This is a genomic window from Enterobacter sp. NFIX59 (assembly GCF_900113755.1).
GTDB classification, from domain to species: domain Bacteria; phylum Pseudomonadota; class Gammaproteobacteria; order Enterobacterales; family Enterobacteriaceae; genus Enterobacter; species Enterobacter pseudoroggenkampii.
Genome location: NZ_FOQN01000001.1, coordinates 572,908 through 687,340 on the forward strand (window position 1 = coordinate 572,908; position 114,433 = coordinate 687,340).

The 114,433-nt window shown below is 56.9% G+C and carries 109 protein-coding genes (2 of these 109 running past the window's edge); 70 read left to right on the forward strand and 39 right to left on the reverse strand.

Going from position 1 to position 114,433, the window contains the following annotated elements; all coding sequences use genetic code 11:
- Positions 1-354, reverse strand: the 5' portion of a protein-coding gene (locus BM007_RS02705; protein WP_090417185.1) for a MerR family transcriptional regulator. Its footprint begins 96 nt before the window's first position; only the first 354 of its 450 coding nucleotides appear in the window; its start codon is at positions 352-354; the stop codon falls past the left edge of the window.
- 92 nt (positions 355-446) lie between these two features.
- Between BM007_RS02705 and BM007_RS02710 the strand changes: the two genes are divergently transcribed.
- From BM007_RS02710 to clcB, 6 genes are all read left to right on the forward strand, one after another.
- Positions 447-1,394, forward strand: a complete 948-nt coding sequence (locus BM007_RS02710; protein WP_061715361.1) for an NAD-dependent epimerase/dehydratase family protein — start codon at positions 447-449, stop codon at positions 1,392-1,394.
- 275 nt (positions 1,395-1,669) lie between these two features.
- On the forward strand, positions 1,670-2,380 hold the full coding sequence (gene osmY / locus BM007_RS02715) for an osmoprotectant ABC transporter permease OsmY (RefSeq protein ID WP_090417187.1): 711 nt from the start codon (positions 1,670-1,672) through the stop codon (positions 2,378-2,380).
- A gap of 18 nt (positions 2,381-2,398) precedes the next feature.
- On the forward strand, positions 2,399-3,298 hold the full coding sequence (gene osmX / locus BM007_RS02720; RefSeq protein ID WP_090417189.1) for an osmoprotectant ABC transporter substrate-binding protein OsmX: 900 nt from the start codon (positions 2,399-2,401) through the stop codon (positions 3,296-3,298).
- An 8-nt stretch (positions 3,299-3,306) separates the two neighbouring features.
- Entirely contained in the window at positions 3,307-3,954 is a 648-nt protein-coding gene (gene osmW / locus BM007_RS02725) for an osmoprotectant ABC transporter permease OsmW (RefSeq protein WP_023311514.1), read from the forward strand.
- Complete coding sequence (osmV, locus tag BM007_RS02730; protein ID WP_090417191.1) at positions 3,954-5,102, forward strand: osmoprotectant ABC transporter ATP-binding protein OsmV; 1,149 nt, start codon at positions 3,954-3,956, stop codon at positions 5,100-5,102. The genes osmW and osmV overlap by 1 nt, the downstream gene beginning before the upstream one ends.
- A 102-nt stretch (positions 5,103-5,204) precedes the next feature.
- The gene (clcB, locus tag BM007_RS02735) at positions 5,205-6,515 is read left to right on the forward strand and encodes a voltage-gated ClC-type chloride channel ClcB (RefSeq protein ID WP_090417192.1); all 1,311 of its coding nucleotides are present in this window, start codon (positions 5,205-5,207) and stop codon (positions 6,513-6,515) included.
- Here the strand turns inward: clcB and bioD are convergent.
- The 3 genes from bioD to BM007_RS02750 form a co-directional block, all read right to left on the reverse strand.
- Entirely contained in the window at positions 6,450-7,145 is a 696-nt protein-coding gene (bioD, locus tag BM007_RS02740) for a dethiobiotin synthase (RefSeq protein WP_024909130.1), read from the reverse strand. The two genes, clcB and bioD, sit on opposite strands and share 66 nt — an antisense overlap.
- Positions 7,146-7,275: 130 nt before the next feature.
- Positions 7,276-8,496, reverse strand: coding sequence for a sugar metabolism global transcriptional regulator Mlc (gene mlc / locus BM007_RS02745; RefSeq protein WP_024909131.1), 1,221 nt, complete (start codon positions 8,494-8,496; stop codon positions 7,276-7,278).
- Positions 8,497-8,590: 94 nt separating this feature from the next.
- On the reverse strand, positions 8,591-9,523 hold the full coding sequence (locus tag BM007_RS02750) for a LysR family transcriptional regulator (RefSeq protein WP_048989573.1): 933 nt from the start codon (positions 9,521-9,523) through the stop codon (positions 8,591-8,593).
- Positions 9,524-9,644: 121 nt separating this feature from the next.
- Between BM007_RS02750 and BM007_RS02755 the strand changes: the two genes are divergently transcribed.
- The gene (locus BM007_RS02755; protein WP_090417194.1) at positions 9,645-10,898 is read left to right on the forward strand and encodes an MFS transporter; all 1,254 of its coding nucleotides are present in this window, start codon (positions 9,645-9,647) and stop codon (positions 10,896-10,898) included.
- A gap of 70 nt (positions 10,899-10,968) precedes the next feature.
- Here the strand turns inward: BM007_RS02755 and BM007_RS02760 are convergent, their stop codons facing one another.
- Together BM007_RS02760 and BM007_RS02770 are read right to left on the reverse strand one after the other, a co-directional pair.
- Complete coding sequence (locus BM007_RS02760) at positions 10,969-12,360, reverse strand: APC family permease (protein ID WP_090417196.1); 1,392 nt, start codon at positions 12,358-12,360, stop codon at positions 10,969-10,971.
- Between the two features lie 356 nt (positions 12,361-12,716).
- Positions 12,717-14,135: a glutamine synthetase family protein gene (locus BM007_RS02770; protein WP_047075214.1), complete on the reverse strand. Its 1,419-nt coding sequence runs from the start codon at positions 14,133-14,135 to the stop codon at positions 12,717-12,719.
- A 214-nt stretch (positions 14,136-14,349) separates the two neighbouring features.
- Here BM007_RS02770 and puuD point away from each other — a divergent pair, with 214 nt between their 5' ends.
- The 8 genes from puuD (at position 14,350) to BM007_RS02815 (ending at position 23,640) form a co-directional block, all read left to right on the forward strand.
- The gene (gene puuD, locus BM007_RS02775) at positions 14,350-15,114 is read left to right on the forward strand and encodes a gamma-glutamyl-gamma-aminobutyrate hydrolase (RefSeq protein WP_032651105.1); all 765 of its coding nucleotides are present in this window, start codon (positions 14,350-14,352) and stop codon (positions 15,112-15,114) included.
- Positions 15,115-15,139: 25 nt separating this feature from the next.
- Entirely contained in the window at positions 15,140-15,697 is a 558-nt protein-coding gene (gene puuR, locus BM007_RS02780) for an HTH-type transcriptional regulator PuuR (RefSeq protein ID WP_013096835.1), read from the forward strand.
- 157 nt (positions 15,698-15,854) lie between these two features.
- On the forward strand, positions 15,855-17,348 hold the full coding sequence (gene puuC / locus BM007_RS02785; RefSeq protein WP_090417198.1) for an aldehyde dehydrogenase PuuC: 1,494 nt from the start codon (positions 15,855-15,857) through the stop codon (positions 17,346-17,348).
- A complete protein-coding gene (locus BM007_RS02790; RefSeq protein WP_061715372.1) occupies positions 17,345-18,625 on the forward strand; it encodes an NAD(P)/FAD-dependent oxidoreductase in 1,281 nt (426 codons plus the stop codon). The genes puuC and BM007_RS02790 overlap by 4 nt, the downstream gene beginning before the upstream one ends.
- 25 nt (positions 18,626-18,650) lie before the next feature.
- Positions 18,651-19,922 carry a 4-aminobutyrate transaminase gene (puuE, locus tag BM007_RS02795; RefSeq protein WP_090417200.1) on the forward strand — a complete coding sequence of 424 codons (1,272 nt, stop codon included), beginning with the start codon at positions 18,651-18,653 and terminating at the stop codon, positions 19,920-19,922.
- Between the two features lie 150 nt (positions 19,923-20,072).
- The gene (locus BM007_RS02800) at positions 20,073-21,560 is read left to right on the forward strand and encodes a carboxypeptidase M32 (RefSeq protein WP_061715374.1); all 1,488 of its coding nucleotides are present in this window, start codon (positions 20,073-20,075) and stop codon (positions 21,558-21,560) included.
- Positions 21,561-22,125: 565 nt separating this feature from the next.
- Positions 22,126-22,539, forward strand: a complete 414-nt coding sequence (gene asr / locus BM007_RS02805; protein ID WP_032651095.1) for an acid resistance repetitive basic protein Asr — start codon at positions 22,126-22,128, stop codon at positions 22,537-22,539.
- Positions 22,540-22,818: 279 nt separating this feature from the next.
- On the forward strand, positions 22,819-23,640 hold the full coding sequence (locus BM007_RS02815) for a trypsin-like serine peptidase (RefSeq protein ID WP_090417202.1): 822 nt from the start codon (positions 22,819-22,821) through the stop codon (positions 23,638-23,640).
- Between the two features lies 1 nt (position 23,641).
- Here the strand turns inward: BM007_RS02815 and BM007_RS02820 are convergent, their stop codons facing one another.
- The 3 genes from BM007_RS02820 to mdtJ form a co-directional block, all read right to left on the reverse strand.
- Positions 23,642-25,804 carry a bifunctional diguanylate cyclase/phosphodiesterase gene (locus tag BM007_RS02820; protein ID WP_090417204.1) on the reverse strand — a complete coding sequence of 721 codons (2,163 nt, stop codon included), beginning with the start codon at positions 25,802-25,804 and terminating at the stop codon, positions 23,642-23,644.
- An 83-nt stretch (positions 25,805-25,887) separates the two neighbouring features.
- The gene (mdtI, locus tag BM007_RS02825; RefSeq protein ID WP_024909144.1) at positions 25,888-26,217 is read right to left on the reverse strand and encodes a multidrug/spermidine efflux SMR transporter subunit MdtI; all 330 of its coding nucleotides are present in this window, start codon (positions 26,215-26,217) and stop codon (positions 25,888-25,890) included.
- The gene (gene mdtJ / locus BM007_RS02830) at positions 26,204-26,566 is read right to left on the reverse strand and encodes a multidrug/spermidine efflux SMR transporter subunit MdtJ (RefSeq protein WP_024909145.1); all 363 of its coding nucleotides are present in this window, start codon (positions 26,564-26,566) and stop codon (positions 26,204-26,206) included. Before mdtJ ends, mdtI begins: the two co-directional genes overlap by 14 nt.
- A 421-nt stretch (positions 26,567-26,987) precedes the next feature.
- Here mdtJ and BM007_RS02840 point away from each other — a divergent pair, with 421 nt between their 5' ends.
- Positions 26,988-28,022 carry an AI-2E family transporter gene (locus BM007_RS02840; protein WP_024909146.1) on the forward strand — a complete coding sequence of 345 codons (1,035 nt, stop codon included), beginning with the start codon at positions 26,988-26,990 and terminating at the stop codon, positions 28,020-28,022.
- Between the two features lie 3 nt (positions 28,023-28,025).
- On the opposite strand, the gene BM007_RS02845 is transcribed toward BM007_RS02840, so the two are convergent.
- Both BM007_RS02845 and BM007_RS02850 read right to left on the reverse strand, forming a co-directional pair.
- Entirely contained in the window at positions 28,026-28,973 is a 948-nt protein-coding gene (locus tag BM007_RS02845) for a zinc-dependent alcohol dehydrogenase family protein (RefSeq protein ID WP_090417206.1), read from the reverse strand.
- A 25-nt stretch (positions 28,974-28,998) separates the two neighbouring features.
- On the reverse strand, positions 28,999-30,024 hold the full coding sequence (locus BM007_RS02850; RefSeq protein ID WP_048991174.1) for an LLM class flavin-dependent oxidoreductase: 1,026 nt from the start codon (positions 30,022-30,024) through the stop codon (positions 28,999-29,001).
- A 178-nt stretch (positions 30,025-30,202) separates the two neighbouring features.
- Here BM007_RS02850 and yajD point away from each other — a divergent pair, with 178 nt between their 5' ends.
- Positions 30,203-30,550, forward strand: coding sequence for an HNH nuclease YajD (gene yajD / locus BM007_RS02855; protein WP_003857471.1), 348 nt, complete (start codon positions 30,203-30,205; stop codon positions 30,548-30,550).
- A gap of 35 nt (positions 30,551-30,585) precedes the next feature.
- Here yajD and BM007_RS02860 read toward each other — a convergent pair whose 3' ends face one another.
- Positions 30,586-31,371, reverse strand: coding sequence for a MipA/OmpV family protein (locus BM007_RS02860; protein WP_061715379.1), 786 nt, complete (start codon positions 31,369-31,371; stop codon positions 30,586-30,588).
- Between the two features lie 124 nt (positions 31,372-31,495).
- Between BM007_RS02860 and BM007_RS02865 the strand changes: the two genes are divergently transcribed.
- The 4 genes from BM007_RS02865 to BM007_RS02880 all read left to right on the forward strand — a co-directional run bounded on the left by BM007_RS02865 (position 31,496) and on the right by BM007_RS02880 (position 37,685).
- A complete protein-coding gene (locus tag BM007_RS02865; protein WP_048991176.1) occupies positions 31,496-32,191 on the forward strand; it encodes a response regulator in 696 nt (231 codons plus the stop codon).
- Positions 32,188-33,384 carry a sensor histidine kinase gene (locus tag BM007_RS02870; RefSeq protein ID WP_061715380.1) on the forward strand — a complete coding sequence of 399 codons (1,197 nt, stop codon included), beginning with the start codon at positions 32,188-32,190 and terminating at the stop codon, positions 33,382-33,384. The genes BM007_RS02865 and BM007_RS02870 overlap by 4 nt, the downstream gene beginning before the upstream one ends.
- Positions 33,385-33,462: 78 nt before the next feature.
- Positions 33,463-34,611 (forward strand): efflux RND transporter periplasmic adaptor subunit, encoded by a 1,149-nt coding sequence (locus BM007_RS02875; RefSeq protein WP_048991178.1) that lies wholly within the window; start codon positions 33,463-33,465, stop codon positions 34,609-34,611.
- A complete protein-coding gene (locus BM007_RS02880; protein ID WP_090417208.1) occupies positions 34,608-37,685 on the forward strand; it encodes an efflux RND transporter permease subunit in 3,078 nt (1,025 codons plus the stop codon). Before BM007_RS02875 ends, BM007_RS02880 begins: the two co-directional genes overlap by 4 nt.
- A gap of 22 nt (positions 37,686-37,707) precedes the next feature.
- Here BM007_RS02880 and BM007_RS02885 read toward each other — a convergent pair whose 3' ends face one another.
- Entirely contained in the window at positions 37,708-38,475 is a 768-nt protein-coding gene (locus BM007_RS02885; protein WP_048991182.1) for an arylamine N-acetyltransferase family protein, read from the reverse strand.
- Positions 38,476-38,571: 96 nt separating this feature from the next.
- Here BM007_RS02885 and BM007_RS02890 point away from each other — a divergent pair, with 96 nt between their 5' ends.
- A complete protein-coding gene (locus BM007_RS02890) occupies positions 38,572-40,026 on the forward strand; it encodes an aminotransferase-like domain-containing protein (RefSeq protein ID WP_090417211.1) in 1,455 nt (484 codons plus the stop codon).
- Here BM007_RS02890 and BM007_RS02895 read toward each other — a convergent pair.
- Positions 39,998-40,882: a LysR family transcriptional regulator gene (locus BM007_RS02895; RefSeq protein WP_048991185.1), complete on the reverse strand. Its 885-nt coding sequence runs from the start codon at positions 40,880-40,882 to the stop codon at positions 39,998-40,000. The two genes, BM007_RS02890 and BM007_RS02895, sit on opposite strands and share 29 nt — an antisense overlap.
- Before the next feature lie 128 nt (positions 40,883-41,010).
- Here BM007_RS02895 and BM007_RS02900 point away from each other — a divergent pair, with 128 nt between their 5' ends.
- Positions 41,011-41,991, forward strand: coding sequence for an NAD(P)H-dependent flavin oxidoreductase (locus BM007_RS02900; RefSeq protein ID WP_048991186.1), 981 nt, complete (start codon positions 41,011-41,013; stop codon positions 41,989-41,991).
- Positions 41,992-42,031: 40 nt separating this feature from the next.
- On the opposite strand, the gene BM007_RS02905 is transcribed toward BM007_RS02900, so the two are convergent.
- Positions 42,032-43,087, reverse strand: a complete 1,056-nt coding sequence (locus BM007_RS02905; RefSeq protein WP_090417213.1) for an SDR family oxidoreductase — start codon at positions 43,085-43,087, stop codon at positions 42,032-42,034.
- 97 nt (positions 43,088-43,184) lie between these two features.
- Between BM007_RS02905 and BM007_RS02910 the strand changes: the two genes are divergently transcribed.
- Positions 43,185-44,072, forward strand: coding sequence for a LysR family transcriptional regulator (locus tag BM007_RS02910; RefSeq protein ID WP_048991190.1), 888 nt, complete (start codon positions 43,185-43,187; stop codon positions 44,070-44,072).
- Positions 44,073-44,154: 82 nt separating this feature from the next.
- Positions 44,155-44,424 (forward strand): hypothetical protein, encoded by a 270-nt coding sequence (locus tag BM007_RS02915; protein WP_032651072.1) that lies wholly within the window; start codon positions 44,155-44,157, stop codon positions 44,422-44,424.
- A 12-nt stretch (positions 44,425-44,436) separates the two neighbouring features.
- On the opposite strand, the gene umuC is transcribed toward BM007_RS02915, so the two are convergent.
- The 3 genes from umuC to BM007_RS02930 form a co-directional block, all read right to left on the reverse strand.
- A complete protein-coding gene (gene umuC, locus BM007_RS02920; RefSeq protein ID WP_048991191.1) occupies positions 44,437-45,699 on the reverse strand; it encodes a translesion error-prone DNA polymerase V subunit UmuC in 1,263 nt (420 codons plus the stop codon).
- Entirely contained in the window at positions 45,683-46,117 is a 435-nt protein-coding gene (umuD, locus tag BM007_RS02925; protein ID WP_024909162.1) for a translesion error-prone DNA polymerase V autoproteolytic subunit, read from the reverse strand. The genes umuC and umuD overlap by 17 nt, the downstream gene beginning before the upstream one ends.
- 159 nt (positions 46,118-46,276) lie before the next feature.
- Positions 46,277-47,143, reverse strand: a complete 867-nt coding sequence (locus BM007_RS02930) for an aldo/keto reductase family oxidoreductase (RefSeq protein ID WP_048991192.1) — start codon at positions 47,141-47,143, stop codon at positions 46,277-46,279.
- Between the two features lie 144 nt (positions 47,144-47,287).
- Between BM007_RS02930 and BM007_RS02935 the strand changes: the two genes are divergently transcribed.
- Positions 47,288-48,949 (forward strand): methyl-accepting chemotaxis citrate transducer, encoded by a 1,662-nt coding sequence (locus BM007_RS02935; protein WP_090417214.1) that lies wholly within the window; start codon positions 47,288-47,290, stop codon positions 48,947-48,949.
- Positions 48,950-48,976: 27 nt separating this feature from the next.
- Here BM007_RS02935 and smrA read toward each other — a convergent pair whose 3' ends face one another.
- Positions 48,977-49,540, reverse strand: a complete 564-nt coding sequence (gene smrA, locus BM007_RS02940; RefSeq protein ID WP_048991196.1) for a DNA endonuclease SmrA — start codon at positions 49,538-49,540, stop codon at positions 48,977-48,979.
- Between the two features lie 355 nt (positions 49,541-49,895).
- Positions 49,896-50,807 (reverse strand): LysR family transcriptional regulator, encoded by a 912-nt coding sequence (locus tag BM007_RS02945; protein WP_048991198.1) that lies wholly within the window; start codon positions 50,805-50,807, stop codon positions 49,896-49,898.
- A 175-nt stretch (positions 50,808-50,982) separates the two neighbouring features.
- On the opposite strand from BM007_RS02945, the gene BM007_RS02950 reads away from it, so the two are divergent.
- From BM007_RS02950 to uspE, 7 genes are all read left to right on the forward strand, one after another.
- Positions 50,983-52,293 (forward strand): M20 family metallo-hydrolase, encoded by a 1,311-nt coding sequence (locus BM007_RS02950; protein ID WP_048991201.1) that lies wholly within the window; start codon positions 50,983-50,985, stop codon positions 52,291-52,293.
- Positions 52,293-53,738 carry a M20 family metallopeptidase gene (locus tag BM007_RS02955; protein ID WP_061715394.1) on the forward strand — a complete coding sequence of 482 codons (1,446 nt, stop codon included), beginning with the start codon at positions 52,293-52,295 and terminating at the stop codon, positions 53,736-53,738. Before BM007_RS02950 ends, BM007_RS02955 begins: the two co-directional genes overlap by 1 nt.
- A gap of 36 nt (positions 53,739-53,774) precedes the next feature.
- Complete coding sequence (gene abgT / locus BM007_RS02965; RefSeq protein WP_048991204.1) at positions 53,775-55,301, forward strand: p-aminobenzoyl-glutamate transporter; 1,527 nt, start codon at positions 53,775-53,777, stop codon at positions 55,299-55,301.
- A gap of 10 nt (positions 55,302-55,311) precedes the next feature.
- A complete protein-coding gene (gene ogt, locus BM007_RS02970; protein ID WP_048991206.1) occupies positions 55,312-55,827 on the forward strand; it encodes a methylated-DNA--[protein]-cysteine S-methyltransferase in 516 nt (171 codons plus the stop codon).
- A gap of 183 nt (positions 55,828-56,010) precedes the next feature.
- Positions 56,011-56,763: a fumarate/nitrate reduction transcriptional regulator Fnr gene (gene fnr, locus BM007_RS02975; protein ID WP_006174991.1), complete on the forward strand. Its 753-nt coding sequence runs from the start codon at positions 56,011-56,013 to the stop codon at positions 56,761-56,763.
- 146 nt (positions 56,764-56,909) lie between these two features.
- Positions 56,910-57,092 carry a hypothetical protein gene (locus tag BM007_RS02980; protein ID WP_014883604.1) on the forward strand — a complete coding sequence of 61 codons (183 nt, stop codon included), beginning with the start codon at positions 56,910-56,912 and terminating at the stop codon, positions 57,090-57,092.
- A gap of 109 nt (positions 57,093-57,201) precedes the next feature.
- Positions 57,202-58,152: a universal stress protein UspE gene (gene uspE / locus BM007_RS02985; RefSeq protein WP_024909171.1), complete on the forward strand. Its 951-nt coding sequence runs from the start codon at positions 57,202-57,204 to the stop codon at positions 58,150-58,152.
- 123 nt (positions 58,153-58,275) lie between these two features.
- Here uspE and pntB read toward each other — a convergent pair whose 3' ends face one another.
- Together pntB and pntA are read right to left on the reverse strand one after the other, a co-directional pair.
- Positions 58,276-59,664 (reverse strand): Re/Si-specific NAD(P)(+) transhydrogenase subunit beta, encoded by a 1,389-nt coding sequence (gene pntB / locus BM007_RS02990; RefSeq protein ID WP_024909329.1) that lies wholly within the window; start codon positions 59,662-59,664, stop codon positions 58,276-58,278.
- Between the two features lie 10 nt (positions 59,665-59,674).
- Positions 59,675-61,204 (reverse strand): Re/Si-specific NAD(P)(+) transhydrogenase subunit alpha, encoded by a 1,530-nt coding sequence (pntA, locus tag BM007_RS02995; protein ID WP_024909330.1) that lies wholly within the window; start codon positions 61,202-61,204, stop codon positions 59,675-59,677.
- Between the two features lie 535 nt (positions 61,205-61,739).
- Here pntA and ydgH point away from each other — a divergent pair.
- The 7 genes from ydgH (at position 61,740) to tus (ending at position 68,724) form a co-directional block, all read left to right on the forward strand.
- The gene (gene ydgH / locus BM007_RS03000; protein WP_024909331.1) at positions 61,740-62,684 is read left to right on the forward strand and encodes a DUF1471 family protein YdgH; all 945 of its coding nucleotides are present in this window, start codon (positions 61,740-61,742) and stop codon (positions 62,682-62,684) included.
- Between the two features lie 184 nt (positions 62,685-62,868).
- Complete coding sequence (locus BM007_RS03005) at positions 62,869-64,251, forward strand: amino acid permease (protein WP_090417216.1); 1,383 nt, start codon at positions 62,869-62,871, stop codon at positions 64,249-64,251.
- A 39-nt stretch (positions 64,252-64,290) separates the two neighbouring features.
- Positions 64,291-65,013 carry a dihydromonapterin reductase gene (gene folM / locus BM007_RS03010; RefSeq protein ID WP_061715397.1) on the forward strand — a complete coding sequence of 241 codons (723 nt, stop codon included), beginning with the start codon at positions 64,291-64,293 and terminating at the stop codon, positions 65,011-65,013.
- A 110-nt stretch (positions 65,014-65,123) separates the two neighbouring features.
- Positions 65,124-65,840 carry a two-component system response regulator RstA gene (rstA, locus tag BM007_RS03015; protein ID WP_024909333.1) on the forward strand — a complete coding sequence of 239 codons (717 nt, stop codon included), beginning with the start codon at positions 65,124-65,126 and terminating at the stop codon, positions 65,838-65,840.
- Positions 65,841-66,087: 247 nt separating this feature from the next.
- Entirely contained in the window at positions 66,088-66,348 is a 261-nt protein-coding gene (locus tag BM007_RS03020; RefSeq protein WP_090417218.1) for a hypothetical protein, read from the forward strand.
- Between the two features lie 74 nt (positions 66,349-66,422).
- A complete protein-coding gene (gene rstB, locus BM007_RS03025) occupies positions 66,423-67,721 on the forward strand; it encodes a two-component system sensor histidine kinase RstB (RefSeq protein ID WP_024909335.1) in 1,299 nt (432 codons plus the stop codon).
- A 73-nt stretch (positions 67,722-67,794) separates the two neighbouring features.
- A complete protein-coding gene (gene tus, locus BM007_RS03030) occupies positions 67,795-68,724 on the forward strand; it encodes a DNA replication terminus site-binding protein (RefSeq protein WP_090417220.1) in 930 nt (309 codons plus the stop codon).
- On the opposite strand, the gene fumC is transcribed toward tus, so the two are convergent.
- The gene (fumC, locus tag BM007_RS03035; protein ID WP_090417221.1) at positions 68,725-70,119 is read right to left on the reverse strand and encodes a class II fumarate hydratase; all 1,395 of its coding nucleotides are present in this window, start codon (positions 70,117-70,119) and stop codon (positions 68,725-68,727) included.
- A 182-nt stretch (positions 70,120-70,301) separates the two neighbouring features.
- Positions 70,302-71,948: a class I fumarate hydratase FumA gene (fumA, locus tag BM007_RS03040; protein WP_061715401.1), complete on the reverse strand. Its 1,647-nt coding sequence runs from the start codon at positions 71,946-71,948 to the stop codon at positions 70,302-70,304.
- 199 nt (positions 71,949-72,147) lie between these two features.
- Here fumA and manA point away from each other — a divergent pair, with 199 nt between their 5' ends.
- Together manA and BM007_RS03050 are read left to right on the forward strand one after the other, a co-directional pair.
- Positions 72,148-73,323 (forward strand): mannose-6-phosphate isomerase, encoded by a 1,176-nt coding sequence (manA, locus tag BM007_RS03045; RefSeq protein WP_090417223.1) that lies wholly within the window; start codon positions 72,148-72,150, stop codon positions 73,321-73,323.
- A gap of 99 nt (positions 73,324-73,422) precedes the next feature.
- Entirely contained in the window at positions 73,423-74,955 is a 1,533-nt protein-coding gene (locus BM007_RS03050) for a YdgA family protein (protein WP_090417225.1), read from the forward strand.
- 39 nt (positions 74,956-74,994) lie between these two features.
- Here BM007_RS03050 and BM007_RS03055 read toward each other — a convergent pair whose 3' ends face one another.
- On the reverse strand, positions 74,995-75,849 hold the full coding sequence (locus BM007_RS03055; RefSeq protein WP_090417227.1) for an alpha/beta fold hydrolase: 855 nt from the start codon (positions 75,847-75,849) through the stop codon (positions 74,995-74,997).
- Between the two features lie 15 nt (positions 75,850-75,864).
- Positions 75,865-76,845: an MBL fold metallo-hydrolase gene (locus BM007_RS03060; RefSeq protein WP_090417229.1), complete on the reverse strand. Its 981-nt coding sequence runs from the start codon at positions 76,843-76,845 to the stop codon at positions 75,865-75,867.
- A gap of 107 nt (positions 76,846-76,952) precedes the next feature.
- On the opposite strand from BM007_RS03060, the gene BM007_RS03065 reads away from it, so the two are divergent.
- Entirely contained in the window at positions 76,953-77,849 is an 897-nt protein-coding gene (locus BM007_RS03065; protein WP_061715404.1) for a LysR family transcriptional regulator, read from the forward strand.
- A 2-nt stretch (positions 77,850-77,851) separates the two neighbouring features.
- Here BM007_RS03065 and BM007_RS03070 read toward each other — a convergent pair whose 3' ends face one another.
- Positions 77,852-78,880, reverse strand: a complete 1,029-nt coding sequence (locus tag BM007_RS03070; protein WP_032651046.1) for a Mal regulon transcriptional regulator MalI — start codon at positions 78,878-78,880, stop codon at positions 77,852-77,854.
- 177 nt (positions 78,881-79,057) lie between these two features.
- Between BM007_RS03070 and malX the strand changes: the two genes are divergently transcribed.
- The 3 genes from malX to add all read left to right on the forward strand — a co-directional run bounded on the left by malX (position 79,058) and on the right by add (position 82,969).
- Complete coding sequence (gene malX, locus BM007_RS03075; RefSeq protein ID WP_063621468.1) at positions 79,058-80,650, forward strand: maltose/glucose-specific PTS transporter subunit IIBC; 1,593 nt, start codon at positions 79,058-79,060, stop codon at positions 80,648-80,650.
- A gap of 48 nt (positions 80,651-80,698) precedes the next feature.
- Positions 80,699-81,871: a MalY/PatB family protein gene (locus BM007_RS03080; RefSeq protein WP_090417231.1), complete on the forward strand. Its 1,173-nt coding sequence runs from the start codon at positions 80,699-80,701 to the stop codon at positions 81,869-81,871.
- 96 nt (positions 81,872-81,967) lie between these two features.
- Positions 81,968-82,969: an adenosine deaminase gene (gene add / locus BM007_RS03085; protein WP_061715407.1), complete on the forward strand. Its 1,002-nt coding sequence runs from the start codon at positions 81,968-81,970 to the stop codon at positions 82,967-82,969.
- Positions 82,970-83,021: 52 nt separating this feature from the next.
- On the opposite strand, the gene BM007_RS03090 is transcribed toward add, so the two are convergent.
- Positions 83,022-84,062: an oxidoreductase gene (locus BM007_RS03090; RefSeq protein WP_090417233.1), complete on the reverse strand. Its 1,041-nt coding sequence runs from the start codon at positions 84,060-84,062 to the stop codon at positions 83,022-83,024.
- A 243-nt stretch (positions 84,063-84,305) separates the two neighbouring features.
- Between BM007_RS03090 and blr the strand changes: the two genes are divergently transcribed.
- From blr to gstA, 12 genes are all read left to right on the forward strand, one after another.
- Positions 84,306-84,431 (forward strand): division septum protein Blr, encoded by a 126-nt coding sequence (gene blr, locus BM007_RS03095; RefSeq protein WP_169814161.1) that lies wholly within the window; start codon positions 84,306-84,308, stop codon positions 84,429-84,431.
- A 231-nt stretch (positions 84,432-84,662) separates the two neighbouring features.
- On the forward strand, positions 84,663-84,878 hold the full coding sequence (ydgT, locus tag BM007_RS03100; RefSeq protein WP_013096896.1) for a transcription modulator YdgT: 216 nt from the start codon (positions 84,663-84,665) through the stop codon (positions 84,876-84,878).
- An 86-nt stretch (positions 84,879-84,964) separates the two neighbouring features.
- The gene (locus BM007_RS03105) at positions 84,965-85,405 is read left to right on the forward strand and encodes a DUF2569 domain-containing protein (protein ID WP_024909347.1); all 441 of its coding nucleotides are present in this window, start codon (positions 84,965-84,967) and stop codon (positions 85,403-85,405) included.
- A 76-nt stretch (positions 85,406-85,481) separates the two neighbouring features.
- Complete coding sequence (gene rsxA / locus BM007_RS03110) at positions 85,482-86,063, forward strand: electron transport complex subunit RsxA (protein ID WP_008500564.1); 582 nt, start codon at positions 85,482-85,484, stop codon at positions 86,061-86,063.
- On the forward strand, positions 86,063-86,641 hold the full coding sequence (gene rsxB / locus BM007_RS03115) for an electron transport complex subunit RsxB (RefSeq protein WP_032651039.1): 579 nt from the start codon (positions 86,063-86,065) through the stop codon (positions 86,639-86,641). The genes rsxA and rsxB overlap by 1 nt, the downstream gene beginning before the upstream one ends.
- Complete coding sequence (rsxC, locus tag BM007_RS03120) at positions 86,634-88,751, forward strand: electron transport complex subunit RsxC (RefSeq protein ID WP_090417235.1); 2,118 nt, start codon at positions 86,634-86,636, stop codon at positions 88,749-88,751. The genes rsxB and rsxC overlap by 8 nt, the downstream gene beginning before the upstream one ends.
- A complete protein-coding gene (gene rsxD, locus BM007_RS03125) occupies positions 88,752-89,804 on the forward strand; it encodes an electron transport complex subunit RsxD (RefSeq protein WP_032651036.1) in 1,053 nt (350 codons plus the stop codon). It abuts the gene before it with no gap.
- A 10-nt stretch (positions 89,805-89,814) separates the two neighbouring features.
- Entirely contained in the window at positions 89,815-90,435 is a 621-nt protein-coding gene (gene rsxG, locus BM007_RS03130) for an electron transport complex subunit RsxG (protein WP_032651034.1), read from the forward strand.
- 2 nt (positions 90,436-90,437) lie between these two features.
- Positions 90,438-91,124, forward strand: coding sequence for an electron transport complex subunit E (locus tag BM007_RS03135; RefSeq protein ID WP_023617347.1), 687 nt, complete (start codon positions 90,438-90,440; stop codon positions 91,122-91,124).
- A complete protein-coding gene (nth, locus tag BM007_RS03140; protein WP_008500570.1) occupies positions 91,121-91,756 on the forward strand; it encodes an endonuclease III in 636 nt (211 codons plus the stop codon). The genes BM007_RS03135 and nth overlap by 4 nt, the downstream gene beginning before the upstream one ends.
- Before the next feature lie 591 nt (positions 91,757-92,347).
- Entirely contained in the window at positions 92,348-93,856 is a 1,509-nt protein-coding gene (gene dtpA / locus BM007_RS03145; RefSeq protein ID WP_024909352.1) for a dipeptide/tripeptide permease DtpA, read from the forward strand.
- Positions 93,857-93,961: 105 nt separating this feature from the next.
- On the forward strand, positions 93,962-94,567 hold the full coding sequence (gene gstA, locus BM007_RS03150; protein WP_061715411.1) for a glutathione transferase GstA: 606 nt from the start codon (positions 93,962-93,964) through the stop codon (positions 94,565-94,567).
- 90 nt (positions 94,568-94,657) lie between these two features.
- Here gstA and pdxY read toward each other — a convergent pair whose 3' ends face one another.
- The 5 genes from pdxY to anmK all read right to left on the reverse strand — a co-directional run bounded on the left by pdxY (position 94,658) and on the right by anmK (position 99,241).
- Positions 94,658-95,518: a pyridoxal kinase PdxY gene (pdxY, locus tag BM007_RS03155; RefSeq protein WP_024909354.1), complete on the reverse strand. Its 861-nt coding sequence runs from the start codon at positions 95,516-95,518 to the stop codon at positions 94,658-94,660.
- 67 nt (positions 95,519-95,585) lie between these two features.
- Complete coding sequence (tyrS, locus tag BM007_RS03160; protein WP_023335449.1) at positions 95,586-96,860, reverse strand: tyrosine--tRNA ligase; 1,275 nt, start codon at positions 96,858-96,860, stop codon at positions 95,586-95,588.
- 125 nt (positions 96,861-96,985) lie between these two features.
- Positions 96,986-97,642 (reverse strand): pyridoxamine 5'-phosphate oxidase, encoded by a 657-nt coding sequence (gene pdxH / locus BM007_RS03165; protein ID WP_024909355.1) that lies wholly within the window; start codon positions 97,640-97,642, stop codon positions 96,986-96,988.
- Between the two features lie 57 nt (positions 97,643-97,699).
- Positions 97,700-98,023, reverse strand: coding sequence for a C-type lysozyme inhibitor (mliC, locus tag BM007_RS03170; protein WP_024909356.1), 324 nt, complete (start codon positions 98,021-98,023; stop codon positions 97,700-97,702).
- 93 nt (positions 98,024-98,116) lie between these two features.
- Positions 98,117-99,241 carry an anhydro-N-acetylmuramic acid kinase gene (gene anmK, locus BM007_RS03175; protein ID WP_048991237.1) on the reverse strand — a complete coding sequence of 375 codons (1,125 nt, stop codon included), beginning with the start codon at positions 99,239-99,241 and terminating at the stop codon, positions 98,117-98,119.
- A 254-nt stretch (positions 99,242-99,495) separates the two neighbouring features.
- On the opposite strand from anmK, the gene slyB reads away from it, so the two are divergent.
- Positions 99,496-99,963: an outer membrane lipoprotein SlyB gene (slyB, locus tag BM007_RS03180; protein WP_008500578.1), complete on the forward strand. Its 468-nt coding sequence runs from the start codon at positions 99,496-99,498 to the stop codon at positions 99,961-99,963.
- 196 nt (positions 99,964-100,159) lie between these two features.
- Entirely contained in the window at positions 100,160-101,521 is a 1,362-nt protein-coding gene (locus BM007_RS03185; RefSeq protein WP_090417237.1) for a sensor domain-containing diguanylate cyclase, read from the forward strand.
- Between the two features lie 35 nt (positions 101,522-101,556).
- Here BM007_RS03185 and slyA read toward each other — a convergent pair whose 3' ends face one another.
- The gene (gene slyA / locus BM007_RS03190; protein WP_024909359.1) at positions 101,557-101,997 is read right to left on the reverse strand and encodes a transcriptional regulator SlyA; all 441 of its coding nucleotides are present in this window, start codon (positions 101,995-101,997) and stop codon (positions 101,557-101,559) included.
- A gap of 186 nt (positions 101,998-102,183) precedes the next feature.
- Here slyA and BM007_RS03195 point away from each other — a divergent pair, with 186 nt between their 5' ends.
- The 3 genes from BM007_RS03195 to BM007_RS03205 are packed head-to-tail and all read left to right on the forward strand — an operon-like array spanning position 102,184 to position 105,316.
- Positions 102,184-102,420 carry a DUF1656 domain-containing protein gene (locus tag BM007_RS03195; RefSeq protein WP_024909360.1) on the forward strand — a complete coding sequence of 79 codons (237 nt, stop codon included), beginning with the start codon at positions 102,184-102,186 and terminating at the stop codon, positions 102,418-102,420.
- A gap of 2 nt (positions 102,421-102,422) precedes the next feature.
- Entirely contained in the window at positions 102,423-103,283 is an 861-nt protein-coding gene (locus tag BM007_RS03200) for an efflux RND transporter periplasmic adaptor subunit (protein ID WP_048991240.1), read from the forward strand.
- A complete protein-coding gene (locus BM007_RS03205; RefSeq protein ID WP_090417238.1) occupies positions 103,283-105,316 on the forward strand; it encodes an FUSC family protein in 2,034 nt (677 codons plus the stop codon). The genes BM007_RS03200 and BM007_RS03205 overlap by 1 nt, the downstream gene beginning before the upstream one ends.
- On the opposite strand, the gene sodC is transcribed toward BM007_RS03205, so the two are convergent.
- The 3 genes from sodC to BM007_RS03220 form a co-directional block, all read right to left on the reverse strand.
- Complete coding sequence (gene sodC / locus BM007_RS03210; RefSeq protein ID WP_048030739.1) at positions 105,295-105,813, reverse strand: superoxide dismutase [Cu-Zn] SodC; 519 nt, start codon at positions 105,811-105,813, stop codon at positions 105,295-105,297. The two genes, BM007_RS03205 and sodC, sit on opposite strands and share 22 nt — an antisense overlap.
- 80 nt (positions 105,814-105,893) lie before the next feature.
- Positions 105,894-106,790, reverse strand: a complete 897-nt coding sequence (locus BM007_RS03215; RefSeq protein WP_090417240.1) for an aldo/keto reductase — start codon at positions 106,788-106,790, stop codon at positions 105,894-105,896.
- 48 nt (positions 106,791-106,838) lie between these two features.
- The gene (locus BM007_RS03220) at positions 106,839-107,078 is read right to left on the reverse strand and encodes a DUF1289 domain-containing protein (protein WP_008500587.1); all 240 of its coding nucleotides are present in this window, start codon (positions 107,076-107,078) and stop codon (positions 106,839-106,841) included.
- A 149-nt stretch (positions 107,079-107,227) separates the two neighbouring features.
- Between BM007_RS03220 and eptA the strand changes: the two genes are divergently transcribed.
- The 5 genes from eptA to rnt all read left to right on the forward strand — a co-directional run bounded on the left by eptA (position 107,228) and on the right by rnt (position 111,900).
- Positions 107,228-108,853 carry a phosphoethanolamine transferase EptA gene (eptA, locus tag BM007_RS03225; RefSeq protein ID WP_090417242.1) on the forward strand — a complete coding sequence of 542 codons (1,626 nt, stop codon included), beginning with the start codon at positions 107,228-107,230 and terminating at the stop codon, positions 108,851-108,853.
- Between the two features lie 41 nt (positions 108,854-108,894).
- Positions 108,895-109,494, forward strand: a complete 600-nt coding sequence (locus BM007_RS03230) for a TetR/AcrR family transcriptional regulator (RefSeq protein ID WP_024909366.1) — start codon at positions 108,895-108,897, stop codon at positions 109,492-109,494.
- 54 nt (positions 109,495-109,548) lie between these two features.
- A complete protein-coding gene (locus BM007_RS03235; RefSeq protein WP_090417244.1) occupies positions 109,549-110,646 on the forward strand; it encodes an alkene reductase in 1,098 nt (365 codons plus the stop codon).
- Positions 110,647-110,746: 100 nt separating this feature from the next.
- Positions 110,747-111,154, forward strand: a complete 408-nt coding sequence (gene gloA / locus BM007_RS03240) for a lactoylglutathione lyase (protein WP_175557784.1) — start codon at positions 110,747-110,749, stop codon at positions 111,152-111,154.
- A 95-nt stretch (positions 111,155-111,249) separates the two neighbouring features.
- Entirely contained in the window at positions 111,250-111,900 is a 651-nt protein-coding gene (rnt, locus tag BM007_RS03245) for a ribonuclease T (protein ID WP_024909368.1), read from the forward strand.
- A gap of 44 nt (positions 111,901-111,944) precedes the next feature.
- Here rnt and grxD read toward each other — a convergent pair whose 3' ends face one another.
- A complete protein-coding gene (gene grxD / locus BM007_RS03250; RefSeq protein WP_003832760.1) occupies positions 111,945-112,292 on the reverse strand; it encodes a monothiol glutaredoxin 4 in 348 nt (115 codons plus the stop codon).
- A gap of 338 nt (positions 112,293-112,630) precedes the next feature.
- Here grxD and BM007_RS03255 point away from each other — a divergent pair, with 338 nt between their 5' ends.
- Complete coding sequence (locus tag BM007_RS03255; RefSeq protein WP_023311354.1) at positions 112,631-113,404, forward strand: C40 family peptidase; 774 nt, start codon at positions 112,631-112,633, stop codon at positions 113,402-113,404.
- A 123-nt stretch (positions 113,405-113,527) separates the two neighbouring features.
- Complete coding sequence (gene sodB / locus BM007_RS03260; protein WP_090417248.1) at positions 113,528-114,109, forward strand: superoxide dismutase [Fe]; 582 nt, start codon at positions 113,528-113,530, stop codon at positions 114,107-114,109.
- A 38-nt stretch (positions 114,110-114,147) separates the two neighbouring features.
- On the opposite strand, the gene BM007_RS03265 is transcribed toward sodB, so the two are convergent.
- Positions 114,148-114,433, reverse strand: partial view of an MFS transporter gene (locus BM007_RS03265; RefSeq protein ID WP_090417250.1) — the final stretch only. The gene runs 881 nt beyond the window's last position; only the last 286 of its 1,167 coding nucleotides appear in the window; its start codon lies off the right edge, out of view; its stop codon occupies positions 114,148-114,150.

Sequence of the window (114,433 nt, forward strand, 5' to 3'; positions counted from 1 at the left end):
GATCCCATCCGGACGGTTGGTGATACTCGCGACCAGCGTCAGCAATTCTCTGCGGTTTTCCTCAAGCTGCTTCTGCATCGCTTCTATTTCGGCAATACGCGTTTTCAGGGACTGGATCAGTCCCTCATGATCCCAGTGCTGTTGCGGCTGCGGCAGGAAGCGGCGTATTTGCTCCAGTGAGAACCCGGTACGCTGCGCGTTGTCGATGATGTTCAGCAGCGCTGCCGCCTCTTGAGAATACGTTCGGTAGCCGTTCCCCTGCCTGACGGGTCTCGGCAGTAAACCTTCCGCCTCATAGAACCGAATGCGCGACGGGGAAATACCCGTCATTTTCGACAGCTCGCCAATTCTCATTTGATCTGCTCTTACGTCTTGACCTTAAAGTTAACTTTAAGCTTAAACTTTTTATACGGTCAACCGGATCGTCATCTCATCAGGAAGCTCATATGCAAACTATTCTGGGTGCCAGCGGGCAAATCGCCCGTGAACTGACCCGCGAATTAAAACGCGCCTATACCGACGATATCAGGCTGGTCAGCCGCCATCCGCAGAAAGTCCACGCCAGCGATATCACGGTTGCGGCCAATCTTCTGGATGCGCAGCAGACGCAGGAGGCGGTTAACGGCAGCGATACGGTCTATTTTACCGCTGGTCTGCCGCCTGATTCCGCGCTGTGGGAGCGTCAGTTCCCAACCATGCTGGAAAATGCGCTGGAGGCCACGCGAAAGGCTGGCGCAAGATTCGTCTATTTTGACAATACTTACATGTACCCCCAGAGCGACGTGCCACAAACTGAAGAGACGCGCTTTGCGCCCCGGGGGCGGAAAGGCAACGTGCGTGCGCTGATGGCCAACCGGGTGCTTGCCGAAATGCAGCGGGGCGACATTCCCGTCCTCATCGGTCGGGCCCCGGAGTTTTACGGGCCTGAGAGAACGCAGAGCTTCACGAATACGCTCATTATCGACAGGCTGAAGCAGCACAAACGCCCGCGAGTTCCGGTACGTGACGATACGCTTCGCACCCTCATCTGGACGCCGGATGCCAGTCGCGCGCTCGCCCTGCTGGGCAATACGCCTGAGGCCTACGGGCAGACGTGGCACTTGCCCTGCTGTGATGAAAGGCTGACGTATCAACAGTTTGTTACCCTCGCCTGCGATATCTTCGGCCAGAAGGCGGACTACGCCGTGCTGGGCGAGCTGGCCTTCGCCGCGACGGCGCTGTTTTCGCAGGGCGCGCGCGAAATGCGGGAGCTGTTGCCCAGATACGACGTTGATAACCTGTTTGATTCGACGAAGTTTAAGCGGCATTTTCCCGACTTTCCCGTCACTTCATACCGGCACGGTCTTGAAAACATCTGGCAGGAATGGAGATCAAAAGCGCACAAAACAGCGTAAATGCACTGCCGCACCGACAGAGGTGCGGCCATTGCTCGTGACAACGTCACTTTCACTTCTCGTCTTTAGGACTATTCTGCCTCTTCCTCAATCAGCCCTTACACCATAAGGCTTAACCCGAGGTTGTCACTGTTTTCATAGGGTTACTGATTCTACCCCTTCGCTGGAACCCTTCCCAAACGCTTGCTATAGGTGAAATACCCCTGCCGAAACATGGCATAACAACAGGCAACCGGTGGTTGCTATAACGCATGCGCACAGGGAGACACACCGCAATGCACCCATTACTCAAACGTTCGCTGCTGTTTGTCGGCGCCATTATCGTGGTTCTCGCCCTCCTCGTCTGGGGTATCGGGATGGAGACGATAAAGGCGCGTCAGGTTGACCTGGTCTACCTCGGGAAACAGCACATGATTCTGGTTTTCTCATCCATGTTTTTTGCCCTGCTGGTGGGTATTCCAGCCGGTATTCTGCTGAGCCGCCCGGCAGCGCGGGGTATCGCCGAATATGTGATGCAACTCTTCAACGTCGGCAACACGCTGCCGCCGCTGGCCGTTCTGGCGCTGGCAATGGTGGTGATTGGCATTGGCGACACGCCCGCCATCATCGCCCTGTTCCTCGCCTCGCTGCTGCCGATCGTCCGTAACACCTACGCCGGGCTGTGCTCAGTCCCGCCGTCGTTGCTGGAAGCGGCAAACGGCATCGGGATGACCAAATGGCAGCGTCTGCGTCAGGTTGAGCTGCCTGCCGCCTGGCCGGTCATGCTCTCGGGGATCCGCATCGCCACCGCCATTAACGTCGGTACAGCGCCGCTGGCCTTCCTGATTGGCGCCAGCAGCTACGGCGAGCTGATTTTCCCCGGCATTTATCTGAACGATTTCCCGACCCTGATCCTCGGCGCGGCGGCCACCGCCCTGTTCGCCCTGATCCTCGATACCCTGCTAGCGGCGCTGGGTCGCGTGATGAGTCCACATCTCGCTCGATAACAATAACAAGGAGCTTTTATGAGACTGTTTTCCGGCCTAACGGCGCTGTGTGCCGCGGCGCTGTTCACCAGCCAGGCGATGGCGGCCCCGCTGATTCTGGCGACCAAGAGCTTTACCGAGCAGCACATTCTCTCGGCGATGACCGTGCAGTACCTGCAAAAGAAAGGATTCCAGGTGCAGCCGCAAACCAATATCGCCACGGTGATTTCCCGTAACGCGATGATCAACAAGCAGATTGATATGACCTGGGAGTACACCGGCACGTCGCTGATCATCTTTAACCACATCAACAAGCGCATGTCGCCGCAGAAGTCTTACGAGACGGTGAAACGCCTGGACGCGAAGCACGGTCTGGTCTGGCTCAAGCCCGCCGATATGAACAACACCTATGCTTTCGCCATGCAGCGCAAGCGCGCCGAGGCGGAACACATCAACACCATGTCGGAGATGGTGGCGAAGATTGAGCAGATCCGTAAAACCAACCCGGACAAAAACTGGCTGCTGGGCTTGGACCTGGAGTTTGCCGGGCGCAGCGACGGCATGAAGCCGCTTCAGGCGGCCTATAAGATGGAGCTGGACCGCCCGCAGATCCGTCAGATGGACCCCGGCCTGGTCTATAACGCGGTACGCGACGGCTTCGTTGACGCCGGGCTGATTTATACCACCGATGGTCGCGTGAAGGGCTTCGACCTCAAGGTGCTGGAAGACGATAAAGGCTTCTTCCCAAGCTATGCGGTCACCCCGGTGGTGCGTAAGGACACGCTGGAGGCCAACCCCGGCCTGGAAGAGGCGCTCAACACCCTCTCGGCCCAGCTCAACAACGACGTTATCACCGAGCTGAACAAAAAGGTGGATATCGACCATCAGTCACCGCAGCAGGTCGCCCGCGATTTCCTGCGTAGCAAACAGCTGCTGTAGGAGGCGCTATGGAGACGATTCACTACATTCTGGACAACTGGGATTACCTGTTAACCCTGACGCTGCAGCACCTGTGGCTGGTAGCGCTGGCCGTAGGTTTAGCCATCATCATCGGCGTACCGCTGGGCATTCTGATTGTCCGCCACAGGTGGCTGGCAACGCCGGTGCTGGGGATAGCCACCATCGTGCTGACCATTCCGTCTATCGCCCTGTTTGGCCTGATGATCCCGCTGTTTTCGCTGATCGGTCAGGGAATTGGTGCCCTGCCCGCGATCACGGCGGTATTTCTCTACTCGCTGCTGCCGATTGTGCGTAACACCCATACGGCGCTCGACAGCCTGCCGCCCGGCCTGCGTGAAGCCGGACGCGGTATCGGCATGACCTTCTGGCAGCGCCTGCGCTGGGTCGAAATCCCGATGGCGCTGCCGGTGATTTTCGGCGGGATCCGCACCGCCGTGGTGATGAACATCGGCGTGATGGCGATTGCCGCGGTGATCGGCGCGGGCGGTCTGGGCCTGCTGCTGCTCAACGGCATCGGCGGAAGCGATATTCGCATGTTGATTGCGGGCGCGCTGATGATTTGTCTTTTAGCGATTGTGCTCGACTGGCTGCTGCACCGTCTGCAGGTGGTTCTGACTCCAAAGGGGATTCGATAATGATAAAACTGGAAAACCTCACCAAACACTTTTCACAGAAGCACGGCCAGACCTTTAAGGCCGTCGACAACGTTAACCTGACCGTGCCCGAAGGGGAAATGTGCGTCCTGCTCGGCCCGTCCGGCTGCGGGAAGACCACCACCCTGAAGATGATTAACCGCCTCATTACCCCAAGCAGCGGGACGATCCTGATTAACGGCGAAGACACCAGCGGGATGGACACCGTCACCCTGCGCCGCAACATTGGCTACGTGATCCAGCAGATTGGCCTGTTCCCGAACATGACCATCGAAGAGAACATTACCGTCGTGCCGCGCATGCTGGGCTGGGATAAAGCACGCTGTAAAACCCGTGCCGAAGAGCTGATGGATATGGTGGCGCTGGATCCGCATAAGTTCCTGAATCGCTACCCGCGCGAGATGTCCGGCGGCCAGCAGCAGCGTATCGGCGTGATCCGCGCCCTGGCGGCGGATCCTCCGGTACTGCTGATGGATGAACCTTTCGGGGCGGTGGACCCGATCAACCGCGAGGTGATCCAGAATCAGTTCCTGGAGATGCAGCGCAAGCTGAAAAAAACCGTCATGCTGGTGAGCCACGATATCGACGAAGCCCTGAAGCTCGGCGACCGTATCGCGGTGTTCCGTCAGGGGAAAATCGTGCAGTGCGCCAGCCCGGATGAGCTGCTGGCGAAACCGGCGAACGAGTTTGTCGGCTCGTTTGTCGGTCAGGACCGCACGCTGAAGCGCCTGCTGCTGGTCTCGGCGGGCGACGTCACCGACCAGCAGCCGACCATTACGGTGCGGGGCTCTACTCCGCTCCCTGAAGCCTTTGCGACCATGGATGATAATGATATTCGCGCGATAACCGTGGTTGACGAACACGGCAAGCCGCTGGGCTTTGTGAAGCGTCGCGAAGCGCGAAACGCCAGCGGGACCTGCGCCGACATCCTGCATCCGTTCCGCATGACCGGCAAAGCGGAAGACAACCTGCGCGTGGTGCTGTCACGCCTGTATGAGAGCAACACCAGCTGGATGCCGATCGTGGATGAGGACGGGCGCTACAACGGCGAGATTTCTCAGGACTATATTGCCGAGTACCTGAGTTCAGGGCGTACGCGTCGGGCGCTGAATATTCATAGCGACAACTAACCTTTCAGGCCGGGCATCGCCCGGCTTTTCCGCACGCATACCTTTTGCTAACCCCGCGATTTGCCGCCACAATATTGTATCGTCCCCGTTTACTCGCGACTCATGCAACGTCTTCATACGTACCCCGACATCCGCGCGATGTTTCGCCGACTGCTGATTGCCACCGTCACCGGCGTGCTGGCCGCGCTGGCCGTTGCGGTGTTCCGCCACAGCATGTACCTGCTGGAGTGGCTGCTTCTCAGCAACGACAGCGGCAGCCTGGTGAATGCCGCCGCGTCGCTCTCCCCCTGGCGGCGCGCGCTGACGCCAGCGCTGGGTGGTCTGGCCGCCGGGCTGCTGCTCTGGGGATGGCAGCGTCTGACCGCGCAGCGGCCTCATGCCCCCACCGACTACATGGAAGCGCTGGAGACCGGCGACGGCCAGTTTGACTACGGCGCCAGCCTGGTTAAATCCCTCGCCTCACTGCTGGTCGTTGCCAGCGGAAGCGCCATCGGGCGTGAAGGGGCGATGATCCTGCTTGCCGCCCTCGCCGCCTCCCTTTTCGCCCGGCGCTTTACGCCCAAATCCGAGTGGAAATTATGGATAGCCTGCGGTGCCGCCGCCGGGATGGCCAGCGCCTACCATGCTCCCTTAGCCGGAAGCCTGTTCATCGCTGAGATTCTGTTTGGCACCCTGATGCTGGCCTCGCTCGGGCCCGTGGTTATCGCGGCGGTGGTGGCGCTTCTCACCACGCAGCTTCTGGCGCCGGGTACCGGCACGCTCTACGCGGTCCATCTGAGCGGTATCCTCACCGCTACCGATTATGCCCTGCTGGTCGCGATGGGGCTGGTGGCGGGTCTCTGCGGGCCGCTGCTGATGTGGCTGATGGCGTTCAGCCACGGTCTTTTCTTGCGCCTCAAGCTTTCGCCACCGTGGCAATTAGCGCTGGGCGGTGCGATCGTCGGGCTGCTGTCTCTTCTGACGCCGAAGGTGTGGGGGAATGGCTACAGCGTGGTTCAGGCTTTTCTGCTCGCGCCGCCGCTGCTGTCGGTGATTGCCGGGGTGTTTATCTGCAAACTGCTGGCGGTACTGGCGAGCAGCGGGTCGGGCGCGCCGGGCGGGGTGTTTACGCCCACGCTGTTTGTCGGTATGGCAACGGGGATGCTGTTCGCGCAGCTGTTCGCGCTGTGGCTGCCGGGTTCTGAAACGGCGATTCTGCTGGGGCTGGCAGGAATGGCAACCCTACTTGCCGCCACCACGCATGCGCCCATTATGTCGGCGCTGATGGTCTGTGAAATGACCGGGCAGTATTTTTTACTGCCCGGCCTGCTGGTCGCCTGCGTGCTGGCGTCCGTATTGTCGCGGACGTTACGCCACGACTCTGTCTACGGTCAACACGCCACCGAGGGCAGAGAGATCGATGTACTGCGCTAGCTCGCGCTGCTCGGCGCGTGGCAGATAAGGCAGCTCGCCCACCAGCGGTCCGGGCAGTTTGGTGCTCAGCACGTCGATGATCTCCGCGTAGTGCGCCAGGCCCGGGTTGATGCGGTTTGCTACCCAGCCAACCAGCGGCAGGCCGTCATTGGCAATCGCCTGCGCCGTCAGCAGCGCGTGGTTGATGCACCCTTCCTGGATACCCACCACCATCACCACCGGAAGCTGCTCCTGCACAACCCATTCAGACAGCGGGCGCAAATCATTCATCAGGCTGCGCCAGCCGCCCGTCCCTTCAACCACGACGTGATCCACCTTCTCGCTCAGGTTCGCCAGGCCGTCGGACAACAGGGGATAATTAATCAGGCCGCTGTGCGCTACGCTGCTCTCCTCTTCGCTTAACGCAATGGGATTGACCGCGTGATAGGGCAACTCCAGTGACGAGACGCTTTGCAGCACCAGGGCGTCTTTATTGCGCAATCCCTCTGGCGTCTCTTTACTCCCTTTTGCGACCGGTTTGTACCCTGCCACGCGTTTACCGCTTGCTGCCAGCGCCTGCAGCAATGCGCGGGATACGACGGTCTTGCCGACAGAGGTATCTGTACCAGTAACAAAGAAACGCTTAAGCATGACTCACTCCACCTCTTGGGTATGCTTCGAAAATATAAACCAGGTAAATAATTCAGTGGAGGAAGTCTACGGGATGCATGCGCTACCCGGCTTGAGATAGCGCAATTTTTCTTACATCTGCGGAAAAGAGTTAACCCTGTAACAGGCGGATCAACAGCGAGCCGTTATACATGGCATCTTTGACCAGCGCCGCGCCAGCCATCGTACCCTGGTTGGAAAACTGGGTGCTTTCTACCGCAATGTTCCGGCTGTAGGCAGGAAGCGACTGCTGCTGAATACAGGCCGTAATCGCCGGGAAGAGGATCTCCGCCGCCTGACTGAGCGGTGAGCCAATGAGGATTTTTTGCGGGTTGAAGAGGTTCACCATTATCGCCAGAATGCGGCCAACGTTATTCCCCACCCCGGTAATGATGTCCTTCGCCAGCAGATCCCCCTGGCGCGCGGCGGCGCAGAGTGAATCCACCGTTAAGGGTTGTCCGTGCAGCGAGGAGCTCATGGACTGGCTGAGCCTGACCTGCGCCAGCTCCAGCACGCTTTCCACGCTGGCAATGGTCTCCAGACAGCCGTGGTTGCCGCAGTAGCAGCGCTTACCGTACGGGTCGACCTGGGTGTGGCCAATTTCCACCAGGCTGCTGCTTCCGGCGTGGAGAAGACGTCCGTCGGTAATCACGCCCGCCCCGACGTTATGGTCGATGACCACCTGAATCACATCCCGCGCGCCGCGGGACGCGCCGAACAGCGCCTCCGCCATCGTCCAGGCGCTGATGTCATGCTGAATATAGACCGGCACGCCGGTATGGTTTTTCAGCACCTCGCCCAGCGGCATCTCTTTGACATCGTCGTAAAACGGCATGCGGTGAACAATACCATTTTCGGTATCAATAATGCCCGGCATGGTGATGGCAATCGCCGTTAAGCGTTCAAGCCGCTGCTGATGGCGAATAAAGAAGCGATCGATGTGCGAGACAATCGCGTCGAGGAGCGGTTCCTCCGCGTTGAGCGGCAGTTCAAGGCGGTCTTCCACCACCAGCTTGCTGCTCAGATCGCGCAGCGCAAGGAAGATCTCGCCGCGGCTGATGCGCAGCGACAGGTAGTGCCATGCTTCCGTCTCAACCACCAGCCCGACTGCCGGACGGCCACGGCTGCCCGGCTCCTGAATTTCCGTCTCCTGAACCAGGTGCGCTTCCAGCATCTCGCGGACAATCTTGGTGATACTGGCAGGTGCCAGTTGTGCCAGGCGCGAAAGATCGATACGCGAAACCGGACCAAGCTGATCAATCAGGCGATACACCGCGCCAGCGTTGGTCTGCTTAATCTGATCGATATGCCCTGGCTGACTATCAGCAACCACCTCGTACTCCCTTATTTTCGAGCTTCGAAATAAACTGTTTGCTATGGTGAAGCACTTGCATGGCTGCCGTCAAATATTTACTTAGCCATGTGATTTACCGCACATTTTTGCCCCCTTTTCCCGGAAAATGCCGCCCGGCAGAGGCGCTTATTAACTGCTGCTTGAAGCGCTGTGCGGCATGGCTCTGCTCGCGGTGTTTAGACCAGACCAGCCACATTTCGGAAACGGCATCCTCTTCGGCAATGGTCACCCAGCGCATTTCGCGCAACTGGACCCGTTTAAAGGAGGCCGGAAGAATAGACACGCCCAGCCCGGCGGCGACCAGACCGATAATGGTCATCGCTTCCCCGACTTCCTGGGTGATGACCGGGGCCAGATCGTAGCGGCGCATCAGCCCCAGGATATCGTCATACAGACCCGTTCCAACCTGCGGGTCAAAAAAGACAAACGGCTCTTTTGCCAGCTCTGCCAGCGAAACCGCCGGACGCGACGCCAGCGGGTGATCGTGTGGGATCATTGCCATCAGCGGCTCGCGCAGGATCACCTCCCACGCCAGCGTATCCGGCAGTTGGGTGTTACGCATCAGTCCCAGATCCAGGGAACCTTCATTCAGCGGCGCAATCTGCTCGCGGGTGTTGATTTCGCGCGTCTGAATATGAACATCCGGGAAATGGCGGCGGAATGACGACAGCGTTTCCGAGACGGCGCTGATAAACGGTGCCGACGAGGTAAACCCGATCCGCAGCTCTCCGGCTTCCCCGAGATAGAGCCGTTCTGCCCGGGCGGCGGCGTCCTCGACCATGCTCAGAATTTGTCGGCTGTCGTTCAGGAACTGCTTGCCCGCCGCCGTCAGGCTCACGCTGCGGTTGGTACGGGCCAGAAGGCGCGCCCCAACCTGCTGCTCCAGGATCTGAATCTGCTGGCTTAACGGGGGCTGAGAGATATTCAGCCGTGCCGCCGCGCGGCCAAAATGCAGCTCTTCGGCGACGGCGACAAAGTAGCGGAGGTGACGCAGCTCGATATTCATATTTTTAAAGTATCATTTGAGATTATTAATATATTAGACAGAATATTTACATTTTCCTACCCTGAAGAGGTGGTCATACCCGTCACCAGAAATCACGGGGATGTTTAAGCAAGGAAACTGTGTGAGTCGTACAACTACTATTGATATCGATCCGGCCAGAGATATCAATGATTTACCTGCAGCATCGCAGCCGGTCCAGTTCATTAAACGTGGTACCCCCCCATTTATGCGCGTCACGCTGGCGCTCTTTTCTGCCGGTCTGGCCACCTTCGCCCTGCTCTATTGCGTTCAGCCGATCCTGCCCGTCCTCTCGCATGAATTTGGCGTATCGCCTGCCAGCAGCAGCGTTTCACTCTCTATTTCTACCGGCATGCTGGCGATTGGCCTGCTCTTTACCGGGCCGCTGTCCGACGCCATTGGCCGTAAACAGGTGATGGTGACCGCGCTGATGCTGGCCTCGGTCTGCACGTTACTCTCGACCATGATGACCAGCTGGCACGGTATTCTGGTGATGCGCGCGCTGATTGGGCTATCGCTCAGCGGCGTGGCGGCGGTCGGGATGACCTATCTCAGCGAGGAGATTCACCCAAGCTTTGTTGCCTTCTCTATGGGGCTTTACATCAGCGGGAACTCGATTGGCGGAATGAGCGGACGCCTGCTGAGCGGGGTCTTTACGGACTTCTTTAGCTGGCGTATTGCGCTGGCGGTCATCGGGTGTTTTGCGCTGGCATCAGCCCTGATGTTCTGGAAAATTCTGCCGGAATCGCGCCATTTCCGCCCGACCTCTTTGCGCCCAAAAACGCTGTTTATCAACTTCCGCCTGCACTGGCGTGACAAAGGGCTGCCACGCCTGTTTCTGGTCGGCTTCCTGCTGATGGGCTCTTTCGTTACGCTGTTTAACTATATTGGCTATCGCCTGATGCTCTCTCCGTGGCACCTGAGCCAGGCGGTGGTCGGCCTGCTTTCCGTGGCGTACCTGACCGGCACCTGGAGCTCGCCGAAGGCCGGGGCGATGACCGCACGCTATGGCCGCGGCCCGGTCATGCTGTTCTTCACTGCGGTGATGCTGGTCGGCCTGCTGCTGACGCTCTTCTCCTCCCTGTGGCTGATTTTTGCCGGCATGCTGCTCTTCTCCGCGGGGTTCTTCGCCGCTCACTCGGTCGCCAGCAGCTGGATTGGTCCGCGCGCGCGTCGCGCCAAAGGTCAGGCATCGTCTCTTTATCTGTTTAGCTATTACCTGGGGTCCAGCATCGCCGGGACGCTCGGCGGCGTGTTCTGGCATAACTACGGCTGGAACGGCGTGGGCGGGTTTATCGCGCTGATGCTGTGCGCGGCGCTGCTGGTGGGAGCGAGTCTTCATAAACGTCTGAGATAGTAGGGGACTGATGCCCGGTAAGACGAGCGATCCCGAAAAACGGCACCAGCGTACTGGTGCCGTTTCACGTTCAGGAATCCCAGGCCTGCTCTATCTTACCGGCTTCAAACTGCGGAGGCGGTTTTCGGAAACGGCGCGTTAGCCATGTCAGGTAAAGGATCCCCAGTGCCGCCCAGATGAGGCCAAGCGTCAGGGACGTCGCTTCGAGGTTTATCCACAGCACGCCGACCGTAACGGCACCAATGAGCGGCAGCAGGAGATAGTGGAACCGATCTTTCCACGTTTTGTTCATCCCCTTACGCCGCCAGAAATGGTTGTACACCGAGAGATTAACAAACGTAAACGCCACCAGCGCGCCGAAGTTGATCAGCGCCGTCGCGGTCACGAGATCAAAGTACAGAGCCGACAGCGCCACTATCCCAACCATAATGACGTTCAGAGCCGGCGTACGCCATTTCGGATGCACGTAGCCAAACACGCGCTCCGGAAAGACGTTGTCACGCCCCATCACATACAGTAAGCGTGAGACGCTGGCGTGCGAGGCCAGGCCTGAAGCGAGCGTATTCACAAACGTGGTACACAGAAACACCGACTGGAAGAGCTTGCCGCCAACGTATAGCGCAATTTCCGGCAGCGCGGCGTCCGGATTCTTGAAGCGCGCGATCGACGGGAAAAAGAGCTGCATGAAAAATGAGGCAACAATGAATATCAGCCCGCCATACAGTGCGGTCAGGAAAATGGCTTTGGGAATAACCCGCGCTGCGTTTGGCGTCTCTTCCGACAGCGTGGTGACCGCGTCAAAGCCGAGGAAAGAGAAGCAGACGATAGTCGCGCCGGTAATAATCGGGATCAGGTGCGCGTTCTCGCTGATAAACGGCTGGAGCGACCAGACGGTGCCGACGCCCTCCCCCTTGTGCAGGCCATGCACCACGAGAATGACAAACACCACCATGATGGCGACCTGCACCAGCACAAACAGGGTGTTAAAGTTGGCGACCAGATTCACACTCTTCAGGTTCGCCAGCGTCAGGATCGTCACAAACCCCACCACCCAGACCCACGGCGGGACTTCAGGGAACAACGCGGAAAGGTAGATCTTCGCCAGCAGCACGTTAATCATCGGCAGGAAGAGATAGTCCAGCAGCGATGACCAGCCGACCATAAAGCCTAAGTGGGGGCCGATCGATTTCTGCGTGTAGGTGTACGCAGAGCCCGCTTCCGGGAACTGCCGTACCAGTTTGCCGTAGCTGATGGCGGTAAACATGACGCCAGCCAGCGCCAGGAGATACGAGGCGGGCACGTGGCCGTTGCTGATACCGGACACAATGCCGAAGGTATCAAACACGGTCATGGGGGTGAGATAAGCCAGCCCCATCATGACCACCTGCCAGAGCTTGAGGGAACTGCGTAGCCGGGTTCTTCCGGCCATGCACGGCGAGTCAAGAGAGGTGTTAGTCGCCATAAACCGTCCCCCCCATGCTTACCGTGGTTTGCAATCGCGCTGTCCTTAACGCAAACCTGCTTAGCAAAGGGGGAAGTTGTAAAGAACACACGCGATCGTACCAGCGCACCGTCTCTGGCTCGCACTCACAGCAGGCGCCTGACTGGCCCCCTTCGCCCTGCGGATAGTTGAACATCTGCATCATTTCCTACCTCGTCACACAGTGTCGTTAAGAAAATCCCTGTGCCGCCTGCGCTCCATAACGCGACTCCCGGGAGATAGCTGGCGTGCCAGCAAACAGTTAGGCCAGGCTCCGCGCAGGCCGTTTGGTGATACGTATGAGATGAAACAAAGCGGCCCCTTACCGGGGCACGTTATCAGGCGTTTTTCAGCATCCACTCAATTTCAGTTTCGGTAATCAGGCGTTCAAACTGCAGTAATTCATCGTTTTTGCAGGCGTGATAGACGTGGCAGAAACGTTCGCCCAGCCGCTCGCGCAGGCTATCGTTTTGCATAAATTCCCACAGCGCATCGCTCTGACGAATCGGGAACGGCAGTCCGTCCTGCTCCAGACCATTGCCTTCCACTTCTTCCTGCAGGGGTAAATCGTTATCCAGCCCATGTAGAATGCCGGCAAAAATCGCCGCCATCACCAGATACGGATTCGCGTCGGCTCCCGCCACCCGGTACTCAACCCGATGGTTATGGCGATCGCCGCAGGGGATACGCAGGGCAACGGTGCGATTATTGTGTCCCCATGACGCCTGCGTCGGCACGTACATTCCCGGCTGGAAACGGCGGTAGGAGTTGACGTTCGGTGCCAGCAGCGCCATGGACGCCGGCATCAGATCGATCATCCCGGCCAGCGCGCGTTTCAGCAGCGCGGAATCCTCGCCGCTGGCGTCTGCGAGCACGTTTTCGCCTCGGTTGTTTTGCATGCTGATGTGGATATGCATCCCGCTGCCCGCATGCTCTTCATACGGCTTTGCCATAAACGTGGCGTGCATCTTATGTTTTTCCGCCATCTGCCTGACGAGACGTTTTAGCGCCAGCGCATCGTCGCAGGCATCGAGCACGTTTTCCGTATGGTGCAGGTTAATCTCAAACTGGCCCGGGGAGGCCTCGGCCACTGCCCCGTCGGCGGGGATCAGCTGCAGCTGCGCCAGCTCGTCAATATCGTTCAGCACGTCAGCAAAGTGGTTCAGGTTATCAACCGAGTAGACCTGACTCTGCGTGTTACGCACGTCGGTGCCCGGCGCACAGGGTGGCTGCAGATAGCCGTCGGCATCGCGTTTACGGTCAAGTAAATAGAACTCCAGCTCTACCGCTACCACGGGGAACAGACCGCGCTGGCGCAGCTGCTGCCAGAGTCGGTTGAGTACGTTCCGCGGCTCAACGTCAAAGGGAGCGCCATCTTCATCGACCATGGTGAGCTGCACCTGACCAATGTATTCCGGGTCGGCGGCGGACGGTGTCAGGGTGCCCGGTACCGGCACGCAGATGCAGTCCGGCTCGCCGAGCTCCTGCCCCAGTCCCGCCTCTTCCACGACGTTACCCAAAATGTCCATGGCGAAAACCGATGCCGGGAAATAGCAGCCTTTTTCAAGTTTGCTCAGTCCGGCAACCGGGATGCGTTTGCCGCGAAAACAGCCGTTCAGGTCGGTCAGGAGGACGTCAATAAACTGGGTGTCAGGATACTTTTCTAAATAGCGCTTCACTTCCTGCGTAAAGGCGCTGCCCCGCCTCTCATCCGTGTGCTGCACAAAGTTCTCAACTTCTACGATATTGGTTTCCATGATTTACCACCGTTTTTGGGTTTTGCGTTCGCTGCTCAGGACTGTCAAATATAATGTCCACCCTATCGAATCTGTATGCAAACAAATTGTTTGTCAAATGTTAAATTAAGTTTGCAAAAGGCAGATCCCGTTGCTAGATTGAGAAAATATTGAACGAAAAGGCCGTTTCAGAGGTGAGAATGGCCTAAATTTAGTCCACTTTGTGAGGGCGATCATGGAAAATATAATGAACAAGCCAGTTATTGGCGTGGTGATGTGCAGAAACAGGCTTAAGGGTCATGAGACCCAGACCCTGCAAGAAAAGTACCTGAATGCCGTTATTAACGCAGGGGGCTTACCTATTGCCTTACCGCATGCGCTGGCAGAGCCAGAGCTAATGAACGCTCTGCTGCCAACCCTGGACGGGATTTACCTGCCGGGCAGCCCAAGTAACGTGCAGCCGCACCTTTATGGTGAAAACGGCGATGAGCCTAACGCCGATCCCGGGCGAGATCTTCTGAGTATGGCGCTGATTGCCGCCGCGCTCGAAAGGCGCATCCCCATTTTCGCCATCTGCCGGGGGCTGCAGGAACTGGTTGTTGCGACGGGAGGAACGCTGTATCGCCGCCTGTTCGAGCAGAACGACCTGCTTGAACACCGGGAGGATGCTGAACTGCCGGTTGAGCTACAATACGCCCCTTCTCATGAAGTTCAGGTTCAGGAAGGAGGACTGCTGTCTCAAATAATACCAGGCTGTAACAAATTTTGGGTAAACTCGTTACACGGGCAAGGCGCACGAACGTTAGGACCACGGCTCCGCGTGGAGGCCCGCTCGACGGACGGACTGGTCGAAGCGGTTAGCGTTCATGACCACCCTTTTGCCCTCGGCGTGCAATGGCACCCCGAATGGAACAGCAGCGAGTACGCCCTGTCACGCATGTTGTTTGAAGGTTTTATCACCGCCTGTCAAAGCCACGTTGCCGAGAAGCAACGGCTTTGACCACTATCGTAAAGGAAATGCAACTATGAGCGATGACGGACTGGCGCCAGGGAAACGTCTGTCAGAGATCCGCCAGCAGCTGGGTCTCTCGCAGCGGCGTGCCGCCGAACTGTCTGGGTTAACACACAGTGCCATCAGCACCATTGAGCAGGATAAAGTCAGTCCTGCCATCAGTACGCTGCAAAAGTTACTGAAAGTCTATGGGCTGTCGCTCTCGGAATTCTTTTCGGAACCGGAAAAACCTGATGAACCGCAGGTGGTTATTAATCAGGAAGACCTTATCGAAATAGGCAGTCAGGGGGTTTCGATGAAGCTGGTTCATAACGGAAATCCGAACCGTACGCTGGCGATGATTTTTGAAACTTACCAGCCTGGAACCACGACCGGAGAGAGGATCAAACATCAGGGTGAGGAGATCGGTACGATACTGGAAGGTGAAATAGTGCTGACTATTAATGGCCAGCCTTATCACCTGGTTGCGGGGCAGAGCTATGCCATCAATACCGGCATACCGCACAGCTTCAGCAACACCTCGGCAGGCATCTGCCGCATTATCAGTGCCCACACCCCCACCACGTTCTAATTACCACTCGGTCCCGGCGTAAGCGCGCTTACGCCGGGAAATATAAAAACGATCGATGTCGGCATTCAACGGGTTAATTCCCGGGATGCCTCACGGCTTCGTATTGCCTGAAACGGCCATGCCTTTATTTATCTGATTGCGAAAGAAAGGAGTGAATATGCATTTTAAGCACCTGACTTACTGGCAGGATAAAGCAAAAAACAGCGCCATTGAGGCCCGGTTATTTATTAACGGTGCCTATTGTGACGCCGCCGATAATGCCACGTTTGAAACCGTCAATCCCGCTACCCAAAAGACGCTGGCGAACGTGGCCCGGGGCAAGCAGGCGGACGTGGACCGTGCGGTTCAGACCGCGCGTGAGGTATTTGAGCGCGGTGACTGGTCACAGGCGTCTCCGGCGCAGCGCAAGGCCGTGCTAAATAGGCTCGCCGATCTGATGGAACGCCATAGCGAAGAGCTGGCGTTACTGGAAACGCTGGACACCGGTAAACCCATCCGCCACAGCCTGCGCGACGATATTCCCGGCGCGGCTCGCGCTATTCGCTGGTACGCCGAAGCGGCGGATAAAGTCTACGGCGAAGTGGCGCCTACGGGTCCGGGCGAGCTGGCGATGATCGTGCGCGAGCCCATCGGGGTTGTTGCGGCCATCGTCCCCTGGAACTTCCCGCTGCTGCTGGCCTGCTGGAAGCTGGGCCCGGCGCTGATCGTGGGCAACAGCGTGGTACTGAAACCGTCGGAGAAATCGCCGCTCTCCGCCCTGCGGCTGGCCGGGCTGGCGAAAGAGGCGGGCCTGCCGGACGGCGTGCTGAATGTGATAAGCGGTTACGGCCATGAAGCGGGCCAGGCGCTGGCGCTGCATCCGGAGGTTGAGGTGCTGACGTTTACCGGCTCTACCCATACCGGCAAGCAGCTGTTGAAGGACGCGGGTGAAAGCAACATGAAGCGCGTCTGGCTGGAGGCAGGCGGCAAGAGCGCCAACATTATCTTTGCCGACTGTCCGGACCTGGACAAGGCCGTGAGCGCGACCGCCGCCGGGATTTTTTATAACCAGGGACAAGTCTGTATCGCCGGTACCCGCCTGCTGCTCGAAGACAGCATCGCCGATGCGTTCCTGGCAGAGCTGAAAGCGCAGGCCCGTCACTGGCAGCCGGGCGATCCGCTCGACCCCGACAGCACGATGGGCATGCTCATCGACGCTGCACACGCCGATACCGTCCACACGTTTATTCGCGAGGGAACCCGGAAAGGCTCGCTGCTGCTGGACGGGCGGGAACAATCATGGCCTTCCGCAGTCGGTCCAACCATTTTTGTCGACCTCGAGCCCGACTCTCCGCTGTGCCGGGAAGAGATTTTCGGGCCGGTGCTGGTCGTTACCCGATTTAAAACCGAAGAGGAAGCCTTAACGCTGGCCAACGACAGTGAATACGGGCTTGGCGCGGCGGTATGGACCCGCGATCTCTCCCGCGCGCACCGCATGAGCCGGCGCCTGAAAGCAGGCTCGGTCTTCGTCAATAACTATAACGACGGCGATATGACCGTCCCCTTTGGCGGCTATAAGCAGAGCGGCAACGGTCGCGATAAGTCCCTGCACGCGCTGGAAAAATTTACCGAACTGAAAACCATCTGGATTGCCCTGGAGCCTCAATCATGACCGAACATACCACCAGCTACTACGCGGCCAGCGCGAACGCTTACGAACCTTTCCCGACGCTTAACGAGTCGATCAGCTGTGACGTGTGCGTGGTGGGCGGCGGCTATACCGGCCTCTCCTCCGCGCTGCACCTCGCCGAGATGGGCTACGACGTGGTGCTCCTTGAAGGGGCGCGCATCGGCTTCGGCGCCAGCGGACGCAACGGCGGCCAGCTGGTTAACTCCTACAGCCGCGATATCGACGTGATCGAGAAAAACTACGGGCCCGATGCCGCCAGAATGCTCGGGAGCATGATGTTTGAAGGCGGGGAAATCATCCGGGAGCGTATCCAGCGCTATCAGATCCAGTGCGACTATCGTCCCGGCGGGCTGTTTGTGGCGCTAAACCACAAGCAGCTGGAGACGCTGGAGGAGCAAAAAGCCAACTGGGAACGCTACGGCAACACGCAGCTGGAGCTGCTGGACGCCAGCGCCATCCGCCGGGAGGTCGACAGCGAACGCTATACCGGCGCGCTGCTGGACCGCAGCGGTGGGCATATTCATCCGCTGAACCTGGCGATCGGCGAAGCGGACGCCATTCGCCTGAACGGTGGCCGGGTGTATGAGCAGTCCCCGGTGACCGCCATTCAGCACACCAGCCCGGCCGTGGTGAGCACGCAGCATGGCCAGGTGACGGCCCGCTACGTGATCGTCGCCGGGAATGCCTATCTGGGCAATAAGATCGAACCGGAACTGGCAAAACGCAGCATGCCCTGCGGCACCCAGGTGGTGACCACCGCCCCGCTGCCTGAAGAGGTCGTCCGCACGCTGATCCCCAATAACTACTGCGTGGAAGATTGTAACTACCTGCTGGATTACTACCGTCTCACCGCCGACAACCGCCTGCTGTACGGTGGTGGCGTCGTCTATGGCGCGCGCGATCCGGACGATGTCGAGCGCCTGGTGATGCCAAAGCTGCTCAAGACCTTCCCTCAGCTGGCAGGCGTCAAAATCGACTACCGCTGGACGGGCAACTTCCTGCTGACCCTGTCGCGTATGCCGCAGTTTGGTCGTCTGGATAAAAACATCTATTACATGCAGGGCTACAGCGGCCACGGCGTGACCTGCACCCACCTGGCCGGACGGCTGATCTCGGAACTGTTGCGCGGTGACGCTGAGCGCTTTGATGCGTTTGCCAACCTTCCGCACTACCCCTTCCCGGGCGGCCGCAGCCTGCGGATTCCATTCACGGCGATGGGCGCGGCGTACTACAGCCTGCGCGATCGTCTTGGCGTATGATCGTTTCGACAAAAGGGTATCTGACATGAGTAACCAGGAATTTCATCAGCGCAGACTTTCTGCCACCCCGCGCGGCGTAGGCGTAATGTGTGATTTCTTTGCCCGCTCGGCGGAGAATGCCACGCTTACCGACGTGGAAGGCAACGACTATATTGATTTCGCCGCCGGGATCGCGGTACTGAATACCGGCCATCGTCATCCTGAACTGGTGGCTGCCGTAGAAAAACAGCTTCACCAGTTCACCCACACGGCCTACCAGATTGTGCCGTATGAAAGCTACGTTTCATTGGCCGAAAAACTTAACGAGCTGGCCCCGGTGCAGAGCCCGGCCAAAACGGCGTTCTTCACAACGGGCGCGGAAGCGGTGGAAAATGCCATTAAAATCGCCCGGGCCCACACCGGCAGACCGGGTGTGATAGCCTTCGGGGGAGGCTTTCACGGCCGAACCTATATGACCATGGCGTTAACCGGCAAGGTCGCACCTTACAAGCTGGGATTTGGCCCCTTCCCGGGGTCGGTTTATCACGTGCCGTATCCCTCCGAGCTGCACGGCATCACGACGCAGGATGCCATCACGGCGATAGAACGCCTGTTCAAAGCAGATATTGAGGCGAAACAGGTGGCGGCGATTATTTTTGAACCCATCCAGGGTGAAGGCGGATTCAACGTCGCCCCGCCAGAACTGGTGGCCGCCATCCGCCGCATCTGTGATGAGCACGGGATTGTGATGATTGCCGACGAAGTGCAGAGCGGCTTCGCCCGTACGGGTAAGCTGTTTGCGATGGAACACTACGCGGACAAACCCGACCTGATGACGATGGCTAAAAGCCTGGCAGGCGGAATGCCGCTGTCCGGCGTGGTGGGTCGCGCCGACATCATGGACGCGCCGGCGCCCGGCGGCCTGGGGGGAACCTATGCCGGCAACCCGCTTGCGGTGGCCGCCGCGCACGCGGTGCTGAAGATTATCGACAACGAGTCGCTGTGCGCACGCGCCCGTCAGCTGGGCGATCGGCTGAAAGCCACGCTGGAGGAGATTCAGGGCACCTTCCCTGCACTCGTGGCGATAAGGGGAAGAGGATCGATGATCGCGGCGGAGTTTTTTGATCCCGAGAGCCGTGAACCTTCAGCCGCCATCGCGCAGGCGATCCAGCAAAAGGCGCTCGCTCAGGGCCTGCTGTTGTTGATCTGCGGCCAGTACGGCAACGTGATCCGCTTCCTTTATCCGCTGACCATTCCGGATGCCCAGTTCACCCAGGCACTGGCGATCCTGCAACAGATTATGCGCGATAAGGCCTGAGTGCCCACCGAAAACCGTCTCCCGGAATTCCGGCGACGGTTTCAACGGAGGAAATCGGCACAGATTTCCTCCGTGTGGGAAATGTTGGGGAATTGGGTCCGTTTCATTGTATGCTCCCTGAAACACATCCCTGGCATGAGGAAATAAGAATTGCAAAAAATATCAGCCTATCAGTCACTTGTGAAAATCTTCCAGCGTCTCTCCCGCTTCTCGCACCTCTCCTCCATCGCCAGCTGGGACATGTTCACCATGATGCCGCCAGGCGGCAGCGCCGCGCGCGGCGAGGCGCTGGCGGAGATGAGCGTCCTGCAGCACCAGATCCTGACCGATAAAAAAGTCGGTGACCTGTTAGCGGCAGCGGCAGGAGAAGATCTGAATGACGTCGAGCAGGCCAACCTGCGCGAAATGACGCGCCACTACCAGCAGGCGACCCTGCTGCCCGAATCGCTGGTGGAAGCCAAATCGCTGGCGGGCAATAAATGTGAACACGCCTGGCGTACCCAGCGTCCCGCCAACGACTGGCAGGGCTTTTCCGCCAACCTGAAAGAGGTGGTCAAACTCAGCCGCGAAGAGGCTCGCCTGCGGGCGGAAGCCAAAGGCTGTACGCCTTACGACGCGCTGCTGGATATTTTTGAACCCGACATGACCAGCGCTCGTCTGGACGTTCTGTTCGGCGATATGAAGTCCTGGCTACCGGACCTGCTGGCAAACGTGGTGGAAAAACAGGCTCAGCGCTCGTTCGTTCCCCCTCAGGGCCCCTTCCCGACGGCAACACAGCGTGAACTGGGCCTGGAAGCCATGAAGATGCTCGGCTTCGATTTTAACAGCGGTCGCCTCGACGTAAGCGCGCACCCGTTCTGCGGCGGCGTACCGGAGGACGTGCGCATCACCACGCGCTATGACGAGGATGAGCTGCTTAGCGCGCTGTTTGGCGTGATCCACGAAACCGGACACGCGCGCTACGAACAAAACCTGCCGCGCGCGTGGGCAGGACAGCCGATTGCGCTGGCCCGCTCAACCGCGATCCATGAATCACAGAGCCTGTTCTTTGAGATGCAGCTGGGACGCAGTGAAGCCTTCCTCAAGCATCTTCTCCCTGCGGTGCATGCCCGCTTTGGCAGCCAGGCGGCGTTCAGCGAAGAGAACTTTATCGCCTGGAACCAGCGCGTGAAGCCGGGCTATATCCGCGTCGATGCGGACGAAGTGAGCTACCCGGCGCACGTGGTGCTGCGCTATGAGATTGAGCGGTCGCTGATCAACGGCGAGATCGAAGTGGACGATATCCCTGCCCTGTGGGACGAGAAAATGCAGGCCTGGCTCGGGTTATCCACCAAAGACAACTACCGCAACGGCTGTATGCAGGATATTCACTGGACTGACGGCGGTTTTGGCTACTTCCCGTCGTATACGCTGGGGGCCATGTATGCCGCGCAGCTGTTCCATGCCGCGAAAACGGCGCTTCCGGGTCTGCAGGCCTCCATCGCTGAGGGCGATTTTTCTGCACTCTTTGAGTGGCTGCGTCAGAACATCTGGCAGCACGGCAGTCGCTTCAGCACGTCGCAGTTAATTACCCAGGCGACGGGCGAGGATCTGAACATCCGTTACTTCCGCGAACATCTGACCTCGCGCTATTTGTAATCTGTTTGGCCGGAGGTGAGGGACCTCCAGTAAATTTTTTAAGCAGAAGCGATAACCTTGTTTCAGAACGACTAAAGGCTTTCAGCGATGCCCTGGTCCGGCTGTAAATCGCTGAGGCGTTTGCCTTCCGGCCGGGGCGAGGCGCATGGATGCGCCGAGAGGGCGGGCTTTACAGGGATGTTACCTCCGCCCGTCCCCGATAAGCCGGAAGGAATACGCCGAGGGCACCGCGAAGCGGCGATTTACCGCCGGGAGCCAGGGTTGCCAGGGTGGTGGCGACTGAGCCACCCTGGCACGTTCACAGGCCATGTCGTTAAAGAGTAGCAAGGAATATAAAGTGAACGGAATGACCACCAGAGCCGTATGTTCCCCCTCACCCCAGCCCTCTCCCTCAAGGGAGAGGGGGTCGTCTGTGCAGGCATTATTTTATAGGGAACACCGGCAATGTACATATGGTTACACGCCGATACCAATCACTCACGGAAACCTCGAATTTACAGGGATATAGTTATTTCAACGGCCCCGCAGTGGGGTTAAATGAAAAACCAAATTCGAGGGTATGAGAATGAATAAAGTATTAGCTCTGGTTGTTGCCGCTGCTATGGGTCTGTCTTCTGCTGCATTTGCTGCTGACACTACCGCAACTGCTGCACCGGCTGCCGCACCTGCTGCAACCACCACCGCTGCCCCAGCAAAAGCGGTTCACCATAAGAAACATCACAAAGCTGCAGCGAAAAAAGAAGCCGCTGCACCTGCAACCGCAGCACCAACCGAGCAGAAAGCTCAGGCTGCCAAAAAGCACCACCACAAAAAAGCCGCTAAACCGGCTGTAGAGCAAAAAGCTCAGGCTGCTAAAAAGCATCACCACAAAAAAGCCGCTAAACCGGCTGTAGAGCAGAAAGCTCAGGCTGCTAAAAAGCATCACAAAAAAGCAGTAAAACACGAAGCTGCTAAACCAGCTGCACAGCCAGCTGCGTAAGAGTACAAGCTAAACCGTGCCCTTCGGGGCACGTTGGTAAACCGGCGCCGAACCGGAACAGGTTCCGCGCCGTTTTTTTTATCCGGAGGGCGTATGCTGCGACGCTATCGGTTTGAGCTGATTCTGATCCTGCTTATTTTATGCGCGCTCATCGCCAGCCATTTTTATCTTTCCTGATTGTAGCACGCTGATTTTGCTCCCACTTTAGCGCTGTCCCGTCTATAGTATTTTCATAGGGTTCACTTTTAATAATCATAATTACCCCCACCAGAGTGTGATATGCGTAAATCTGTTGTGTTGTTACTGGGAACGTTTGGTCTTTTTTCTGGATTTTCACATGCGGATGATGGCGGTGATGACACCATTAGCGCGAAAGAGCTAAAGACGCTTTTTTTCGGTCATGACGATCGCACGCGCGTCGCCGATCCCACTCAGGCTCCCTGGGATGCTATAGGTCAACTGGAAACCGCCAGCGGTAACTTATGTACTGCGACGTTGATCACCCCACAGCTTGCCCTGACGGCAGGCCATTGTCTGTTAACGCCGCCAAACGGCAAGCCGGATAAAGCGGTTGCCCTGCGGTTTGTGTCGCAAAAAGGGACCTGGCGCTATGAAATCCACGGCATTGAAGGTCGGGTTGATCCCTCTCTTGGCAAACGCTTGAAACCGGATGGTGACGGCTGGATCGTGCCGCCGGGGGCTGCCTCATGGGACTTTGGCCTGATCGTTTTACGCTACCCGCCTTCAGGCATTACGCCACTGCCGTTATTTGAGGGCGACAAAGCCGCACTCACCGCCGCGCTGAAAGCCACTGACCGGAAGGTGACGCAATCGGGCTATCCTGTCGATCATCTGGATACGCTTTATACGCATACCGACTGTATTGTGACGGGCTGGGCGCAAACCAGCGTGCTCTCCCATCAGTGCGATACGTTACCGGGCGATAGCGGCTCACCGCTGATGCTGAAAACAGATAACGGCTGGCAGCTGATCGGTGTGCAGAGCTCTGCCCCGGCGGCGAAAGATCGCTGGCGCGCCGATAACCGGGCCTTGTCCGTGACCGGTTTTCGCGACAAGCTGGAAGCGCTGGCGCAGCAGTAAATCAGCAGCGTCTGACCTTACGTAACGCTCTGATTGACTCAATCGGCATCGGCTGGCTGAACCAAAAACCCTGCAGTTGATCGCAGCCAGCCAGCCGCAGCAGTTTCATTTGCTTCTCGGTTTCCACCCCTTCTGCCACCACCGCCATGCCCAGCGCATTGGCAATCCGCACCGTGCCGCTCACCAGCGCGGCCGCCTGTTCATCGTGGTCCACCAGCCCGGCCAGGGATTTATCGATCTTGATGGTGTCGAAGTTAAAACGCCGCAAATAGCCAATGCTGGAATAGCCGGTACCAAAATCATCCAGCGCCACCGCGGTGCCCAGCGCTTTAAGATTGGCTATCGCCATGCGGGCACGCTCCGGGTTTTCCAGCACGTAGGACTCCGTGACCTCAAGCTGCAGTCGGTGGGCCGGGAAACGGGTGGTCTCCAGCACGCTGGCCACTTTTTCTTCAAAGGCGGGATCGCGAAATTGCGCGGGGGAGATATTTACGGAGAGCTTTAAGTCGCCGTGCGGCTGCAGATCCTGGCAGGCCCGCTGCAACACAAACTGGCCCAGCTTGTAAATCAGACCGCTGGTCTCCGCGATGGTGATAAAAATATCCGGCCCAAGCGGCCCGTCCGGACGACGCGGCCAGCGGACCAGCGCCTCGACGCTGCTCATTGTCTGGCTGTGGGCGTCAATAATCGGCTGATACCAGACCTCAAACTCATCGCGTGCCAGACCGTCACGAATCTGATTTTCAATCGCCAGCTTGCGTTCCCGGACGCTGTTCAACTCCGCATCATAGTGGGTAATACGCCCTTTCCCGCTCATTTTGGCGTGATACATGGCAATATCGGCGCGGCGAAACAGTTCTGAGCTGTTGCATTCAGTCAGGGTTCCGCTGGCGATACCGATACTGGCCCCGATATGGATGGTGCGTTCCCCCAGTTGAACCGGGGTGGTGAGAAAATCCAGCACCGAAACGGCAAAGGCGGTAGCCTGCACCTCTGCATCATCACCGCCGATGGTCATGGCAAATTCATCCCCGCCCATCCGCGCCAGCATCCCGCCCGGCGGCACGCGTTCACTCAGCGTTTTCGCAATCGCCACGATGAGATCGTCCCCCACGCTGTGACCATAGATATCATTCACATCCTTAAAACCATCGAGATCGATAAACACCACGCTTTTGACGTCGGTATCACCGCGTAAACGCACCCGATCCAGCGCCTCGATGAGCGCACGCCGGTTAGGCAAGTGGCTTAGCCAGTCCGTTCTGGCAACCAGACGCGCCTGGCTTTCCCCTCGCGCAAGCTTGTACAGCCCCACGCTGCTCACCAGAATAAAGAGCAGGATGAGGGCCGACGCCAGCACCACAATCTGCCTGATATCAGAAGATGCCGCCTGGGCGGCCTGCGCCCCCGGAAGCCGCGCCTGCCAGTTAAGATAGCCCAGCAGCTCCCCAGCCGAACTGCGCAGCGGCATACTCAGCTCGTTAATTTTTTCCGGCGTAAAGTGAAGGTTATCGATCTGAAAGGTTGCTCCCAGGTCGGATAAGATTCTGGCGTTCAGATGACGGGTGATCACCAGATAGCGGCGTGTTCCGTCGGTAACCTGTAATCTTCCGACCATCGGGCGAATCAATCCAATGCCCACAAAAGCGACGCCGCTGCGTGTTTTGCTGATCCCGGCATAGATATTTTTATCGCTTGATAAGTCGCGCGCGTGCTGAGCAATAAGGGCTTTCAGCCCCTTACCAAAAAAATCGAGATTCGTCTCCTGAAAGGGCTGACTTTTAAACGATCCCCAGATGACATTGAAATGCTCATCCAGCACGAAGGTCCCGTCATAGAGGTTATTGATTTTAAAGCCAGCACCCCAGGTGTTATACAACCAGTCCGTATCGAGCGTGGGACGGTAGGCCTCCCGCACCGCATCGTCCCAGACGGCGTTATCCAGCACCAGCGAGGAGACGCGATTAACCGAGGTCTGAATAGCCCCCTGCACGGAAAGCGCCGTACGGTGTTCATCAATTTCGTTGGTTTTGGTGCTGATAAGATGCAGGGAAAGATAGAGCAGTGCGACGATGGAGATGATTAAGCCGATCCCCGCCATGAAGACCATGGCAAACAACGTTCTCGCATTGGGAATATTGCGCCAGCTTAATGTGCGATACATCAGCCATCCTCTTCATGTTTTGCTTTTCTAAGCGTAATACAGGCAGCGAATTTCGCTGCCTGTAAATCATGGTTTGAGGTCTGTCAGGCGAGTTTTATCATGATCATGCCGGCAAGCAGCAAGATGAGCCCCATCCAGCCCTTGTTATTTAAACGCTGGCCGAAGAGCACCCAGCCTGCGGCCAGCGTGGCGGCGATACCAAAACCACCCCACAGCGCATAGGCCACCGAAAGATCGATCCCTTTTACCGCCTGGGACAGGGCGCTGAACGCCCCGAGAACCGCGGCAATCGACATCAGGCCGTAGAGTTTACGGCGAAAACCATCAGAGAATTTCAGCAGAACGTTCGCCAGGATTTCCAGCACAATGGCGAGCCCCAGCCAGGCCGCATGAACCCATTCAAACTGTTGCATGGTTCTGCTCCTTCTGCTGTTTGCCAGGTTTTCGGGTACCGGATTTAATCAGCACAATACCCGCGACCAGCGTCGTTAACCCGGCGACCTTCATTGGTGTTAATGTTTCGTCAAATATCAGCACGCTGAAAAGCGTAATCAACAAAATACCGATTCCTTCCCACAGTGCATACGCGACGCCCAGCGCAATTTTTTTCACCGCAAACGAGAGGAAAATATAAGAAAGCGAAATCATCACCAGCATCAAAATAAAACCGGTGTTGCCATCGCTGATGCTTGCCCACTTCATAGACAGCGTGCCGGTAATTTCAGCGATAATTGCCAGCGCTAATAGGATCCAGTAAAACATGTTTTTCTCCTGCTTGAGAATATAATCCATCGTGGCCCGCTGCGTGCAGCAAACCAAAAAATACGAATTGAAATCAGACAGCTAAGCGCTTAGCGCCAGCTCAGGCAGAAGAGATGACTATAGTGCGGTGCGCCAGTGTTGCTCACCAGAAAGCAGGCAGAAGGAGGTGGAGTATACAGCGGTATTGTTTGAAGAGTACGTCCTGAACATATTGTCCATAAAATTACAATTATCCGCGTTGTTGCTTCTCGTCTTTGCGGATGAAAATTGTCCTCGGTAGTTAAACACACCAAATTTGTACCATAAGCCAGGATTTTACTCAAAGTCTTTGCAATTCTTTACCCATCCCGTTTGATTTTGGTTAGTTTATTGCAATGCCGTTCACCTTTATTATAAATAAAAAGATTTTTCCGGAGTCACCATGGCTAAACCCATCATTACCCTGAACGGGTTAAAAATTGTCATCATGCTGGGCATGCTGGTGATCATATTGACAGGCGTTCGTTTTGCCGCCGACATTATTGTGCCTTTTATTCTGTCCCTGTTTGTTGCAGTGATCCTTAATCCACTGGTACAGCGCATGACGCGGCTACGCATTCCGCGCGTGCTGGCCATCACGCTGCTTATCAGCATCATTATTGTGGCGATGGTCTTGCTGGTGGCGTATCTGGGGACCTCGCTAAACGAACTGGCGCGAACGCTGCCAAAATACCGCTCTTCGCTGGCGATACCGCTGCTGCAGCTTGAACCCTGGCTGCAGCGCGCGGGTATCGAAGTCTCGGTTGAGGAACTCCTGAAATATATCGACCCCAATGCGGCCATGACGATCGTTACCAGCCTGCTGGCACAGCTTTCCAATGCCATGACATCCATTTTCCTGCTGTTTTTAACGGTGGTGTTCATGCTGCTGGAGGTACCGCAGCTGCCGGCAAAACTGCAGCAGATGATGGTCCGTCCGGTTGAAGGGATGGGGGCGATTCAACGCGCGCTGGACAGCGTCTCCCGCTATCTGGTGCTGAAAACCGCCATTAGTCTGGTCACGGGCGGTGTCGTCTGGGTGATGCTTCTGGCGCTGGACGTTCGCTTTGCGTTTGTCTGGGGGTTGCTGGCATTTGCGCTTAACTACATTCCCAACATCGGCTCCGTGCTGGCGGCGATCCCCCCTATCCTTCAGGTGCTGGTTTTCAGCGGGCTTTATGACGCGCTGATCCTGCTGGCCGGATACCTGGTCATCAATCTGGTGTTCGGTAATATTCTTGAGCCACGCATGATGGGGCGAGGGCTGGGACTTTCCACGCTGGTGGTCTTTTTGTCCCTGATATTCTGGGGCTGGCTGCTCGGGCCCGTTGGGATGCTGCTCTCCGTCCCGCTGACCATCATCGTCAAGATTGGCCTGGAACAGACGGCGGGCGGGCAAAGTATCGCCGTGCTGCTGAGCGATATGAGCCATCAGTAGCGTTCAGTCCGCCATCGACAGGAGGGGCTTGCGGGTCCTTCCACCTTCGCGATACGTACCGATCGCTCTCTGCCATTCCGCCAGTGGATACACCGTGACGTCGCTGTACCCACTGTTGGGCAAATTAAGCCAGATGCGGTCAAACTCGGCGCGCCACGCCTCAGCGCTGAGCGCATCCAGACCGTTTCGGATATGGAACCACGCCACGCGCGGCACGGGCCGTTGCTGTCTGAAGGTTTGCCCGGAGAGTAGGCCGTAGCAAACAAACATGCCCTGCTCGGGCATCACGCTGAGGATCGCTTCCGCAAGCGGCCCGCCGGTGGCATCGTAGACGATATCGCTGCGGGCGGCGACGGTGCCAATTCTGTTTGCGTCATGCTGCGCGACGGGAATGATGCCCATCGCCTCCAGCCGTTCAGCATGCACGGCAGAACGGTGAATGCCATACACCGCTTCCGCCCCCGCCTGACGCGCCCACTGCCCCAGCAGGATGGCGCAATCCGACCCGGCAGCCGTGAGCAGCACCCGCTTTCCACGAGGCGGGTAGCGGGTCAGCATCATCTGCGCCGCCAGCGGGTTGATGTAGGCCCGCGCGGCCAGGTGCGAGTCGACAACGTCCGGAATGGGTATCGCATACTCTGCCGGGCAATCAACATAGCGCTGCCAGGTGCCCTGACCGCGCAGCGGCAGGACGCGCTTACCCACCAGATGCTTAAACGAGGCGGGCGCCTCGGTGACAACGCCGACACCTTCATACCCCGCGACGGCAGGTAACGGGGTTCTGTGACGGTAGGCGCCGGTAATGGGAATGAGATCGGACGCGTTCACCGGAGAAAACAGCATTCGCACGCGGAGATGACCCGGTGTAAGCGCCCCCAGCGGCGCGGTTTCAGGTTGCAGAACGGTTTCTGGCTCGCCAAAACGGCGATACCAGAGGGCCAGGTTTTCCATTACGATCTCACGGCTGCTAGCGGAACTACTCGCGCCAGCCCATTGCCGGTGCGACATGTTTGAGAATAGACTCAATCACGTGCGCATTATAATCCACACCCAGTTGGTTCGGTACGGTCAGTAAAAGCGTGTCCGCCTCGGCAATCGCCTCGTCCTTTTTCAGCTGTTCAACCAGCTTGTCCGGCTCCGCGGCATAGCTGCGCCCGAAGATGGCGCGCGTTTTCTCATCAAGATACCCCACGCTATCGCTGTCGTTGCGGCTGGCACCGAAATACATCCGGTCGCGGTCGTCCATCAGCGCAAAAATACTGCGGCTGACCGACACCCGCGGCTCGCGCGTATGCCCTGCCTCTTTCCAGGCCTGACGGTAAGCCCGAATCTGTTTTGCCTGCTGAATATGGAACGGCTCACCGGTTTCATCGTCCTTCAGGGTTGAGCTTTGCAGGTTCATTCCCAGCGTTGCCGCCCATACGGCCGTCGCATTTGAACCGGCGCCCCACCAGATACGCTCGCGCAGCCCTTCAGAATACGGCTCCAGGCGCAGCAGCCCCGGCGGATTCGGGAACATTGGCTGCGGGTTCGGTTTGGCAAACCCTTCCCCGCGCAGCACCTCAAGCAGCACCTCGGTATGACGACGCGCCATATCCGACTCGTTTTCCCCTTCCTGCGGGACATAGCCGAAATGACGCCAGCCATCGATGACCTGCTCCGGCGAGCCACGGCTGATGCCAAGCTGCAGGCGACCGCCGGAAATCAGATCCGCCGCGCCCGCATCTTCGGCCATGTACATCGGATTTTCATAGCGCATATCGATCACGCCGGTACCGATTTCGATGGTCTTCGTTTTTGCGCCAATGGCGGCCAGCAGAGGGAACGGCGAGCTAAGCTGTCGGGCAAAGTGGTGCACGCGGAAATACGCGCCGTCTGCCCCCAGCTCTTCAGCCGCCACGGCTAAATCGATGGACTGCAGCAGCGTGTCTGCCGCCGAGCGCGTGCCGGACTGCGGTGAAGGCGTCCAGTGACCAAAGGATAAAAACCCGATCTTTTTCATAACCATGTGTCCTGATAATGCGTTGCGTTCTGTCCACTTTACGCATTACCCGGTAAGAATAAATGCCGTTTATTTAACGGAATGATTCAAATAAATTGACAGAATTGAGCGGGGCGTCATTACGCGCCATAATGGGATATAATATCCCCCACTTTTTTCATGGCAGGTAAAACCGGCAATGGCTCTGATCCCTAAAAACTACGCGCGGCTGGAAAGCGGTTATCGCGAAAAAGCATTAAAAATCTATCCATGGGTGTGTGGACGCTGCTCGCGCGAGTTTGTCTATTCCAATCTGCGTGAACTCACGGTTCACCATATCGATCACGACCATACCAATAACCCGGAAGATGGCAGCAACTGGGAGCTGTTGTGCCTGTTTTGCCACGATCACGAGCATTCGAAATACACCGAAGCGGATCAGTACGGCACCACCGTGGTCGCAGGGGAAGACGCGCAAAAAGACGTGGGCGTCGCCACGTTTAACCCGTTTGCCGATTTAAAAGCGATGATGGATAAGAAGAAGTAATCCTCTTCCCCTCGCTCACATCGTGCTCTGCGAATTTAAAATGTCCAGGTGATAGCGGCGGTTGCAGACCCCTCGTTGCGCCGCATCACGATCGGGCTGTTATTCGCACGATCGCTAAGCCAGGTATAGTCCGCGCTCAGGACCGTCCCCCAGTGAGCATCGAACTGATGGCTCCAGGTCAGGCTGGTATCGACGCCATAAAATCCACCCGGCGCTGAATAGCGGCGATATCCAGTGCGGCGACTCTGCTGCTCGCTGACCCCATACCACGTATTCAGATAACGGCTGTCGCCAAACAGGGCCGCAGACTGCAAGGCGACCGTGTCCTGGTTATTTTGTAAAGGGATTAGCGTCACGGAGGCCTGATAGCTTACCCCCTGGCTGTCCGTTAACGGCAGCGTCGCTTTGCCTTCCATACTCAGCCATGGCTCGGTCTGCCAGCCTACGGCAAGGCCGGTATTCAGGGTGGCATCAATGTCCCCCATCCCTTTCAGATTGTTTGCCCCCTCACGCCAGCCAGAATTTTTCTCAGCCCTTCCAAAGTCGTAGCCCAGCGTGTGTTCGAAATACCAACCGCTGTCATTTTGCAGGTCATATCCCACCCCTTTTTGCGCATCAATAAAGAAAGCGCCTTTACGACCCTGCAGCACCGGAACCACCTGCCACACCTGCTTGTCTGAGCCTGAGTAACGCGGGGCATACTGCCCTCCCAGCCCGACGGTTAAGGAATCGGACGCGGTGCCATCATCCGCCTGCACGCCAGACGTCACGACCATCAGAAGCGGGACGGACATATACAGGACTTTTTTTATCGCTATCATACTGCTCTCCATACAGACGCTGGCGTCTCCTGATTCAGGGGCGACCACACAATGTTGGCGCAGTATGATTTGGCTGAATCAATGAATCGTCGGGATAGTGTTAAGAAATGGTCAAGGTGAACGGATGTTGTCCAGAAGAGTGCTGATTATTGAAGATGACGCCGATGCGGCTGGCGTGCTCGAAGCCTATTTACGGCGTGAAAATTACGACGTGACCATTACCGGGGACGGTCTTTCCGGCCTGGATATGGCGCAGCGGTGGAAGCCCGACCTCATTCTGCTGGACGTAATGCTGCCGGGGCTTAACGGCACCGAGGTGCTGGCGGGCCTGCGTCGTAAAAGCGATGTGCCGGTGATTATGGTTACGGCCATGGGGGATACTCCCGATCGCATTGGCGCCCTGCGTTACGGTGCCGATGATTACGTTGTGAAGCCTTATCATCCGGGCGAAGTGGTGGCGCGGGTGCAGGCGGTGCTGCGGCGCAGCAGTAAAAAAGAGACAGACGAAGCGATCCTTCGCTGGCAAACGCTGGAGGTGGATGTCGCCGCCATTGTGGCGAGCGTGGATAACGGCGACGACGCCCCCGTGATGCTCGATCTTACGCCAACGGAATTCTCGCTTCTGGCAACGCTGCTGCGTTCTCCTGCGCACCCGTTCTCCCGCCAGTATTTACTGGAACACTGCTTGCCGGAAAGCGAGGCGCTGGAGCGCGTGGTGGACACCCATATTTATAACCTGCGTAAAAAACTCGAAGCGGCGGGTATTTCCGGCGTGCTGATCAACGTTCGCGGCGTGGGTTACAGGTTCAGACAGCCATGATAAAAAACCGACACGCCTCTCTGTGGCGCTGGATTTGCGCACGCATTTTAGCGCTGGCCATCGGCAGCGTGATCGTCATTGCCACCTGCATGTGGTTGCGCTATGCGGTACAAAACTACTGGATCATGGGCAAGATGCCGCCAGCGGTCCGGCAGGAGTTTCTTACGCTCAGCCAGAACCCGCAGGCCAATCCGGCCCGCTTCCACACGATTGTGGACACATGGTGGGGCCTGAGCTATTCCACGCCGTCTATCGCCTCAGCCGACTGGGTCACGGTAGCCCTGCTGGTGCTGGTAATGATCCCGTTTATTGTGGTAATGGGGCTAAAACACGCCCGCCCGCTGGCGCTACAGTTCAGCCGACTTCGCGATGCGGCAAAGGATGTCGCCGAAGGTCAGTTTGGCCGTCAGGCAGAGCTGATCAAAGATGCACCGGCAGAAATGGTCAGCTTTGCGACCGACTTTAACTCTATGACGGGACAACTTGCCCGCTATGAGAAAGAGCTCCGCGCCTCGCACGTCGCGATGGCGCATGAGCTGCGCTCGCCCCTGACGGCCGCCATCGGGCGTCTGCAGGGCATGTTAGACGGCGTGTTTGATGCCAGCCCGGCGCAGCTGGGCATGGTGATGAAACAGCTCCAGCACCTCAACCGCCTCACCGATGAACTCCACCTTCTCTCTTTGGCAGACGCGGGTAACCTTGTGCTGGAGGACCAGCCGTTCTGTCTGGATGAGCTGATTCAGGAGCGGGCTGCCTGGATCATGCCCCAGGCGGATGCGCATCATTTCAGGATAACGCTGCGTAACCCGCACACCAGCCCCTTCCGGGGCGATGCGTTCCGTATGGGGCAGGTCGTTACCATCCTCATGGAAAATGCGCTACGTTACGGACGCGAAGGCGGTCACCTTGAGGTGGCACTGCATTACGCCAGCGGGCATTACATCCTCGAATTCACCGATGACGGGCCGGGCGTGTCGCCCCAGTTCTTACCGGAAATGTTTAAACGCTTTAGCCGCGAGGAGCAGTCCCGCGCGCGGCATTCCGGCGGCAGCGGCCTTGGTTTGTCCATTGCCCGGGCGATTTGCCAGGCGCATGGGGGTGAGATTAGCGCGTCATTACCGGAAACCGGCGGCCTCGCGGTGCGCATTTTGTTGCCCTGGCATCCCTCCGATAATGAAAATCGCCACTCTTGATAAAGCCTTGACAGAACATCGAATCTTTCTCGACGTAGCGCGCATTTAATAACGCCATTCCCTTTATGGAGCGGCGTTATGTCAGACGAATTTTTTCTCTCCCTCCGCCACTGCCTGCATCATTTGTACGGCGTGGCGCGCACCCTTTCCTGGCTGCATTTTCTTCCCCTGGCCCTGCTTGCGCTGGCGATTTTTCCGCTGACCGGCTGCGGTGATAAACACGAAAATAAGCCCAACCCTGTGCGAACGGTACGCTACGTCGTCGTTGGCACCACTCAAACCCTTCCCGCGCTGGAAAGAACCGGTGAGATCCATGCCCACGATGAAACGACCCTGAGCTTTCGTACCGGGGGCCGGATGCTGACGCGTAGCGTCGATATTGGTGACAGGGTCACCGCCGGACAGCTGCTGGCCACGCTTGACAATACGACCGGGCAAAACCAGCTCGACGGCGCTGAGGCCGATTATGAAGGCGCCAAAGCCTCAGCGCAGGTCGCCGCGCTTAACGTCAGTCGCATGCAAAAGCTCATGCCAACGGGTGCGATAGCCCGCACGCAGCTCGACAGCGCCCGTGCGGACTGGCTTGTCGCCCGCGCGCGCTTAAAAAGCAGCGAGGCCGCGTGGCGAAATGCCCGCGAAAGCCTCGGCTGGACGCGCCTGAACGCGCCACAAGCGGGCGTCATTACGGCCGTGAACGCCTCTGCGGGACAGGTTGTCAGCGACGGTCAGTCCGTGCTGACGCTGGCAACCGGGGAAGTCCGCGACGTGGTGTTTGATATTGCCGCGCCCGATACGATCCCGCCTCTGGATAAGGCGGTTTTGCAGGTTTCCCTGCTCAGCGCACCGTCGGTACAGGCGTCTGCCCTACTGCGGGATATCACCCCGCAGGCCGATCCTCAGACCCGCACCTGGCGCGCCAGGGCCACCCTGCAAAACCCGCCGGCGGCCATGGCGCTGGGTGCCAGCGTTACCGTCACGTTGCCATCGTCAGCCCCGCACGGGTACACCCTTCCCGCGTCCGCGCTGACCCGAGCCGGCGACAAACCGGCGGTTTTTGTGATTACCCCGCAGTCGCGGGCGCAACTACGCGTGGTGGTGCCCGCCAGCTATACGGCCACCTCTGTCATGATTGCCTCCGGCCTTGAGCCCGGCGACAGGGTGATTACAGCGGGCGTGAGCACATTACGATCCGGCGAGCCGGTGATTGCCGAAGAGGTTCAGCCATGAACACAGGATCGGAAACCAAATTTAACCTCTCCGCCTGGGCGTTGAAGAACCAGCAGACGGTCAGCTTTTTCATGCTGCTGGTGATTGCGATGGGCGTGTTCTGCTATGAAAAGCTGCCGCGTAACGAAGATCCGGCATTCACCATTAAAACGGCCGTCGTCTCCGCGCAGTGGCCGGGAGCATCCGTGGCGAATACCACCCGACTGCTGACCGATACGCTTGAAAAAAAGCTGCAGGAAACGCCCTGGCTGGACTATCTCGAAAGTGAAACCCGGGCCGGACGCACCGTTATCCACGTCAACCTCCGTGACGATACGCCCCCGCAAAGCGTGCCCGATATCTGGTATCAGGTTCGCAAAAAAATGCAGGACATCGCGCCGTCCCTGCCCGAAGGGGTGCAGGGTCCTGCCGTGGATGACGAGTTTGACGACACGTTCGGCACAATTTACGCCTTTATTCCCGATGGTTTCACCCTGCGGGAGGTGCGGGTTCGCGCAGAGACAATACGGCGCGAGCTGATGTCCCTGCCGGATATGGGTAAAACCACCCTGCTGGGCGAACAGCAGGAGCAGTGGGTTCTCGCCTTTTCTCCGGCGCGCCTGGCCGGTATGGGGCTGGATATTCAGGCGGTCGCCGACGCCCTCCGGGCGCAAAACGCCGTTGTCCCGGCAGGAACGATGCGTACCGGGCAGGAGAACATGGCGATAAAGGTCAGCGGTGCGCTCACGACCGAAGAGAGTTTACGCGCCGTCACGCTGCACGTTAACAATCGCTATATCCCGCTAACCGACATTGCCACCGTCACCCGGGAAATCGCCGAGCCACCGGCCCCGGCCTACCGGGTGAACGGCAAACCGGCTATCGGGCTGGCGGTCTCGATGGCGCCAACGGGCAATATGCTGCGTTTCGGTGCTGCGCTGAACGCAAAAATGGCGACCCTCAGCGCCGGGCTGCCGCACGGTATCGAGATGGTGAAAGTCGCCGATCAGTCAGCGGTGGTGAGTGATGCGGTAAGCGGGTTTATCCGGGTGCTTATCGAAGCCGTTGTTATCGTGCTGGCGGTCTCATTTGTCTCGCTGGGTTTACGGGCCGGACTGGTGGTGGCGACGGCCATCCCGCTGGTGCTCGCCATGACGTTTGCCGGCATGATGCTCGCAGGCATCGGCCTTCAGCGTATCTCGCTCGGGGCGCTGATCATTGCCCTGGGCCTGCTGGTGGATGACGCCATGATCGCCGTCGAAACGATGGTCTCCCGGCTGGAAGCCGGGGATTCCCGTCGGCATGCGGCCACCCATGCATTCAAAACGACGGCCTTCCCGATGCTCACCGGTACCCTGGTGATGATTGCTGGCTTTATTCCCGTTGGTTTTGCGGCCTCCAGCGCCGGTGAATACTGCTTTTCCCTGTTTGCGGTGGTGCTCATCGCCCTGCTCTGTTCCTGGGCTGTCGCGATCCTGTTTTCGCCGTTGACGGGTACGTGGCTGCTGCCGGAAAAAGTCAGACATCACGCGGCGGGACCGGGAAGGATCGCGCGCGGGTACGGACGGCTTTTACGCCTGGCGCTCCGCCACCGGCTCTCCACCGTGCTGATTGCGCTTGCCGCGCTGGGGTTGTCAGCGTACGGCACGACGTTTATGCAGGGCGAGTTTTTCCCCGCCTCGGACCGGCCTGAGCTGCTGGTCAGCCTGACGCTTCCGGCCAACGCGTCGCAGGCGGAAGCGTTAAGAGAGGTGGAAAAGCTGGAAAAGGCGTTGGTCGGCAACGGCAACATCGATCGCTACTCGACCTACGTCGGGTCGGGCGCCATCCGTTTTTACCTGCCGATGGACGTGCTGCTGGAAAATGAGAATATCGCCCAGATGGTTGTGGTGGCTAAAGACCTTGAGGCGCGGGATCGTCTGCATGCGCAGCTGAACAGGCTCCTGGCGACACAATTTAGCGACATCATCACGCGCGTGTCGCCCCTTGAGCTGGGGCCCCCCGTCGGCTGGCCTATCAAATACCGGGTGAGCGGGCCTGATTATCTGCAGGTCCGGGCGTTTGCGAATCGTCTCACGGACGCGATTGGGCAGTCCCCGTTCTCACGCGACGTTAACCAGACGGCCGGAGAGCCGGAGAGGGTCATCACCCTTAAGGTGAATCAGACGGCGGCCAGGGCGGCGGGAATATCGTCAGAAAATCTCGCCCGCACGCTGAATACCGTCTGGTCCGGCAGCGTTGTCACGTCCATCAGAGATAATGACCGCCTTGTCGACGTGGTGCTCAGGGCCGAGGACAGCGCGCGCCAGAGCACCGCCACCCTCTCCTCACTCACGATTCAGGGGAATGACGGTAAAAAAATTCCGCTCAGCGCCGTCGCGACGCCGGTCTGGGGCGTGGACGATCCGGTTATCTGGCGTCGCCAGCGCGTGCCCTTTATCACGGTGCAAACGGATCTTGCCCCGGGGCTGAAGGCTGAAGCGGTATCCGCGGCGCTGCGTCCGGCGGTCGATAAACTGCGCGCGAACCTGCCGGCAGGTTACAGCATTGAAGAAGGCGGCGCGGTTGCCGAATCGGATAAGGGGAACAGCTCCGTCTTTACCGTTCTTCCGGTAACGCTGGTCATCATGCTGTTGCTGCTGATGCTTCAGCTGCGGCGATATTCCCGGATGCTGCTGGCCCTCCTGATGGCCCCGTTTGGTTTACCGGGGATCGTGCTGGCTATGCTGCCCGGCGGAACGCCGATGGGGTTTGTCGCGCTGCTGGGCGTTATCGCCCTGGCGGGGATGATCGTGCGGAACGCGGTGATATTGATTAGCGAGGTTGACAGCAATCTTGCTCAGGGGATGACAAACGATGCCGCGATTATGGCGGCTGCGGAACACCGGGCCAGACCCATCTGTCTGACCGCCTGTGCCGCCATTCTGGGCATGATCCCCATTTCTCACCAGGTCTTCTGGGGTCCAATGGCCTATGCCATCATCGGCGGGCTGCTGGTTGCGACGCTGGTGACGCTGACCGTGTTACCCGCGTCGTTTAGCCTGCTGTTACAGTGGGGCGCTCAGCGCAAAGCCACAGAAGATGAACTGCGCTGAGGCTCCACCGTTTCCCGGCTGATTACGCGGCGGTCAACGCAAAACGGTCTTTCAGGACATGGCGGATTTCATCCTCCGCCAGCTGCCGCGCTTCAGTGCCGTTCGCCGTGATGGTTTTCAGCATATCGCCCAGTAAAATCTGACGTCCTTCCGGGCTGTGCTGCACCACCACCCGCTTCTGCACAAAGATCGCATCCGGGTGCGTGGAGTTAAGGTAGTTGGCCGGGACGAAATCAATCCATTCCTGAGGCGTGAGATCAAAGCCGTATTGCCTGGCCCACTCTCCCTCCACCTTCGCCTCAAGCAGATATTCGCCCTCCGCACTGCGGCTTAGCCGAAACGTGTCGAAATCCTGCGTGATATCCACATCAAGCGTGTCCAGCGCCATCGGCGCACGAATGCCGTAGCTGCCGAACCCGAGGTCGCAAAGCCACTGTCGGCTCTCCACCTCGGCAATCAACGCCATATGGGTTTTCGGCCGCCGCGCGGGGTAGAACATCGGACGCGCCGCCACGAAACGGTAAGGAATACCGAGTGCCTCCAGCGCCATGGCGAAAAGCCCGTTCACCTCATAGCAGTAGCCGCCGCGCCCTTTCTTTAACACCTTATCGGCAATGTCGTCTGGTGCCAGCGAGACAATTTTACCCGCCTGCACGTCCAGATTTTCAAAGGGAACGGAAAAGAGCTGATGACGCATCAGCGCATGCAGGGTGGACGTGTCGGCCGCCGCCGGTCCGGTGTAGTTTATGCGTTTGAAATACGAGGAAATGTCGAAATTATCGCTGTGCATAATGCCTCCTTGTCCTGAACATGCCGGACACTATAGATGGCGCGCATCATTGGCTGTATAGTCAGTTTTATCGAAAATTAGCCTGAACAGATACCCATGTCTGCCCCGTCCCAGTCGTCCCCACACTATCGCCGAATTGCCGAGATGCTGCGCCTCACGCTGACGTCTGGCGCGCTGCGCACCGGTGACAGGATGATCTCCGCGCGTAAACTGGCCGAGCGCGAGCACGTTAGCCTTCCGACGGCGCTGGAGGCCCTTCGCTGCCTCGAGGCTGAAGGGCTGATCGTTGCGCGCCCGCGTTCAGGTTACTACATCCGCCAGACCAGCCTGTCACCGCGCGTGGAGCCCGCGCGCTCCTCACCCGGTCCGGTCCCCGTCACCCTATCCGCCGTGGCCCGGTCGCTGTTCAGCAGTGCAGAAGCCCGGCTGATCCCGCTGGGCGCCGCCCTGCCCGATCCCGCGTGGCTGCCAGGAGACGCGCTGCAGCGGGCGTTGCACTCCGCGGGCCGTCGTCTGGACGCGCATGGACAGAGCTACAGCCTGCCCCCGGGAAGAGCAGACCTACGAAGTAAGATTGCCGCGCGCTCTGCGCAATGGGGAGCCCGGTTCAGCGCGGACGATCTCATTATCACCTCGGGCGCGACGCAGGCGCTGCGCCTGGCACTTCGGGCCGTGTGTCAGCCAGGTGATGTGGTGGCAATTGAGCAGCCCGCCTACTTTGGCACGCTCCTGCTGCTGGAGGATTTAGGCCTGAAGGCCTTAGCGATCCCCACCGACCCTGTGGAAGGCCTGCTGCTGGAACCGCTGGCTGACGCCATTCGCTGCCATCGCCCCGCTGCCGTCCTGGCCTCACCCACCGTGCAAAACCCGTTGGGTGCCAGCATGCCCGTCGCACGCAAGCAGGAACTGGTTGCCCTGCTTGAAGAGGCAGAAATTCCGTTGATTGAGGACGATGTTTACGGAGATCTGGTCGGTGAGGGGCAACGTCCTCCGGCCTGCAAGGCGTTCGACCAGAGCGGGAATGTGATTTACTGCAGCTCCCTGTCTAAAACGCTTGCGCCGGGGTGGCGAATCGGCTGGATTGCCGCCGGACGCTATTACACGCAGGTCTTGCAGGCCCGCATGGCCGGAGACTGGGCAGGTGCACCGCTGCTGGAAGCCGCGACGAGCGAGATGCTGGCAAGCGGCGACTACGACCGTCACCTGCGGCGGCTAAAGCGGCGGATCGCAGAGGGAATAGCCGCCGTCGTGGCGCAGGTCGGGGCGAGCTTTCCGCCTGGTACCCGCGTAAACGTGCCCGCAGCCGGCTTTTTGTTGTGGGTAGAACTGCCTCAGCAGATCAACGCCCTGGAGGTGCATCGTCGCGCGCTGGCGCTGGGTATTGGCGTCAGCCCCGGCCCCCTGTTTTCTCCTGGCGCAGAACTCACGCACTTTCTGCGGCTAAACTGCGCAAACGAACCGACGCCCCGCCTGCTCAATGCCGTAGGGCAGATTGGGGCCCTATGCCATGAACTGGCCGTTTTCACACCAGACTCTCCAGCCACTCGGTAAATACCCGCACTTTGCGGGAGAGGTGACGGTGTGGGTAGAGCAGTGACAGCTTGCGGTCCGGCGAGCGATAGGCTGGCAGGACCTCAACCAGCAGGCCGCGGTCAATGTAAGGCTGGAGAAAGAGATTCATCCCCTGCATTAACCCCAGCCCGGCCAGGCCTGCCGCGATGTAGGCCTCGGAGTTATCCACCACAAGCTTACCGGGTAAAGTCATCTCCGCGACGCCTTCTGGCGTGGTAAACGTCCACGGATGAATATGTCTGCTGCTGGTATTAATCCAGTTGATGGCCTGATGTTTGCGTAAATCATCCGGCGTTTCTGGCGTACCGTGTTTTGCCAGCCAGGCCGGGCTGGCGCAGGTCGTGATTTTGATGTTCCCGATTTTACGCGCGATATAATCGCCGTCGTCCAGCTCTCCCACCCGCAGCACGCAGTCCAGACCATCCCGCAGCATATCCCGACGGCGGTCAGAGCTGCTCAGAATGATGTCGATCTCAGGATGCTGACGATAAAAATCAGGCAGATTGGGTATCACCCGCAGCGTGGCAAAAGAGACCGGCATATCCACACGCAGCTGACCGTGTATTGCCCGGTCCGTACCAAACGACTCCAGTAATTCGTCCGCCTGCGCCAGCAGGGGTTTACTCTGGCGATAGAACGCCTCCCCATCCGGCGTCAGGCTAATCCGACGCGTTGTGCGCTGCAGGAGCCGCGTGCCGCTGTGTTGCTCCAGAAGCTGTAACGCTTTGGTGACTGCAGGGCGATGGACCTGCAGATTCTCCGCCGCCTGGGTAAGACTACCTGACTCGACAATTTCAATAAAAATTCGAATAGATTCAAAGAGATTTATTTGCATAAAGGATTTCAAACCGCGAACGGGATATTGTTATTGATTTTATAACAGTGATGAATCTTTTGGGCTATTTTTCCTAACAATATTGCACCCTACACTCTCCTCCATTCAAACGTAAGGGAGAGTCTGCTATGAAAAATAACCGTATCTGTCAGATCCTGGGTATCGAAAAGCCTGTTATTCAGGGGCCGTTATCCTGGCTTACCGATGCCCGTTTAGTTGCCGCGGTCAGCAATGCCGGCGGGCTCGGCGTGCTGGGACCCAATGCAGGCTTAACCGCCGACACCGCGGTCTCCACGCCGGAAGCGACAGCCGAAAAAATGCGCGAAGAAATTCGTAAAACCAAACGGCTGACCGAAAAACCGTTTGGCGTGAACCTGATCCCCACCGCCGTTAATGACGTCTGGACTGGACCAATTCTTAAGGTGGTAAAAGAGGAAGGCGTCAGGGCCGTGGTATATACAGGCTATGGGGAAGGCAGCATTATTCCCTCGCTGTTCAGTGAGTTAAAAGAGGCAGGGATCGCTATTATCTACCGCGACATCAATCCCACGCCGGAAAACACCCGTCTCGCAGAAGATCTGGGGGCAGACATTATCGTCGCCACCGGTTTTGATGAAGGCGGAACGTTACCCGCAACGGCGCTTGGCACCTTTTCCATCGTGCCGCTGATTGCCGATGCCGTGAAGCACATCCCGGTGATGGCCGCGGGCGGTATTACCGATAATCGCACCGCCAGAGCGGCGCATGCGTTAGGTGCGGAAGGCGTGTTTGCCGGATCGGTCTTTATCAGTACCGAAGAAAGCCGCGTGCCGCAGGGGGTCAAAGAGAAAATTGTTGCCGCCAACGGCCTGGACTTACTCCTTTTTCGCACCGTGCCCCATTACTACCGCGCGCTTCCCGGCAAGCTGGCGGAAAAACTGGCATCGATGGATAAAGCAGGCGCAAGCAACGACGCGCTGGGCAAGGCGATGGGAGGATTACGGGGCCTGCGTCTGGGCATGCTGGAAAATAACACCGATGAAGGCTATATCGCGCTCGGCACGGGGATTGGGAACATCCGCAGCGTGAAAAGCGTGGCCGAGATCGTCAATCTGTTAGCGGTTGAGTAAGCCCTCGGCGTCCTGACGGTTATCAGGACGCCATCTGTTCTCAGGGAATAATCCGCGCGGCTCTCAGCTGCGCAAACAGGCGGAAAAACATCTCATCGGTCGCCTGCATTTGCGTAAAGCCCGCCCTGCGCAGCTTGCTCCCGTCACCGAACATGTCGTAATCCCAGCTAAAGACAAAATCGGCAAACCGCCCGTCGCTTAGCTGCAAAATATCCGCTTCCACCAGCCGCTCTTCGGCAAGCTCGCGCCATACGCCGCGATAGTCGTTAAACAGCTGATGAAATGACAACCTCACCGGCGGCGCAGAGTCCAGTTCAAACCAGCGTACGATGCGCGGCCACAGCTCGCTCCAGCGCCAGATATCGCCATTGTTTACGTTGAAGGCCTGATTCTGTGCCGCAGGTGACGTGGCGGCCCACAGCGTTGTCTCGGCCAGCAGCCCGGCGTCGGTATGGTCAACAATGCTGTGCCAGGTCTGTTCTGAACCGGGAAAACGCAGCGGTAAACCCAGCGCCTTACACAGGGAGGCGTACAGAGCGATGCTCAGCGCAAGGTTCATGGCATTGCCCGGCACCGCACTCCCCACCACGCCCGGCCTGATGGCATTCCAGTGCCAGCCTTTCCCCCGCTGAAACTGGCTGAGCCACGTGAGCTGCGCGGCGTTAAATTCGGCACCCGCTACGCCGGGATCGCTTTCCCGCGCCGGGGTTTTAAACGGCCCCAGATGCGCACCGTAGACTTTGTAGCCCTGCATCAGGCTTACCGTCTGCAGCGGTGCCGCTGTTTCGAGGGTGCTGACCAGGTTACGCAGCATGGTGACGTTCGGCTCAACCATGTCTGCCCAGTTCGCCGCGTTCGCCCAGGCGCTGTAAAAGATGTGGGTGACTCCGTTCAGGGCGTGCAGCGCCCGTGCAGTGTCCTGCGCATCCAGTAAATCGACGTTCACCACGGGGATGCCGTCAGGATGAGACGCGGCATGGCGGCTAAGGCCGATCACCTCCCACTGATGGTGCAGGAGCGTATTGACCAGCTGTCTGCCGACAATGCCGCTGGCGCCCGCGACCAGGGCGACGTTGTGTTGCTGCATCTTATTCATGATGTTTCTCCGGAAAGGGTGACAGACGCAGTGTGATATATTATTTTTTCTGGAGATATCCCATGAAACTGATGGCACTTATAAGCAGAATCATTAAATGAATAACAAGCTCAATGCCATTTCTACCTTTCTGCGCGTCGCTGAAGCGGGCTCGTTTTCAGCGGCCGCCCGTCAGACCGGTATTAAGCAGTCCGCCGTCAGTCAACAGATCGCGGCGCTTGAGGAATCACTGGGTGTGGTACTGCTGCACCGTACGACGCGTAAGATGAAGCTGACCGAACAGGGTGAACGTTACCGGCGTGATATGCAGCTTGTGCTGGACGCCATGGGGGAAGCGGAGAGGCGTTTACATCCTGTCGATCATAGCGTTCAGGGGCGCGTCCATGTCCAGTTACCGAGCGGCCTGGGGCAGATTTTTTTGCCGCATCTGCTGGCGCTGCAGCGTCTGCATCCCGAGCTGCAGCTGATGCTTTCCCTGGATGACCGCCTTGCCGATCTGGTGACGGAGGGCGTGGATGTCGCGATACGGCTGAGCAGTGAGCCCCCGCAGGCGCATGCGGCGCGCGTGCTGGGGCGTATTGAAACCAGGCTGTTTGCCGCCCCCGGCTTTCAGGCGGTACGCGCCGTCAGCGAGCTGGCGACGCTGCCACACGTGCGGTTCAGCGGCATTCCGCTGGGTGCGCCCCTGCGCCTGATGTCTGACGAGGAGACGGTCGAGGTCAACGTGAATACTGTTTTCCGTGCCAACACCAGCGACGCGCTGCTGCAGGCGCTTGAGTCCGGCATTGGTATCGGCGGCATGCAGCAGCCGCTCGTGACACGCGCGCTGCAAACCGGCACGCTGGTACCGGTGCTGCCCGACTGGCGGTTACCCGATCGCTTCCTCTATGCCGTCTATCCTGACGCCCGCTTTATTCCGCAGCGCGTCAGAAAGGTCGTCAGCGTGATTGAGCATTTACTGCCTGAAATAATAAAGAAAAACTGATTGTTTCCGCCGTAAATGACGTGCATTTTTTAATCGCAAAGAATAGAGTGTTTTTACCGTATTCCCTCTTTCTGGAGCACGTATGCCGGATTACCGTTTTTTCCAAAAAGGCCCGAACCTCATTGCGATTGAGAGCGCAAACACCGATGCGGCCGCTCAGCTCATCGCTCAGGGGTTTGAAAAACAGTTTGAGGAGATCGGCGCTGCGGATGAAAAAGAGGCACTTACCCGCCTTGCGGATATCCGTAAAAATAATGAGATCGATCGCCATAACTTCCTGTCCGGAGCGGGCGAAATGCCGCTGATCGGCGTGCTGGCGGCTGCGGCAACCTGGTTGATGCAAAAGAAATAACGCAACCATCCTCTACCTCGCCACCGGCAAATCGGCGTACCGCGTCGTATAGGCCGGTGACAACATCTCACGCTTCATCGCCCACGGTTTCTCAATCCCCTGCCCGGCGAACCATATCTTCCCTTTGCCGGAGTGATTTACGCTGTCGATCATCTCCATCAGCGCCGCGCTGTTGGCGCGCAGACGATTATCGTCAAACAAATTAAGCTGGGCGACGCCGCTGCTGAAAAAGTCCGCCAGCATGACCCCGGCCTTCATATAGCGATACCCGTCGAGCCATATCCGCCCCAGCCCCTCCGTGGCGGCGCGGATGATATCGCGCGAGTCATTGGTGGGCGTCATCAGGGTGACAGAAGCCTGATTGCCGTAATAAATTTCGTTGTCAGCGTGCGGGCTGGTGCGCACAAACACGCTGATAAAACGACAGTATTGATGCTCGCCGCGCAGTTTCTCTGCGGCGCGCTCCGCGTAGGCGCAAATCGCCTGATGCATCTCTTCGTATTGGGTAATGCGGTGTCCAAACGAACGGCTACAGATGATTTGCTGCTTCGTGGGGGTGTACTCTTCCAGGTCAAGGCAGGGCTCGCCGCGAAGCTCGCGCGCAGTGCGTTCCAGTACCACGTTGAAATGTTTGCGAATGACCCACGAGGAGGCCTCCGCCAGCTCCAGCGCCGTGGTAATCCCCATTGCGTTCAGTTTTTTCGTGATGCGCCGCCCTACCCCCCACACCTCCTCTACCGGCACCTTTGCCAGCAGTTTACGCTGCCGCTCCCGGCCTGAGAGATCGACCACGCCGCCGGTGCCAGCCCATCGCTTCGCCGCATAGTTGGCCAGCTTCGCCAGCGTTTTTGTCGGGGCAATACCGACGCCAACGGTTAAGCCCGTATTTTTATAGACCTGCGTGCGCATCTGGTGTCCGAACGCTTCCAGTGCAAGGCAGTTACCGATCCCTGAAACGTTCACGAACGCCTCGTCGATCGAGTAAATTTCTATGGCCGGAGCGAGATCCGTCAGCGTCTGCATCACCCGACTGCTGAGATCGGCATACAACGCATAGTTCGAACTAAAGACGTAAACCCGCGACGGATAGCCCTTCTCTTTGAATTTAAAATAGGGCTCCCCCATTTTTATGCCGAACTGCTTTGCCTCCGGCGACAGTGAAATAATGCAGCCGTCGTTATTGGACACCACCACGATGGGCTTCCCCTGCAGATCGGGGCGAAATACCTTCTCGCAGGAGGCATAGAAGCTATTCACATCAACCAGCGCGAACATGTTTATGCGTTTTAAGCGTGTGGGTGACGACGCCGAAGATCTGCAGCTCCTCTTCGGACTGAAAGGTAATCGGCTGATAGCGGGCATTATGCGGCAGAAGTCTCAGAACCGGGCGGGTCTGTAGCTCTTTCACCGTAAACTCACCGGCGACCGACGCCACGACGATGTCCCCATGTTCGGCATTTAACGAACGATCGACCACCAGCAGATCGCCGTCACCGATCCCCGCGCCAATCATGGAGTCTCCACTCACCTTGATAAAATAGGTCGCACTGGGGTGTCTCACTGCCAGCCGGTTAAGATCGAGACGATCTTCCACATAGTCCTGCGCCGGACTGGGGAAGCCACAGGCTACACGCTCTGCAAACAACGGTAATTCAATAGATTGGTTTGGATGATAAGAAAAGAGAGTGTCCATAATGCCTTTCTCGCCAGGTACTGTATATAAATACAGTATTACGGATTATGGCCAGGGATCAAGGTCATTTCCGGAGGCGAACCCAAACGCGTTGAAGTGTCAGAAGATTTAAAACGCGCAAAGCCCGGAAGCGCCCTTCCGGCTTTGCGCCTGTGACGATCAGTCCATCAGCGTATTCAATGTTTCCAGTGCGTCAGGCGGCAGCTGCAGTTCCCCCGCCGCGAGGTTTTGCCGCAGATGCGCCACGGAAGAGGTGCCCGGGATCAGCAGGATATTTGGGGAACGCTGCAGCAGCCATGCCAGCGCAACCTGCATTGGCGTTGCGCCCAGCGAGTCGGCGACAGCCTGCAGCCCGGAAGATTGCAGTGGCGTAAAGCCGCCCAGCGGGAAGAACGGTACATACGCAATCCCCTGCTGCGCCAGCAGATCCACCAGCGCGTCGTCACCCCGGTTCACAATGTTGTACATGTTCTGCACGCACACCACCGGCACCAGCTTCCGGGCTTCCGCGACCTGGGTGGCCGTGACGTTGCTCAGGCCAATATGACGCACCAGCCCCTGCTGCTGTAATTCGGCCAGGGTGGAAAGCGGTTCAGCAATCGATCCTTCCGCCGGCCCGTGTGCGCTAAACATGATCCGCAGATTCACCACGTCCAGCACGTCCAGCTGCAGATTACGCAGGTTGTCATGCACCGCCTGCGTCAGTTCCTGCGCGGAAAAGGCCGGCAGCCAGGCGCCTTTGTCATCGCGACGGGCGCCGATCTTGGTGACAAGCGTCAGATCGTCCCGGTACGGGTGAAGCGCCTCGCGGATCAGCTGGTTAGTGACATGAGGGCCGTAAAAATCACTGGTATCAATGTGGTTCACCCCCGCCGCCACCGCTTCGCGCAGCACGTCCAGCGCGGCCTGCTTATCCTTCGGCGGCCCAAAGACGCCAGGCCCGGCCAGCTGCATCGCACCGTAGCCCAGCCGTTTCACCGTCCGCGTCCCGAGCGCGTACGTCCCGCTTTTATCAATGCTGCTCATGTTGACCTTCCTCATAAAAATGATCCGGATTTACAACAGGTTCCCTCAGGGAGCCCTTAGTTAAGCGCGAGTTAAATTAAAGTTTAAATTCTATACGACGATAGTATTGGTGTACCTCTGCATCCTTTCTAACGGACGACCGCTATGCTGAAAAATCTGCACGTGATTACCGGTATTATCTTTGCCCTCACCATATTCTGTCTGCTGCAAGTTGTCACGGGAGGGTTGTTCTACTCTGCCGTCAGTAACGATCGCCATAACTTCCAGAATTCCGGCGTGCTCAATGCCCAGCAGGAAAGCCTGAGCGACAGCGTGAACACGCTGGTGAAAACGCGCGTCACCGTCACCCGCGTGGCGATCCGCTATCTGAAAAACCAGCGTGACCCGGCTTCCCTGGCGGCGATCAATAAGCTGCTTGGCACCGCAGGCGACTCGCTGGCAAAAGCCGAAGCCTATAACAAAGAATGGCAGAAACTGCCGCAGGTTAAGGGCCAGGAGGCGGCATTGACCGACGAGATGCAGAAATCCTGGAACCAGATGCACGAAGTGATGCGCTTATCGATTGAGTATCTGCGTGCCGACAACTATCAGGCCTATGGGGATCTGGACGCGCAGCAGGCGCAGGACGACATGGAAGCGGTCTATAACCGCTGGCGCGCCGAAAACAACACCCTGCTGAAGGCCGCAACCGAAGAGAACCAGAGCAGCTTCACGCAGATGCAGTGGACCCTGGCGGCAATTCTGCTGGCAGTTATCGCGGTTCTGGTGGTCATCTGGCAGGGTTTACAGCACCTGCTTTTAAAACCACTCCACTCCATTATGAACCATATTCGCGCCATTGCAGGGGGCGACCTGACGCAGGATATCGCAATATCTGGCCGCAACGAGATGGGTCAGTTGGCCGCTGGCCTGCATGAGATGCAGCAGTCGCTGGTGACCACCGTCAGCGCCGTGCGCGGAAGCACCGATTCCATCTACACCGGCGCAGGCGAAATTGCCGCAGGAAGCAACGATCTGTCCGCCCGCACCGAGCAGCAGGCCGCCTCGCTGGAAGAGACTGCCGCCAGCATGGAAGAGCTGACCGCGACGGTTAAACAGAACTCCGATAACGCCCGTCAGGCCACGCTGCTGGCGAAAAACGCCTCTGAAACGGCCGCGCGCGGCGGTCACGTCGTGGATAACGTGGTTCGCACCATGAACGAAATCGCCGACAGTTCGCAGCAAATTGCGCATATTACCAGCGTGATCGACAGCATCGCGTTCCAGACGAACATTCTGGCGCTTAACGCCGCGGTGGAAGCCGCACGCGCCGGGGAACAGGGGCGTGGCTTTGCGGTTGTCGCGGGCGAGGTCCGTACGCTGGCGAGCCGCAGCGCGCAGGCGGCGAAAGAGATCAAAGGGCTTATCGAGAACTCCGTCAGCCGGGTGAATACCGGTTCTGAGCAGGTGAGCGAGGCCGGCACCACCATGAAGGAAATTGTCGCTGCCGTCACCCGCGTGACCGATATCATGGGCGAGATTTCCTCTGCCTCTGACGAGCAGAGCCGCGGTATTGAGCAGGTGAGCCTGGCCGTTTCGCAGATGGACAGCGTGACGCAGCAAAACGCCGCGCTGGTGCAGGAGTCCGCCACGGCGGCTGCGGCACTGGAAGATCAGTCCGAGCAGCTGCGCCAGGCGGTAGCGGCGTTTCGTCTGAACGGCAAAGAAAAAGCGGTCGCTCCACGCCCGGCCAATCTGAAAACGCCACAGCTGCTGCGCCCGGCAACGACAACCCCCTCCACCGACAGCAACTGGGAAACGTTCTGAGTCTCAGGCGGGCGAGAATATCGCCCGCTAGCGGCTGCGCTTGGCGTGCCGCTCCCAGTTTTCCTGTTTTGCTTCATCGGATTTTCGCAGCGAGACATAGCATGCCCCGCTGCCGCCGTGATGCGGCAGCGCCACGCAGAAGGCCTGCACTTCCTCGAACTCGGTCAACCAGCGCGCCAGGTAGCTGCGCACCACATTCGGATGCGAGTTCTGCTCCCGCCCTTTCCCGTGAATAATAATCAGGTTACGTAACCCGTCACGTCTGGCCTGGCAGATAAAAGAAAACAGCATCTGACGGCAGCGTTCGGCAGGCTGACGCAGGAGGTTTAAGCTGGCCTGGCGGGCATATTTACCCGAGCGCAGCTTATCGATAACGCCCTGCTGCACCCCTTCGCGCTGGAACGCCAGCGGTTCTTCCAGGGGAAGAAGGTCAAGAAAATCGAGCGTCAGGAAGTTATCCAGCTGTTCATTATCCACCTCCTCGCGCACCCGGGTATTGCGGCTGGGCTGCCAGTGAATATCCGGGCCACGCTTCAGCGGCTGGACATCTTCCATGGCGTCAAGAAAAAAGGATTTGTCGTCAGGGTTCATGGATATCCTCCGGCTACAGCTGAGGACGGTACTATACCTGCGCCCGAGACAGGCCTCAATCACCGTTACAGGCCGTCGTGCGCAACAAATATTAACCTGATGAATATATATAGTATTTATAAAATAAACTTAAATATGACTTAACTAAAATTTCAGCAAAGATGAAATAAGTGATTTGTGTTAAATTTTCGTAAAATCAAACACTCAATATCCTTTCATTTTGCGGGAAAGGTGTTATACCTAAATATACCTGCTTCATGGATATAATACTCAGGATTGGCGAAAGGACGCACTGCTGTGTGTACTGGAGGGTCTGTCAGATGTCGGACAGACCCTGTTTTTTATGGTCGGCTTTTCACGCCACGACTATTTTCCTCGCTTCCCTTCTGAACTGTGTAATTAATGATTCGGCAAGGGGCGTCTGACGTGAATCACGGCGCTGAATTAAATAATATGCTGCTTTTGGAAGCGACTCGACAACCGGCAGCATGACCAGGCGGTGCGCCAGCAGCGGGTCACACCCTAGCTCCTGCGGCAATATGCTTAGAAAATCACTTTGCGCAACCAGGCTAATACAGGAGGAAAAGGTTTCACAGACCACACCAATTCGCGGTATTTGCGAGCGATCGCTAAATACCTCTTCTAATTGCTTGTAATAGCTTCCCCGCGGCGTCGGCATTGTCCAGTTATAATGCAGAAGTTCATTAATCGACGTTGCTCCCGTCGCCGGATGCCCTTCCCGACAAAATACCGCAAACGGTTTTTCGAAGAGTTTTTCAAACGTAAATTCCTGGTCGTAAGGCCCCTGATAATAGGTATTGATGGTGAAATCCAGTTCGCCCTGGCGTAATTCATTGATCATCGATACCAGCTGCCCTTCCATAATCCGCACCTTGACCTGCGGATGCTGCGCGTGAAAGCGGGTAATGACGGCGGGCATCAGGCTGCGTGAAACGCTGGCCCCCATCCCGATGTTGATCTGCCCGGCCAGCTCCCCCTGCCGCTGACGAATGTCATCCTGCGCCGCGCGCAGCTCTTCCAGGATCAACCTGGCGCGCTGGTAAAAACCCTCACCGCATTCGGTCAACGCGACGCCCTTACTCCTGCGCACGAAAAGCTGCGCCGCCATGCCCTCCTCCAGCTCTTTGATGGATTTGGTCAGCGCCGGCTGGGAAAGATTCAGCGTTCTGCTGGCACCGCGAATGCTGCCCTGACGCGCGACTTCAACAAACGCCCGGATTTGATGAAATTTAATCTGGAATGTCATAGCCCGACCGATAACCGTTGTTTATCAGAGTAAAGAAACTGTCATCTACTTTAATGGAAAGGGATGTGCGAGGGTAATTCCTGAACGGTTAAAACTGTGAAAAATCGGTTAGTGATAAGTAAAAACTATCACATCGTGAAGCAGTTCACATATTTTAATGATGACAGGAACAGATATGGACACACTGGCACAGTACATCCAGACGTTAACCCCGCAGCTGAGCGCGTGGCGTCGTGATTTTCACCATTTCGCGGAATCCGGCTGGGTAGAGTTTCGTACCGCCGCGAAAGTCGCGGAAATCCTGGACTCGCTGGGTTACGAACTGGCGATGGGTCGCGACGTGGTCGATGCCGAAAGCCGGATGGGGCTGCCCGATACCGCTACCCTGGCGCATGAGTTTGCCCGCGCGCGGGCGCAGGGCGCGCCTGAGAAATGGCTGGCGCCGTTTGAAGGCGGCTTTACCGGCATTGTGGCGACCCTCAATACCGGCCGCCCTGGCCCAACCCTGGCGTTTCGCGTCGACATGGACGCCCTTGATTTAAGCGAAGCGCTCGACGACAGCCATCGTCCGTTCCGCGACGGGTTTGCCTCCTGCAACGCGGGAATGATGCACGCCTGCGCGCACGACGGCCACACCACCATTGGTCTGGGGCTGGCGCAGGTGCTTAAGCAGAATGAAGCCCGGCTGAACGGCACCATCAAGCTGATCTTCCAGCCCGCCGAAGAAGGTACGCGCGGCGCGCGCGCCATGGTTGCCGCCGGGGCGCTGGACGACGTGGACTATTTCACGGCTATCCATATTGGTACTGGCGTGCCTGCCGGAACGGTGATCTGCGGCAGCGATAACTTTATGGCCACCACCAAGTTCGACGTGAGCTTCACCGGCGTGGCCGCACACGCGGGCGGTAAGCCGGAGGACGGTCGTAACGCCCTGCTCGCCGCCGCGCAGGCCGCCCTCGCCCTGCACAGCATCGCCCCGCACAGCGAAGGTGCCTCCCGGGTAAACGTCGGCGTGATGCAGGCGGGCAGCGGACGCAACGTGGTGCCCGCGAATGCGCTGATTAAGGTTGAAACCCGCGGTGAAAGCGAAGCGATTAATCAGTATGTCTTTGAACGCGCGCAGGCGGTGATTACCGGCGCGGCGGCGCTCTACGGCGTGAGCGCCGAGGTGCGCCTGATGGGGGCAGCCACCTCCAGCGCACCGACGCCGGCCTGGGTGGATTATCTGCGCGAGCAGGCGAGTCAGGTTTCCGGGGTTGTTCACGCCATCAATAAGGTGAAGGCGCCAGCAGGCTCCGAAGACGCCACGCTGATGATGGCCCGCGTGCAGCAGAACGGCGGTATGGCGTCCTATATGGTGTTTGGCACGGAGTTGAGCGCCGGACATCACAACGAAAAATTCGACTTCGATGAGCAGGTCATGCCTGTCGCCATCGAAACGCTGGCGCGAACTGCGCTCAATTTCCCGTGGACGCGAGGTGTGTAATGCAGGAGAACTACGCTTTTATTGCCGATGCGATCGACACGCGATGTCGGACGTTAACCGATATTGCCGACGCGATTTGGGATCGTCCCGAGACCCGCTTTGAAGAGTTCTGGTCCGCCGAACGGCTGGCCAGCGAGCTGGAAGCAGAAGGCTTCACGCTGATCCGCGAGGCAGGCGGCATCCCCAACGCGTTTATCGCCAGCTTCGGCAGCGGGAAACCGGTTATCGCCCTGCTGGGCGAGTACGACGCGCTGGCCGGGTTAAGCCAGCAGGCACACTGCGCGACCGCGCAGACTGCCACGCCGGGAGCCAACGGCCATGGCTGCGGGCATAACCTCTTAGGCACCGCGGCGCTTGCGGGCGCAGTGGCGGTGAAAAGCTGGCTGGAGCAGCACGGCGGCAGCGGAACGGTGCGTTTTTACGGCTGTCCCGGCGAAGAAGGCGGCTCCGGGAAAACCTTTATGGTGCGCGAAGGGCTGTTTGATGACGTCGATGCCGCCGTCACCTGGCACCCGGAAGCCTTTGCCGGGATGTTTAACGTCAGCACGCTGGCGAATATTCAGGCCGCCTGGCGTTTTCACGGCGTGGCGGCACATGCGGCCAACTCCCCTCATCTGGGACGCAGCGCGCTGGACGCCGTGACGCTGATGACCACCGGCACCAACTTCCTTAACGAACACATTATCGAGAAAGCACGCGTCCATTACGCCATTACCGATACCGGCGGGATTTCGCCCAACGTGGTGCAGGCGCAGGCCGAGGTGCTATACCTGATCCGCGCCCCGGAGATGGCGGATGCGCAGCAGATCTACGAGCGCATCGAGAAAATCGCCCAGGGCGCGGCGCTGATGACCGAAACCACCGTCGAATGCCGCTTTGATAAAGCCTGCTCCAGCTATCTGCCGAACCGCACGCTTGAGGCGGCGATGTATCGCGCCCTGCAGCACTACGGCACGCCGGAGTGGACCGACGAGGAGCGCGAGTTTGCCCGCAAGATCCGCGCCACGCTGACGCCGAACGATCTGCAAAACAGCCTGAAAAATATTGCCGCCACGGGTGGCGAAGCGGGTAAAGCCTTTGCCCGTCGTCATCAGGCGACGCTGCTGGTGGATGAAGTCGCGCCCTACGCTATTACCGACAACGTGCTGGCGGGCTCAACGGACGTGGGCGACGTCAGCTGGAAAATGCCGGTCGCCCAGTGCTTCAGCCCCTGCTTTACCGTCGGCACGCCGCTGCACACCTGGCAGCTGGTGTCCCAGGGGCGTACTTCCATTGCTCACAAAGGCATGCTGCTGGCCGGAAAAGTGATGGGTGCGACCGCGCTCAATCTGCTGCTGGACGCAGCGCTGCTGAACAAATGCCGTGAAGAGTTCGAACAACAATTACAAGAAAAACCGTACGCGTGTCCGATCCCACAGGGCGTGACACCGTCACCTTTAAAATAAAAAAACACAACAACACAACACTCCCGAGGAACGCCCATGAGTATGTCATCCATACCTTCGCATTCCCCATCCGGTAAGCTCTATGGCTGGGTTGAAAGGATCGGCAATAAAGTGCCGCACCCTTTCCTGCTGTTTATCTATCTGATCGTGATTTTGATGGTCGCCACCGCCGTGCTCTCCGCCTTTGACGTGAGCGTGCGCAGCCCGGCTGACGGCAGCCTGGTGGCGGTGAAAAACCTGCTCAGCGTTGACGGACTGCACTGGTTTTTACCTAACGTCATCAAAAACTTCAGCGGTTTCGCCCCGCTGGGCGCCATTCTGGCGCTTGTGCTGGGTGCCGGGCTGGCAGAACGCGTTGGCCTGCTGCCCGCATTAATGGTGAAGATGGCTTCCCACGTCAGCGCGCGGTACGCGAGCTACATGGTGCTGTTTATCGCCTTCTTCAGCCATATCTCCTCCGACGCCGCGCTGGTGATCATGCCGCCGATGGGAGCGCTGATTTTCCTCGCCGTCGGTCGTCATCCCGTGGCGGGCCTGCTGTCGGCGATTGCGGGGGTGGGCTGCGGATTCACCGCTAACCTGCTTATCGTCACCACCGACGTGTTGCTCTCGGGCATCAGCACGGAGGCGGCAAAGACCATTGATGCGGCTATGCACGTCAGCGTGATCGACAACTGGTACTTTATGGCAAGCTCGGTCATTGTCCTGACGATTGTCGGCGGGCTGATTACCGATAAGATCGTCGAGCCGCGCCTGGGCAAATGGGAAGGCCGTAGCGATGAAAAGCTGGAGACCCTGAGCAAAGAGCAGCGCTTCGGCCTGCGCGTGGCTGGCGTGGTCTCGCTGGCCTTTATCGCGCTGGTGGCGCTGATGGTGGTCCCGGAAAACGGCATATTGCGCGATCCGGTTAAACATACGGTCCTGCCGTCACCGTTTATTCAGGGCATTGTGCCGCTGATTATCCTCTTCTTCTTTGTCGTTTCGCTCGCCTACGGTATCGCTACCGGCAAAATCCGCCGTCAGGGCGATTTGCCGCAGCTGATGATCGAGCCGATGAAGGAGATGGCGGGCTTTATCGTGATGGTGTTCCCGCTGGCGCAGTTTGTGGCGATGTTTAACTGGAGCAACATGGGCAAGTTTATGGCCGTGGGCCTGACCGACGCGCTGGAGGCTGCCGGATTAAGCGGCGTACCGGCGTTTGTCGGCCTGGCGCTGCTGTCATCCCTGCTGTGCATGTTTATCGCCAGCGGCTCCGCCATCTGGTCGATTCTGGCCCCGATCTTCGTACCGATGTTTATGATGCTGGGGTTCCACCCGGCTTTCGCGCAGATCCTGTTCCGCATCGCGGACTCTTCGGTTATTCCGCTGGCGCCGGTTTCGCCGTTTGTTCCGTTGTTTTTAGGCTTCCTGCAGCGCTATAAACCCGAGGCCAAACTGGGTACCTACTATTCGCTGGTTTTACCCTACCCGCTTATCTTTTTAGGGGTATGGCTGGTGATGCTGGTGGCATGGTATCTTGTCGGCCTGCCGATTGGACCGGGGATTTACCCGAGGCTGAACTAAAGGAATGAGGATGCTGAGATTACTCGAAGACAAGATTGCGACGCCGCTCGGCCCGCTGTGGGTGATCGCGGACGAGCAGTTCTGCCTGCGCGCCGTCGAATGGGAAGAGCACAGCGACCGCATGGAAGAACTGCTTGCGATTCACTACCGCTCACAGGGATATGAACGTATCCGCGCCACCAATCCGGGCGGGCTGAGCGACAAGCTTGCAGCGTACTTCGAAGGCGATCTCAGCATCATCGATACTCTGCCGACCGCCACGGCAGGCACTCCTTTTCAGCGCGAAGTGTGGCAGGCGCTACGTTCGATTCCATGCGGGCAGGTCATGCATTACGGCCAGCTTGCGGAGCAGCTAGGCCGCGCAGGGGCCGCACGCGCAGTAGGCGCCGCGAACGGCTCTAATCCGGTCAGCATCGTGGTGCCCTGCCATCGCGTTATTGGCCGCAACGGTACCCTGACCGGCTATGCCGGTGGCGTGCAGCGAAAAGAGTGGTTACTGCGTCACGAAGGGTATCTTTTGCTCTAGTTCCCAGGCTTTTTGTGCTTAATTTTCTACCGGTTAGGCTAAAAATCCATAATCAAGCTGTGGAATTTCAAGAAGATGGCGACGCATTGTCGTCTCTTGTCCTTATTGAGGGTTTGTCAGGCTTACGTACTTACCAAAAAGATGTTAAAATTGACCAATATCAATTAAGGCTTGAGCAAACCTATGATCCCGGAAAAGCGAATTATACGACGCATTCAGTCTGGCGGTTGTGCTATCCATTGCCAGGATTGCAGCATCAGCCAGCTCTGTATCCCGTTTACCCTGAATGAGCATGAACTCGATCAGCTTGATAATATCATCGAGCGCAAAAAGCCTATTCAGAAAGGGCAGACGCTGTTTAAAGCGGGAGACGAACTGAAATCGCTCTATGCTATCCGTTCTGGCACCATCAAGAGCTACACCATCACCGAGCAGGGTGATGAGCAGATCACCGGCTTCCATCTGGCGGGCGACCTGGTGGGCTTTGATGCCATCGGCACGGGCCATCACCCGAGCTTTGCTCAGGCACTCGAAACCTCGATGGTTTGCGAAATCCCGTTTGAAACCCTGGACGATCTCTCCGGTAAGATGCCTAACCTGCGTCAGCAGATGATGCGTCTGATGAGCGGTGAGATCAAAGGCGATCAGGACATGATCCTGCTGCTTTCCAAAAAGAATGCAGAAGAGCGCCTGGCCGCGTTTATCTACAACCTCTCCCGCCGCTTCGCCGAGCGTGGCTTCTCGCCGCGTGAATTCCGTCTGACGATGACGCGTGGCGATATCGGTAACTACCTGGGTCTGACCGTGGAAACCATCAGCCGTCTGCTGGGTCGTTTCCAGAAGAGCGGGATGCTGGCCGTTAAAGGTAAATACATCACTATCGAAAACGGTGAAGCGCTGGCCGTTCTTGCCGGGCACGCCCGCAACGTGGCATAACTTTCCACCTGTTGATGACCAGACTGATAAATTCTTGTGATTTATTGGTCTGGTATAATCACTTTCGTTTCAAGATATTTTCACCGTAGTACGTCCCCACACAGCGCCCGAAAGGTTCTCGTTGAGGTTATGAATTGAGAGAAAGTTTGTTTTTCGTTTCAGTCGTGATCGCCTCAGTGACCTTTATCTTCATCTGGATCATGCTTGTCGGCCCAATGAAGGGGGAGGAAAAAACCTACGTTCAGGACTCCACGACCTTTGCGATAGCGGTGATGGTGCTGCTGTTTATTGCGTTTATCGCGGTGACGACCACAGTGCTTTTCCTCTGATAAATTTTCATGAATTATTGATCTGGCAAAACCTCCCCTCTGTTTCATTCAGGATATATAGGTTACTCTTTTAATTACAGACTGTGGTGACAGTAGTAAGGAGACCTGTATGGCCAAGTATCAAAACATGCTGGTAGCTATCGATCCGAATCAGGACGATCAGCCGGCATTACGACGTGCTGTGTATTTACATCAACGGATTGGTGGCAAAATCAAAGCGTTTTTGCCGATCTATGACTTCTCGTATGAGATGACCACCCTTCTGTCGCCTGACGAGCGCACCGCTATGCGTCAGGGCGTCATCAGCCAGCGTACCGCGTGGATCCGTGAACAGGCGAAGTATTACCTGGAAGCGGGTGTGCCCATTGATATTAAAGTGGTCTGGCATAACCGACCTTTCGAAGCCATCATCCAGGAGATTGTCGCCGGTGGGCACGACCTGCTGCTGAAGATGGCGCACCAGCACGACAAGCTGGAATCCGTGATCTTCACCCCGACCGACTGGCACTTGCTGCGTAAATGCCCTTGCCCGGTCTGGATGGTGAAAGACCAGCCGTGGCCTGAAGGCGGAAAAGCCGTTGTGGCGGTAAACCTCGCGAGCGAAGAGGATTACCACAATTCGCTGAACGAGAAGCTGGTGAAGGAGACCCTCCAGCTTGCCGATCAGGTGAATCATACCGAAGTGCATCTGGTGGGCGCCTATCCGGTCACCCCGATTAACATTGCCATTGAGCTGCCTGAATTTGACCCGAGCGTGTACAACGACGCGATCCGCGGTCAGCACCTGCTGGCCATGAAAGCACTGCGCCAGAAATTCAGCATTGATGAGAAAATGACCCACGTGGAAAAAGGACTGCCTGAAGAGGTGATCCCGGACCTGGCGGAACACCTGCAGGCGGGGATTGTGGTGCTGGGCACCATTGGCCGGACCGGTATTTCTGCCGCCTTCCTCGGCAATACCGCCGAACAGGTAATCGACCATCTGCGCTGCGACCTGCTGGTCATTAAGCCGGATGAGTACCAGACGCCGGTTGAGCTGGACGATCCGGAAGACGATTAACCAGCAAGATGAAAAAAAACCGTCGGGGAACCGGCGGTTTTTTTTTGCCGGGTGGCGGCTTCGCCTTACCCGGCCTACGGGTTTGGTAGGCCCGGTAAGCTTGCACCACCGGGCTTTACCCTGTCAGAGTGATTTCAGAATCGCATCCACGCTGGCTTTGGCATCGCCAAACAGCATGTGGGTGTTCTCTTTGAAGAACAGCGGGTTCTGAACCCCGGCATAGCCGGTATTCATGGAGCGTTTAAACACAATCACGTTCTGCGCCTTCCACACTTCCAGAACCGGCATACCGGCGATTGGGCTACCAGGATCGTCCTGTGCAGCAGGGTTAACGGTATCGTTGGCGCCAATGACCAGCACGGTGTCGGTGTCGGCGAAATCATCGTTGATCTCGTCCATTTCCAGCACGATGTCGTAAGGCACTTTCGCTTCCGCCAGCAGCACGTTCATATGGCCAGGCAAACGCCCTGCCACCGGGTGAATACCAAAGCGAACCTTAATACCCCGCGCGCGCAGCTTCTCGGTGATTTCCGCAACCGGATACTGCGCCTGCGCCACCGCCATGCCGTAGCCCGGAGTGATGATCACGGAATGCGAGTTTTTCAGCATGTCTGCAGTATCTTCCGCAGAAATTTCACGGTGTTCCCCCACTTCTTCATCCGCACTGGAAGAAGACCCATCGGTCCCGAAACCACCGGCGATAACGCTGATGAACGAACGGTTCATCGCCTTACACATGATGTAAGACAGGATCGCACCGGAAGAACCCACCAGCGCACCGGTGACGATCAGCAGGTCGTTGCTCAGCATAAAGCCTGCCGCCGCTGCCGCCCAACCGGAGTAGGAGTTCAGCATCGAGACAACCACCGGCATATCCGCACCGCCGATGGACGCCACCAGGTGCCAGCCGAACGCCAGCGCGATGATGGTCATCACCAGCAACGCCAGCACCTGCAGACCGACGCTTTCGGTACGCACGAAGACCACCAGCAGTACAAACGACACGACCAGCGCCGCCAGGTTCAGCTTATGACGGTTTGGCAGCATCAGCGGTTTAGAGGAGATCTTCCCGCGCAGTTTGCCGAACGCGACAATAGAACCGGTGAAGGTCACCGCACCGATGAAGATACCGAGGAACACTTCCGTCAGGTGGATGTTCACCAGAATCGGTTCCAGGCCCGGTTCGTGATACAGGTAGCTGTTGAAGCCCACCAGCACCGCCGCCAGACCCACGAAGCTGTGCAGAATAGCGACCAGCTCCGGCATCTCGGTCATTTCAACGCGTTTCGCGAGGCGAATACCAATCGCGCCGCCGATGATCATCGCTACCAGGATCCACGCCACGTTGCCGGTATCCGGCCCGAAGATGGTGGCAATCAGCGCAATCGCCATCCCGGCGATACCAAAGTTATTCCCCTGCTGAGACGTTTCGTGTTTGGAAAGCCCCGCCAGACTGAAAATAAACAGGATTGCAGCAACAATGTATGCGGCTGTCACTAATCCTCCAGACATATGCTACCCCTTAGCCTTTACGAAACATTTTCAGCATGCGCTGAGTCACGGTGAAACCACCGAAAATATTGATACTGGCGATCAGCACCGCGATAAAGCTCAGGAAGCTGATCCAGCCGCCGTGACCAATCTGCAGTAACGCCCCCACTACGATGATCCCGGAGATGGCGTTGGTTACCGACATCAGCGGCGTGTGCAGCGCATGGGAGACGTTCCACACCACGTAGTAGCCTACGACGCAGGAGAGCGCGAAGACGGTAAAGTGGCCGAGGAACTCTTTCGGCGCGACGTCAGCCAGCCAGCCGAACAGAATAATCACCAGCGCCATGATCGCGTATTTACGCCACGGAGAAGCCGGTTTGGCGGGCTCTTTAGGCGCGGGCGCCGCTTTCGCTGCCGCCTGAGGCTGAGCAGAAACCTGAATAGGCGGCGCAGGCCAGGTAATTTCACCTTCACGGACCACGGTGACGCCGCGCACCACCACATCGTCAAAATCGACGGTGATGTTGCCGTCTTTCTCTTTGCAAAGCAGCTTCAGCAGGTTGACGAGGTTCGTGCCGTACAGCTGAGAAGACTGCGTTGGCAGACGGCCCGGCAGATCGGTATAGCCGATCACCTTCACGCCGTTCGCGGTCGTGGTCACCTGATTCGGTACGGTATATTCACAGTTACCGCCGTTTTGGGCGGCCAGGTCGACAATCACGCTGCCCGACTTCATGGAGTCAACCATCTCACGGGTAATCAGCTTCGGTGCCGGTTTACCGGGGATAAGCGCGGTGGTGACAATAATGTCGACATCTTTCGCCTGGGCAGCGAAGAGTTCCATTTCGGCTTTGATAAAGGCTTCGGACATCACCTTCGCGTAACCATCACCGCTGCCTGCCTCTTCCTTAAAGTCCAGCTCAAGGAATTCGGCTCCCATACTCTGAACCTGTTCCTTTACTTCAGGACGGGTGTCAAAGGCGCGTACGATAGCGCCCAGGCTGTTTGCCGCACCGATGGCGGCAAGGCCCGCTACGCCCGCACCAATCACCATCACTTTCGCCGGAGGGACTTTACCCGCGGCGGTGATTTGACCGGTAAAGAAGCGACCAAATTCGTGGGCCGCTTCAACAATGGCGCGGTAGCCGGCAATGTTTGCCATGGAGCTTAAGGCATCCAGCGACTGCGCGCGCGAAATGCGCGGCACGGAGTCCATCGCCATCACGGTCACGCCACGGGCCGCCAGCTTCTCCATCAGCTCCGGGTTTTGCGCAGGCCAGATGAAGCTCACCAGGGTCGTCCCCGGATTCAGCAGCGCAATTTCACTCTCTTCCGGTGCGTTGACCTTCAGAATTACCGGCGACTGCCAGACGTCAGCACCGTCGACCACTTCTGCGCCAGCCTGGATAAAGGCCTCGTCATCGAAACTCGCCAGTTTGCCTGCGCCGCTTTCGACCGCGACCGTAAAACCCAGTTTAAGCAGTTGCTCCACCGTTTTCGGTGTTGCCGCTACGCGGGTTTCATTGGCTAACCGTTCTTTTGGTACCCCAATACGCATAGTTTTCCCTTCCATCGGTTTTTGATGATGGTTTATCGATAAATGCCCGCGGTTTGTATCAATTTTCGCCATCGCGCGAGCGACGAGATATGATTAACCCCGGAAAATAAAACAGTAACAAACTGTCTATAACCTACTGAAAATAGCGCCCGTGATCTACCGCCAGAAAACACTATTTCTTACTTTATCTGTGAAAAATAAGCGATCGGCGTCACTGACAGTGATATTTACCTTAAATTCATCGCCAGAACCGATAAATCGCGCAAACGAAGCGGTAAAAACATGATATAGCGCCATAAGAGAACAACTTGTTAACATTAAATTAACTTGTAAAAGTCATATGCTTTATCAGTTTTACTTGTCAAACGCGTGTTTTTTCAACATATCACTAAATGTTATCGAATAAGGTGATTCAGTAAGCACGGGCAGTGAAAAATGGCGCAGACAGCGACGGGTTTTAAATGCAATAATCGGGACCGTCTCAAATTAACAACAATACCAGTACATGGTTTGCGCAAGGCGAAGGATCATTTTTATGAAGCTTAAGAACACACTCCTGGCGTCCGCACTTCTTTCCGCGACCGCCCTGTCTGCGAATGCTGCAACAGAGTTAACGCCGGAGCAAGCGGCAGCGTTAAAACCTTTTGACCATACGGTCATTGTGGGTCGTTATAATTCTATTGGCGACGCCGTCGCCGCGGCATCAAAAGCTGCTGATAAAAACGGGGCTGCCTCGTTTTATGTCGTTGACCAGTCCGATTACGGCAACAGCGGTAACCAGCGCGTGACCATTGCGCTGTTCAAAGACAATGCGCCAAAAGCTGACGCACCGAAAAACCGCGTGATCAACGGTGTTGTTGAACTGCCGAAAGATCAGGCGATTGAGCTGGAACCTTACGACACCGTCACCGTTCAGGGCTTCTATCGCAGCCAGCCTGAAGTGAACGATGCCATCACCAAAGCCGCGAAAGAGAAAGGGGCCTACTCGTTCTTCATCGTGCGTCAGGTCGATGCTAACCAGGGTGGCAACCAGCGTATTACCGCGTTCATCTATAAAAAAGATGCGAAAAAACGTGTTCTGCAGAGCCCGGATGCCATCCCGGCGAATTCAGAAGCAGGTCGCGCGGCAATAGCAAAAGGCGGCGAAGAAGCGAAGAAAGTTGAAATTCCAGGCGTAGCAACGACGGCTGCCCCAAGCGCTGAAGTGGGCCGTTTCTTCGAAACGCAGTCCACGAAAGGTGGCCGCTATTCCGTTACGCTGCCGGACGGTACCAAAATTGAAGAGCTGAACAACGCCACTGCAGCGCAGATGGTGCCGTTCGACAGCATCAAGTTTACCGGCAACTACGGCAACATGACGGAAGTTTCTTACCAGGTCGCGAAGCGTGCGGCTAAGAAAGGGGCGAAGTACTACCACATCACCCGCCAGTGGCAGGAACGTGGTAATAACGTGACCATCAGCGCCGATCTGTACAAGTAACAAAATCGTTTAAGAAAGGCGGCGCAATGCCGCCTTTTTTGTTACTTTTTTTGAATTTCTGCCACACGTCATTGCATGCTTTCGTTACACTCCGTAAAATCCCGCGCCTTAGTGTGATCCACCATTTTTATGCGCCTGAGCGAAATAATTATTCTGGATTTTGACCTTTCATAACAGGAAGCCAATGGAAAAGAAACTTGGCCTGAGTGCTCTGACTGCACTCGTTTTAAGCTCAATGCTGGGTGCAGGCGTATTCAGTTTGCCGCAAAATATGGCGGCCGTCGCGAGCCCTTCCGCGCTCATCATTGGCTGGGGCATTACCGGTGTCGGAATACTGCTGCTGGCCTTCGCCATGCTGCTCCTCACCCGCATTCGCCCGGACCTGGACGGCGGCATTTTCACCTATGCACGTGAAGGTTTCGGCGAGCTGATTGGCTTCTGTTCCGCATGGGGATACTGGCTGTGTGCCGTTATCGCCAACGTCTCCTATCTGGTGATCGTCTTCTCGGCGCTCAGTTTCTTTACCGATACGCCAGAGCTGCGTCTCTTTGGCGACGGGAATACCTGGCAGTCTATTGTGGGCGCCTCGGTGCTGCTGTGGTTCGTCCACTGGCTGGTATTACGCGGCGTACAAACGGCCGCCAGCATCAATCTGGTGGCGACGCTGGCGAAACTGGTTCCGCTCGGCCTGTTTATTGTTCTGGCCTTTATTGCGTTCCGTATGGACGTATTCAAGCTCGATTTCAGCGGCGTTGCGCTGGGCGTTCCCGTCTGGGAGCAGGTGAAAAACACGATGCTGATTACCCTGTGGGTGTTCATCGGTGTGGAAGGTGCGGTCGTGGTTTCTGCCCGTGCACGGAATAAACGCGATGTGGGCCGCGCCACGCTGCTGGCCGTACTGGCCGCGCTCGGGGTCTATCTGCTGGTGACGTTGCTGTCGCTGGGCGTGGTGGCGCGTCCTGAGCTGGCGGAAATGCGTAACCCGTCAATGGCAGGCCTGATGGTGAAAATGCTCGGTCCCTGGGGCGATGTGGTGATTGCCGCAGGACTGATCGTCTCCGTCTGCGGCGCTTACCTGAGCTGGACCATCATGGCGGCTGAAGTGCCGTTCCTGGCCGCGACGCACAAGGCGTTTCCACGCCTGTTCGCCCGTCAAAACAAAAACAGCGCGCCGTCGGCGTCACTCTGGCTGACCAACATCAGCGTTCAGGTCTGCCTGGTGCTGATCTGGCTCACAGGTTCAGACTATAACACGCTGCTGACCATCGCCTCGGAGATGATTCTGGTACCCTATTTCTTAGTGGGTGCGTATCTGTTAAAAATTGCCACACGCCCGGCGCATTATGTCGTGGGTGTCGGAGCCTGTATTTACGGCCTGTGGTTGTTGTATGCTTCCGGACCTATGCATCTGCTGCTGTCGGTAGTGCTGTACGCACCGGGTCTGCTGGTGTTTATCTACGCCCGCCGCACGCATCAGCTGGAGCATGCGCTGAAACGCCGTGAGATGGCATTAATTGGACTGCTACTGGTTGCTGCCCTGCCGGCAACCTGGATGTTAATGGGATAGCATCGCCTTTCCCATTGTTGAACTGTAAAGGAGAATACGATGGGAAATGCACCGCTTCGCCCAATACTGATTACCGGTGGAGGCCGCCGTATCGGCCTCGCTCTTGCCCATCACTTTCTCAACCTTCGCCATCCTGTCATTGTCAGCTACCGTACGGAATACCCGTCGATTGAAGGGTTACGCAAAGCCGGAGCGGTCTGCATTCAGGCTGATTTTTCAACCGATGAAGGCATTCTGGCTTTCGCGGAAGAGGTGAAGTCCACCACGACGGGGCTGCGCGCCGTGATCCATAACGCCAGCGCATGGCGTGCCGAAAAACCCGGTACGTCACTCAGCGAAACGCTCTCCGCCATGTTGCAGATCCACGTTAATACCCCTTATCTGCTCAACCACGCCCTGCAGGATCTGCTGCGCGGCCATGGGCATGCTGCGGGCGACATCATTCACTTCACTGATTATGTGGTGGAGCGCGGAAGCGACAAGCACATCGCCTACGCGGCCAGCAAAGCCGCGCTGGATAATATGACGCGCTCGTTTGCCCGCAAGCTTGCGCCCGAGGTGAAGGTGAACGCCATCGCCCCGGCGATGATTTTGTTTAACGAAAACGATGATGCGGAGTATCGCCAGCAGGCGCTGAATAAGTCGCTTATGAAAATCGCTCCTGGCGAGAAAGAGGTCATCGACCTCGTGGATTACCTGCTCACCAGCTGCTATGTCACCGGCAGAACCTTTGCCGTGGACGGCGGCCGCCCGCTGCGCTAGTGAAAACGAATAACAACCAGAATTACGGAACCGGCGTTAATTTTGAAAGATTAATGGAAGGTTAAGGTTCCGCGGTGTATGTTGGCTTTTTTCACGAAAACAGACGCTGTATGAATAAGATTGTTTATGTTGAAGACGAACCCGAAGTCGGGCAGTTGATCGCCGCCTATCTGGGTAAACATGATATGGACGTCATTGTTGAACCTCGCGGCGATCGTGCCGAAGAGGTGGTCGTCCGTGAAAACCCCGATCTGGTGCTGCTGGATATCATGTTGCCAGGCAAAGACGGCATGACGCTCTGCCGTGACCTGCGCGCCAGGTGGGAGGGCCCTATCGTCCTGCTCACCTCGCTGGACAGCGATATGAACCATATCTTGTCGCTGGAGATGGGTGCCAATGACTACATTCTGAAAACCACACCGCCTGCCGTCCTGCTTGCACGTCTGCGCCTCCATTTGCGCCAGCACGCCAGCATCGAACGCGAAGCGCCCGCGGCGTCTCTGACGCCGCACAAAGCGATGCGCTTCGGTACGCTGTCTATTGACCCCATTAACCGCCAGGTGCTGCTCTCTGGCGAGCTTATCGCCCTCTCCACCGCAGATTTTGACCTGCTGTGGGAGCTGGCAACGCACGCCGGGCAAATCATGGACCGCGACGCGCTGCTGAAAAATCTGCGTGGCGTGAGCTATGACGGAATGGACCGCAGCGTTGACGTGGCGATTTCGCGTCTGCGCAAAAAGCTGCAGGATAACGCTACAGAGCCCTACCGCATTAAAACCGTGCGTAATAAGGGTTACCTGTTTGCCCCCCACGCCTGGGAAACCTGATTCCGTTATCCGGTTAGCATAACATGCGCGAAATGAAGGCATTACACAGTGATGTCCTCTCTATCGCGCCTTTATTTATCCGTTTGCGCAACAATTAACTTGCTAAGCACGCGAACTATCCCATAATTAAACCTTCTACTGTCCTTTCTTCAGCTGGCACTGACCCGGCTACAACGCTTTCTCACCGTGAAGCTCTCACGAAACCCCTCCCATAAAATCTTGATATGAGGATTTAAGCCCATGAAATATGTATAGCTACAGTCAGGTTGAAGCCATCAAAACCAATCTTGAATGGATTGTTAATCAGGCAGCGCTTAGCCATGCCTCTCCCTCACGCGCCGATCGGAAAGCGCTCTTTGATCTCCTTGAACTCATCCAGTTTTACGAAATACTTCTGGATTTAATTAATGAATTTGGAACTGTCGTGATTGATACGCACATTGCGGAAGGCCTGGCCGTAACGGAAACACTCATCGCCAAGGTAAAAAGAAGTGCGCACGCGATGTAATGCGCTTCACAGACATGAAAATATCGGCGGGTTTCATGTATATTCTGCACAAAGCGTTTCTTCGGTGAGATCCAATGAAAAAGCTGTTTGTGCAGTTTTATCTTTTGCTGTTTGTCTGCTTCCTGGTCATGACCATGCTGGTCGGGCTGGTCTATAAATTCACCGCCGAACGTGCAGGCAGGCAGTCGCTGGACGACCTGATGAAAAGCTCGCTCTATCTGATGCGCAGCGAGCTAAGAGAGATCCCGCCGCACGACTGGGCGAAAACCCTGAAAGAGCTGGATCTGAATCTCTCGTTCGATTTACGCATCGAGCCCTTAAAAAATTTTGAGCTGGACCCACCCGCCATGCAGCGTCTGCGCGACGGGGACATCGTCGCGCTGGATGAGAAATACACCTTTATCCAGCGTATCCCGCGCAGCCATTACGTGCTGGCCGTCGGCCCGGTTCCCTATCTCTATTATCTGCACCAGATGCGCCTGCTGGACATGGCGCTGATGGCCTTTATCGCCATCTCGCTCGCGTTTCCGGTCTTTATCTGGATGCGCCCGCACTGGCAGGACATGCTGAAGCTGGAATCCGCTGCGCAGCGTTTTGGCGAGGGGCATTTTACCGAGCGCATTCACTTCGACAGCGGTTCCAGCTTTGAACGTCTGGGCGTGGCCTTTAACCAGATGGCCGATAACATCAATGCCCTGATCGCCAGTAAGAAGCAGCTGATCGACGGAATTGCGCACGAGCTGCGCACGCCGCTGGTGCGCCTGCGCTATCGTCTGGAGATGAGCGAAAATCTGACGGAAGCGGAGTCTCAGGCGCTTAACCGCGACATTGGCCAGCTTGAGGCGCTGATTGAGGAACTGCTGACCTACGCGCGCCTCGATCGCCCGCAAAACGAGCTGAACCTCAGTACGCCGGATCTGCCCGCATGGCTGCAAACCCATATTGACGATGTCCAAAGCGTGAACCCGCAGCGTACGCTGTTGACGCGCGTCACGCCGGGTGACTACGGCGCACTCGATATGCGCCTGATGGAACGCGTGCTGGATAACCTGATGAACAACGCCATGCGCTACAGCGAAAGTACGCTACAGATTGGGCTGGATTTGCAGGGCAGTCAGGCAAGCCTGACGGTGGAGGATGACGGGCCGGGGATAGCCCCGGAAGCGCGAGAAACCGTGTTTGAACCGTTTGTCCGCCTCGACCCCAGCCGCGATCGCGCCACTGGCGGATGTGGCCTGGGGCTGGCGATTGTCTACTCTATCGCGCAGGCAATGGGCGGCACGGTGCATTGCGAGGAGAGCGAGCTTGGCGGCGCGCGCTTCTGCTTTAGCTGGCCGGTATATCATAACATCGCCCTTCCCGTTCCTGTCTGACCTAAACCGCACGCTGGCCTGACCCGGCGTGCTGTGCTATATGATAAGTATGTTGTAACTAATGAGAGTGTTTATGGCGACTTACGATCTTCTCGAACGGCTGAACAGCACGTTTCGGGAAATAGAACACGAGCTACTGACCCTGACCGAACGTTTGCAGACCTGCCGTCTGCTGGCCGCACGCGTCTTTACCCTGCCCGAGGTAGCTAAAGGGGCAGAACACGACCCGCTGGACACCATCGAGGTTGAACAGCACATCGGCAGCGCCGCTCTTGAGCTGGCGCTGAAACACTATCGTCGCCTGTTTATCCAGCAGCAGTCTGAAAACCGCAGCAGTAAGGCGGCCGTGCGTCTGCCCGGCGTGATCTGCCTGCAAACCGATGCGACAACGCGCGACGCGCTGGAAGGCCAGATTACCCATATCAACACCCTGAAAGCGGCATTTGAAAAGATCGTTACCGAAGAGTCCGGCCTCGCCACTGCCGCCCGGTTTGAATGGGTGCACCGTCAGCTTCCTGGGTTAATTACCCTGAATGCCTATCGCACGCTGACGGTACTGCGTCACCCCGCCACGCTGCGCTTCGGCTGGGCGAATAAGCACATCATTAAAAACTTCACCCGGGATGAAATTCTGGCGCAGCTGGAAAAAAGCCTGAAGACGCCGCGCACCGTCGCGCCGTGGTCGCGTGAGCAGTGGATTGAGCGCCTGGAACAGGAGTACCACAGCATCGCCTCGCTACCGGCGGATACGCGCCTCAAAATTAAGCGCCCGGTGAAGGTGCAGCCTATCGCCCGCGTCTGGTATTCCGGTCAGCAAAAACAGGTGCAGTATGCCTGTCCGACGCCGCTGATTGCGCTCTTTGATGCCGACCAGGGGGCCATCGTGCCGGATATTGGTGAGCTTTTGAATTACGATGCGGACAATGTCCAGCACCGTTACAGACCTCAGGCGCAGCCGCTGCAGCTGATTATTCCGCGGCTGCACCTGTATGTGGCGGGTTGATTATTTCAGGCTACCGACCATCGCTTCCGGGCGAACCCAGGCGTCGAACTCCGCCTCCGTCAGATAGCCCAGCGCCAGGGCGGAGGCTTTCAGCGTCAGTCCCTCTTTATGCGCTTTTTTAGCGATCTCGGCGGCCTTGTCGTAGCCGATATGGGTATTCAGCGCCGTCACCAGCATCAGGGATTCATTAAGCAACTGGCTGATACGCTCGCGATTCGGCTCAATCCCTACCGCACAGTGCTCGTTAAAGCTCTCCATCCCGTCCGCCAGCAGACGAATCGATTGCAGAACGTTGTGGATCACCATCGGGCGATAGACGTTCAGCTCGAAGTTGCCGGACGCGCCGCCCAGGTTGACGGCCACGTCGTTGCCCAGTACCTGACAGCAGAGCATAGTCATGGCTTCACACTGGGTCGGGTTGACTTTACCCGGCATGATGGAGCTGCCCGGCTCATTTTCCGGAATGCTGATTTCACCAATGCCGCAGCGCGGCCCCGAGGCCAGCCAGCGCACGTCGTTGGCGATTTTCATTAATGATGCCGCCAGCCCTTTCAGCGCGCCGTGGGTGTGGACCAGCGCGTCGCAGGTCGCCAGCGCTTCGAACTTGTTGGGCGCCGTGACGAACGGCTGCCCGGTGATGTTTGCCAGCTCTTTCGCCACGCGCACCGCGTATTCTGGATGGGTGTTTAACCCGGTCCCGACCGCCGTCCCGCCGAGCGCCAGCTCCGCCAGGTGCGGCAGGCTGTACTCAATATGCTTCAGGTTATGTTCCAGCATCGCCACCCAGCCGGAAATCTCCTGGCCGAGCGTCAGCGGCGTGGCGTCCTGCAGGTGCGTACGGCCAATTTTAACGATCTCGCGGAAGGCCTGCGCTTTCTCATTGAGCGTGGATTTCAGAACGTTGAGCTGCGGAATAAGCTGCTCGCGGATAGCAATCACCGCCGCCACGTGCATCGCCGTCGGGAAGACGTCGTTGGAACTCTGGCTTTTGTTGACGTCATCGTTTGGATGAACCTTACGCTCCATGCCGCGCACGCCGCCCAGCAGTTCGCTTGCCCGGTTCGCCAGCACTTCGTTCATGTTCATGTTGCTTTGGGTGCCGGAACCGGTCTGCCAGATGGCGAGGGGGAATTCGTCGGGATGCTTGCCCGCCAGCACTTCGTCGGCGGCGTTGATGATGGCGGTCGCTTTGTCTGCCGTCAGCAGGCCTAAATCCTGGTTCACTTTCGCAGCTGCACGTTTGGTGAGCGCCAGCGCCTGAATCAGCGAGACGGGCATTTTTTCAGTCGAGATACGGAAATGCTCCAGCGAACGCTGGGTTTGCGCGCCCCATAGCTTGTCGGCCGGGACGTCGATGGCGCCCATCGAATCTTTCTCATGGCGTACCGTGGTCATTACTTTCTCCTTGATAACAAAAGAGGGATTGCTCACATGCTTAAGGAATAAGTATTGATGACTTCTGAGAAACGTTATGGCGCTTTGTGCGCTCTTTTTGGTGTCGGGTGGCGGCTGCGCCTTACCCGACCTACGAGAATGCAGGCCGGGTAAGCGTCAGCGCCACCCGGCAATTTATAGAATTACTTCACACACGCCGAACACTGGGACGACTGGATCTGCTTGAAGAAGTCGTTGCCTTTGTCATCCACGAGGATAAACGCCGGGAAATCTTCCACTTCAATTTTCCAGATCGCTTCCATACCCAGTTCCGGGTATTCCACGCACTCCAGGCTCTTGATGCTGCCCTGTGCCAGCACCGCTGCCGGGCCGCCGATACTGCCGAGGTAGAAGCCGCCGTGCTTGTGGCAGGCGTCCGTCACCTGCTGGCTGCGGTTACCTTTCGCCAGCATGATCATGCTGCCGCCGTTGGCCTGCAGCTGGTCAACGTACGAGTCCATACGTCCTGCCGTGGTTGGGCCTAACGAGCCAGAGGCGTAGCCTTCAGGCGTTTTCGCCGGGCCAGCGTAGTAGATTGGGTGATCTTTAATGTACTGCGGCAGCCCTTCGCCATTGTCCAGACGCTCTTTCAGCTTCGCGTGCGCGATGTCGCGCCCCACGATAATCGTGCCGTTCAGGGAGAGACGGGTCGAGACCGGATACTGCGAAAGCTGCGCCAGAATCTCTTTCATCGGACGGTTCAGGTCAACGCGAACCGCTTCACCCTCACCTGCTTTACGCAGCTCTTCCGGAATGTATTTGCCCGGGTTGTTTTCCAGTTTTTCGATCCACACGCCTTCGCGGTTGATCTTGGCCTTGATGTTGCGATCCGCAGAACAGGAGACGCCCATCCCGACCGGACAGGAGGCACCGTGACGCGGCAGACGGATCACGCGCACGTCGTGGGCAAAGTATTTTCCGCCAAACTGCGCGCCGAGACCCAGGTTACGCGCCTCTTCCAGCAGTTCCTGCTCAAGCTGTACGTCGCGGAACGCCTGGCCGTGCTCGTTACCTTCGGTAGGCAGGCCGTCATAGTATTTGGTTGAGGCCAGCTTGACGGTTTTCAGCGTGCTTTCAGCCGAGGTACCGCCAATCACAAATGCGATATGGTACGGCGGGCACGCCGCGGTGCCGAGGGTGCGCATCTTCTCAACCAGGTAGTTCTTCAGCTTGCCCGGGGTGAGCAGCGCTTTGGTTTCCTGGTAGAGATAGGTTTTGTTGGCTGAACCGCCGCCTTTGGCGATACAGAGGAATTTGTACTCATCACCGTCGACGCTGTAGAGGTCAATCTGTGCTGGCAGGTTGGTGCCGGTGTTGACCTCTTTGTACATGTCCAACGCGGCGTTTTGCGAATAGCGCAGGTTGTCTTCGGTGTAGGTGTTATAAACGCCGTGCGCCAGCGCCGCTTCGTCACCGCCGCCGGTCCAGACGCGCTGGCCTTTTTTACCGACGATGATCGCCGTGCCGGTGTCCTGACAGGTTGGCAGAATGCCTTTCGCCGCGATATCGGAGTTACGAAGGAACTGCAGGGCAACGTATTTATCGTTTTCGCTGGCCTGCGGGTCGCTCAGGATATCGGCCACCTGCTGCTGGTGCGCAGGACGGAGCATAAACGAGGCGTCGTGGAAAGCGTGCTGCGCCAGCAGCGTCAGCGCCTGCGGATCGACTTTGAGGATCTCTTGTCCTTCAAACTCAGAAACGGAGACATGATCGCGGGTTAACAGGTAATACTCGGTCTGATCCTTACTGAGGGGGAAAGGATCCTGATAATGGAAGGGTTTATTCGACATTGGTCTCTCACTTACTGCTTCGGTCTGTTTATTCAGGGCAGATGTTCCGCTGCCCGGCTTAAAAGCGAGTCAGCTTATCCTACACAATTTTTTAACAAAAACTGAGACTAGTACGACTTTTTACATCCACAGGTTACTTCCATGAGGTTTATTGCTTTAATACCCGGAGTTAATTCCACAATTGAATCAGGGCTTGATAATGCAAAAACTCATTAACTCAGTGCAAAACTACGCCTGGGGAAGTAAAACTGCGTTAACGGATCTCTACGGTATCGCGAACCCGAACAACCTGCCGATGGCAGAACTGTGGATGGGCGCGCACCCGAAGAGCAGCTCAAAAATTGAAGACGCCAGCGGCCAGGTACGCAGCCTGCGCGACGTGATTGATGCCGATAAAGCCGCGCTGCTGGGTGACAAGGTCGCTCGCCGCTTCGGCGAACTGCCGTTCCTGTTTAAGGTGCTGTGCGCCGACCAGCCGCTCTCCATTCAGGTTCACCCGAACAAGAAAGCCTCCGAAATCGGCTTTGCGAAAGAGAACGCGGCGGGTATCCCGTTAGACGCCGCCGAGCGTAACTACAAAGATCCTAACCACAAGCCGGAACTGGTGTTCGCGCTGACGCCGTTCCTGGCGATGAACGCCTTCCGCGAGTTTTCGGAGATCATTTCTCTGCTGCAACCGGTCGCGGGTGCCAACAAGGCTATCGCCCACTTCCTCGAAAACCCGAGCGCCGACGCGCTGAGCCAGCTGTTTGCCAGCCTGCTGAATATGCAGGGTGAAGAGAAATCCCACGCGCTGGCGGTGCTGAAAGCCGCCCTGGACAGCCAGCAAGGTGAACCGTGGGAGACTATCCGCCTGATTTCCGAATTCTACCCGGACGACAGCGGCCTGTTCTCCCCTCTGCTGCTGAACGTGGTGAAGCTGAACCCCGGCGAGGCAATGTTCCTGTTCGCGGAAACCCCACACGCCTACCTGCAGGGCGTGGCGCTGGAGGTGATGGCCAACTCCGATAACGTGCTGCGCGCGGGCCTGACGCCGAAATACATCGACATTCCTGAGCTGGTTGCCAACGTGAAGTTCGTGGCGAAACCTGCCGCGGAGCTGCTGACTCAGCCGGTGAAAAACGGCGCAGAGCTGGACTTCCCGATCCCGGTTGAGGATTTTGCCTTCTCCCTGCACGACCTGAGCAGCGCCGAAACGTCGGTGGCTCAGGAGAGCGCGGCGATTCTGTTCTGCGTTGAAGGCGAAGCGACGCTGCGCAAAGGCGAACAGCGTCTGGTGCTTAAGCCCGGTGAGTCAGCATTCGTTGCAGCCAATGAGTCCCCGGTCAGCGTGAGCGGCACCGGTCGCCTGGCGCGCGTTTTCAATAAGCTTTAAGCACTTACTGAATTTTTTAACAACTCTTGCTAAGCTAGTTGCAGGCTTAATATCTCCAGGCGGTTTTTACCGCCTGGTTTCATTTTAGGGATAGTCGCAATGAAAAAATCGGTCGTAGCGGTTGGAGTGATTGTAGCGTTAGGCGTGGTCTGGACGGGTGCCTCCTGGTTTACCGGGAAACAGCTGGAAGGCCGTCTGGCTGAGATGGTGGCGCAGGCTAACGGAGAGATTAAGCGCAGCGCGCCGGAAGCAGGTCTGGAACTGAGCTACCAGAACTATCACCGCGGTGTGTTTACCAGCCGTATGCAGCTGGTGGTGAAGCCGGTTGCCGGTGCTGAAAACGGCTGGCTGAAACCGGGCCAGAGCGTGGTGCTGGACGAAGTGGTGAGCCACGGTCCATTCCCGCTGGCGCAGCTGAAGTCCTTTAACCTGATCCCGTCGATGGCGTCCGTTCATACCGTGCTGGTGAATAACGACGTCACCAAACCGCTGTTTGACCTGGCGAAGAATGAATCGCCTTTCGACATTAATACCCGAATTAGCTATGCCGGTGACACCAGTTCCGATATTGCGCTGAAAGCGCTGAACTACGAGAAAGAGAATGAAAAAGTCGCCTTCAGCGGCGGCCACTTCAAACTCGATGCTGACCGCGACGGAAACGTGTTCTCCCTGACGGGTGAAGCGGAGAGCGGCCTGGTCAATGCCATGAACGAATATAACCAAAAAGTTCAGCTCACCTTCAGCAATCTGAAAGCCGACGGCAACAGCCGAATGACCGATTTCCAGGAGCGTATCGGCGATCAAAAACTGTCTCTCGATAAAGTCGCCATTGCGGTTGAAGGGAAAGAGATGGCCGTGCTGGAAGGCATGGACGTCAACGGCAAATCCGACGTTTCCAAAGACGGTAAGAGCATCAATACCCAGCTGGATTACACGCTGAAGAGCCTGAAAGTACAGAATCAGGATCTGGGCACCGGCAAACTGTCGCTGAAGATCGGCAATATCGACGGCCAGGCGTGGCACGAGTTTAGCCAGAAATACAGTAAAGAGAGCCAGGCGCTGCTGACCGATACCGCGCTGCAGCAGAACCCGGAAGTGTACCAGCAGCAGGCGATGGCGGTGCTGTTCAACAACCTGCCAATCCTGCTGAAAGGCGAGCCGGTAATAACCGTTGCGCCGCTGAGCTGGAAAAACAGCAAAGGCGAAACCAGCTTTAACCTGTCGCTGTTCCTGAAAGATCCGGCCACCGCAACGGGTGAACCGCAGACGCTGGCGCAGGAAGTGGATCGCAGCGTGAAGTCGCTCGACAGCAAGCTGACCATCCCGATGGATATGGCGACCGAGTTTATGACCCAGATTGCGAAACTGGAAGGCTACGGCGATGAAGATGCCGGCAAGCTGGCGAACCAGCAGGTGAAAGGTCTGGCGGCCATGGGCCAGATGTTCCGCATCACGAAGGTGGACAACAACACGATTTCCACCAGTCTGCAGTATGCCAACGGCCAGGTCACGCTCAACGGCGACAAAATGCCGCTGGAAGACTTCGTTGGCATGTTCGGTATGCCTGCTCTGGGGATGCCGGAACCGGCTGAACCGGCAGCGCCAGCCGAACCGGCGGCACCGCAGCAGTAAACGTCAAAACCCCTCGCATGAGGGGTTTTTTATTGCCCCCTAACTTTTCCATCCAGCCAGGAAATCCAGCAGAAGCGCATTCACTTTCTCTGGCTGCTCCTCCTGCGGCAGATGGCCGCACTCATCAATACCATACGCCCGCAGGTTTTCCGCCATTTCGGCCCAGACGCTTTTCATATCGAAAAGCTTGCCGACCGCATGAAAATCATTACCCCACAGCGACATTACCGGGCAGGTGATTTTCACCTCAGCGTCTGCCATATCCTGCGCCACATCCTCTGCGTTGGCGCGATAGTCAGCCATCGCGCCGCGCACGGCACCCGGCGCCTGATACGCCCGAACATAGGTGTCAAACGCCTCGCCGCTAATGGTAGACGGATCGTAGGTCCAGTCCGAGAAAAAGTGGTGCAGCCATACGTTTTCTCGACCTGCAATCAGGGCTTCCGGCAGGTCTGGTACAAGATGGAACAGGAAGAACCAGTATGCACGCGCAATCGACGCATTCAGATCGCGCGCCACAATACGGGTTGGTACGTTATCCATCACCACCAGACGATCGATTAACTCGGGATAATCTTTAGCAAAGCGGGTAGCAACCCGAGCTCCACGATCGTGCCCCACCAGCGCCACTTTCTCCAGACCCAGCACTCGCATTAGTTCCCGGACGTCCCGCGCCATGTTTCGTTTATCATAACCGGAGGCCGGTTTATCCGTTTCCCCATACCCGCGTAAATCTGGCGCAATCACACGATAGTGTCGGGACAAAACGGGTATCTGGTAGCGCCAGGCATAGTTTGTTTCTGGAAAACCATGCAGAAGAATAACCGGTGCGCCTTCACCCTCTTCTACGACGAACTGTCGGATACCGTTCGCCGTTACGGTGTAACTTCTCATGTTCGTAACCGCACTTTATTTCAGCAGAGGCACGTTGGCCGCACGTTGATAAGGACCGTAATTTACAGGATTCCAGCTATAGCCCTGCTGCCAGGAGGTGATATGCCCAATACCAGGGAAAGGCAGATGCGCTGCGGCCATCCACTCTCCGTCTTTCGCCAGCGCGTTAAACTCCTGCGCCCGGGATGAGATGGCTTTTTTCGGATCGACATCAAAGCGAATAGACACTTCAGGGTGCGGGAACTGGACGGCAGGAGCATGGATAAGATCCCCAATGAAGTTAATAGCCGTACCCTGAGACGCGAAGCGATAAACGGTACTGCCAGGCGTATGGCCAATGGCATATGTCGTCTGGACCTCCGGGATGGGTGAAGTTGGCGGGACGAAGGTTTTTAGGTGCCCGGTGGCTTTATACGCGGACAGCGCATTCCTGGCGATAGCGAAATACGCCTTCGCATTAGCCGGCGCGCTCGCTTCTTTTGCGGGGTCAAGCCAGTAGTCGGCCTCCCCCTGCGGTACGTAGACGGTGGCATTCGGGAACAGCGCCTTACCGTCTGCATCGCTCAGGCCACACACATGATCAAGATGCAGGTGGGTCAGGAAAACCGTATCGACCTGTTCGGGGCGATACCCTGATGCTTTCATATTAACGATTAGCTGACCGGCCGTTTCTGACATGCAGTGGCCACCCCCGCTGTCAATCATGACCAGGTGTTTACCGGTATTAACCAGAAACGCGTTGAAAGAAGTCGGCATGCGTTCGGCATCGATTTTGTGTTGCGCCAACAGGTTGCGAACCTTGTCGGGTGAAAGCCCTTGCAATAGCGTTGGTGAAAGATCGTTATAGCCGTCGAAAAGCGCCGTCACCTCGTATTCCCCTACCGCCAGACGATAATAGCCCGGGACCTGCTGTTTCACCTGCGCGGGAGCATCTGCCCACGATGTGCCAGCAAAGAGCAGGCCGCTGAACGCAAGAACCGTTTTCAACTTTTTCATCTTCACTCCAAATTCATGTTTATCAGGATGTGAAGAGACTATGGCAGCGTAACGACAAATAATGTAGATATGTAATTTGATAAGGCAGCATAACGAAAAACGATATAATGAGACTCGAAGATATTGAAGTGTTTGTCGAAGCCGTCAAAGCGGGTAGCCTCGCCGGTGCCGCGCGTCGGCTCTCAATGAGCGCAATGACAGCATCGCGCGCGCTAACTCATCTCGAAGCGGAACTGGGGGTTCGGCTGGTACACCGCACCACGCGTTCTCTCTCTCCCACCAGCGATGGGGACGTTTTTTTGCCGCATGCACAGGCATTGCTGGAAGATAAAAACAATGCGCTTGCCGATCTGTTTCCCGAGGGGACGCATCTTACCGGACGCCTGCGCATTACCGCCTCAGCGGGGTTTGGACGAAAGATCGTTGCTCCCATGCTGACCCGGTTCATGCAGCAACATCCTTCCCTGCAGGTCGATTTACTCGCCACCGACGAACAGGTTGATATTGTCGGAAAAGGCATAGACGTAGCGCTACGCATTGCGCCTCTGCGCGATAACAGGCTGGTTGCTCATCGCCTGTGTCACAACCCTCGCGATCTTTGCGCCAGCGCGACGTATCTTGCCGCAAAAGGCTATCCAAAATCGTTTAACGATCTGGCGGCACATAGCTGTCTGACCACGTCAGATACCGTCCACTGGTCATTCGAACAGGGCGAACAGCGCTACAAGCAAAAGGTGTCTGGCCGATTCTCCGCGAACTCTATTGAGGCAATTTACGAAGCCTGCCTGGGAGGGATGGGCATCGCCAATTTATCTCGCTGGTACGTAGAACCGGCGTTCAGAGAGGGTAAACTCGTGCGGGTCGTCCTGGAGGATGCCCAGCCGGAATCGCTGGCAGTGTGGGCAGTTTACCCGACCTCCCGCCTGATCCCGGCAAAAGTACGAAAATTTGTGGAAGCACTTGAGGCCGAACTGTTGCTCAACCCGCTTACGCAGTACACCTGATATTACTTCACCGTCACCAGCCGCGCCGCCACAATCTGGTGCCCGGCCTGCACATCCGCATTGTCGATGCGCTGCATGATCCTGTCCGCCAGGGTGTAACCCATCTCCCGCGCTGGGGTGGTTGCCCAGACGATCGGCAGGTCATCGAGGGCGTTTTCCCCGACGTCGGCGAACGCCCCCAGCGCCACCTGGTGCCCGAAGAAGGTTTCCACCCCGCCCTCGCCGCTCTGACGCCCGGCGCGGATCAGGCCAAACCAGGCGCCCATGGCGATCACATCGTTGTAGCAAATCACGGCGCTGATGGTCGGGCTGCTTCGCAGCAGCGCGCCTATCGCTTCCGCCGCCATCTTCTGGCTGGATTCACACTCCACGACCCACTCGCTGTGGAACGGTAGGCCGTATTTAATCAGCGTCGCGCAGTAGCCGCCTACCCGCTCGGCGCGGGTCAGGGACGAGCTTTTACCGCCCAGCCAGGCAATGCGCTGATGCCCGCGACGAATAAGATGCTCGGTCAGCATTTGCGCGGCCTGCATGTTATCCGGGCGTAGCGTATCGGCTTCGTCGAGGTAGCTGGCGCGCGATGCAAACACCAGCGGCACGCCTTTTTCGGCGGCGCGCTCGCACAGTTCGCTGCCCACTCCCGATGCCCCGGCGACGATCACCCCGTCCACACCCTGATTCAGCAGCATATCGAGCCGGGAAAGCAGCTGATCGGCCTCGCGACCGCCGTGAAGCAGAAAGACCATCCGCCCCTGCGCTTCAAGCGCTTCGGTTAATCCAGCCGTCAGCTCCGCATAGAAAGGCGACGTCAGGTCACGGACAATCAGGCCAATCACCCCGCTTTGCCCGCCGCGCAACGCCGACGCCTGGCGGTTACGCACAAAGCCCAGCTGTTCAACCGCCTCGTTCACCCGCTGACCGGTGGCAGGAGAGATGCGCCCCTTCCCACTTAGCACCAGAGAAACGGTGCTGACGGAAACACCCGCCGCAAGCGCGACATCGTTGATGGTGATTTTTTTCGCTACAGCCATGTGTCGGCGTGACTCCCTGAAATGAGATCGGTAAAACGTTTTATCAATACGTTATCTTTATACTACCAGTCAAAGCCTGAGAATGTGATTTAGCGCGCACTAAACTTTGATAAAACGTTTTATCTTCTCGCAGCATTGAAGCAGACAAACTGATTTTAACAATAAAGGAGTCGTTTTATGACGGCGAAAGCAGCACAAAAAATATCGCTGTGGGAATTTTTCCAGCAACTGGGTAAAACCTTTATGCTGCCCGTGGCACTCCTCTCGTTCTGCGGGATCATGCTCGGGATCGGCAGCTCGCTCAGCAGTAAAGACGTCATCACGCTGATCCCGTTCCTCGGTACTCCCGTGCTGCAGGCCATCTTTATCTGGATGAGTAAAGTCGGCTCCTTTGCGTTTAGCTTCCTGCCCGTCATGTTCTGTATCGCTATCCCGCTGGGCCTGGCGCGCGAAAATAAAGGCGTCGCGGCGTTTGCCGGTTTTGTGGGTTACGCGGTGATGAACCTCGCGGTTAACTTCTGGCTGACCGCGAAAGGCATTCTGCCGACCACCGACGCTGCCGTACTGAAAGCTAACAACATTCAGAGCGTGATTGGTATCCAGTCTATTGATACCGGGATCCTCGGGGCGGTGATCGCCGGGGTGATTATCTGGATGCTGCACGAGCGCTTCCACAATATCCGCCTGCCGGATGCCCTGGCCTTCTTCGGCGGCACCCGCTTCGTGCCGATTATCACCCTGGTGGTGATGGGCCTGTTTGGTCTGATCATTCCGCTGATCTGGCCGGTCTTCGCGATGGGCATCAACGGCATTGGCCGCATCATCAACGGCGCGGGAGATTTCGGTCCGATGATCTTCGGCACCGGCGAGCGTCTGCTCCTGCCGTTTGGCCTGCAGCACATCCTGGTGGCCCTGATTCGCTTCACCGAAGCGGGCGGGACGATGGAGGTGTGCGGTCACGACGTGAGCGGTGCGCTGACCATCTTCCAGGCGCAGCTGAGCTGCCCGACCACCCACGGCTTCTCCGAAAGCGCCACCCGCTTCCTGTCTCAGGGTAAAATGCCTGCCTTCCTCGGCGGCCTGCCGGGTGCCGCACTGGCGATGTACCACTGCGCACGTCCGGAAAACCGTCATAAAATTAAAGGCCTGCTGATTTCCGGCGTGATCGCCTGCGTCGTAGGCGGTACCACCGAGCCAATCGAGTTCCTGTTTCTGTTCGTTGCGCCGGTGCTGTATCTGATTCACGCTGTGCTGACCGGTCTGGGCTTTACCGTGATGGCGGTGCTGGGCGTCACTATCGGCAACACCGACGGCAACGTCATCGACTTCGTGGTGTTCGGGATCCTGCACGGTCTCTCCACCAAGTGGTATCTGGTCCCGGTCGTGGCGGCAATCTGGTTCGTGGTGTACTACGGGATCTTCCGCTTCGCCATCACCCGCTTTAACCTGAAAACGCCAGGCCGCGATACCGATACGGCCACCAGCGTGGAACAGGCGGTTGCCGGTACCGTGGGCAAATCCGGCTATAACACCCCGGCCATTCTGGCGGCGCTGGGCGGTGCGGATAACATCACCTCGCTGGATAACTGCATTACCCGCCTGCGTCTGTCTGTGGCGGATATGTCAAAAGTGGATACCAACGCCCTGAAAGCCAACCGGGCTATCGGCGTGGTACAGTTAAATCAGCACAATTTGCAGGTGGTTATCGGCCCGCAGGTACAGTCGGTGAAGGATGAGCTGGCCACCCTGATGCGAACAGTAGAAGCCTGATGCCTCAGCCCCCTCTCATGAGGGGGTTTTACTTTAAGGATTAACGTCATGTTTGATTTCTCTACCGTCGTGGATCGACACGGCACCTGGTGTACGCAGTGGGACTACGTCGCCGACCGCTTTGGCGCGGCCGACCTGCTGCCCTTCACCATCTCGGATATGGATTTCGCCACCGCCCCCTGCATAACCGACGCGCTGCAACAGCGCATTCATCACGGCGTGTTTGGCTATAGCCGCTGGAAGAACGACGAGTTTCTCGCCGCCGTCGCGCACTGGTTCCAGCAGCGCTTTAACAGCCGGATTGATACTGAAAGCGTGGTTTATGGTCCCTCCGTCATCTACATGGTTTCTGAACTGATACGCCTCTGGTCAAACCCCGGCGACGGCGTGGTGGTACACACCCCGGCATACGATGCGTTTTACAAAGCCATTGAAGGCAATGCGCGTCATGTGGTGCCCGTAGAGATGGAAAAGCATGCCACAGGCTGGCAGGGAAACATGGCTGCGCTGGAAGCGGCCCTCGCGAAACCTGAAAACAAAATTTTGCTGCTGTGCAGCCCGCAAAACCCGACCGGCAAGGTCTGGACGCGGGATGAGCTGACGCAGATGGCGGAACTATGCGCACGCTATGACGTGGCGGTTATCAGCGATGAAATCCATATGGACATGGTGTGGGGAGAGCGTCGTCACACGCCGTGGAACGCGGTGGCGCGCGGCAAATGGGCGCTTCTCACCTCCGGCTCGAAAAGCTTTAATATTCCGGCGCTGACGGGCGCTTACGGTCTGATTGGCGATGAAGAGAGCCGTAACGGTTACCTCAGCGCGCTAAAATGCCGGGACGGACTCTCTTCCCCTTCCGTGCTGGCGCTGACGGCGCATATCGCCGCCTATCAGCAGGGGGAGCCGTGGCTGGATGCCCTACGGGGTTATCTGGAAGAGAATTTGTTGTATATCGCGCAGGAAGTAAACCGCGCTTTTCCGAAACTGAACTGGCAGCCGCCCGAAGCGACCTATCTGGCCTGGCTCGATCTGCGCCCGCTGAACATTGACGATCGGGCGCTGCAAAAAGTACTGATCGAGCAGCAAAAAGTCGCCATCATGCCGGGATATACCTACGGTAAAGAAGGAAATGGCTTTGTTCGCCTGAATGCGGGCTGCCCGCGCAGCAAGCTGGAACAAGGCGTGCAACGCCTCATAGCCGGGATTAACACGCTCCTGTAATCAATTTGCGCAACGGAATATTACCTTGCGCAAATAGCTTTTTACCCCGTTTTGTTTTTATAATATGGCGCACTTTAACCAGAAAAGAGTGCGACCATGATTGATACACGCCTGCCTTTAACTGATATTCATCGTCACCTTGACGGTAACATTCGTGCCCAAACCATCCTCGATCTTGGCCGCCAGTTCAATTTAACGCTTCCTGCTCAGACCCTTGAGTCCTTGATCCCTCACGTACAGGTGACCTCTAATGAACCGGACCTGGTCAGCTTCCTGAGCAAACTCGACTGGGGCGTGAAGATGCTGGCGTCGCTGGATGCCTGCCGCCGCGTGGCGTTTGAGAACATCGAAGATGCAGCCCGCAACGGCCTGCACTACGTCGAACTACGCTTCTCGCCGGGCTATATGGCGATGACCCACAACCTGCCCGTTGCAGGCGTGGTGGAAGCCGTCATTGAAGGTGTGCGCGAAGGGTGTAAAACATTCGACGTTCAGGCCCGCCTGATCGGCATTATGAGCCGTACGTTCGGTGAAGCCGCCTGCCTGCAGGAGCTGGAAGCGCTGCTGACCCATCGCGATGCCATCACCGCCATCGACCTCGCCGGCGACGAGCTGGGCTTCCCGGGCAGCCTGTTCCTCTCCCACTTCAACCGCGCGCGCGATGCCGGTTGGCACATTACCGTGCATGCGGGTGAAGCGGCAGGCCCGGAAAGCATCTGGCAGGCCATCCGCGAGCTGGGCGCCGAGCGTATCGGTCACGGCGTGAAGGCGGTAGAAGATCGCGCCCTGATGGATTTCCTGGCGGAGCAGCGTATCGGGATTGAGTCGTGCCTGACGTCTAACATTCAGACCAGCACCGTGGCGACGCTGGCGCATCATCCGCTAAAAACGTTCCTCGAGCACGGCGTGCTGGCCTCGCTGAACACTGATGACCCGGCGGTTCAGGGCGTGGATATTATCCACGAGTACAACATCGCCGCACCGCAGGCGGGTCTGAGCCGCGAGCAGATCCGTCAGGCACAGATTAACGGGCTGGAAATTGCCTTCCTGACGCCTGCTGAGAAACAGGCGCTGAAAGATAAAGTGGCTCGCGGTTAACACCGTTGCCGGGTGGCGCTGACGCTTACCCGGCCTACAAAATATTAAAAAACTATGCCAGGCAGAGCGTCGCGCGATGTTTGGCAGATTCGATGCCCAACTCAATCAGCTCCATAATCTGAATCGCCTGGCTGGCAGGAACCGGATTCTCTCCCGTGCCGTTCAGCGCATCGCGGATAGCGGCATAATACGCCGGATAGTTACCCGGTATCGTCAGCAAGGTCTCCTCGACCAGCTCCTCGCCTTCGCCCCGCGTTACCACGCCGTCGCGCATATCATAGCCCCAGTCTTCCTGCGGCAGACGTTCACCGTTTTTAAGCCTGTCTTCCTGCGGATCGAGACCAAACTTCACGTAGCTCCCGCGCGTACCGTGAATGATATAGCGGGCCGATTCTGCGGCCGCGACCATCGTGCCGTGCAGCACAATCCGCCGCTGCGGGTAACTGAGCACCGCGTGGAAGTAATCGGTTGTCTGCGCGCCGGGCCTGAGCTGGGCCAGATCGACCGTCATGCTCACCGGCAGACCAAAAAGATTGACGGCCTGATCCAGCAGATGCGGAGCTAAATCGTACCAGATGCCGCTGCCCGGACCGGCCTGTTCGCGCCAGCGGTTTCTCACCTGCGGACGAAAGCGGTCAAAGTGCGATTCAAAAAAGAGGATCTCCCCTAGCGTGCCTTCACTGAGAAGCCTTTTTACCGTCAGAAAGTCGCTGTCCCAGCGGCGGTTATGGAACACCGACAGCAGCCTGCCCAGACTCCTTGCCAGCGCATCCAGCTCGCGTGCCTGTGACAGCGTCACGGTGAAGGGCTTATCGACCACTACGTGCTTACCGGCTTCCAGCGCGGCCTTTGCCAGCGGAAAGTGGGTGTCGTTCGGCGTGGGGATGACGATTAAATCAATATTCGGATCGTTGAAAAGGTGTTTAGGTTCAGAGACAACCGGCACGGAAGGCCAGTCGACATGGACTTTAGCGGCATCGCTGCTGGATACCGCCGCCAGCACCATCCCCGGCGTCCCGGCTATCAGAGGCGCATGAAACGTTTTGCTCGCGTACCCGTAGCCGATAAGCCCGACGCGGATATTATCACTCATAGTGCCATCCTCTTTTATGACGTTCTTATTTCACACTGGCTAACCTGGCATGAGCACAGATTAATAATGTGCCCTATGACTTAAAATAGCAGGTTGTAGGGGTTGTTTTTGTTACATAGTATTAACCTACTGATTTTGTTTAAGGAAACCGTTCCCAAAGCGCTTGCCGTCAGGGAGACGTCACTGTAACATTTGCGCCCTGTCTTTATGGATAAAGTACAATTACGCATTATGACGTCAATTATTAATCGAATCATTGAATTAGCGGGATGGATTGTCCTTGGAGTTTCGGTCATTTTGCTGGGCGTCGCCAGCCATATCGATAACTACCAGCCGCCGGAGCCTGTCACCATCGCCCAACCTAAGTAACCGGTTACTGCAATAAAGAGTGACATAATATGTCAGTTTCGTATTGCCAGCCCTGGTGAACACGGTTAACCTTCTCTTCCAGGCATCGTCTGATGCCTGAATTTCAGCAAAGAAAACTCCTAATTTCGTCGCGTTACCTGAGTGGGCTGTTTACGTCTTAATTAATCCGTTTATTATTCGACCGAATTACCTTAACTGGTATTACTCACTTTTATATGGAAACTTATTAATATGACAGTTCAGGACTATTTATTAAAATTTCGCAAGATCAATTCGCTTGAGAGCCTGGAAAAACTGTTTGACCATCTGAACTACACCCTGTCGGATAATCAGGACATCATTAATATGTATCGCGCCGCAGACCATCGCCGCGCGGAGCTGGTTTCCGGTGGTCGTTTGTTCAACGTCGGTGAAGTGCCTAAGTCTGTATGGCGTTACGTTTTATAAGAAAGTAGCCATCCGCGCGAAATGTTATATACTCTCCGCCCTGCAAACTGGCTGTACAACATTTCGCGCAGATTATGGGAGAGTTCATGACCGCAACGCCTGGAGAACGCATTGGAGGCTGGTTAATCGCCCCACTGGCATGGCTGCTGGTTGCCTTATTAAGCGCATCGCTTGCGCTGCTGCTGTATACCACCGCACTGATTACCCCTCACGCCATCCAGACCCTGATGTCGCAAAGCGTGCTGAATATTGCTTTGTGGTTTGTGTCGTTCGTTTTCGCAATTGGAATGTGGTACTACACGCTGTGGCTGACCATCGCCTTCTTTAAGCGCCGCAAGAGTGTGCCTAAGCACTACATTATCTGGCTGCTGATTTCGGTCCTGCTGGCGGTGAAAGCGTTTGCCTTTTCGCCCGTATCAGACGCGCTGGCCGTTCGTCAGCTGCTATTCCCGTTGCTGGCTGCGGCGCTGCTGGTGCCCTATTTCAAACGTTCGACGCGGGTGAAAAACACCTTCGTGAACCCGTAATAACCCTACAGATAACCTGTTGTCGCCTGCGTCGGTTTGTCCGATAATAGGCGGCTTTTTTATTTCAGGCTAAATAATGACCGATTACTTACTGCTCTTTGTCGGCACCGTGCTGGTTAACAACTTCGTTCTGGTGAAGTTCCTTGGCCTGTGTCCGTTTATGGGCGTTTCCAAAAAGCTGGAAACAGCAATGGGTATGGGGCTGGCGACGACCTTCGTGATGACGCTGGCGTCCATCTGCGCGTGGTGGATCGATACCTGGATCCTCATCCCGCTGGGATTAACCTATCTTCGTACGCTGGCCTTTATTCTGGTTATCGCGGTGGTGGTGCAATTTACCGAAATGGTGGTGCGCAAAACCAGCCCGGCGCTTTATCGCCTGCTGGGTATCTTCCTGCCGCTGATCACCACCAACTGTGCGGTTCTCGGCGTAGCGCTGCTGAACATCAACCTTGGCCATAACTTTATGCAGTCGGCGCTGTATGGTTTCTCTGCGGCAGTCGGTTTCTCTCTGGTGATGGTGCTGTTCGCCTCCATTCGCGAGCGCCTGGCAGCAGCGGATATCCCTGCGCCCTTCCGCGGTAACGCGATTGCGCTGGTGACCGCAGGTTTAATGTCTCTGGCCTTTATGGGCTTTAGTGGTCTGGTGAAGTTGTAATGAATGCTATCTGGATTGCCATCGCCTCTATCAGCGTTCTGGGGTTGGTGTTTGGCCTTATCCTGGGCTACGCCTCCCGCCGTTTCGCGGTAGAGGACGATCCCGTTGTAGAAAAAATTGATGAGCTTCTGCCACAAAGCCAGTGCGGGCAGTGCGGCTACCCCGGCTGCCGCCCTTATGCCGAAGCGGTAGGGGTTCAGGGTGAAAAAATTAACCGCTGTGCGCCCGGTGGCGAAGCGGTGATGTTGAAAATTGCGGCCCTGCTTAACGTTGACCCGCAGCCTGTTGATGGCGATGCGGACGTACAGGAGCCGGTCCGCGCGCTGGCCGTGATCGACGAAGCCAACTGTATCGGCTGCACCAAATGTATTCAGGCCTGCCCGGTTGACGCCATTGTGGGCGCAACCCGCGCCATGCACACCGTCGTGGCGGACCTCTGCACCGGCTGTAACCTCTGCGTGGCCCCCTGCCCGACGCAATGTATCGAGCTGCGCCCGGTTGAAACGACTACCGAAAGCTGGAAGTGGGATCTTCAAGCCATTCCGGTTCGCAATATTCCTGTGGAACAACATGCTTAAGTTATTTTCTGCTTTCAGAAAAGAGAAGATTTGGGACTTTGACGGCGGTATTCATCCACCGGAAATGAAAACCCAGTCTAACGGCACGCCGCTGCGTCAAATTCCGCTGGCGACCCGTTTCGTTATGCCGCTCAAGCAGCACATCGGCGCGGAGGGTGAGCTGTGCGTGAAAGAAGGCGATACGGTGCTTCGCGGTCAGCCGCTGACCTTTGGTCGCGGACGTATGCTGCCGGTGCATGCCCCCACCTCCGGTAAGGTGGTTGCTATCGCCCCTCATACGGTGGCGCATCCGTCCGCGCTCTCAGAGCTGAGCGTGATGATTGAAGCCGACGGCGAAGACCGCTGGATTGACCGTGACGGCTGGAGCGATTACCGCGCCCACAGCCGCGAAGCGCTTATCGAGCGCATTCATCAGTTCGGCGTTGCTGGTCTGGGTGGTGCAGGCTTCCCGACCGGTGTTAAACTCCGCGGCGGTGGCGATAACATTCAGACGTTGATTATTAACGCCGCCGAGTGCGAGCCGTATATCACCGCCGACGATCGTCTGATGCAGGACTGCGCCGCCCAGGTGGTGGAAGGCATCCGCATCCTCGCGCACATTCTGCAACCGCGGGAAGTGCTGATCGGTATCGAAGACAATAAACCGCAGGCTATTTCAATGCTGCGCGCCGTGCTGGCGGGCAGTCACGATATTAGCCTGCGCGTTATCCCGACCAAGTACCCTTCCGGCGGCGCAAAACAGCTGACGCAAATTCTCACCGGCAAGCAGGTCCCGCATGGCGGACGCTCTTCGGATATCGGCGTGCTGATGCAAAACGTCGGCACCGCGTATGCCGTGAAGCGCGCGGTGATTGACGGCGAACCGTTAACCGAGCGCGTGGTGACGCTGACCGGGGAATCAATTTCTCGTCCGGGCAACGTCTGGGCGCGTCTGGGTACGCCGGTGCGTCATCTGCTGGAACAGGCTGAGTTTTGCCCGGGCAGCGACCAGATGGTGATCATGGGCGGCCCGCTGATGGGCTTTACCCTGCCATGGCTGGACGTTCCGGTAGTGAAAATCACCAACTGCCTGCTCGCGCCTTCGCCGACCGAAATGGGCGAGGAGCAGGAAGAGAAAGGCTGCATCCGCTGCAGCGCCTGTGCCGACGCCTGCCCGGCGGATCTGCTGCCGCAGCAGCTCTACTGGTACAGCAAAGGCCAGCTGCACGACAAGGCGAAAGCCCATAACCTGGCCGACTGCATTGAATGCGGTGCCTGCGCCTGGGTATGCCCTAGCAATATTCCTCTGGTGCAGTATTTCCGCCAGGAGAAGGCTGAAATTTATGCCATCTCCATGGAAGAAAAACGCGCGGCAGAAGCCAAAGCGCGCTTCGAAGCGCGCCAGGCGCGACTGGAACGCGAAAAAATCGCCCGTCAGGAGCGCCATAAGCAGGCCGCCGTTCAGCCTGCCGAGAAAGATCAGGATGCGATTAACGCCGCACTGGCGCGCGTTCGCGAGAAAAAAGCCACTGCAGCGCAGCCTGTGGTGATCCCGGCCGGCGAGAAGCCGGACAACAGCGAAGCGATTGCCGCGCGTGAAGCACGTAAGGCCGCAGCGCGCGCCCGTCAGGCTGAAAAAGCGCAAACGGTCCAGGCAGAGGCGGAGATCGACCCGCGTAAAGCCGCCGTTGAAGCGGCAATAGCCCGCGCTAAAGCCCGCAAAGCCGGTGAGCAGAATGTGGTGGTCGAGCAGGAAGCCGTCGACCCTCGCAAAGCGGCCGTCGAAGCGGCGATTGCCCGTGCTAAAGCGCGCAAAGCAGCGCAGCAGACACAAACCGCAGAACCCGAAGCGCCGGTCGACCCGCGTAAAGCCGCCGTCGAAGCGGCGATTGCCCGTGCTAAAGCGCGCAAAGCAGCGCAGCAGACACAAACCGCAGAACCCGAAGCGCCGGTCGACCCGCGTAAAGCCGCCGTCGAAGCGGCGATTGCCCGCGCTAAAGCACGTAAAGCGGCGCAGCAGGATGAGCAACCGCAGGCCGCCAACGATGACCCGCGCAAGGCCGCCGTCGCCGCCGCCATTGCGCGCGTTCAGGCGAAGAAAGCCGCACAGCAAGCAGTTAACGAGGATTAAATGGTTTTCAGAATCGCAAGCTCCCCTTACACCCACAATCAGCGCCAGACATCGCGCATCATGATGCTGGTCTGCCTGGCGGCGCTGCCGGGCATTGCCGTTCAGTGCTGGTTTTTCGGCTGGGGAACCCTGTTCCAGATAATCCTGGGCTGTGCCAGCGCCTTAGCGGCGGAAGCGCTTGTGCTTAAGCTGCGCAAGGCGGCTGTCTCCCGCATTCTTGCCGATAACTCCGCGCTGTTGACCGGCCTGCTGCTGGCCATCAGTATCCCACCGTTCGCCCCATGGTGGATGGTGGTCCTGGGTACCGTGTTTGCGGTGATCATTGCCAAACAGCTGTACGGCGGGCTCGGCCATAACCCGTTCAACCCGGCGATGATTGGCTACGTGGTGCTGCTGATCTCCTTCCCGGTACAGATGACCAGCTGGCTGCCTCCGCATGAGATTGCGGCCACGGTTCCGGGCTTTATGGATGCCCTGCACGTGATCTTTACCGGCCATACGGCGCTCGGTGCGGATATGAACGCGCTGCGCATGGGCGTGGACGGTATCAGCCAGGCGACGCCGCTCGATACCTTTAAAACATCCCTGCATGCCGGGCACAGCGTTGAGCAGATCATGAAGTCCGCGATCTACAGCGGCATGCTGGCGGGTGCAGGCTGGCAGTGGGTCAACCTGGCGTATCTGCTGGGCGGCCTGTTCCTGCTGCAGCAGAAAGCCATTCGCTGGCATATTCCGGTCAGCTTCCTCGTGACGCTGGCGGTTTGCGCCACGCTGGGTTGGGTCTTCTCCCCTGAATCACTGGCCAGCCCGCAGATGCATTTGCTCTCCGGTGCGACCATGCTGGGTGCCTTCTTTATCCTGACGGATCCGGTGACGGCGTCCACGACTAACCGTGGACGTCTGATCTTCGGCGCGCTGGCGGGCCTGCTGGTATGGCTCATCCGCAGCTTTGGCGGCTACCCGGACGGCGTGGCCTTTGCCGTCCTGCTTGCCAACATAACCGTTCCGCTCATCGACTATTACACGCGTCCACGCGTGTACGGTCATCGCTAAGGGTTTCGCCATGTTAAAAACGATGCAAAAACACGGCGTCACGCTGGCTGTCTTCGCCGCGGTCCTGACGGGGCTGACGGCACTGGTTAATGCGCTGACCAAAACGACCATCGAAGAACAGGCCTCGAAGCAGCAAAAGGCGCTGTTCGATCAGGTGATCCCGTCCGATTTCTACGATAATGACCTGCAAAAAAGCTGCTTTGTGGTAGACGCGCCGCAGCTTGGGAAAGGCCCACACCGCCTCTTTATCGCCCGCAAAGGGGATAAACCGGTCGGCGCAGTGATGGAAGCGACGGCGCCTGACGGCTATTCCGGCGCCATTCAGCTGCTTGTGGGCAGCGATTTCTCCGGCACCATACTGGGCACCCGCGTGACGGAACACCATGAAACGCCGGGTCTTGGCGATAAAATTGAAACCCGTCTGAGCGACTGGATTTTGCACTTTGCCGGTAAAGTGATCCATGGCGAAGGTGACACCGCGTTTGCAGTGAAGAAAGATGGCGGCGAATTCGACCAGTTCACCGGGGCGACCATCACCCCACGTGCGGTGGTGAATGCCGTCAAACGAGCCGGGCTGTATGCTGAAACGCTGCCCGCGCAAATCAACAATCTTCCGGCCTGTGAGGAGTAATCATGAGCCAGGTTAAAGAGGTTATTGTCCAGGGGTTGTGGAAGAACAACTCCGCGCTGGTACAGCTTCTGGGCATGTGCCCACTGCTGGCGGTAACGTCCACCGCCACCAACGCGCTCGGTCTGGGTCTGGCAACCACGCTGGTATTGACCCTGACCAACCTCTCCATCTCTGCCCTGCGCCGCTGGACGCCGTCGGAAATTCGTATTCCGATTTACGTCATGATCATTGCGTCGGTGGTCAGTATCGTTCAGATGCTGATTAACGCCTATGCGTTTGGCCTGTACCAGTCGCTCGGGATCTTTATTCCCCTTATCGTCACTAACTGTATCGTTGTCGGGCGCGCGGAAGCCTTCGCGGTGAAAAACAGCCCCGCCATGTCGGCGCTGGATGGGTTTTCCATTGGCATGGGTGCCACATGCGCCATGTTCGTGCTGGGCTCGCTGCGCGAGATCCTCGGTAACGGTACGCTGTTTGACGGCGCAGATGCGCTGCTCGGCGGCTGGGCCAAAGCGCTGCGCGTTGAAGTGTTCCACACCGATACGCCATTCCTGCTGGCCATGCTGCCGCCCGGCGCGTTTATTGGCCTTGGCATGATGCTGGCGATAAAATACCTGATTGATGAAAAACGTAAGCGCCGCGCGGCTGAGCGCAGCGTTCTGGAAGGGACACCCGAGAAGGCTTCATGAATAAAGAAAAGCGCATTGCGATCCTGACCCGTCTGCGGGACGAGAACCCGCACCCGACGACGGAGCTGAATTTTACCTCCCCGTTTGAGCTGCTGATCGCAGTGTTGCTTTCTGCGCAGGCGACCGATGTGAGCGTCAATAAAGCCACTGCCCTGCTCTATCCGGTCGCCAATACGCCGAAAGCCATGCTGGAGCTGGGCGTGGAAGGCGTGAAGTCGTATATCAAAACCATCGGCCTGTTTAACAGCAAAGCCGAGAACGTCATCAAGACCTGCCGGATCCTGCTGGAACAGCACGGAGGCGAAGTGCCGGAGGACCGCGCTGCGCTGGAAGCCTTACCGGGCGTGGGGCGTAAGACCGCAAACGTGGTGCTTAACACTGCGTTTGGCTGGCCCACTATCGCCGTGGATACGCATATATTTCGCGTGTCTAACCGGACCAACTTCGCGCCGGGGAAAAACGTCGAGCAGGTCGAAGAGAAACTGCTGAAAGTGGTTCCGGCAGAATTTAAGGTGGATTGCCATCACTGGCTGATTCTGCACGGCCGATATACCTGTATTGCCCGCAAGCCTCGCTGCGGCTCCTGCATTATCGAAGATCTCTGCGAATACAAAGAAAAAGTGTATCCCTGATCGCCCCAATCCCATATTAAAGGAAGGGCTATCGAATGCTCTTCTTTTGGCCGTTACTTGTCCGTCTTTCGCTTACTCTGACCTGTCACTTGTTCGGTTGTTTAACGCTCAAACAGGTTAATACTTTTTTCATGGCCAAAAATTTCTATACATCTGTGATCGCGATCACCCTGATAACTTCATGTTGAATTTTTGTTGTCAAAATCGGCCTAAACCCTTTGTCTGACAAGATACTCACCTCCCATCACCGAAGATAAGACCAGCTATTTTTCAGAATATGGGCTATATCACTGCGTAAAGCGACAAATAGCAGAACATATCGCCAAAAGCCGATCCGGACGGGTCATTACCAGTCGAAAAAACTACCTTTACTCATCGTATGAAATTTAACGCTGAATAACATTTGCATGAACCGACGATTATACCACTCCAGATATATGTAACAGATTATTACAAACGTATTGCCAGACGGGGCAGGATAGTGAACATTACCCGCCGTTTCTCCTCCCAATATAACTATAAGGCGTATGGACTACGGCCATCACGCTATGAACACCCCCATTAATATGGGATGTAAAAAAAGAGGTATATGTGTCTACTGCAAACAATAAACCAACAGATGAAAGCGTGAGTCTTAACGCTTTTAAACAACCTAAAGCGTTCTATCTCATCTTCTCTATCGAGTTATGGGAGCGTTTTGGTTATTACGGCCTGCAAGGGATCATGGCGGTTTACCTGGTAAAACAGCTGGGTATGTCCGAAGCCGATTCCATCACGCTGTTCTCTTCCTTCAGTGCTCTGGTGTACGGTCTGGTCGCGATTGGCGGCTGGCTGGGCGATAAAGTCCTCGGGACTAAACGCGTCATTATGCTGGGCGCCATTGTCCTGGCGATCGGCTATGGTCTGGTTGCATGGTCAGGGCATGATGCCGCTGTCGTGTATATGGGTATGGCGACGATTGCCGTCGGTAATGGTCTGTTCAAAGCGAACCCGTCCTCTCTGCTTTCGACCTGCTACAACAAAGACGATCCGCGCCTGGACGGTGCATTTACCATGTACTACATGTCCATCAACATCGGTTCGTTCTTCTCTATGCTGGCAACTCCATGGCTAGCGGCGAAATTCGGCTGGAGCGTGGCATTTGCACTGAGCTTCGTGGGTATGTTGATCACCGTGGTGAACTTCCTGTTCTGCCGCAGCTGGGTTAAAGACTACGGTTCAAAACCTGACTTCGAGCCTGTGCATATGGGCAAACTGCTGGCCACCATCGTGGGCGTTGTTGTCCTCGCGGCCATCGCCACCTGGCTGCTGCACAACCAGGGTATCGCACGTGCCGTTCTGGGCGTGGTTGCGCTGGGTATCGTGGTCATCTTTGCAAAAGAAGCATTCGCCATGCAGGGTGCGGCCCGTCGCAAGATGATTGTGGCGTTCATTCTGATGCTGGAAGCGATTATCTTCTTCGTGCTGTACAGCCAGATGCCAACTTCACTGAACTTCTTCGCCATCCGTAACGTAGAGCACTCCATTCTGGGTATCGCGTTTGAACCTGAGCAGTTCCAGGCACTGAACCCGTTCTGGATCATGATTGGTTCCCCAATTCTGGCCGCTATCTATAACAAGATGGGTGACCGTCTGCCGATGCCGCACAAGTTTGCGCTGGGTATGGTGCTGTGTTCTGGTGCCTTCCTGGTACTGCCACTGGGTACCAAATTTGCGTCCGACGCAGGTATCGTTTCCGTTAACTGGCTGATCCTGAGCTACGCGCTGCAGTCTATCGGCGAGCTGATGATCTCCGGCCTGGGACTGGCCATGGTTGCGCAGCTGGTTCCTCAGCGTTTGATGGGCTTCATCATGGGTAGCTGGTTCCTGACCACTGCCGGTGCGGCAATCATCGCGGGTAAGATTGCTAACCTGATGGCTGTTCCGGAAAATGTAACCGATCCACTGCTTTCCCTGAACGTCTACGGTACCGTGTTCATGCAGATTGGTATCGCGACTGCGGTAATTGCCGCTCTGATGCTGCTGACCGCGCCGAAACTGAACCGTATGACTCAGGACGACGACAAGACCGCTAAAGCGACAAACACCGCTACCGCGTGATTTCCGTGAGAAACGACTGACCAGAAGCCGCTAATGCATTAGCGGCTTTTTTTTTATCCGTTTGCGCACTAACATAGCTGAAACCTCAGCAAAAAGGAGTTACCGATGAAACTGTTCTACAAACCGGGTGCGTGCTCTCTTGCTTCCCATATCACCCTGCGCGAGAGCGGCAAAGATTTCACGCTGGATGGCGTTGACCTGATGAAAAAACGTCTGGAAAACGGCGATGATTTTCTTGCCATCAACCCGAAAGGACAAGTTCCGGCGCTCTTGCTGGATGACGGTACTCTGCTGACCGAAGGCGTGGCGATTATGCAGTTCCTGGCCGATAGCGTACCCGATCGCCATCTGCTGGCACCGGTCAGTACCATTTCGCGTTATAAGACGCTGGAATGGCTGAACTACATTGCCACCGAGCTGCACAAAGGCTTTACCCCCCTGTTCCGCCCGGATACGCCGGAAGAGTTCAAACCGACCCTGCGCGCCCTTCTTGAGAAAAAGTTGCAGTACGTTAACGCGTCGCTGAAAGACGATCAGTGGATTGCAGGTTCGCGCTTCACGATTGCCGACGCATACCTGTTCACCGTGCTGCGCTGGGCGCGCGCGGTTAAGCTTAACCTGGAAGGGTTAGACCATATTGCAGCGTATATGAAACGCGTGGCAGAGCGTCCTGCGGTGGCTGCGGCGCTGAAAGCGGAAGGGTTGAATTAACCGAGCAGACTGTGTTGCCGGGTGGCGCTGACGCTTACCCGGCCTACGAATTCCGTAGGCCCGTGCAAGCGCAGCGCCGCCGGGCGGTGTTTAAAGCTGGGTAGCGCTGAAATAGTGCTCCGGCTTCGCGATACGATCCTGTGCCGCGACCACCTGCAGTTCATATTCCTGCATCTCTTTCGTCGCAATCATGATTTCGTACACCGCCGCAGTAACATGCTCGAGCGCGTCGCGCATTGTCGCCCCTTGCAGTAATTTCACCAGCAGCAGACCGCTGGTGACATCTCCGACCCCAACCGGCTGGCGCTGGCCAAAATCCACCAGCGGACGGCTGATATGCCAGGCGTCATCTTTCGTTACCAGCAGCATCTCAAAACGGTCCTGGCTCAGCCCTGCGCGCGCAAGGTGTTTTACCAGCACAACGTCAGGCCCCAGCGCGATAAGCTCGCGGGACGCGCTTACGGCCTCTTCTACGCTGTTAACCGGACGCTCGCAGAGAATTTCGAGTTCGACCAGGTTTGGCGCAATGATATCGCTGGCGGGCAGCGCGTGACGGACGTGAAACTCTGCAACACCCGGCGCCACGATACAGCCTTTCTCCGGATGCCCCATGACGGGGTCGCAGAAGTATTTTGCCGACGGGTTGGCGGCTTTCACCTGGCGCACGATACCGAGGATATGCTCCCCCTGCTCCGCTGAGCCGAGGTAACCGCTCAGCACGGCGTCACAGCGTTTGAGCTGGTCGATATCGGCAATACCCTGCACAACCTCAGTGAGGTGCGAAGGCGGCATCACGCAGCCGGTCCATTTGCCGTATTGCGTGTGGTTAGAGAACTGCACGGTATTAAGGGGCCAGACGTTGACGCCGAGGCGACGCATCGGGAATTCCGCGGCGCTATTGCCAGCGTGTCCAAAAACAACGTGGGACTGAATGGCGAGGATGTTCTTCATTTTTTTCTTACCAAACCCTGAAAAAACAAAAGGGGCGTGGTTTCCCACGCCCCCTGGAGACTGTTAATTACTTCCAGCAGACAAGGCAGTAGTTCTTCTTGCCGCGACGCAGCAGCGTGTAGCGACCATACAGACGATCGCCGTCAACGAAGGTGTATTCCGGGTCGGCCTGCTTCTCACCGTTGATGGTGATAGCGTTAGACGCGATGGTTTTACGCGCCTGACCGCGGGAAGGCTGGAGCTCGGAGTCCACCAGCGCCTGCATCAGGTCAGCCCCTTTTTCCATCTCAACCATCGGCACACCGTCCTGCGCCAGCTGTTCGAAGTCCGCTTCGCTCAGATCGCTCAGGGTACCGTTGAACAGGCTTGCGGTAATGCGTTTTGCCGCGGCCAGACCTTCTTCACCGTGAACCAGTTTGGTCACTTCGTCCGCCAGCACGTACTGAGCGCGCGGTGCTTTACCGCTGTTCTTGTCTTCTTCTTCCAGCGCGTTGATCTCTTCAATGTCCATAAAGGTGAAGAACTTCAGGAAGCGGTAAACATCGGCATCCGCCGTGTTGATCCAGAACTGGTAGAACTTGTACGGGCTGGTTTTCTTCGGATCGAGCCACACCGCGCCGCCTTCGGTTTTACCGAATTTGGTGCCGTCTGCTTTGGTGATCAGCGGAACGGTCAGACCAAAGACCTGATTCTGGTGCAGGCGACGGGTCAGGTCGATACCGGAGGTGATGTTACCCCACTGATCGGAACCGCCAATCTGCAGGGAAACGCCGTGCAGTTTGTTCAGGCAGGCAAAGTCATACCCCTGCAGCAGGTTGTAGGAGAACTCGGTAAAGGAGATACCCTGGTCGTCGCGGTTCAGACGCTGCTTCACGGCCTCTTTGTTAATCATCTGGTTAACAGAGAAGTGCTTGCCGATATCACGCAGGAAGGTCAGCACGTTCATGCTGCCAAACCAGTCGTAGTTGTTCGCGGCAATGGCGGCATTATCACCACAGTTGAAGTCGAGGAACGGTGCAACCTGTTTGCGGATCTTATCTACCCACTCCTGCACGGTATCTTCGGTATTCAGTTTACGCTCAGCGGCTTTAAAGCTTGGGTCACCAATCAGACCGGTCGCGCCACCCACCAGGGCAACAGGCTTATGGCCCGCCATCTGGAAGCGTTTCAGGCATAACAATGGAACAAGATGCCCCAAATGCAAGCTGTCAGCGGTGGGATCGAAGCCGCAATAGAGCGCGATCGGGCCTTGCGCCAGTCGCTCTGCTAACGCTTCCTCGTCCGTCACCTGGGCCACGAGGCCCCGCTCTTGCAATTGTTTAATCAAGTTACTGCTTGCCATCAAATTCTCCATGTATAAACGACTGCACCTTTGCCGGTACACGACTTTTCGCCTGATGCGAAAGGACCATAGAATAAAGCGCAAGCGCGGTGTGCGCTAGCGCTTAAATCAACAAATTTCGGGGATTACGGTGCCAGTCTGTCGATTTTCCAGCCGCCATTCTCGCGCTGGTATAAAAAGCGGTCGTGCAGGCGGTGTTCGCCCCCCTGCCAGAACTCCATCTGCTCAATCGGGATACGGAAACCGCCCCAGAAACTTGGCAGGGGAATTTCACCCTGCTGGAACTTCTGTTTCAGCTCCAGGAATTTACTTTCCAGCACGCCGCGGGCGGAAATTCGGCTGGACTGTTTTGATACCCAGGCGCCAATCTGGCTGTCACGCGGGCGACTGTGGAAATACTTCACCACTTCCAGCGTCGAGAGACGTTCCGCTTTGCCGGTGACCATCACCTGACGCTCCAGCATATGCCACGGGAACAGCAGGCTGATGCGCGGATTATTTTCTAAATGGTGCGCTTTGCGACTGCCAAGGTTGGTATAGAACACCAGTCCTTTCTCGTCATAATGCTTGAGCAATACGATGCGCTGATACGGTTGACCGTTTTCATCTACCGTCGCGACAACCATGGCCGTTGGATCGGCGAGTTTCGCTTCGCAGGCCTGTTTCAGCCAGCGTTCAAAAAGCACGAGGGGTTCAGCGGGAAGATCCTGGCGACGCAGGCCGCCTTTGGTGTATTCACGGCGCAGATGCGCAATTTGCTGCAGTTCATCGTTATCTGACATGGCGTTAGCTGACATTGAGAGTGGGTGGCGCTATTGTGCGCCGCCCCTGTAAAAATCTCAACGCTTCGGGTTTTCGAGCTGGCAATTGTTCAGCACAATGCGGTCGCGCTTGTAGACCGTGGCGCTGTCGCCTTTCGACCAGAAGACGTAGATACCGTCGGAGTAACGTGCGCCGGAGGCCGACATACCCTGCTTCAGCGTCAGCAATTTATTGTCGTAAACAAAGCTGGCCTCCTGACGTGGATTATTCAGCTTCACGGTCAACGGTTTTTCGTCGCAGCGATACTCCAGCGTATCGGTCTGCATGCGCTCAAGGAACTGGTTATAGACGCTGCATCCTGACAGCAACAAAGGGGCGGCAATAAGAAGAAGTTTTTTCATGGGCGTATTCCGAAGACTTTCCTGGTCCTGGAGGGCATGGCTGCCCCCCTGTTTCGTTCCATTCTAACGACGACGCGCCGCGCTGAATTTCAGTTAACTCTGATTATGACGAGGATTGGCCGGGAAAATCGCCCCGAGGACGCTCGCTTCACGCGCACCGGTTACCGACGGCAAGTTGCCCGGCAGTCCGGCAATGGTGCGCCAGGCGAGCCATGCGAAGGCCAGCGCCTCCATATCATCACCGCTGATGCCGGCCTCATCGGTCGTGGTCACTTCGGTACCCGGCAGCAGCCCGGCAAGACGCGCCATCACTAGCGGGTTACGGCTTCCTCCGCCGCACACCAGCAGGCGCTCACACCCACCGCTGAGCAGAACCTGTTCGGAGATCGACACGGCCGTCAGCTCAGCAAGCGTCGCCTGGACATCCTGCGGCGCGAGCGCCGGGAATGGCGCCAGCTGACGCTCAAGCCAGCCCAGGTTGAAGTATTCACGCCCCGTGCTCTTAGGGGCCGGCAGGGCAAAATAAGGATCGCTTAGCATCGACTGCAGCAGCGGAAGAATCACTTTCCCTCCGCTCGCCCACTCCGCGTTTTTATCATACGCTTGGCCGCACTGACGCCAGATCCAGGCATCCATTAGCATATTGCCCGGGCCGGTATCGTAGCCGCGGACCGGCTGTCCAGGAATAAGCATCGACAGATTGGCGATCCCACCAATGTTAAGCACCATGCGCCGTTCTGAAGGGTGCGCCAGTAACGCCTGATGGAACGCGGGCACCAGCGGCGCGCCCTGTCCGCCAAGGGCGATGTCACGACGACGGAAATCGCCTACTACCGTCACGCCCGTCTTCGCCACAATCTGGTTGTTATCGCCGATTTGCAGAGTATGCGGGGCCTCTCCGATGGGCTCATGCCAGACCGTTTGTCCGTGACACCCGATGGCCACCACATCCTGCGGGCGAAGACGTTCTTTTTGCATCAAAGCCTGCACCGCATCCGCAAACAGCGCTCCCAGGCGGACATCCAGCTGTCCAAGCTGGGAGAGGGTCAGCTTCTGCCCCTGACAGATACTCAGAATATCCTCTTTCAGTGAAATGGGGATTGGCCAGGTCAGGCTCGCCTGCTGTGCCACCATGTTTTCGTCAATGGCGGCCAGAACGACATCTACCCCATCCAGACTGGTGCCTGACATCACACCAATGTAGCGACCCGATTTCATGCGCTTTCCTTACGTTGCGTGGGCTAAGGATATCCACTCAACCATAAACGGCGCCGCTTTGCCATCCGGCAATAATATTTTTTAACAATGTCAGACGGGTAACACAGGCGGACCTGTTTATGTCTCGTTAAGTCAAATTCAAGTACAATTTTCCTATTGTTAATGCAAAGATATGAACTATGGCTCCTTATGCCATATAATTTAGCCATAACGGATGCCCTCAATCGGGCGTTTTTGGTGAACAGGAGATTCAAATGATTTTACGTGTACTGGGCGTTTCGCTGATTGGTTTAACTCTGGCTGGCTGTGTGAATGACAGTTCACTTTCTGGCGACGTTTACAGCGCTTCTGAAGCGAAACAAGTTCAGAACGTGACTTACGGTACCGTTGTTAACGCACGCCCTGTACAGATTCAGGGTGGCGATGAAAACAACGTGATGGGCGCAATTGGCGGTGCCGTCCTGGGTGGTTTCCTGGGTAATACCGTCGGCGGCGGCACGGGTCGCTCTCTGGCAACAGCCGCAGGTGCCGTTGCGGGTGGCGTAGCCGGCCAGGGCGTTCAGGGTGCGATGAACAAAACCCAGGGCGTAGAGCTGGAAATCCGTAAAGACGACGGCAGCACGATCATGGTTGTTCAGAAACAAGGCAGCACCCGCTTCTCTGCAGGCCAGCGCGTTGTGCTGGCGAGCAACGGAAGCCAGGTGACCGTTTCCCCACGTTAATTAAAAGTGGATGTGGTCCTCGGGCCACATCCATTTACAATATATATCACTCTCACAAATATAATTACAAAATACATTCACCTCATCCATTATTAATCACGCCTTATATTGTTTCTGCGCAAAGTATTTATTGCACTAATTGATTAGACTCTTCGCAACCATCTTCTCTTTATTCATTATAATTTGTAAAAATTCTATGCTTGCGAATCGTCGCGCTCTAACGAGCCGTTATATTACGTTCTGTCTCGGTTGCCTTGTTGTTATCGAGATATTACACGCGCTTTTTTTAAAACTCGTTGAATGGGTTCCGTCCTTTTCACCACTTTTATTCCCTACGCTCACCATTTTTCTTCTGGTGTTTCACCTGTTTATTGCCTGTTTTATGGCAATGAAATACTGGTGTGACAAAAGACGGTTGTATCTGGTCGCAATCGCCTTTGCCTTTGCCGGGTCCGCACTGCTGATGGTCGGAACGCTGACCAGCTTCCCCGCCTGGCTGGATCTCTATCAGTTCAACGTCGTGAACTACAACGATGCGATGATCTACTATATGTTCCGCCACTTTTTAATGGCGGTGCTGTTTATCGTGGCAGCAATACTCTATCCCATGCGCGATTACCCTCTTTCACGGTTGGCGCATATCTCAATTGTGAGCGGGGCGTCTCTTTTTACCGCCTGTGCAGTGGGACTGGCCTGGATATATTCCAGCCACTCACCCTTGTTATCCATTGACCTGGTTGATAATGAAACCCGGCAGTTTATGGTCCTCTGGAGCCATTGCATTAATATATCTTTAATTGTTTTCTGGGTGATAACATTAGTAGCGCTGATGTTTGTCACGCGCGTGCGCAATTTATTCTGGGTAGGCGGAAATTTTCTGTGCGTTTGCTATATCGTCACGCTTTCAATGCTGTTAGCAGGTGGACATGCCGAAGATATCTCCTGGTACCGCGCCCGGTTATTTGAAACTGTCGCCACGCTGCTGATTATTTTTGTTCTGCTTTACGATGTCTTCAGACTGTATCGCGACTCACACGTAAAATATCAGCAGTCGTATCAGAACTCGATCCGCGACCCGCTCACGCGCCTTTATAACCGCAGCTATTTTTATGAATCGTTAAACCAGGCGCTGGATATCGCCAGACCCAATCGCCCCGTTTCCGTCATCGTCAGCGATCTCGATCGCTTCAAGCGTATTAACGACACCTACGGACATCTCCAGGGCGATAAAGTCCTGCAGTTTGTCGCCAACCTGCTAATGGATTCCGTGCGCCCGCAGGACATCGCGGCCCGTATCGGCGGTGAGGAGTTTGTGCTGATGCTGGCCAACACGTCGTCAGACTCCGCGTACCAGGTGGCCGAGCGCATACGCATGAAGCTAAGCAGCTTTGATAAAACCAGCAGCGGCGGTCAGTTGCCGGAGCCCATCACCATCAGTATGGGGGTGTTTACGGCAACGTCATCAACGATAACCGCAGAAACGTGCGTGGAAAGTGCCGACAAGGCGATGTATGAAGCGAAGGAGACGGGTCGTAACCGTGTGGTCGTCTTTAAGTAAAAAAAGGCCTTGCTGCTGCAAGGCCTTATTGTTTGTCAGTCTCGCGACTGCAGCTCATGGATGTTTTGCTCAAGACGCCCAATGAGGCTGATGAGCATTTCCAGCTCCGCCGGTGAAACGCCTGACAGGATTTCACCGCGCGTCTTGGTAATCACGGCTTCCATTTCCGTGATGATAGGCGCCGCTTTTTCGGTGAGTTTAATCCGTTTCGCACGACGATCGCTCGCGCAGGTTTGTCGCGAGATCAACCCCTTCTCTTCCAGCTGGTCAAGCGTGCGCACCAGCGACGGTTGCTCAATGCCTATCGCTTTTGCCAGTTGAATTTGCGACTGATCGGGCGGCAGCTGATGAATGTTGTGCAGCGTGACCCAATGCGTCTGTGTGAGTTCCAGAGGTTTCAGGCGATGGTCAATCAGAGCACGCCAGACGCGTACCAACCTTGCCAGATCAGAACCTAATGGCGATTCCAATTTCATCTCCTTATAATTAGCTTGCTAAGTTATTATACTGATTTTAGAATAGTGTGCAGCATTTGTATTGCCAAAACAAATGCAATACTGCATTCATCGAACTTAAAAGTATGACTTACACTGAATTGTGATGCTTCATCATACTATGACAAGCCAACGCGGCATTCTGTTCACTGCAAAGGATTTCTGCCCGTGACGTTTTTTCATCGCTCAGAGGGGTTACCCCTTCAGGACCTGATCTTCGGTGCGTCAGTCTACTTTCCCCCCCTGTTTAAGGCCGTGCTGGTGGGCTTTATTCTCTGGCTCATCGCGCATCGTCTGCTTCGCGACTGGATGTATTCCGGCGAAATATGGCATCCCATGCTGATGGATCTTTCCCTGTTTGCCCTCTCCGTATGTCTGGGCCTTGCTGTCTTGATGGTGTGGTGACTATGCCTCTGAAAACGCTGAAGTACTTTTCCACCCTGTTTGTCCTTGCCCTCGCGCTGGTTGCAGGCTGGTGGATGTGGAATTTTTATATGCAGTCGCCCTGGACGCGTGACGGTAAAGTTCGCGCTGAACAGGTCAGCATCACCCCTCAGGTGTCGGGAAGTATCACGACGCTACTGGTTAAGGATAACCAGTTCGTCAAAAAGGGAGATGTTTTATTCCGAATTGACGACACCCCGTACCACATTGCGATTCTGAACGCCGAGGCGCAGCTGGCGAAAGCCCAGTCTGACCTGGCAAAGGCCAACAACGAGGCCAACCGCCGCCGTCACCTGTCGCAAAACTACATCTCAGCGGAAGATTTAGACACCGCGAATATCAACGTTAAGGCCATGCAGGCGAGCGTCAACGTGGCGGAGGCGACGCTGAAGCAGGCGCAGTGGCAACTGACCCAAACCGTGATTACGGCACCGGTCGATGGATGGGTGACCAACCTCTCCGCCCGCGTGGGAAACTACGCCACTACCGGCCAGCCAGTTTTTGCCCTCGTCGACAGCCACTCCTTCTACGTCGTGGGCTATTTCGAAGAGACCAAGCTTCGCCATATCCGCGAGGGATCCCCCGCCGCGATTACGCTTTACAGCGGCTCGCAGAAGTTACAGGGTCACGTATCCAGCATTGGCCGGGCCATTTACGATCAAAGCGTTGAAACAGATTCCGGGCTGGTGCCGGACATTAAGCCGAACGTGCCCTGGGTGCGCCTGGCCCAGCGCGTTCCGGTTCGCGTAGAATTTGACCGTTTACCGCAGGACATTACCCTGGTCTCCGGCACCACCTGCACCGTCTCCATCGGAAACCGGTGATGAAGCTGCCGGCACTCTCCTGGCACAACACCCCGTGGATGAAAGCGACGCGTCCCCAGTGGCGCTACGCGCTGCGTCACGGCATTGCCATGTGCCTGGCGCTGACCGTCGCCTACTACCTGAACCTGGATGAACCCTACTGGGCGATGACGTCTGCCGCGGTGGTGAGTTTTCCTACGGTCGGCGGGGTAATCAGTAAAAGCCTTGGCCGTATCGCAGGCAGCCTGCTCGGCGCCACCGCGGCGTTAATTATCGCCGGCCATACGCTGAACGATCCGTGGCTGTTCCTGCTGAGCATGGCGGCGTGGCTGGGGTGCTGTACCTGGGCCTGCGCCCATTTTACCAATAACGTCGCCTACGCTTTCCAGCTGGCGGGCTATACCGCCGCCATTATCGCCTTCCCGGTCGTCAACGTACTCGACACCACCGAGCTGTGGGATATCGCGCAGGCGCGCGTCTGTGAAGTCATTGTCGGGATCCTCAGCGGCGGCTTCATGATGATGATCCTCCCCAGCACCTCCGACGGCACCGCGCTTATCACCGCCCTCAAGACCATGCACACCCGGCTGCTTGAGCACGCGAGCCTGCTGTGGCAACCGGATACCAGCGATGAGATCCGCCTCGCGCATGAAAAGGTGATCGGACAGATCCAGACGATGAATCTGTTGCGTATTCAGGCGTTCTGGAGCCACTACCGCTTTCGTCGTCAGAACACCTTGCTAAATTATTTGCTGCACCAGCAGCTGCGTATGACCAGCGCCATCTCCAGCCTGCGTCGGATGCTGCTCAACTGGCCGACGCCGCCGGAAAACACCCGTGCCGTCATCGAAACACTGCTCGCGGCCCTTGCGCGCCCGGATGCGGACATCTACACCGTTGCGAAGATCATCGCCCCGCTCGCCCCGGTTGATGAATACGACTATCGCCATCGCGCCTTCTGGCAGCGTCTGAATTACTTTTGCCGACTGTACCTGCGCAGCAGCCGCTGGATTAACGCGGTTGAGAATGCCACGCCGGTCACGGAGTTCAACGTGCCCGGGAGCCCGGCTCTCGCCCGCCATACCGACTACCTGGAGGCGCTGTGGAGCGGTTTTCGCACCTTCTGCGCGCTGATGTTGGTGGGGGCGTGGAGCATCACCACGCAGTGGGAGTCCGGTACGGCGGCCCTGACGCTTGCCGCCATCAGCTGCGTGCTTTACTCCGTCGCGGCCTCGCCGTTCAACTCGCTGACGCTGCTGCTGCGCACCCTGGTGCTGCTGTCATTGTTCAGTTTTGTGGTGAAGTTTGGCCTGATGGTGCAGATAAGCGATCTGTGGCAGTTCCTGCTGTTTCTGTTTCCGCTGTTGACCACCATGCAGCTACTCAAGCTGCAAATGCCAAAACAGGCGGGCCTCTGGGGACAGCTGATTGTCTTTATGGGCTCGTTTATCTCCGTGACCAATCCGCCGGTGTACGATTACGCCGATTTTCTCAATGACAACCTGGCGAAAATCCTTGGCGTGGGGCTGGCGTGGCTGGCTTTCGCGGTGTTGCGTCCCGGCTCCGATGCCCGCAAGAGCCGCAGGCATATCCGGGAGTTACGCCGGGGGTTTGTAGACCAGCTCAGCCGTAAACCGCATCTGGGTGAAAACGTGTATGAATCGCTGGTGTATCACCACGTCAGCCAGCTGAATAACAGCCAGGACGCGCTGTCCCGACGCTGGCTGCTGCGCTGGGGCGTGGTGCTATTGAACTGCTCGCACGTGGTCTGGCAGCTTCGCGCGTGGGAAACGCGTTCCGATCCGCTGTCGCAGGTTCGTGATGTGTGTATTTCCCTGCTGCGCGATGTAATGAGCGAGCGCGGTGTTCAGCAGCGGCCGCTGGCAGCCACGCTGAATGAACTGCAGCGGATCTGCGATACGCTTGCACGACATCATCTTCCCGCCGCCCGTGATTTGGCCTCGATAATCTGGCGGCTGCACTGCTCGCTGTCGCAGCTGGAGCAGGCCCCACCGCCGGGAACGATTGGGGATCAGATCACGCCGCAGGCATAGCGTGCCCCGCCGCCGCCAAGCGGTTTAGGTTGATCGGACATATTGTCGCCGCCGACATGGATCATCAGCGCTTTGCCTTTGACTTCATCCAGCTTTTTCAGACGCGGCGCGACAACGGGATCGGTGGCTTTACCGTCGTTATTGACCACCAGCACGGGCAGATCACCTAAATGCCCCATTCCATCCGGGCCTTCATGCTTGCCGGTATGCTGCGGATCGAGGTGACCCCCTGCCGCTTCTGCTGCTGACGCTTTGCCCTCTTTTAATGCGGGCTGACAGCTGCCTTTGGCGTGAACATGGAAACCATGCTCACCGGGAGGGAGTGCTTTGAGGTTGGGAGCGAACTCCAGCCCTTTGTCGGTTTCCGTGATTTTCACCGTACCGATGGACTGACCCACACCCTGAGAGGTGACGAGATTCATTTCCACTTCGTCGCTGGCTGCCTGCGCCCCTGCGCAAACAACCAGCGCGACCATTGCCAGAGCAAAACGCTTCATATGACCTCCGCTGGTTATTTTTTGCCCCTTAAGTGTATACCAGGGGCAAAGATTTCACCGGAAAGTCACCTTCTGGCGGTTTATGGCACGTCGTAACCCAGCGCGGCTTTGCGGATGCGGAACCACTGCTGGCGGGTCATCTGCAGCTCTTCAGCGGCCAGTGCAGAACGCACGCGTTCTATTTTGCCGGAACCAATAATGGGCAGCGGTTTTGACGGCAGACGCAGGATCCAGGCATAAACCACCTGTTCGATGCTCTCCGCGTTCAGCTCGCGGGCGATAGTGTCCAGTTCGTTGCGCAGCGGCTGGAATTCATCATCATTAAACAGGCGTCCGCCTCCCAGGCACGACCAGGCCATCGGGCGAATACGCAGTTGTTGCAGCTGGTCGAGGGTACCGTCCAGCAGCAGCGGCTGGTGTACCGGGGAGATCTCAACCTGGTTAGTGGCCAGGGTAAACGGCAGACGAGATTGAAGCAGCGCAAACTGTGCCGGGGTAAAGTTAGAAACGCCGAAGTGACGCACTTTCCCACTCTGGTGCAGGTTCAGGAAGGCTTCCGCCACCTCATCGGCATCCATCAGCGGGTCCGGACGGTGGATTAACAGCAGATCGATACGATCGGTCGCCAGATTGACCAGCGACTGCTCGGCGCTCTTGATGATATGCGCGCTGTCAGTGATGTAATGACCGAGGGCGTGTTCTGGTTTTGCCGTGGTGGCAATTCCACACTTCGTGACGATCTCCATGCGATCGCGCAGTGCCGGGACCAGCTTGAGCGCCTCGCCGAACGCGGCCTCGCACTGGTAACCGCCGTAAATATCCGCATGGTCGACCGTGGTGACGCCCAGATCGATATGCTCTTCAATAAAGCTCGCCAGCTGGAGGGGGGACATATTCCAGTCCATCAGGCGCCAGTAGCCCATCACAAAACGGGAGAATTTTGGCCCCTGGGGGGCAAGGGTAATTCGCTGAACCATAACATTTTCCTCAAGGACGTGATGTCATGAGTATACGCAATTACCGTGTTAAAAAAGTGAAGGTTGCTGGGGTTCTTCGGTCTCACCGGCTTTGTTTGCGCGTATTTTGCGCAGAAGACGCTGACGGCAGAGGCGTAATACCTCCTGCTTCTGCGTGTCGCTAAAGTTTTGCCAGTTAAAACGCTCATCGCGGGTACGCATGCACCCGCGGCAATATCCGCGTTCATCCACCTGACAAATCCCCCGGCACGGGCTCTGGATGGGGAAAAACTCCAGCTGCTCTGCCACACTCACCTCCGGATAACCACTCTCACCTACAGTGAAGACGCTAAACGCGCCACGTGCAAGGCCTGTACCACAGATTTGTGGCATTAAGGTTTCACTAATCTTCCCTCTTTATACTCGGCCCATCATGATAATGACAGGTTCATCGATCGATGTGGTTAATCAAAAAGTTACAATGTAACGACATTAAATTTACTCTGGGCTGTGCACTCTTCTTTACGCTAATCAACGGACTGTTTATCCAGCGCAGCTGGGCCATTATTGCCCCTGCGCACCTGCACGACATCCTCTTTGCCGCGTCCGTACCGCTGGTGCTGTTTTGCGGCTGGGTGATTGTCTTTAGCCTGCTGAATATCCCCTATATCCGCAAGCCGCTGCTGATTGTATTGACGATCGGATGCGCCGCGGCAACCTACTTTATGTACACCTACGGCGCGGTGATCGATCAGAACATGATTGTGAACGTGTTCGAAACTAACTCTCAGGAAGCGACGGCCCTGGTGACCCCGCAGATGATTCTGTGGATTGTCATCGCTGGCCTCGTGCCTTCCGTGGTGCTGGCGTTGACCCGTATTCGTACCGGAAAATGGTGGTACGCGCTGCTGACGCGTGTGGCCGCGATGCTCGGCGCTCTGCTGGTGATTATCCTGATTGCCGCGCTGTTTTATAAAGACTACGCGTCGCTGTTCCGCAACAACAAAAGCATCGTCAAAATGGTCACCCCGGCGAACTATGTCAGCGCCGTGGTGAAGTACAGCAAAATGCGCTGGTTTGCTGGCGATCAAACGCTGGTGCGTATTGGTGAAGATGCCCATAAAGGGCCACTGATTACCGGTCAACAAAAGAAAACCGTTCTGGTACTGGTCGTTGGGGAAGCCTCTCGCGCGGCGAACTACTCCCTTAATGGTTACGATCGTGAAACGAACCCGGAGCTGAAAAAGCAGGATGTGATTAACTTCCCGCAGGCTTCCTCATGCGGTACCGAAACCGCGGTTTCCGTTCCGTGCATGTTCTCGGGCATGACGCGCAGCAAATACGATGCCGACCTGGCTCACCATCGCGAGGGGCTGCTCGACGTGCTCAAGCATGCGGGTGTCAACCTGCTGTGGCGCGACAACGACGGCGGCTGTAAAGGCGCCTGCGATCGCGTGCCCCATACCGACATGACGCAGTGGCAGTTGGATCAATTCTGCAAAGACAAATCCTGTATTGATGATGTGAATTTCTACCGTCTGGACAACGTGCTGGATGGTCTGAAGCAGGACACGGTGCTGGTTATCCACCTGATGGGCAGCCACGGTCCGGCGTACTATCGCCGTTACCCGGACACTTTCCGGAAATTCACCCCAACCTGCGACACCAATGAAATTCAGGATTGCGATCATCAGGCGCTGATGAATACCTATGACAACACCATCCTGTATACCGACAGCATGGTCAGCAAAACCATTGATGCGCTGAAAGCCCGTCAGGCGAGCATGAACACCGCGCTGATTTATCTCTCCGATCACGGTGAATCACTGGGTGAAAGCGGTATTTATCTGCACGGTACACCGTACATGCTGGCGCCGGAGCAGCAAACGCATATTCCATTTATGTTCTGGCTGTCACCGGATTACGCGAAAAACTTTGGCATCAACGAACAGTGTTTGCGTGACCATGCAGCAAAAAATGCGGTTTCTCAGGACAATTTGTTCTCGACCGTGCTGGGTATGATGGACGTGAAATCAATGGTTTATCAACAGCAGCTGGATATACTGAGCGCATGTCGTCAGTAAACTCGCTTGCATTAGACCGAACGGTCTATTAGAGTGCGGCCATGAGCAGAAATACTGAACACGATACCCGCGAACATCTACTGGCGACCGGCGAGCAACTTTGTATGCATCGCGGGTTTACCGGTATGGGGTTGAGCGAGTTATTAAAAACCGCTGAGGTACCGAAAGGGTCGTTTTATCACTACTTTCGGTCCAAAGAGGCCTTCGGCGTAGCGATGCTGGAGCGTCATTATGCTGGCTACCACCAGCGTCTGGCGACCCACTTTGCATCGGGTGAAGGTAACTACCGGGATCGTGTTCTGAACTACTATCAGGAAACGCTGAACCAGTTCTGTCAGCAGGGCATTATCAGCGGTTGTCTGACCGTTAAACTGTCTGCAGAAGTGTGCGATCTTTCTGAAGATATGCGCACAGCGATGGATAAAGGTGCCCGCGGCGTGATCGCCCTGCTGGCTCAGGCGCTGGAAAAAGGCCGCGACGAAAAAACGCTGGCCTTTACCGGCGACCCCTTGATGCAGTCTCAGGTGCTCTATTCCCTCTGGTTAGGGGCCAACCTGCAGGCAAAAATTTCGCGCAGTGCCGTGCCGCTGGAAAGCGCGCTGGCACATGTGAAAAACAGCATTACTGCGCCTGACGTATAATGGGCGCTTTTTATTTACCTTATTACTAGTCGACTGGTCTACTCAGGAGTCTTTATGTCAGCTGAAAAACTGTTTACCCCATTGAAAGTAGGTGCCGTCACGGCGCCAAACCGCGTGTTCATGGCTCCGCTGACCCGTCTGCGCAGCATTGAGCCGGGTGACATCCCAACCCCACTGATGGGTGAATACTATCGTCAGCGCGCAAGCTCTGGCCTGATTATCACCGAAGCCACGCAGATTTCTGCTCAGGCTAAGGGTTATGCGGGTGCGCCGGGTCTTCACAGCCCGGAACAGATCGCCGCATGGCAGAAAATCACCGCGGGCGTCCACGCTGAAGAGGGTCGCATTGCGGTCCAGCTGTGGCATACCGGTCGTATCTCTCACAGCAGCATTCAACCTGGCGGCCAGGCACCGGTCTCCGCTTCGGCCCTGAGCGCCAATACCCGTACGTCCCTGCGCGATGAAAACGGCAATGCGATCCGCGTGGATACCTCTATGCCGCGTGCGCTGGAGCTGAACGAAATCCCGGGGATTGTTAACGACTTCCGCCAGGCCGTGGCAAACGCCCGTGAAGCCGGGTTTGACCTGATTGAGCTGCACTCCGCGCATGGCTATCTGCTGCACCAGTTCCTGTCGCCGTCGTCTAACCATCGCACCGACCAGTACGGCGGAAGCGTCGAAAACCGCGCCCGTCTGGTGCTGGAAGTGGTGGATGCGGTATGCAAGGAGTGGAGCCCGGACCGTATCGGCATTCGCGTTTCCCCAATCGGGTCTTTCCAGAACGTCGACAACGGACCGAACGAGGAAGCGGATGCTCTGTACCTGATCGAAGAACTGGCTAAACGTGGCATCGCTTATCTGCACATGTCCGAGCCTGACTGGGCCGGCGGTAAGCCTTACACGGATGCTTTCCGTCAGAAAGTGCGCGAGCGCTTCCACGGCGTGATCATCGGTGCAGGCGCCTATACCCCGGAGAAAGCCGAAGACCTGATCGGCAAAGGGCTGATTGATGCTGTCGCGTTTGGCCGCGACTACATCGCCAACCCGGACCTGGTTGCTCGTCTGCAGAAAAAAGCAGCGCTCAACCCGCAGCGTCCGGAAAGCTTCTACGGCGGCGGCGCGGAAGGCTACACCGACTACCCTTCTCTGTAATCTCGCCATTGTTCATTGATAGCGGCGATATTTCGCCGCTATACTAAAACATCGTTTCTGTTCAAAAAGACAGTCTATTTCATTGGTTAATGAGGAAATTATGCGCCTACTTCACACCATGCTGCGCGTTGGCGACCTGCAACGTTCTATCGATTTCTACACTAAAGTCTTGGGCATGAAGCTGCTGCGCACCAGCGAAAACCCTGAATACAAATACTCGCTGGCGTTCGTGGGTTACGGCCCGGAAACGGATGAAGCGGTGATCGAGCTGACCTACAACTGGGGCGTTGACAGCTATGAGCTGGGCACGGCCTACGGCCACATCGCGCTGGAAGTGGACAACGCGGCCGAAGCGTGCGAGCGCATTCGCAGCAACGGCGGTAACGTCACGCGCGAAGCGGGCCCGGTAAAAGGTGGCACCACCGTGATTGCATTTGTGGAAGATCCCGACGGTTACAAAATCGAGCTGATTGAAGCCAAAGACGCCGGTCGCGGTCTGGGCAACTGATCCCTCAGGGCGCAACGTGCGCCCGTAGTTTTACTGCATCCCCCCGCAAAATTTGCCATAATGCGCTCTGCTTTTTCCCCATGTAAGAGACCCTGATGTCCGATAACGCTCAATTTAGCGGTCTGTGCGACCGTTTTCGTGGTTTTTATCCCGTTGTCATTGATGTAGAAACAGCCGGATTTAACGCTAAAACCGATGCGCTGCTCGAAATTGCCGCCATCACGCTGAAGATGGATGAACAGGGCTGGCTTACACCGGACACCACGCTGCATTTCCACGTTGAACCTTTCGAAGGGGCAAACTTACAGCCGGAAGCGCTGGCGTTTAACGGTATCGATCCGCATAACCCGCTGCGTGGTGCAGTAAGTGAATATGACGCGCTGCACGCCATTTTTAAAATGGTGCGTAAAGGCATGAAAGAGAGTAACTGCAGCCGCGCCATTATGGTGGCCCATAACGCCACCTTCGATCACAGCTTTACCATGGCCGCCGCCGAGCGCGCGTCGCTTAAACGCAACCCCTTCCATCCTTTTGTCACCTTCGACACCGCCGCGCTGAGCGGCCTGGCGCTGGGACAAACGGTGTTATCAAAGGCCTGTATTACGGCTGGCATTCCGTTCGACGGCACGCAGGCGCACTCCGCGCTGTATGACACGGAGCGTACCGCAGAGCTGTTCTGTGAGATCGTCAACCGCTGGAAGCGTCTGGGCGGCTGGCCGCTGCCGATGGATGACAGCGAAGAATAAAAAAAAGCGACCTTATCTGGTCGCTTTTTTATTTCCGCAGAAAATTACTCTGCGTCCGGCTCTTCCGTTTTGTACTTCGCTGCCGTCTCTTTGATCAGCTGCTGCAGTTCGCCGCGCTGATACATTTCAATCAGGATATCGCAGCCGCCAACCAGTTCACCGTCTACCCACAGCTGTGGGAACGTCGGCCAGTTCGCGTACTTCGGCAGTTCAGCGCGGATGTCCGGGTTCTGCAGGATATCAACGTAAGCAAAACGCTCACCACAGGCAGACAGCGCCTGAACCGCTTGCGCGGAGAAGCCGCAGCTTGGCAGCTTTGGAGAACCTTTCATATACAGCAGAATCGGGTTTTCAGCGATCTGGCGCTGGATTTTTTCAATAGTGGTGCTCATGTCTTGCTTCCTTTAACTTCTGTTACGGCATTCGTCTGACATTGTAGCGGTTCAGACTGGCATCGGAAAATAACATTTTTGTCACGTTTATACATTCTACTCCGAGTCAGGAAAAGTTGCATTGCAAATGGTGTTTACCCCTGCGGCGGTCAGGGTTTTGCTTAAGGAATGGGCAAATGAGCGACAGAACGATGAATTTTTTTGCACTTGCTTACGAAACACGATTGTAGATTGAAAAATGCTATTAACTTTCTGGCTTTTTATAGATTAGAATCGACGGGCTTTGTAAATCACACGCGGGTATTATTGATGACCTGCATTTATCAGGGGACTGCCCAGTGGCGCGGATAAATAAAATCTCGATCACGCTCTGTGCTTTACTGTTTACTTCACTCACTTTCACGCCAGTGGCAAACGCCTCTCAGCAGGCGCGGCATTCTGCTGTACAAAAAAACCATCTGGTGAAAGCCACAGAACGTAAGAAAAAAACCACCGCTAAGAACGACAAGAAAAAAACACCGGCTCAGACGAAACAGACCGCTTCCAGCAAGACGAAAACCAAACCTTCCCGTACTGCCCACTCCGCCAAAAGTAAAGCTTCGCAAACCGCCGCTAACCTTGTTACTGAAAAATGCATCACGCGTAAAGGCCATAAGGCGAAATGCACGAAGGTCACGAAAATAGCGGAAGTGCATAAAGTGCGCGTACAGAAAGCGCAAAAAACCGCGATGAACAAACTGATGGGGCAGATTGGCAAACCCTATCACTGGGGTGGCAGCTCGCCGCGTACCGGCTTTGACTGCAGCGGCCTCGTCTATTACGCCTATAAAGATCTGGTCAAGTTCCGCATTCCTCGTACCGCTAATGAGATGTACCACCTGCGCGATGCCTCACCGGTTGACCGCGGTGAGCTGGAAAACGGCGATCTGGTGTTCTTCCGCACTCAGGGTCGCGGCACGGCTGACCACGTCGGCGTCTATGTCGGTAACGGAAAATTCATCCAGTCACCGCGTAGCGGCCAGGATATTCAGATCACCTCTCTCAGTGAAGACTACTGGGTACGCCATTACGTCGGCGCACGTCGCGTGATGACGCCGAAAACCATTCGCTAACCCCTGCCCTGCCACACCCGTGGCAGGGTAAGTTCCTCTTTTGCATACCCTTTCAATTTGCTATCCTGTCCTTGTTGTCTGTGTGGTTATTTGACAACGCAAAATACAATAAGGAGAGAAGCAATGTCGTTCGAATTACCTGCACTACCGTATGCAAAAGACGCCCTGGCACCGCATATTTCTGCGGAAACCCTGGAATATCATTACGGCAAGCATCACCAGACGTACGTCACCAACCTGAACAATCTGATCAAGGGCACCGATTTTGAAGGCAAAACGCTGGAAGAGATCGTCCGCAGCTCAGAGGGTGGCGTATTCAACAACGCGGCTCAGGTGTGGAACCACACCTTCTACTGGCACTGCCTGGCGCCAAACGCCGGTGGCGAACCTGCCGGTGAACTGGCTACCGCTATCAACGCCGCCTTTGGCAGCTTCGCGGATTTCAAAGCGAAATTTACCGATGCAGCCATCAAGAACTTCGGTTCGGGCTGGACGTGGCTGGTTAAAGAGGCGGATGGCAAACTGGCTATCGTGTCCACCTCTAACGCAGGCACTCCGCTGACCACCAGCGCTAAGCCGCTGATGACCGTGGACGTATGGGAACACGCTTACTACATTGATTACCGCAACGCGCGCCCGAACTACCTGGAGCACTTCTGGGCACTGGTTAACTGGGACTTTGTGACGAAGAACTTCGCCGCGTAAGAGACACGCAGAAGGGTTCGCCCTTCTGCGTTTTTGGTTTATTCCGCAGCGCAGGCTGCTTCAGGCTGTTTACGACCCGACATCATCACCAGCAGCAGGCCGAGCGCGGCAATAATCGCCCCCATCACCGGCACAAAGCTGTACCCCAGTCCCCCTGAAATCACGGCCCCACCGGCCGCCGCACCGAGCGCGTTGCCCAGGTTGAAGGCGCCGATGTTGACCGACGATGAGAGGCCCGGCGCTTCATGCGCAACACGCATCACGCGCATCTGCAGCGGCGGCACCACGGCAAAGGTGGCGGCTCCCCAGACGACCATCGCGATC

What these genes read in the sequence shown, in the direction of transcription:
- BM007_RS02710 (WP_061715361.1), top strand. Translation starts at nt 447, where the DNA reads ATGCAAACTATTCTGGGTGCCAGCGGGCAAATCGCCCGTGAACTGACC.
- osmY (WP_090417187.1), top strand. Translation starts at nt 1,670, where the DNA reads ATGCACCCATTACTCAAACGTTCGCTGCTGTTTGTCGGCGCCATTATC.
- osmX (WP_090417189.1), top strand. Translation starts at nt 2,399, where the DNA reads ATGAGACTGTTTTCCGGCCTAACGGCGCTGTGTGCCGCGGCGCTGTTC.
- osmW (WP_023311514.1), top strand. Translation starts at nt 3,307, where the DNA reads ATGGAGACGATTCACTACATTCTGGACAACTGGGATTACCTGTTAACC.
- osmV (WP_090417191.1), top strand. Translation starts at nt 3,954, where the DNA reads ATGATAAAACTGGAAAACCTCACCAAACACTTTTCACAGAAGCACGGC.
- clcB (WP_090417192.1), top strand. Translation starts at nt 5,205, where the DNA reads ATGCAACGTCTTCATACGTACCCCGACATCCGCGCGATGTTTCGCCGA.
- bioD (WP_024909130.1), bottom strand. Translation starts at nt 7,145, where the DNA reads ATGCTTAAGCGTTTCTTTGTTACTGGTACAGATACCTCTGTCGGCAAG.
- BM007_RS02750 (WP_048989573.1), bottom strand. Translation starts at nt 9,523, where the DNA reads ATGAATATCGAGCTGCGTCACCTCCGCTACTTTGTCGCCGTCGCCGAA.
- BM007_RS02760 (WP_090417196.1), bottom strand. Translation starts at nt 12,360, where the DNA reads ATGGCGACTAACACCTCTCTTGACTCGCCGTGCATGGCCGGAAGAACC.
- BM007_RS02770 (WP_047075214.1), bottom strand. Translation starts at nt 14,135, where the DNA reads ATGGAAACCAATATCGTAGAAGTTGAGAACTTTGTGCAGCACACGGAT.
- puuD (WP_032651105.1), top strand. Translation starts at nt 14,350, where the DNA reads ATGGAAAATATAATGAACAAGCCAGTTATTGGCGTGGTGATGTGCAGA.
- puuR (WP_013096835.1), top strand. Translation starts at nt 15,140, where the DNA reads ATGAGCGATGACGGACTGGCGCCAGGGAAACGTCTGTCAGAGATCCGC.
- puuC (WP_090417198.1), top strand. Translation starts at nt 15,855, where the DNA reads ATGCATTTTAAGCACCTGACTTACTGGCAGGATAAAGCAAAAAACAGC.
- BM007_RS02790 (WP_061715372.1), top strand. Translation starts at nt 17,345, where the DNA reads ATGACCGAACATACCACCAGCTACTACGCGGCCAGCGCGAACGCTTAC.
- puuE (WP_090417200.1), top strand. Translation starts at nt 18,651, where the DNA reads ATGAGTAACCAGGAATTTCATCAGCGCAGACTTTCTGCCACCCCGCGC.
- asr (WP_032651095.1), top strand. Translation starts at nt 22,126, where the DNA reads ATGAATAAAGTATTAGCTCTGGTTGTTGCCGCTGCTATGGGTCTGTCT.
- BM007_RS02815 (WP_090417202.1), top strand. Translation starts at nt 22,819, where the DNA reads ATGCGTAAATCTGTTGTGTTGTTACTGGGAACGTTTGGTCTTTTTTCT.
- BM007_RS02820 (WP_090417204.1), bottom strand. Translation starts at nt 25,804, where the DNA reads ATGTATCGCACATTAAGCTGGCGCAATATTCCCAATGCGAGAACGTTG.
- mdtI (WP_024909144.1), bottom strand. Translation starts at nt 26,217, where the DNA reads ATGCAACAGTTTGAATGGGTTCATGCGGCCTGGCTGGGGCTCGCCATT.
- mdtJ (WP_024909145.1), bottom strand. Translation starts at nt 26,566, where the DNA reads ATGTTTTACTGGATCCTATTAGCGCTGGCAATTATCGCTGAAATTACC.
- BM007_RS02840 (WP_024909146.1), top strand. Translation starts at nt 26,988, where the DNA reads ATGGCTAAACCCATCATTACCCTGAACGGGTTAAAAATTGTCATCATG.
- BM007_RS02845 (WP_090417206.1), bottom strand. Translation starts at nt 28,973, where the DNA reads ATGGAAAACCTGGCCCTCTGGTATCGCCGTTTTGGCGAGCCAGAAACC.
- BM007_RS02850 (WP_048991174.1), bottom strand. Translation starts at nt 30,024, where the DNA reads ATGAAAAAGATCGGGTTTTTATCCTTTGGTCACTGGACGCCTTCACCG.
- yajD (WP_003857471.1), top strand. Translation starts at nt 30,203, where the DNA reads ATGGCTCTGATCCCTAAAAACTACGCGCGGCTGGAAAGCGGTTATCGC.
- BM007_RS02860 (WP_061715379.1), bottom strand. Translation starts at nt 31,371, where the DNA reads ATGATAGCGATAAAAAAAGTCCTGTATATGTCCGTCCCGCTTCTGATG.
- BM007_RS02865 (WP_048991176.1), top strand. Translation starts at nt 31,496, where the DNA reads ATGTTGTCCAGAAGAGTGCTGATTATTGAAGATGACGCCGATGCGGCT.
- BM007_RS02870 (WP_061715380.1), top strand. Translation starts at nt 32,188, where the DNA reads ATGATAAAAAACCGACACGCCTCTCTGTGGCGCTGGATTTGCGCACGC.
- BM007_RS02875 (WP_048991178.1), top strand. Translation starts at nt 33,463, where the DNA reads ATGTCAGACGAATTTTTTCTCTCCCTCCGCCACTGCCTGCATCATTTG.
- BM007_RS02880 (WP_090417208.1), top strand. Translation starts at nt 34,608, where the DNA reads ATGAACACAGGATCGGAAACCAAATTTAACCTCTCCGCCTGGGCGTTG.
- BM007_RS02885 (WP_048991182.1), bottom strand. Translation starts at nt 38,475, where the DNA reads ATGCACAGCGATAATTTCGACATTTCCTCGTATTTCAAACGCATAAAC.
- BM007_RS02890 (WP_090417211.1), top strand. Translation starts at nt 38,572, where the DNA reads ATGTCTGCCCCGTCCCAGTCGTCCCCACACTATCGCCGAATTGCCGAG.
- BM007_RS02895 (WP_048991185.1), bottom strand. Translation starts at nt 40,882, where the DNA reads ATGCAAATAAATCTCTTTGAATCTATTCGAATTTTTATTGAAATTGTC.
- BM007_RS02900 (WP_048991186.1), top strand. Translation starts at nt 41,011, where the DNA reads ATGAAAAATAACCGTATCTGTCAGATCCTGGGTATCGAAAAGCCTGTT.
- BM007_RS02905 (WP_090417213.1), bottom strand. Translation starts at nt 43,087, where the DNA reads ATGAATAAGATGCAGCAACACAACGTCGCCCTGGTCGCGGGCGCCAGC.
- BM007_RS02910 (WP_048991190.1), top strand. Translation starts at nt 43,185, where the DNA reads ATGAATAACAAGCTCAATGCCATTTCTACCTTTCTGCGCGTCGCTGAA.
- BM007_RS02915 (WP_032651072.1), top strand. Translation starts at nt 44,155, where the DNA reads ATGCCGGATTACCGTTTTTTCCAAAAAGGCCCGAACCTCATTGCGATT.
- umuC (WP_048991191.1), bottom strand. Translation starts at nt 45,699, where the DNA reads ATGTTCGCGCTGGTTGATGTGAATAGCTTCTATGCCTCCTGCGAGAAG.
- umuD (WP_024909162.1), bottom strand. Translation starts at nt 46,117, where the DNA reads ATGGACACTCTCTTTTCTTATCATCCAAACCAATCTATTGAATTACCG.
- BM007_RS02930 (WP_048991192.1), bottom strand. Translation starts at nt 47,143, where the DNA reads ATGAGCAGCATTGATAAAAGCGGGACGTACGCGCTCGGGACGCGGACG.
- BM007_RS02935 (WP_090417214.1), top strand. Translation starts at nt 47,288, where the DNA reads ATGCTGAAAAATCTGCACGTGATTACCGGTATTATCTTTGCCCTCACC.
- smrA (WP_048991196.1), bottom strand. Translation starts at nt 49,540, where the DNA reads ATGAACCCTGACGACAAATCCTTTTTTCTTGACGCCATGGAAGATGTC.
- BM007_RS02945 (WP_048991198.1), bottom strand. Translation starts at nt 50,807, where the DNA reads ATGACATTCCAGATTAAATTTCATCAAATCCGGGCGTTTGTTGAAGTC.
- BM007_RS02950 (WP_048991201.1), top strand. Translation starts at nt 50,983, where the DNA reads ATGGACACACTGGCACAGTACATCCAGACGTTAACCCCGCAGCTGAGC.
- BM007_RS02955 (WP_061715394.1), top strand. Translation starts at nt 52,293, where the DNA reads ATGCAGGAGAACTACGCTTTTATTGCCGATGCGATCGACACGCGATGT.
- abgT (WP_048991204.1), top strand. Translation starts at nt 53,775, where the DNA reads ATGAGTATGTCATCCATACCTTCGCATTCCCCATCCGGTAAGCTCTAT.
- ogt (WP_048991206.1), top strand. Translation starts at nt 55,312, where the DNA reads ATGCTGAGATTACTCGAAGACAAGATTGCGACGCCGCTCGGCCCGCTG.
- fnr (WP_006174991.1), top strand. Translation starts at nt 56,011, where the DNA reads ATGATCCCGGAAAAGCGAATTATACGACGCATTCAGTCTGGCGGTTGT.
- uspE (WP_024909171.1), top strand. Translation starts at nt 57,202, where the DNA reads ATGGCCAAGTATCAAAACATGCTGGTAGCTATCGATCCGAATCAGGAC.
- pntB (WP_024909329.1), bottom strand. Translation starts at nt 59,664, where the DNA reads ATGTCTGGAGGATTAGTGACAGCCGCATACATTGTTGCTGCAATCCTG.
- pntA (WP_024909330.1), bottom strand. Translation starts at nt 61,204, where the DNA reads ATGCGTATTGGGGTACCAAAAGAACGGTTAGCCAATGAAACCCGCGTA.
- ydgH (WP_024909331.1), top strand. Translation starts at nt 61,740, where the DNA reads ATGAAGCTTAAGAACACACTCCTGGCGTCCGCACTTCTTTCCGCGACC.
- BM007_RS03005 (WP_090417216.1), top strand. Translation starts at nt 62,869, where the DNA reads ATGGAAAAGAAACTTGGCCTGAGTGCTCTGACTGCACTCGTTTTAAGC.
- folM (WP_061715397.1), top strand. Translation starts at nt 64,291, where the DNA reads ATGGGAAATGCACCGCTTCGCCCAATACTGATTACCGGTGGAGGCCGC.
- rstA (WP_024909333.1), top strand. Translation starts at nt 65,124, where the DNA reads ATGAATAAGATTGTTTATGTTGAAGACGAACCCGAAGTCGGGCAGTTG.
- BM007_RS03020 (WP_090417218.1), top strand. Translation starts at nt 66,088, where the DNA reads ATGTATAGCTACAGTCAGGTTGAAGCCATCAAAACCAATCTTGAATGG.
- rstB (WP_024909335.1), top strand. Translation starts at nt 66,423, where the DNA reads ATGAAAAAGCTGTTTGTGCAGTTTTATCTTTTGCTGTTTGTCTGCTTC.
- tus (WP_090417220.1), top strand. Translation starts at nt 67,795, where the DNA reads ATGGCGACTTACGATCTTCTCGAACGGCTGAACAGCACGTTTCGGGAA.
- fumC (WP_090417221.1), bottom strand. Translation starts at nt 70,119, where the DNA reads ATGACCACGGTACGCCATGAGAAAGATTCGATGGGCGCCATCGACGTC.
- fumA (WP_061715401.1), bottom strand. Translation starts at nt 71,948, where the DNA reads ATGTCGAATAAACCCTTCCATTATCAGGATCCTTTCCCCCTCAGTAAG.
- manA (WP_090417223.1), top strand. Translation starts at nt 72,148, where the DNA reads ATGCAAAAACTCATTAACTCAGTGCAAAACTACGCCTGGGGAAGTAAA.
- BM007_RS03050 (WP_090417225.1), top strand. Translation starts at nt 73,423, where the DNA reads ATGAAAAAATCGGTCGTAGCGGTTGGAGTGATTGTAGCGTTAGGCGTG.
- BM007_RS03055 (WP_090417227.1), bottom strand. Translation starts at nt 75,849, where the DNA reads ATGAGAAGTTACACCGTAACGGCGAACGGTATCCGACAGTTCGTCGTA.
- BM007_RS03060 (WP_090417229.1), bottom strand. Translation starts at nt 76,845, where the DNA reads ATGAAAAAGTTGAAAACGGTTCTTGCGTTCAGCGGCCTGCTCTTTGCT.
- BM007_RS03065 (WP_061715404.1), top strand. Translation starts at nt 76,953, where the DNA reads ATGAGACTCGAAGATATTGAAGTGTTTGTCGAAGCCGTCAAAGCGGGT.
- BM007_RS03070 (WP_032651046.1), bottom strand. Translation starts at nt 78,880, where the DNA reads ATGGCTGTAGCGAAAAAAATCACCATCAACGATGTCGCGCTTGCGGCG.
- malX (WP_063621468.1), top strand. Translation starts at nt 79,058, where the DNA reads ATGACGGCGAAAGCAGCACAAAAAATATCGCTGTGGGAATTTTTCCAG.
- BM007_RS03080 (WP_090417231.1), top strand. Translation starts at nt 80,699, where the DNA reads ATGTTTGATTTCTCTACCGTCGTGGATCGACACGGCACCTGGTGTACG.
- add (WP_061715407.1), top strand. Translation starts at nt 81,968, where the DNA reads ATGATTGATACACGCCTGCCTTTAACTGATATTCATCGTCACCTTGAC.
- BM007_RS03090 (WP_090417233.1), bottom strand. Translation starts at nt 84,062, where the DNA reads ATGAGTGATAATATCCGCGTCGGGCTTATCGGCTACGGGTACGCGAGC.
- ydgT (WP_013096896.1), top strand. Translation starts at nt 84,663, where the DNA reads ATGACAGTTCAGGACTATTTATTAAAATTTCGCAAGATCAATTCGCTT.
- BM007_RS03105 (WP_024909347.1), top strand. Translation starts at nt 84,965, where the DNA reads ATGACCGCAACGCCTGGAGAACGCATTGGAGGCTGGTTAATCGCCCCA.
- rsxA (WP_008500564.1), top strand. Translation starts at nt 85,482, where the DNA reads ATGACCGATTACTTACTGCTCTTTGTCGGCACCGTGCTGGTTAACAAC.
- rsxB (WP_032651039.1), top strand. Translation starts at nt 86,063, where the DNA reads ATGAATGCTATCTGGATTGCCATCGCCTCTATCAGCGTTCTGGGGTTG.
- rsxC (WP_090417235.1), top strand. Translation starts at nt 86,634, where the DNA reads ATGCTTAAGTTATTTTCTGCTTTCAGAAAAGAGAAGATTTGGGACTTT.
- rsxD (WP_032651036.1), top strand. Translation starts at nt 88,752, where the DNA reads ATGGTTTTCAGAATCGCAAGCTCCCCTTACACCCACAATCAGCGCCAG.
- rsxG (WP_032651034.1), top strand. Translation starts at nt 89,815, where the DNA reads ATGTTAAAAACGATGCAAAAACACGGCGTCACGCTGGCTGTCTTCGCC.
- BM007_RS03135 (WP_023617347.1), top strand. Translation starts at nt 90,438, where the DNA reads ATGAGCCAGGTTAAAGAGGTTATTGTCCAGGGGTTGTGGAAGAACAAC.
- nth (WP_008500570.1), top strand. Translation starts at nt 91,121, where the DNA reads ATGAATAAAGAAAAGCGCATTGCGATCCTGACCCGTCTGCGGGACGAG.
- gstA (WP_061715411.1), top strand. Translation starts at nt 93,962, where the DNA reads ATGAAACTGTTCTACAAACCGGGTGCGTGCTCTCTTGCTTCCCATATC.
- pdxY (WP_024909354.1), bottom strand. Translation starts at nt 95,518, where the DNA reads ATGAAGAACATCCTCGCCATTCAGTCCCACGTTGTTTTTGGACACGCT.
- tyrS (WP_023335449.1), bottom strand. Translation starts at nt 96,860, where the DNA reads ATGGCAAGCAGTAACTTGATTAAACAATTGCAAGAGCGGGGCCTCGTG.
- pdxH (WP_024909355.1), bottom strand. Translation starts at nt 97,642, where the DNA reads ATGTCAGATAACGATGAACTGCAGCAAATTGCGCATCTGCGCCGTGAA.
- mliC (WP_024909356.1), bottom strand. Translation starts at nt 98,023, where the DNA reads ATGAAAAAACTTCTTCTTATTGCCGCCCCTTTGTTGCTGTCAGGATGC.
- anmK (WP_048991237.1), bottom strand. Translation starts at nt 99,241, where the DNA reads ATGAAATCGGGTCGCTACATTGGTGTGATGTCAGGCACCAGTCTGGAT.
- slyB (WP_008500578.1), top strand. Translation starts at nt 99,496, where the DNA reads ATGATTTTACGTGTACTGGGCGTTTCGCTGATTGGTTTAACTCTGGCT.
- BM007_RS03185 (WP_090417237.1), top strand. Translation starts at nt 100,160, where the DNA reads ATGCTTGCGAATCGTCGCGCTCTAACGAGCCGTTATATTACGTTCTGT.
- slyA (WP_024909359.1), bottom strand. Translation starts at nt 101,997, where the DNA reads ATGAAATTGGAATCGCCATTAGGTTCTGATCTGGCAAGGTTGGTACGC.
- BM007_RS03200 (WP_048991240.1), top strand. Translation starts at nt 102,423, where the DNA reads ATGCCTCTGAAAACGCTGAAGTACTTTTCCACCCTGTTTGTCCTTGCC.
- BM007_RS03205 (WP_090417238.1), top strand. Translation starts at nt 103,283, where the DNA reads ATGAAGCTGCCGGCACTCTCCTGGCACAACACCCCGTGGATGAAAGCG.
- sodC (WP_048030739.1), bottom strand. Translation starts at nt 105,813, where the DNA reads ATGAAGCGTTTTGCTCTGGCAATGGTCGCGCTGGTTGTTTGCGCAGGG.
- BM007_RS03215 (WP_090417240.1), bottom strand. Translation starts at nt 106,790, where the DNA reads ATGGTTCAGCGAATTACCCTTGCCCCCCAGGGGCCAAAATTCTCCCGT.
- eptA (WP_090417242.1), top strand. Translation starts at nt 107,228, where the DNA reads ATGTGGTTAATCAAAAAGTTACAATGTAACGACATTAAATTTACTCTG.
- BM007_RS03230 (WP_024909366.1), top strand. Translation starts at nt 108,895, where the DNA reads ATGAGCAGAAATACTGAACACGATACCCGCGAACATCTACTGGCGACC.
- BM007_RS03235 (WP_090417244.1), top strand. Translation starts at nt 109,549, where the DNA reads ATGTCAGCTGAAAAACTGTTTACCCCATTGAAAGTAGGTGCCGTCACG.
- gloA (WP_175557784.1), top strand. Translation starts at nt 110,747, where the DNA reads ATGCGCCTACTTCACACCATGCTGCGCGTTGGCGACCTGCAACGTTCT.
- rnt (WP_024909368.1), top strand. Translation starts at nt 111,250, where the DNA reads ATGTCCGATAACGCTCAATTTAGCGGTCTGTGCGACCGTTTTCGTGGT.
- grxD (WP_003832760.1), bottom strand. Translation starts at nt 112,292, where the DNA reads ATGAGCACCACTATTGAAAAAATCCAGCGCCAGATCGCTGAAAACCCG.
- sodB (WP_090417248.1), top strand. Translation starts at nt 113,528, where the DNA reads ATGTCGTTCGAATTACCTGCACTACCGTATGCAAAAGACGCCCTGGCA.